The organism is Chryseobacterium sp. CBTAP 102 (assembly GCF_003201365.1).
GTDB classification, from domain to species: Bacteria; Bacteroidota; Bacteroidia; order Flavobacteriales; family Weeksellaceae; genus Chryseobacterium; species Chryseobacterium candidae.
Genome location: NZ_QICX01000008.1, coordinates 115,344 through 198,976 on the forward strand (window position 1 = coordinate 115,344; position 83,633 = coordinate 198,976).

The window sequence follows — 83,633 nt, forward strand, 5'->3', positions numbered from 1 at the left end:
ACTTTTTTACAGGTTTATTCGATATTTCAGCGCTTGATATTGGCTATAATTAATATCTATGAAATTTTGTTTAACGTAAAGAATTCATTCAATATCTTTTGTTAAATCAATTAAAGTTGATGGGCTTATCCTTTAATTAATACTCGAGATTAATAATTAACATGATAGCTCTTCAACAGGCTCAGGGGATAACCCGAATACCAACCGGAATTTATAAGCATTGTCAGGCTGAGCCTGTCGAAGCTGTTGTTACTAAAAGGAAAGGCCAAAAAGTTGAAATCAAATCAATTCATTTCCTTTAAGCATACGTTTGTTTATAAGGCTTTTTCAGTGACAAAGTCGCCATTATTTACTTTCATTGCCACAAAAGTGGAGCTTTCTTCAAAGGAAAAAAGAGGCTGTCTCAAAAGTCAAACAATCTGGCTTTTGTCATTCTGACGAAGGAAGAATCTTATTGATAACCAAACATATGAGATTCTTCACTACATTTCATTTCGTTCAGAATGACACTTTTGAGACAGCCTCTTTTTTTATATTAATTGAATAAATCTTTTACTTTATCAAAAAAAGTTTTTTCCTTTCCGGATGGTTCTGCAACCATTTCTCCGCTGGACATCTGCTTTTCAAAGAACTCTTTCTGGTCTTTAGTAAGTTTCTGTGGTGTCCATACATTGATGTGGATGAACATGTCTCCCTTACCATAACTGTCGATGCTTGGAAGTCCTTTTCCTGCCAATCTTAAGATTTTTCCGGATTGAGTTCCCGGATCAACGGTAATTTTTACTTTTCCGCCTACGGTAGGAATTTCTTTTTTCGTTCCTAAAGCAGCTTCAGCAAATGAAACATACAGCTCCTGATGAAGATTATCACCTTCTCTCTTGATCGTTTGGTCTACTTCCTCTTCAATGATCACCAATAAATCTCCCGGAATTCCACCAAACGGAGCATCATTTCCTTTTCCTCTCACATTAAGCTGGATACCGTCTCTTGCTCCTGCCGGAATATTGATGGCAATTTCCTCTTCGTCTTTAATAAGGCCTTGTGCATTAGCTCCTGCCGGAATTTTGTCAGCAACTTTTCCAATTCCCTGACAGGTACCACAGGTAGTTTGGGTCTGCATCTGACCAAACATGGTATTCATTACTTTTAACTGAACACCGGAACCGTTACAGGTAGGACATGTTTTTGAAGTGGCACCTTCTGCCATCTTCATTTTTTTAACTTTTATGGTTTTCTGAGTACCATTTACCATTTCCTCAAGGTTCAGCTTGATTCTGATTCTTAAATTAGAACCTTTCACCTGCTGACGGCCACCACCACCGCCGCCGAATCCTCCGAAACCACCACCGAAAATATCTCCAAACTGGCTGAAAATATCTTCCATGTTCATTCCGCCTCCGAAGCCACCGCCTCCGAAACCACCATTTCCTCCCATTCCGGCATGTCCGAACTGGTCGTATCTGGCACGTTTCTGATCGTCGCTCAGAACTTCATAAGCCTCAGCTGCTTCTTTAAATTTTTCTTCAGCCTCTTTATCCCCTGGGTTTTTATCCGGGTGAAATTTGATGGCCATTTTACGGTATGCTTTCTTTATTTCGTCGGCAGATGCAGATTTGCTGATCTCAAGAACCTCGTAATAATCTCTTTTTGACATGACAATTTTATAATTGATTGTTGATAAATGATAAAAGATATTCTAAAGCTAATAAGTGAAACATTCAATTATCACTCATCATTTATCATTTATGAATTTTAATTTCCTGTTACTACTTTTGCAAAACGGATTACCTTATCATTCAAAGTGTATCCTGTTTCAATAACGTCTACGATTTTTCCTTTCAAATCTTCCGTTGGAGCAGGGATCTGAGTAATCGCTTCATGGAAATCAACATTAAAGCTGTCACCAGCCTTTACTTCCATTGTTTGTAAGCCTTTTTCGGTAAGTTTATTCTTGAATTTCTGATAGATAAGCTCTACACCTTGCAGGTCAGCTGGATTTCCGTTTTTAGCGATTTCTTTTAAAGCTCTTTCAAAATCATCCAAAACTCCTAACATTGAAACCATCATTTCCTGGTTGGCATACTGGAAGAATTCCATCTTCTCTTTGCTCGTTCTTTTTTTATAATTTTCGAATTCAGCATACAATCTGATGTAACGGTCTTTTTCTTCTGCCAAAAGTTCCTCTGGAGAAGGAGCAACTGTCACATTGTCTTGAGACGATGCGTCATTCTGAACATTGTTTTCTTCCTGATTATTGATGCTTTCTTCGTTAATATCCTGGTTTTCCATAATTCAATATTTATTTACTGATTGTTTGACAAAGAGCCTGCCAAATCCAAAATCTGGACATTAAGGCAGAAAAATAAATAGCTATGAATAGTGAATAAATCATTCCGCTTCACTTGCGAATTTGTTGTAGGGTAGATTAATAATTGATTTTGCGAAGCAAAGATTGCCCATTGACCATTCACTTATCTATGATGAAGATGTCAATCCGCCTCGCTTGCGAATTTGTAGGTGTGTAATTTTAAACATTGACTTTGCGAAGCAAAAAAATTGACTATTCACCATTCATTTAATAATGTCCAATAGTCCATTTAAAAAACTATAGTTGTATTTTTTATTCTCCCGTAAATGTCTGATACAACAGATACAGATTTAAAACAATGATAATGATGGAAATAATCCATACACAGATTTTCAGGAACGGCTTGTTGACAAAATCACCCATTTTGGCTTTATCATTCGTAAACATTACCAGCGGAACAACAGCAAAACTCAGCTGCATGGATAGAATTACCTGGCTTAAAACTAATAATTCAGTGGTTCCCTGTTCGCCATAAAGAATAGCGACAATAAGTGCCGGGATTACAGCAATAAGTCTGGTAATTAATCTTCTCAGCCATGGTTTTAATCTGATGTTCAGGAATCCTTCCATTACGATCTGCCCGGCAAGAGTTCCTGTCAGCGTAGAGTTTTGTCCGGATGCCAATAAAGCAATAGCAAACGCAATACTTGCCATGGAAGCTCCTAAAATAGGTGTCAGCATTTTATAAGCATCATGAATGTCTGCAACATGTTCGTTTCCTGTTGTATGGAATGTAGCAGCAGCCAGAATAAGGATTGCAGCATTGATGAAGAATGCCAGCATTAATGAAACGGTACTGTCTATGGTGGCAAATTTTATGGCTTCTTTTTTTCCTTGGGTATCACGGGTATAATCTCTGGTCTGTACTATACTGCTATGCAGATATAGGTTGTGCGGCATTACGGTAGCCCCCAGGATCCCGATTGCAATGTAAAGCATAGCAGGATTCTGAATAATTTCTTTTTGAGGAACCAAACCTCCAAGAATTTCATTAAAAGCAGGTTGAGAAATGACAATTTCATACACGAAACAAGCCAGAATGATAAATATAAGGCCACCTACAATACTCTCAATCCATCGGAAACCTTTAGCCTGAAGTAAAAGGATAATCAGAACATCTACTGTGGTTATGACAATGCCCCACGTCAACGGGATATGGAATAATAGATTAAGTGCAATGGCTGATCCGATGACTTCAGCGAGGTCACAGGCGGCAATCGCGATTTCACAGAATATCCAGAGAATAAAATTAGTGGTAGGACTGAAGTGATCTCTACAGGCTTGCGCAAGGTCTCTTTCTGCAACCACTCCCAGTTTCACAGATAAGTGTTGTAAAACCATTGCAAAAATATTGGAAATAAGGATAACTGAAAGGAGTGTATACCCGAATTGAGCTCCTCCGGCAATATCTGTTGCCCAGTTTCCCGGATCCATATATCCTACGGCAATCATCAGACCTGGTCCTGCAAAGGCAAGATATTTTCTCCAGAAAGTTGCATTTTTAGGTACTTTGATTGATGAATAAACCTCTGATAAGGAATGGTTTGTTTTATCTTTTCGCCAGGCGCTTTTTATATTGAAACTCATAAATGTTAGGAATGACTAACAAATTTAATTAAATAAATGTAAACAGAAAAATCATGACACAAAAAAATCCCGGAAATTCATTCCCGGGATCTTATTTTTATTAAGTCTAAAAATTATTTCGCAAATCTGATAGACATTTTTCTGTCAGCAGCTCTTTCAGCGTCGGAAGCTTTTGCATCTACTTTAGCAAATTGACTTCCGTAACCGTCAGCAGCAATTACCTGTGCGCCAACGCCAGCTTTAGCTAAAGCAGCTTTGATAAATTCAGCTCTTGCTTTTGATAATTTTACGTTAGAAGCTTCGTTTCCTGTTTTATCAGTGTAACCTCCAACTTTGATTTTTGCTTCAGGGAAAGCTTTAAGGATAGCCACTAAGTTATCCAATTGTCCTTGTGAACCTGCTTCAAGCTCAGTAGAACTTCCCATTTTGAAATTTACGTGATCGAAATCGTACCACTTATCTTTCAATGCAGAATCATCAGCAGCATTTTTGTAACCACCGGATTTCAGGAAGGTAATCATCTGATCTTCCATTCCTCCTTTGTAACCTTTTAACATTACCCCATTAAGCTCAATATCTTCATCTGTTTTAGCTGTTGCAGGAGCAGGGGTTGTTGTTCCTGTTGTAGCAGCTGTATCTGCAGTTGAACCCATTGCTGCTGAGTCAGATGTAGTGGTAGTGGTTGTAGTAGTCTGCTTTTTCTCGCACTGTTTCCATAAGAAATAAGCAGCAGCAATCAATAATAAAAGCGGAAGCAACCATTTCCAGATTGAACCTCCGCCTTGATTATTATTGTTATTATTTTCAAATCTTTCTCTTACTTCTCTGGCTCCTTCTGAAACATTTTCTCTTGCAGTAGCAACACCTTCAGCGATGTTATCTTTAGCAGTAGAAGTTACTGAAGCAACTGTTTCTTTTGCCTGACCAAACCAATTTTCAGCTCCTAATCCGAAGGAAGCCAAAGAAAGACCTGCCGGCAATAAAGAAGAAATAATGCCTTTCTGATCATTCAGTAAGCTGGAAATACCTGAAGCACCCAAATTATTGTCTGCGGCATATTTTCCAACAGTACCTACTGTAGCCCCAGTTACCAGGTTTAACAAAGAACCAGCAGACGTATTGCTGACTCCTGAAAAACTGGCAATGGAATTGACTAATGCACTTACTTTATCCCCAAAAATGGAAGATAACAAGTTTGAAATAATAGGATTGCTAGACGAGCTGCCTAATAAATTTCCTAAAATTCCACTTGAAGAGGCTTGTGTAATAGCATCCACAACGCCAGGCTTATCTGCGTTATTGGCTAATCCACCTACTACAGCAGGTAATAATCCGCCAATTGCTTTAGAAATACCGGATTCACTTTCTCCAAACTGGGATGCAGCCTGTGAAACCAAAGCGGGACCTAATTGTCCTTTAATTAAATCAATGACATTTAAAGACATAATAAATAAATTTTTTTGATTAATGTTGATATAAATTTAAACAAAAATCTGTCCAAATGTCATTTTTTTTTGAATATTTCTTTAAAAATTAACGATTTTTTTCTAAATCATTAAAAAGTTTAATAAGCTTTTGCAAATAATACACGTCTCTTAGATGGTTTTCCTGAGATCAATGAAATTCCTTCTTCTATGTCATCATCTAAAGGAATACATCTGATGGTTGCCTTTGTTTCATCCTTGATTTGCTCCTCTTCTTCAGCAGTACCATCCCAGTGAGCATAGATGAAGCCACCTTTCTCTTCCAGAACTTTTTTGAATTCTTCATAAGTATCCACTTTCGTGATATTATTTTTTCTGAATTCAAATGCTTTGTTATAAATATCCTGCTGAATCGTTTTCAATAGATCTTCGATATAAGAATCAATTCCTTCAATAGAACGAACTTCTTTAGTCAGGTTGTCTCTTCTCGCAATTTCTACAGATTTATTTTCAAGGTCTCTTGGTCCCATTGCGATTCTTACAGGAACTCCTTTCAATTCATATTCTGCAAATTTCCATCCTGGTTTGTTCTGGGTATCATTGTCAAACTTCACTGAAATTCCTTTTGCTCTCAGTTTAGCCTGAATATCTAAAGCCACTTCACTGATTTGTTCCAGTTGCTCTTCTCCTTTAAAGATAGGAACAATCACCACCTGAATTGGGGCAAGGGTAGGAGGCAATACCAATCCGAAATCATCAGAGTGCGTCATAATTAAAGCACCCATCAGACGGGTAGAAGTTCCCCATGATGTAGCCCATGCATGTTCTATTTTCCCTTCTTTGTTGGTGAATTTTACGTCAAATGCTTTTGCAAAATTCTGACCTAAGAAGTGAGATGTTCCGGCCTGTAAAGCTTTTCCGTCCTGCATTAATGCTTCAATACAATAAGTTTCATCAGCTCCTGCAAATCTTTCAGAAGGAGTTTTCAACCCTTGAATCACAGGAATAGCCATAAAGTTTTCTGCAAAATCTGCATATACTTTATTCATCTTTTCTGCTTCTTCAATTGCTTCATCTTTTGTAGCGTGAGCAGTGTGTCCTTCCTGCCATAAGAATTCTGCAGTTCTCAGGAAAAGGCGTGTTCTCATTTCCCAACGAACTACATTCGCCCATTGGTTGATTAGTATCGGTAAGTCTCTGTAAGACTGAATCCAGTTTTTATAGGTATTCCAGATAATTGCTTCTGAAGTAGGGCGAACAATAAGTTCTTCTTCCAGTTTCGCATCCGGATCAACAATCAGTTTGGATGGATTGTCCGGATCGGTTTTTAACCTGTAGTGGGTAACAACAGCACATTCTTTTGCAAAACCTTCTGCATTTTTTTCCTCAGCCTCAAACAAGCTTTTGGGCACAAAAAGCGGGAAGTATGCGTTAACGTGACCTGTTTCTTTGAACTTTTTATCCATTTCATCACGCATTTTTTCCCAGATTGCATAGCCATACGGTTTGATCACCATACATCCACGCACGCCTGAGTTTTCAGCTAAATCAGCTTTTACAACCAGCTCATTATACCATTTGCTGTAATCTTCGCTTCTTGAGGTTAATTTTGCCATTATTTTTTTAAATTTTTTTAACTTTTGTACATTATTGTTATCTAAAAATAAAAATCTATTTTTGATAGATTTTTTTACCAGTATTTTGGTACATTTTTGGTACAGATTGCAAATATAATTTAAATTAAAAATTTTTACGTTATCATGAAAAGAAATATACATAAAAATTTGCTTGGTCTGCTAAGATCCAAAGGGATATTAGCCATATCAGGCGGATTATTGCTTGTGTCTTGTGGTGCTCAGATGGGAGGGTATAGCGAGACAGACGGGGTGTATTACGACCCCAATAAGGATACGCTACCTGAAGGAGTTATCATTAATGATAGCGGAAACAGAGTAGGAGAATATTATGACTACTATCAGGATTCCAATGTAATTCAGAATGCACAAACGAATTCCAGAGAGCAGGAAAACAGATATAACGACTGGAGTGGTACCAATACAAACTGGAATACCAATGCTACAGACTCAGATTGGGGACTTTATGCAGGTTCTCAGACGAACTACTATGATAACTCATGGGGATGGGGTTCTCCTTGGGGATGGTATGGTGGTTACAGCCCATATTGGGGTTGGGGTATGAACCGTGGCTGGGGCTGGGGTGCAAGCATGTCCTGGGGTTGGGGCGGATCATTCGGATGGGGCTGGGGAGGCTCTTACGGATGGGGAAGCCCATACTGGGGATATGGTTATGGAGGATATTATGATCCATTCTGGGGCGGATACTACGGAAACCCATATTGGGGATACGGAGGAGGTTACTGGGGTGGTGGCTACTACAACAGACCTGTTTACAGAAGAAGCGGTATCAGCGGAGGCGGATTCCAGAATACAGGCGTAGCCAATGCAGTTTACAGGACTAATACTGCTAACTCAGGTTTCAGAAATAATAATGGAGGCTTCAGAAACACTAATAATAACGGTGGTTTCAGAGATTCTAATTCAAATGGTGGTTTCAGAAACAGTAACGGCGGATTCAGAAACAGCAATTCAGGAGGCTTTAGAAACGGTAATTCAGGAGGTTTCAGAAATACACAATCTAACGGCGGATTCCGTAACTTTGCGCCACAAACAAGACCTAATTACAATTATCAGCAGCCACAGCCAAGATATAACAATAATAATAACGGAGGCTTCAGATCTAATGATTCAGGAGGTTTCAGATCTAGTGGCGGCTTCAACTCCGGTGGCGGCGGCTTCAGAGGTGGTTCTTCAGGCGGCGGAATGAGATCCGGCGGCGGAGGCAGAGGTGGCTTCAGATAATTTCTTAAATTAATAAACTATTAAAAAATAATGTTAAAAAAATCTTTAGTATTAATGAGCATTTCTGCTGCATTTTATGCGCAGGCTCAGGATGTTTCTGTCATAAGAAATACGGTAGAGGTTTATTCAAGTACTCCTATGGTGGGATCAGCTAAGTTTAATGCGATGGCTGGAGCTAATGGTGCGCTGGGTGGTGATGCAAACTCTTTGCTTACGAACCCGGCAGGTTTAGGAGTAGCTATTTCAGGTGAGGTTTCAGGAACTTTATCTATTTTAGGAAATAAAAACAAAAGTACTTTAGGAGGATCTACAATAGATTATAGCAAAACCAGAGGAGACCTTGGGAATGCAGGAGGTGTAATTGCTTTTCCTTTGATGACAGAAACCGGATGGAAGTTTATCAATATTGGTATTAATTTTTCTAACCAGACACTGGATAATGTAATCCAGTCTCCGGGAAATAATAATATTGTTTATGCTTTTGACAAGGATGATATTACCAAAGATGCTGCATTAGCGGGGCATATGTATGAAAGATATGGTAACTTGTCAAAGATGAGTTTTGGGGTTGGAGCGAACTATAATCATAATTTATATTTAGGAGCAGGTTTCAATTTTTTCAATGCTTCATTGGATCAGTATGATACTTTATTGTACCGAAACATTGCCAATGGTTCTACAGAAGCATTCAGTAAGCAGGATACTCCATATTCAGAAAGATCATCAGGTTTTTCAGCTTCATTAGGGGTAATCGGAAAATTAAGTCCTAATTTCAGAGTGGGAGCTTCTCTTGAAACGCCTACATTCTGGACGATAGACAGAAATTATTATTTCTATAATGATGCTGTTTACGGAGATGATATAGGAGCTGAGAACAGAAAGTTTACTTCACCGCTTAAAGCAACGGTGAGTGCTGCCTTCGTAGCAAGTAAAAACTTCTCATTGAATGTTGATTATACCCTTGGACTTACAAAACCTGATTATAAAGTATATGGAGGAGCAGAAAGAGAGTTGAATGATTTCTTCAAAGAAAACTACAAGAATCTTTCAGAAGTAAGAGTGGGAGCTGAGTACAGAGTACAGCAGTTCAGATTGAGAGGAGGATACTCTTACCAATCAAGTCCTTTTGATGCCCTTACAATCAGTAGATTTAATGATGCAGGCACTGTGGGAGATGAGTCTTACGACAATCTTATGCTAAGTGACAGAAATACACTTTCTTTCGGTATTGGATATGATTTCAAATCATTCTATATCGATGCATCTTATCAGAATATCTCTTCCAAATATGTAAATCCTTTTATGAGAGGATATATGGGAGATAATTTTGATTCATCATATTATTCTTCGAGTAAAATTATTGAAAGTCCGGATTATGCTGTAAGTAATGTGAAAAACAACAGAAATAATTTCTTCCTTACTTTAGGATGGAAATTCTAGTCTGATGCTTTAAAAAATATCAAATATACAAACAGGCTGTCCTAAAATTTTGGACAGCCTGTTCTTTGTTGATTTTGTCTCATGTTCATATACAATAAAAATATATGTATATCCATTTTTTAATCCGGATTTTGCACAAGATTTGGCTGGATCTGGATTTGCTGTTCAGGAATATATTCTACCACTCTGTTATGGGTATAAGGTACCGTATAAAAGGCGTTATTTCCGCTTAAATGAGTGCCTGGATATTGTCTGTCGAGATCCAGTTTGTTTCTGAAGACATCGTATCTTCTATGTCCTTCAAAAGCCATTTCCAGCCTTCTTTCCTGTAGAACAGCGTCCAGAATGGTCTGTCCTGCAGGAACTGAATTATATACAGGTATTCCGGCTCTTGTTCTGATGGTATTTACATCTGCAAGTGCAGAAGCTATATTTCCTTTTTTCGCATAGGCTTCGGCTCTGTTCAGATATATTTCGGCCAGTCTTATAATAACCGGAGACCACAATTGCGGAACACCTTCCTGTAATGAACATTTTAAAACATAAAATTTAGGATAGCCGTTTCTTTTATCCATGTCATTATCCAGATATACATAAGTTTTTTCACCGGCTGCGTTAACGAAATAATAGTTTGTTTTATTGGGCGCTGCCTCAGATTGTACCAGGTAATTGATATTATTCATCGTGAAATAAGTATTTCCGTTCTGCTGGAAAGTATTTTGGAATTGATAGCTGTAGGTTGCGGAACCTGATGAGCTGGTTCCTTTTTGTACCCAGTATGCTACAGGAACTGCCGGACTGCTGTATTTTGGAGAAATAAACTTCAGCCTTGCATCCTCAGGATTCTGATTGATAAGATCCAGATAAGTGGAAGAAGCGTACATTTCACCCCAGCCTACATTCTGTATGGTGGCATACATAGAGCCTATAGTGTACCAGCCATTGCTGTAGTCACCATCTTTATTATATTTAAATGCAAAAATGGTTTCTTTATTGTTTTCTGGTGTTTTGGTAGCATAAGAAGGCAGTTCAGCTTTAGACAGAAGTGCGTATCTCCCGGAATTGATAACTTTATCTGCATATTCTATCGCTTTATCATTATTTTCCATGTAAAGATAGACCCTGGAAAGTAAAGCCTGTGCTGTTTCTTTTGATCCATAGATATTGGCTTTATCAACTGTCATGAGTTTCTCAGCCTTCAGAAGGTCGCTTATTACCTGATTGTATATTTCTCCCACGGTGGCTCTGGCAGGCAAGTCGTTGACGTCATCAGATAATTTTAGAGGTATTCCGGCATTGCCTGTCCCCTGATTATAAGGTCTTCCGAATACATTGACCATAGAAAAGTATACATAGGCTCTCAGGAAATAGTTTTCGCCTATGAGGTGATCCGTTTGTGCATCTTTTCCCTCAGTGGTCTTTGAAATAACTCTGTTGCAGCCAATGATAGCTTTATACCCTGAGTTCCAGATGATATTGGTACGGTCATTGTTTTTAATACTTTTATAGTTGTAATAATAAAAGAATGAATCACTGGTGGTTCCGCTGATATCAATATTATCACCTCCATATTCACTGATTCTATAGAGGTTGTTGTAAAAGCCACCGCCGTCGGCATCACCTTTAAGCAATGCATAATTTCCTAATGTGATGGTCTTCAGTCCTGTTGCATCCGCCAGGATAACATCAGATTCTTTTGAATCATATGGTGAGCGGTCTATATTACATGCCGTCAATGCTACTATGAGAAGGGGAATAAGTATTTTTTTCATAATTATTTTTTAAAAAGAAAAGTTTAAGCCTAAGGAAAATCTTCTTGGGATAGGATATATGGCTCCTGCATTGCCGGAATAGCTGTTTTGATCATCTGCATTACCAATTTCCGGATCCACACCGGAGAATTTGGTGATGGTAAACAAATTCTCACCCATAATATAGATATTCGCTGATTTTATTTTCATCTTTTCTGTTAAGGATGCCGGTAAATTATATCCTATTCTGAGGGATCTTAATTTGACGAAGCTGGCATCTTCCAGATAACGTGACGAAGTCTTATTGGTTAATGAGTTATTGTTATATACAGCAGTCGGATGGGTTGCGATATCTCCCGGCTTTTCCCATCTTGTCCATCCATTCTGTAATTCCATCTGGTTGTAATAAGGATAGGCACCATCTGAATCAAACAATTCCCTGTACGAGTTATATACCTGCCCGCCCTGTGAGAAATAAAGATTCGCGGCAAGATAGAAATTTTTAACATTCAGATTGGTGCTTACAGAACCATAATAATCCGGTGTGGCAGCTCCTACTACCTGTATGGTAGCCAGATTGTATTTTGAAGTTGCACTTCTGCTTCCATCCGGATTGACCACTTCCCACTGGCCTTCGCCATTGTCCGGATTTACCCCCAGCCACTTTCTCATATAGAAAGAGGATACATCATATCCGGGCATTGCTACTTGGTAGTTGTCCAATATCTGTGTACCGTTGTTTCGGGTTGAAAGCACGTGGTTTTTATAAGTGCTGATATTGAATCCCAAATCCCAGCTGACATCTTTTGAGCGGATAATGGAATAATTTACATTGAACTCCCAGCCTTGGTTTTTAACATCACCTATATTCAGGTACTGTTTGTCAACACCTGTCAGTGAGGATAAAGGAACAAGCATCAGTAAGTTTTTCGTTTTGTTACTAAAATAATCAATGTTTAAAGTCAGCCTGTTGTTAAACGCTCTGATATCCGTCCCGATATTATTCTGATAGATAGATTCCCAGGTTAGTTCAGAGTTACCCAGCTGGTACCATGTTGCTCCTATCTGTCCGTTATATTTCTCTGTAAGTCTGTATAGGTCCTGCCATCCGTAATCCGGATATGGGGTGTTTCCTACAAGTCCCCTGCTTGCTCGTAATTTCCACTCGTTAACAGGCTTTACTTTGAAAAATTTTTCTTTATGAATATTCCATCCTACACTATATGCATAGAATAAGCCGTTTCTTTTGCTGGCACCGAATGCAGAAGATGATTCGCTTCTTAAAGATCCCTGGATAAAATATTTTTTGTTATATACATATTCGGCGTTAAACAGGAAAGCATTATAGGCGCGGTCAAGCTTTCTTCCCTTGGGTTTTTCTCCTGTGGTGGCTCCGGTATTAAAAATTTCTGTATCAGGTACTACACCGTAAACACCTGCTTTTGATTCCTTATAGAATCTGTCGGTATATTCATACGCAGCTAATGCATTGATGTTATGACTTCCAAAATCTTTATCAAATCTCAGCATCTGATTGAAAAATTTGCTGATATCTTTTTGGTAGTTTTCTGTTAGTTCCCCTTTATTACTTGTTCCACTGATCGATCTGGGATCGGTATAGTACATGTCATCATAGTTTTTGTAGGTAACATTGTTCGTAGTGATGAATTTGAGATAATCGGTAAACCTGATTTCGGCATCCAGATTTCCTATGAGATCCAGCCGGTTGCTTTTACCATAGTTCCATTGAAGGTCATAAAGATAATTACTTTTGTCCCTTCCATACCAATCTGTGTAATCCTCATCCACCCCGATCAGATTTCCATTGGCATCTCTGGGATTGTCCCATGGCATATTAAGGTACATTTGATACAGTGAAGCCTGAGTGTCTTTTCCTGTGGTATAGGATAAGCTGACTTTGGGTTTCAGTATCAGCCACGGTTTTATGGTCTGTTCATGATTGATTCTGAACGAGAGCCTGTTATATTCATCTCCTTTCACTGTTCCGGTTTCATTATAATAATTTCCTGAAATATAGGTTTTGGAATGATCTGACCCACCTTTGAAATCAATAGTATAACTTTGTACCGCTCCTGTTTGTGTGCCATCTTTCAGCCAGTTGTAGCCATCGTTTCTAAGTGTTTCAGGGATTTCCGGTGCGTCTTTTAATGAGGTGAAATAATCATATAGCTGCGTTCCGTTCATAAGTTTGAAGCGCCCGTTGTTAAACACATTAAAAGAATTAGTAAGAGAAACACTTAATGTTCCTTTTCCTGAATTTCCCGATTTGGTAAACACCTGTACAATACCATTGGCGGCTTTGGATCCATACAAGGCTGTAGAGGCAGCGTCTTTTAAGATATTGATACTTTCAATCTGATTAGGATCCAGGTTGGGGGCATAGGGCATTACTACACCATCCACCACCCAGAGGGCAGAACTGGGACCATTGATAGTAGAAGTACCCCTGATTTTTACAGTAGCTACAGAACCTGCAGAACCTCCGCCAGGCAAAACCTGAACTCCGGCAGCTTTTCCCTGCAGAAGACCGGATACGCTTGGGGTATTGGAATCCTGGAGTTTTTTGTCGGAAATAACAGAAACAGCAGCTGTAAGGCTGGATTTTTTCTGAGCTTTGTAACCGATAATTACAATGTCATCAATTTTTTTTTCTTCTAAAGAATCTGTTTTCTTCGTGGTCTGAGCCGCTATAAAACCGGTCATCAAAAAAAAACAGACTGATGTTGTAAATCTTTTTTGTCTTTTCATACATTTTTAAGTGATGGTAATGTGGCTAATGTACAAAAAACAATGTATGGTTGTTACATATATGTTAAAAAATGTTAAACAAAATGTTTGATTTTATTTTATGACGTAAACATTTAATTTTTATTTATTTTTTTATGTAAAATATTTTTAAAAAAATGAATTTTAACTTATTTGTCTAAAGTGTTATGAGTGAAGATTAAGGATAATGATCGTGGAAAACATGGCCATTAATACAAAATGGAAATAAAAAAGCTCCGGATTTCGAAGCTTTTTTGTATTTAGTGAGAATGAGCAGTGGGATGTTGATGGACAACATGCATCATCAATGCAAGCGAAACTCCCAAAATAACCATCCCGATTTTTATCCAGTCTATATTGTGATTTTTATTGCTTTCAAAAATGATTACGGATGAAATATGAAGGAAAATTCCTCCTACGATAGCCAGAAAATAAGGCTGAAGATCGGGATTGAAATAATTACCTAATAGCATTCCCATTGGAGAAGCCAATGCAAATAAGGCTACAATGAGAATAGATGGATAGGATGAAGAACTTTTGGATTCTCCTTTTCTGTTAAATAAAAATGCTCCCAGAATAAATGAAATGGGAAGATTATGAAATACAATTCCCCAAAGGTAAGGTGACATCTCGTGTGTTTCATTGGCTAGAGGAATTCCTTCAATAAAAGCATGGATGAATAATCCCACCATTAAAGCAACGGGAAGGATATTATGTTCACTGTGATGATGGAAGTGGCCATGTTCAAAGCCTTTGGTAAGGACTTCCAGAATCATCTGCAGAAGAACTCCCCCGATGACGAATATCCCAAGACTGCTGCTTCCTGCAGAGGTGTATACCTGTGGAAAGACCTCATTGAGACAGATCGTAATCAAAAAACCGGCACTTAATATCAGTAGATTTTTGGCCAGCTTTTCTTTTTTACCAAAGTGTTTCCCAAGGAATACTCCTGTTATAACACTTAAAATCAGTAAAAGTACTGTTGTCATTATTTTTTCTTAAATAAATTGATGCAACGCGGGGATTTTTCTTTTTTAAATTCATTCAGCTGATAATCTCCCCAGATTTTTATTCTTTCAAAACCACATTCGGAAGCATAATTGTGAATAGCTTCCAGTGTGTGAAGCTTTACCTTTTCAAAGAAATGAAAAGGCTTACCGTCTGCTTCAAAACGGATGTCTTTGATAACGTGTCTGCCCTCAATCTTTTTCAGGATCTTAAAATCAATATCACCACGGGTGATTGTAGTTTCAGGAACTAAAGTATTTCTTACAAATTCTTCATTCAGATAATCCAGTACAAAATATCCTCCGGGCTTCAGCACGTTGTAAACAGATTGGAATACTTTTTTATCGTCACTTTCATTATCAAAATACCCGAAACTTGTAAATAAGTTGAATACTGCATCCATAGGATCTACATCAATCGGGTTTCTCATATCATGAACTTCAAAAAGCAGCGTTTGATTTTCATATTGCTTGTCAGATTCAATACTTTGTCTTGAAAGATCAAGTCCCAAAACATCATATCCTAATTTATTAAGGAAAACAGAGTGTCTTCCCTTTCCGCAGGCAAGATCTATGATTTTCGACTGAGGCGGCAACTGAAGGTCCGCTGTGAGCTTTGTAATGAAGTTTTCTGCTTCAGTATAGTCTCTGTTGCTATAAAGCAAATGATAATAAGGGGTATCAAACCAAGATTCAAACCATTCCATAATGCAAAAATAACTAAATTTGTGCGGTTAAAAGCAAAGTATTTTACAACATTAAGAGATTGAAAAATTCAATTAGGTAAGAATTTGGATAGCTAATCTTTTAATTTTTAAAGCTTTAAATCTTTTAATTCAAACTTATGGATACAGAAAATATTAAAATACAGATAAAGACATTCTTCGGATTGGAGCAGATTCTGGCAGAAGAAATCAAGAAATTAGGCGGAAGAAATGTTGAAATTAAAAACAGAGCAGTAAATTGTGAAGGAGATCTTGGCTTTCTTTATAAAATCAACTATTCTGCGAGAACAGCATTGAAAATTCTGGTACCCATTCATGAATTCAAAGCTTTTAATCAACATCAGTTTTATGACAGATTATTTAAGTTTGAATGGGAAAACTTCATGGATGTTGACCAGTCTTTCTCTATTGATTCAACGGTGAATTCCGAAACATTCAAACATTCTCAGTTTGTGACTTTAAAAATGAAGGATGCTATTGTGGATTATTTTCAGGAAAAATTCAAAAGACGCCCGAATGTAGAAACGAGAAATCCGGATATCAAATTCCATCTTCATATTGACAGAGAATTGGTGATGATTTCTATGGATTCTTCAGGAGATCCTTTGTTTAAAAGAGGATACAGAAGAGAACAGGGCGAGGCTCCTATCAATGAAGTGCTGGCGAGCGGAATGCTTCAGCTGGCAGGCTGGGACGGAAAAGGAAATTTCCTTGATCCCATGTGCGGCTCCGGAACATTATTGATTGAAGCTGCAATGATTGCGATGGATCTTCCGGCTCAGATTTTCAGAAAAAGATTCGGATTCCAGAACTGGAATAACTATGATGCTGATCTGTTTGCAAAAATCAAAGAATTCAGAATTAACAGAGTGAGACAGTTTGATGGGAAAATTGTTGGATATGATATTGATGCAAGAATGCTGAATGCTGCAAGAATGAACGTAGAAGCAGCTGAAATGGAAGATGTTATCGAGATTAAAAAACAGAACTTCTTTGATTCTAAAAAAGAGCTTTTCCCATTGTTGATGGTGTTCAACCCTCCTTATGACGAGAGAATTTCCATTAATGATGATGATTTCTATAAGAAAATAGGAGATACCTTCAAAACGCATTACCCCAATACACTGGCCTGGCTGATCTCTTCCGATCTGGAAGCGGTGAAGAAAATAGGGCTACGTCCTTCAAGAAAGATCAAACTTTTCAACGGAAAGCTGGAAACAAGATTTTTACAGTATGAAATGTATGAAGGAACGAAGAAAGTACATAAATTGGAGGATAATAAATAGCAATAAAAATTGTTAGGGGATTTTTTTGATCTGTTAGACACTCTATTTAGTGTATCCGGGCTGTTTCAGAGTGGTTCGGAATCATCACGTTCAAAAGCTGACAGAAAGAGTCTGCATTATGACGAGAAACCTCAAAAGAAAGAATCTAAGAGATCAAAATACTTCACAGAGAAAGTAAGTGCTGTAGCTTTGGTATTGGCCGCATTTTCTTTTTTTATTGTTTTTAAAGATACTTTACCTGTACAAAATTATACACAAACCTTAATCATAGCTTCTTTAATAGGAACTGGTATTTCACTTATAGTATTTTTTATTTTGCACGTTTTGGAGCTTTATTATTTTAAAACCCTTTTTAAACTGATTCTTTTCAGCTGCTCAGTAATTGTTTTTTTTATTTCGGCAATATTATATATCTACTTTAGGTCGGGATTTTTTATATAATAGGACAAAATAGTATGAAGGAACGAAGAAAGTTTATAAATTGGAGGATCATAAATAATAACTTCTGATATTAGAAATATTCTGGAATTTTTTTGACATATTTGATGTAATTTTTGATCTACTGGATTTGTTTGGTTCTGGATCAAAATCGTCACGGTCATCACAGGCAAAACCTGAAAGAAAAGCATTAAATCATAATGTAATATCTCAAAAGAAAGAATCAAAAGATTTAGATACTTTAAAGAAAAAATAGCTTTAGGAGTAATTAAAATCATAAAACAAAATAGGTTGTACACACTGTACAACCTATTTTGTTTTATCGTGCTAAAGAAGGGGCAAAACCATACTGTTTTTTAAAGGCATGCGAAAAATGGGAAAGATCCTCAAAACCTACTTCCAGAAAAACGTCGGAAGGTTTTTTATTTTTTTCTGATAAATGATAATAAGCCAATTCAAGACGTCTTTGGGTAAGCCAGCGTTGTGGTGTTGTTTGAAAAATTTTTCTGAAATCACGGTTGAATGTAGATAAGCTCCTTCCCGTAAGATACCCGAATCGCTCCAATGGCATATTAAACATATAATTTTTTTCCATAAAATTGATCAGATCCACTTTTCCCGGCTCATCAAAATCTGCGAGTAAAGTATCGATATCCGGATCAATTTCCCTTAAAATACTGATGGCTTCTGTAATCTTTAAATGGGCTATATTTTCAGGAAGCGGACCTTCTATCTCAAAATAAGGAATGAGAGAAGCAAGAAAGCTCTTTAAAAGCGGGTGGCTGCTAAAACTGTGAATGGTGGATTCTCTCTGCCCGTTTTTCTTTTGCTCATCAACAGAACTGTAAAATTCTTTAAGCCGTTGTGTGGTAAGGTGCATCACTACTGCTTTATGAGGAAGTCCGTCTTTGGGATAATTGATAATCGTGGCAAGATGATTTCTAGGAATCAGAAAAATATCTCCTGCTTTGAACAGATAGGTTTTGTCTGCCTGAATAATTTTCGTTTCTCCTGATATGAACCATACCAGCATATGATATTCAAAAACCGTTTCCGTTTTGAACAGCTTATCGTCATAACTGGAAATTTTGATATCCGGTGTCAGGTAGTGTATCTGGAAGTCCATTGTCAAAAGTTTTCATTACAAATGTATTTAAAAAACGGTTATTGAGCATCAAACTGAAATCCCAGCATTTCTTCACTCAGTTTCCATAAGCATTCAGCATTATTTTTATCAACAGAGTAGGCTTGTACTCCTCGGATGGTTGCCGGTTCATCAAATCTATGCTCAATTTGTCCTTCGTCTATTTCAGCAATATCACAGTTTTCGCAATAAACTCCACCTATTTCATTCAGTTGAGGGCTTACAGCACACCAGATTGTTGTTGCAGCACCTTGTGGGATAGTTTTTAATCGTGCTTCCACCTCGGGTTTGATATTTCCATTTTCATCATGCGTTCCAAGCTGTTTAAAAAGTTCAACAGGTTCTTCTCTGCCCAGATCAGTTCCGTATACAGATCCTGGGTGAAGAGAATACGCTCTGATATTGAACTCTTTTCCTCTTTCATCAAGTTCTACGGCAAACAGATTGCAGGCTGTTTTGGATTGTCCGTATCCGGAAAGGGTATCGTAATCTCTTTTTTCGAAATTAGGATCTTCAAAATTAAAAGATGCCATCTGATGCCCGTAAGAGGAAACACTGATAACTCTTGCTCCATTTGCTTTTTTCAGAGCTGGCCATAATTTAGAGGTAAGGTGAAACTGCCCAAGGTAATTGGTTGCCAGCTGAGATTCAAAGCCTCTCTTGTCTCTTCGAAGCGGCACCCACATGATTCCTGCGTTATTAATGAGAAGATCCAGGCTTCTAGCTGATGATATAAACCTTTCTGCAAAAGCATCAATAGAGGCCGGATTCATAAGATCCATTTTTTCAAGTTCAAAATTTTCAATTCCTGTAAGGTTTTTTCCTGCTTTTTCAATATCTCTGGCGGGAATAATGACATGGGCTCCGGCTGAAGTAAGGACTTTTGTGGTTTCAAGACCAATTCCCGCATAGCCACCGGTAATAATGACTGTTTTTCCGGTAAGATTGATTCCTTGAATAACTTCCTGAGCTGTTGAATAAGCATTAAATCCAGATTGAATAGGTTGTTGTAATGTACTGATAGTAGGTTTCATTTTTTATTGGTTTAAATTTCTATAGCAAAATTAGGAGGGATTTTTTGTGTTCATTTTGTTTAAAATGTCAAATGACTTGGCTCAGAATATCATTTGTAATCTCCATGTAGTAAAGCGGATAAAATTCTCTATCGTTAATTTATCTGAATAAGCTGTTAAACTGTTTGTAGGTTGTCCTGCGAATAAGTAATTTTGAAAAATTTTTAATTTGAAGCCTACTATTTCCATTGTCGTTGCCATTTACAACCGAAAAGACGAACTTTTTGAGCTGCTGACTTCCCTTACTCAGCAAACAGATAAGGAGTTTGAGATGATTATCGTGGATGACGGTTCTTTAATCGATCTGAAACCTGTTATTAAAAATTTTGATGGAATCCTGGATATTAAATATTTCAGAAAAGATAACTCAGGACCGGGACTGACAAGAAATTATGGTGCAGCAAGAGCAACTAATGAATGGCTGGTATTTGTAGACAGTGATGTCATCGTTGAAAAAGATTATATCGAACATATTAAAAAAGATATCCTGGCCATTCCTTGCGACGCTTTTGGAGGAGCAGATAAAGCGCATAAAGGATTTAATCTGATGCAGAAGGCTATTTCATATTCTATGACTTCTGTTTTTACTACCGGAGGAATCAGAGGAAGTAAGAAAGCCGTTTCGAAATTTCAGCCCAGAAGTTTTAATATGGGCGTGAAAAAAACTGTTTTTGAAAAAGTAGGTGGATTTTCAGAAATGAGAATAGGAGAGGATCCGGATCTGTCCATGACCCTTTGGGAAAACGGTTTTACCACAGCTTTTTTTGATGATATTGCCGTATATCATAAACGTAGGGTTGATTTTGGAAAGTTCTCCAAGCAGGTCAACCAATTTGGCTGTGCAAGACCAATTCTTAATCAGAGACATCCGAATTATGTAAAAATTTCCTTTGCATTTCCTACTTTATTTTTGCTGGGATATGTGATGGGCTTTCTGGAGTATTTTATGATGGGAAGAGGGATAATTCTTGCTTTTTATGGATTATATACTTTTTTAGTGCTGTTTCATGCTTTGTTGCTGACTAAAAATATCAGCATTGCCGGTATGGCGGTTATTTCTACTTATATTCAGATGTTTTCTTACGGATATGGTTTCCTGAAATCCTGGATCCTGCTGAATGTTTTCAGAATGAAGCCTGAAGATGCTTTTCCGCATCATTATTATAAGAAATAAAGAAAATGAATAAGCTTGAGTAATAGTATTATTTTGTGGATCTGTTAGTTAAAAGGAAAATAAGGTCATGATTATTAACGCAAGATTTATTTTTCTTTTTAAAAGGAATATTTTTTTCTTGAGAAAAATAAAGTTTGTAGAGTTCATATAGACTTTTGAGCAGAATTTTGTGTTTCCTATTTATGGTTGCCAAAATAATAAATGAAATTTCATCATGATACAGGTTAATCGTATCTGAGTTATTATTAAAGTAATTGATGAAAAAAATTATATGGTTAATTAATGAATCTGATGTCTTTCTAATATCTATAAAATTAAGGCAATAACTGTATTTCAATAATATCCTGCTACAATTATGTATTTGCTCTTTTGTTAATTTTTTATTTGATATACATAAATCAAGATAACAATCAAGTTTATTTATAATTAGTTTGATGCATTCTGCATGTATGAATTTTCGGTAAAATTCTTCATTTGGATTTTTGTCTCTTAATCTGATTATTAAATAGTTGGTTAAATCTAGAAGAATGTCAATATTAAAATCCTTAACTGAAAGTTCTTGCATAGTTACTTTATAAACATGATCGTCAAAATCTTCTAAATAGAGATCAGTATTAATATTTATATATTTACTAACATTAAGGAAAGATAAAGTCCACCCATAGCTAATAATGTTATTAAAATTTTGATTTATAGAATTTGATAACTCATCTGTTGCTTCATTTAATAATTTCTGGGCACATAATTGATTTGCTTCTTTTTCAGAGAAAAAAAGCTTAAGAATATTGCAATACGAATCATTAATAAAAGCTAAATCCATTATAGTATAAATACTTCTTCATCTATTTCAAGTACTTTTTCAGTAGTAATATTTAAAATGGAGATCTGTATGGGATGATGTAAATTGAATTTCCCTTTATTTAGACCAAAAAGCTTAAAATCTAACATTTTACTAAATATTTCTGTAAATAAAGCATCAACCTTATACACTTTTTTAAAACAAATTGTGGTATAATTTTCCAGCTCAATAGCGGTATATATCTTTAGTAATAAATAATCAGGAATTATTAAATCAGAAGCAAAGTCAAGTGCTTTTTCCATTTGAAATGATGGTTCTGTATAAACAACGTTGATATTAAAGTACTTTTTAATATAATTTATTACTATCTTGTTATTTGTACTTCGTATTAATAAATTGAATTTCTTTAAATCAATACGAAAAGTATCCAATTCTTTTTTTCTTTGCTTTATTAATTCTACAATAGGATAACTGCAGTTTGCTTCCTGAATACTTTCAAGATTTTCGTCATACCATGGAGGATAATAAGTATAATCCCTCTTATAAAAGAAGTCTTTCCTATCAGTATGATCTCCAGAATAATGGATAATAGAATTTTTTTTCCAGTACTTTATATCATCTGTAGGAAAAGAAAAATCTATTTCCGGATGAATTTTTACAACCATATTAAAATACCATAAATTCCATAGAATAGCCCACATATCTGCATACCACGGTTTAATATCCTTTGTTTTATGGTTGGGATCAAATAATTTTTTTTGTTTTTCATGAATAATAAAATTATCCAATAATAAGAACAAACTTTCAGCGTCAGTATAAACTTTTTTCCAAAATTTTAAATTAATATTTTTTAAAAGATACTGTGCTCCTCCGGCATCCGTATCATTATCAGAGATTAATCGGAAGTCTATACCCACTATTGCTGCCATCTTTTTTAAAATACTTTTGTTGGAGTTGTCAATTATATATGAACTGTCTAAATAAGAACGAGTATCTGAAACATAATTAATGTTATCGCTAAGTTGCATGATACTTGGAATTCTACTTAGAATAATATCCGAATCATGATAGAATATTTCTTTATTTTTTAACCATGGATATTTTTGCCAATGTTTAGTCAAGAGATGAGGTCTTATGGAAGAAATATATTGAGGGCATTTACGAGTGTCAGGATATGTAAAGAATGAGGCATAATCTTTATTGTTTTCAATAAATTCAATAAATTCTTTTTTTAATCCAATTATATTATGATATCCAACGATGATATGGATCTGATCTTTACTTATTCCTAAAGAATGAAAATTTCTTATTTGTATTTCAAGCTGCCAAATGAAATAGCGATCATCAGGTTGGGCAGATATAAAAATAGGCATTGTGATAAAAAGAATGTTTATTTGTTCAATAATTCATCAATTATAGATTCAAGGTTATCATCATAATCAAATCTGTGTGTAATTTTTAAATCTTTGTTGATCAGTATTTTAGTAGGAAGGGATTGGATTAAGTATTTTTCACCAATATTTTTGTCATCAATTATTTGCGGCCATATTCCAATCTTATCTTTGATGATTGCTTTTTTCCAGGCTGCTTTTTTTCCCTCATCATCTGCTATGCCAATAATGATAAAGCCCTTGTCTTTGTACTTATTATATATTTCAATAAGTTTAGGATTACCTTTTCTACAGGGGATGCACCAGCTTGCCCAGAAATCCAGCAGAATATATTTCCCCTTATAATTCATTAACGAGACATTTTCGTTATTATAACCCGTTGCTTGAAAATCTATAGCTTCCTTTCCGGGGAAATTCAATTTTAATTTTTCAATATAGTTTTTAAGTTGTATTCCATATTCATTTTTTTTAGATGATGTACTAAGCGTTTTATAGTACGAACTGAGTTCAGAATATTCAAATTCCGAATAGTTCTCTGAAAGTAAATATAAGAGTGGATATGAATTCGGATGACGAGAAAGATGTTTCTTTAAAATGGTAAAGTATTGATCTTTTTTTTCAAGCTCTGAGTTGATAGAGTCGAGTCTGACTTCCAGCAGTTCATCGGTTTTACCGTTGATTTTGTAATAGGCTGCATTTAAAGAATCAGCTATATTTTGTAATTTGATTAAATCTCTGTAAAATTCTTTAGAATTTGCATATTCTTTATTAAATGAATCATATTCTTCTTGTGAAATTCCACCTGTTATTTTGGCAGTTTGAAAATTTGTGCTATTGATCGTTATTTTTATTTCAGAGCCGGGATCTATAAACAATCTTTGCGTAATGCTTTTATTGTTTAGATTACGAGTCCTTTCTTTTTTTAATACAGTTATAAAACCATGCTTGCTTTCTGTTATTTTTCCTGTAAATCGAAATTTTCCATCTTTTATTTTTGTACTATCCCATTTTCTTTCTCTTTTCTCTTTTCCTAACCTCAGATAGCTTAAATAAATATACTGATTATCCTGACCATTAATTTTTCCGCTAATAGTAAATGTATTTTTATTCGTTTGTGAAGAATAAAAATTATTTAATAATAGGATTAATAATATATGATATTTCATAAATTATAATTATTTTTAATGAATATTTTTTTTAAAAAAACATTGTTATTGTTGAAAATTTCTAATATGGAATGCATTTTCTTGAAGAAGGAATATTACAAATATTAAGAGGCTGACCTTTTGGACAGCCTCTTAATTTCAGTATTTTATACGCATACTGAATACTCAGAGCTTTCACAAACCAATCCTGAACAGCATTTTTTACTGGTTGCATTATGGTTGCAACTTGCTCCTTTTTTTAAACAGCTACCACCGCTGGAATAATCAATTCCTCCTAGAATGTTTTTTAATTGCTCTTTGCTTAAAAATTCATTTACGTTAAGATCTAAATCTTTTAAACTAATTTTTTTCATAATGAAATTGTTTTTAATGTTGATGATCTTTGTAGCCAGATCACCTTAGGCTATATTAATTGTATTTATTTCTAGCTATTCTTTTAATATAAGATCTGTTCTTAGAATATATTTAGTGCCATTTATTACTTTTTGTCCAGCATGGAGCAGTTTATGCGGAAACATTACAAGTTTACCAACTTCAGGAAGGACTTGAAAGGTTTTAAATGATGTTTCCCCCCCCTTAAACTCATCATTCAGATAAATGAGAATAGAGTAAAAGCTCATTTCACTGTTTGAAATTGTACATCTAGAATCAAAGTGTTCCTTAAATTCATCGTCTTCTAAATATTTATATATTCTAATTTCACTATTTACAGAAGAAGGTGTAAAATTACCGGATTTTAACAAACTTATTTCTTTAGGTAATCTTTCCCAAATAATTACTGCTATATCATTATTGTCAATAACAAGTCTTTTTAATTCTCTGTCAACAAAATTATTTTTTTCAGGATTTATTTTATTTAGCACTTCTTGAGAATCAACTCTTGAAATTGGAAAATTTACTTTTTCAGAAAAATTAATCAGATAATTACATTCATCAATATCTAAGAAACTTTTTATTTCCCATACATCAAATTCCTGGTTTACTAAATCTAATTTCATAATAAACGTTGTTGCAAAATTAATTGGCAAAAATGTCTTCTAAATCATTTATTGAATAAACATCTTCATTCAATTCGTATCCATTTATGTATATTGTTGGAGTTGCCTTAATATCTACTTTGTCACACCATTCACTCATTGCTGATAGCTTGTGCCCTTGTTCGTTAATTTCTTTGTTTGTTAGAGGATATTTTTGTGAAAATATGTTATAATCTTTATTGATTTCTTTTGAAACATACCAGTCATTTAATACATTATGCATGTCTGTTATTTTTTTTTCTGCTAATGCCATAAAATGTTTTACTGGTTTAGCTTTAATGTCATGTTCATAATCACTAGCTGTAAAAATAATTCGAAGTTTTACATCATTATTTTGATTAAGAATATTTTCTAGAATAGGATGTGCGTTAGCACATGGTGAACAGTATGGATTACACACTTTTATTATTTCATTTTTTGCGTTAGGATTTCCCAAAACGATACCTATATCTCCAAAATATTGTATTTTTTTTTGTTGTGATAGAATGCTATAAAAAACATTAGTATTTGCTTTTAAGCGCTTCCAGCGTAATCTATATTTATCAGTTAATTTGTAATTTTTAATTATCGGGAAAAAAGTGATTGAAATTAATGATAAAACACTATAGATTAGTAAAATTTTTATAATTATTTGAAAATCAGTGTTTTTTAGTAATTCTAGATGAGTGTAGTAAAATTGGAACGCAAGAGTTACTTGCATGAAAAGTATAATTTGTATAACTAAGCAGAGCAAACACCATTGTTTGATAATTTTAAATTGATAGTATAAGGAATAGAATATGTAAAATGAGGCAAGAATCGAAAAGAAACTTAAAATATTTATTACTGAAAAGTTAGACAACCCAAATAAAAGCAATGTAAAGAGCCCGGATGCGAAATAGCACAAGCCAAGTACAGACCATTCCAAGCCATAAAAAGTTGCTCCTTGAGATTTTAATACAGCACCACAATTAACACTTTGGATGCCTGAACAGACTTTCCTTAAAAAAGGATTTTGACTGTCAATTTCATATGAAATAATTAAAAAAGAAATAGCAAAACCAACAATAGAGAGGCTAAGAAAAAAATAACCATAGACTGATATTAAATCAGTATAATTTAAAATAATAATGTTGGTTATGGCTAAAAATAAAAAAGCAATTAAAGGTAAAGCTTTTATAGCCCTTTTATTATTTTCATATTGCTTTTTTTGATTAAAATCTTTTTCACCACTAAAATCTTTTTTTTCAAATAAAATAATCTTATTGCTAGTCCATTTTTCAAATATTTCTTTTTTTTCTTCTTTCCATTTTAAATTAACAGGATCATAATATATAACTAAATTACATGATATTTTATTTATTATAGTAATATATTCTTGATCCCATCCCTTTTTTTGGATTGGAATTAGAAACGGAGTTTGAAAATCTTCTAAATGATTATTTCCCATTTTTATTGCTGCAGAACTTACACCAAAAGTATTTAATGTATCGGTAATGGTAAGCAGACTGGGAAAGTATGTATGGTTATTTATTTTGTCCTTTAAAGAAGTATTTGTAACTTTTATTTCTAATATATTAAATAGAAGCTTACATATTGTAAACAGATTATCTTCATGTTGTGTAAGTTTTCTAAGAAATCTCATTTGAATTTTATATTGATCCAAAATTATTTTTAATAAAAACTAATTACAAGTTTTGTTTTTAAATATTTGTTATTTTCTACTAATTGTGATTTATTTTTGATTTTTGTAGGTTATTTTTAATTGATTTTATTTTAATACTTGATAATATTGTATATACTAAATTTGATTAAAGATTCCCAAGAATAATGCTAAAAAGCGCATGTGTAAATCTCTCAAGTGTTTTACCTTTGTTTTATATCAGACTAATAAGGCATTGAAACAGGCTAGCCACGCATCCATTCGTTTAATGACAAACTTCTTTTGTGGAATTCTATATCAAAAAAAACTTCTCTTTCTGATATATTATCATTCATTTTGTTAAAATTTATGTTCTATTGATACTTTTGTATCCTTTTTTATTTGCTCCAAACGATAGATAAGAACAAAGTTCTTTTTTTATTATATCTTTGCTTAACAAACTTTTTTTGAAAGAATTATACAACTTTTTCAGTTGATATTCATTCTTTCTTTTTACTTGAACAAGTTCACATTCCGATATATGAAAGATTTGTATATTCAACACAAAATTGTTATATTAATTCCTTTTAGAAATGCAAATAAATATATTGTTGAGTGCATTAACTCTATAATTATACAGCAATATTCTCCTTACGAAGTTTATTTATTGGATGATGCTTCTGATGATATGTTGGATGAACAAATAAAGAAACTTGTAGAAACTACATCTAATTTTCACTATTCAAGAAATAATAATAGAATTGGTGCACTAGCTAATATATATCAGGGATTAACTAAAATATCTATTAATGAGAATGATATTGTTGCAATTGTAGATGGTGATGATCAATTGTTTGGAGAACATTCGTTATCAATCATCAACTTCACATATAATAACTCTTCAGCCTATCTTACTTATGGACAGTTTATCGATTCATATGGTAATACCAGTAATATATCACCATACACAAAAGATGAATTCAAAAAACTAAGATTAGCTCCATGGAAAGCAACACATCTTAAGACATTCAAATATAGTCTGTTTAAAAGACTTTTAGGTATAGATCCTGCTGTGAGTATTCTTAAAATAGATGACACCAATTTTTACCCTTCTACTTATGATATGGCTATCATGTTTCCATTAATGGAAATTGCTGGATTTGAAAAATGTATTTGTATATCCAATGTGCTATATTGTTATCGGCTTCATTCACAAAATGATCATGCAACATCAGAAGGAAGGAAGCTGCAGATAGAATCAGAAGAACATATTCGTTCAAGGTGTCCTATTAAGGCATGAAAAGTGATTTTTTACGAAAGTGGTAATAAAAAGCCTTTAATTGGTTTTATAATACTTCTTTTATTTTCCTGTGTTGAAGTTTTAGCATTTTGAGGAAGTATTTTTCCTAATAAAGCACTTGCTGAATTATCTTTTTTTATGTGTTGATATGCCATATCACAAAAAATAAAGACCGTTGAATTAAGAACGGTCTTTATAATAATAAATTTAAATGGTAGAAATGTTTTCATGGTGGTTAAGAACTCCTACTTTCAGCATACACTCCTTCATTTTTTGGTAAGTTCTTTTGATATCATGGTCAAGACCAATGGAGAATCTGATCAGTCCGTCAGAAATGCCTATGGAAGCTCTTTCTTCTTCGGGGATCTCAGATGAGGTAGATTTTCCAGAGCATGAGAATAGGGTTTTATAAAACCCTAAGCTTACGGCAAGATAGCCCAGGTTTTCGGCCTGCATCAGTTCCATCAGTTCGTTTGCTTTTTCTGTTGTTCCGGCATCCAGAGTCAGTAGTCCTCCATATCCGTATTCTTCATGAATCATGCTTTTCATTAATTCATGGTTTTTATGGGAAGATAAACCCGGATAAGAGATCTTTAGTCCGTCTTTTTCGAATCTTTCAGCCAGATACATGGCATTGTGACTATGTTGTTTGATTCTGATATGCAAGGTTCTCAGGTTTTTCAAGATACTTGAAGACCGTAAACTGTCCATGGTTGGGCCAAGAAGCATACACGCACCGGAATTTACATTTTTGGTGTCATCAATAAATGACTGAGCTGCACAATATACTCCTCCTACCGTATCACTGCTTCCGTTGATGAACTTTGTCAAACTGTGAATCACCACATCAGCCCCGAATAATGTCGGAGAGATAGAAAGAGGCGAGAAGGTATTGTCTACAATCAGTTTCAGGTTGTGTTTTTTACAGATTTCGGAAAGCTTTCTAAGATCTGCCACTTCAAGAAGCGGGTTGCTCACACTTTCGCAGTATATAACTTTAGTAGTGGGCGTGATTGCTTTTTCTATCGACTCAAAATTGTTGATGTCAACAAAAGTGGTAGCTACATTGAATTGAGGGAAGAAATTTTTAAGAAAAGCATAAGTTCCTCCGTAAATGGTGCGGCTTGAAATAATATGGTCTCCACTTTTGCACACCTGCATCAAAACAGAAGTGATCGCTCCCATTCCGGATGCTGTAACGTTGGCGGATTCTGTGTTTTCCATCTTGGCAAGAGCCTGCGCCAGATAAAGATTCATTGGTGATGAATGTCTGGAATACAGATAGCATCCTTCTGCATTTCCTTCGAAAGTATCAAACATGGTCTTTGCAGAAAGGAACGTATAGGTAGAGCTATCTGAGATAGAAGGATTCACTCCTCCGAATTCACCAAAATACTGAAGATCCTGGATCTCGTTGGCTGCGTTAAAGTTTTCCATAAAAATTGTTTTTATTTTATCGCTCCAATTTGCGTTAATTTCCTAATAATTACAATATAAATTTGAATTTATAGAATATAAAACTGTAAAATTTTGTTTATTTAGAAAAAATATTTAGTATCTTCGATATTGTTAAACTTTTACCAAAAAAATATCTATGGAACTTGACGAAACTGATAAGAAACTTTTGTCTTTTTTACAGGAAGACTGTAAACAAACCACCAAAGAACTGTCCGGCAAGCTTGCTTTATCTGTTACAGCAATTTATGAGCGTGTAAAGAAGCTTGAAAATTCAGGAGTTATTTCAAAATATGTGGCTTTACTGGATAAGAGTAAAGTTAAGAAAAATTTTATCGTTTTGTGTCATGTGAAACTAAGCCAGCATAAGAAAGAATTTGTTCTTCAGTTTGAAAAAGAAGTGATGGATCTTCAGGAAGTGACAGAGTGTTTTCATGTAAGCGGAGATTATGATTATATCCTTAAAATAGGGGTGAAAGATATCGAAGATTACCGCAGCTTTATGCTGACGAAACTTACGACGCTTCAGCACATTGCAAGTACACACAGCTCTTTTATGATTTCTGAAGTGAAAAATACGACAGCGATTGTACTATAGATTATTGATCAATTTCCAATCAGTTATCAATTTCTTTTGGTCATTTTGTCGATAAAATAATGAAGTCTTTTAATCTCAGTTCTGCCTTTATTTTTATCATTCAAAAAACAGGTTGTTACGATGACCATTTTTAGGTCAGGAATGATGCAGATAAGTTGTCCGCCATATCCGGTGGCTACGAAAGCCTGATGTCCGTTTGTTTTTCTTCGCCACCAGTAATAGCCGTATCCGTTGGCATCCGGCATTACATCCCAGGAATCCAGTTTTACATGTTCTGAAGTAGATTCCTGAATCCATTTTGAAGAGACGATCTGTTTGCCGCCCAATTTTCCGTTATTGAGAATCATCAAACCAAATTTCAGCATGTCTTCAGGTTTCATAAACATTTCCGAACCGCCAATATTCCTGTTCATAGAATCCGTGTCCCATCTTGGGGTATTTATCTTTAGTGGTTTAAAAAGATTGTCAGCCGCAAATTTTTTCAGGCTTTTCTTTACAATCTTTGCCAAAGAAGCTCCGAAAAGGTGGGTTTCACCACTGTTATAGTTGAATACAGTTCCCGGATATTCTTCAAAAGGAAGATCCAGGACAAATTTGACAGGATCACCGGAAAAAGACATGGCTGTTGAAATTTTTGAATTTTCAATCCAGTCAAAACCACCCTGCATGGTCAGAAGATTTTTTAGCGTTAATGTATTTCTGATAGAGTCATGAGCTGCCTTTCCTTCAATATTGGAAATGTTTTTGAAACTGCTTCTTGAGACATTATATTCCGGAAGAATTTTTAAAACCGGAGTATTGAGGTTGGGAAGGATGTTTTTATCCTGTGCAATGCCTGCCAGAACAGAGACGATACTTTTGGTTACAGATTTTATACTGAAGATCGTTTCTTTGTTGGCTCCATGGAAATACTGCTCATAAATTACCTTATTGTTTTGTGAAACAATGAAAGAGCCTATGGAAGGAATACTGTCGTTAATTTCTTGGGTGAATTGGTCTGTAAAGTCTTTAGGTAATTCTTTGTTGAAGGCAGCCTGTGACTTCAGTTTAGAGCAGAACAGGATAAGACATAGCATTGTCATAGCCTGCAGGAATTGCTTGGATCTCATTGTTTACAAAAGGAAGGATAAAATTATTAGTTGATGAAAAAAGTAAAAGCTAAATCAATTCGGATGAATCAATATAGCTTATGCTTTCAATGCTTCTAAATTATGAAAAACAATGAACTTTAAAACATATTTTACTTAATATTTCTGGTTTTTATCGAAATTCTTAAATTCTTTTTTTATAGAATGAACTCAGAAATTATACTAAGACTCCGTTTTTGGAAGCAATAGGATCAGGCAGATCTGTTTCTCCACTCATCTGAAGGAGGTCTATTTCAATCGTTCTGCAGATTGAAAGCATCGGAACATCAAACATTAATCCTGCAAAAGGATTTTCAGAATAATCTCCTACCAGCTCCATAATAATGTAAATCCATCCGATGATGATGCAAAACGGAATAGAGGTCCAGATTCCCCAATCGCCAAGTTTTGCAAATTCATTGACCAATCCAAGCGGAAGAAGCATAATGAACAGAATGTTGAAAACAAAGGCTGTGCTGGCAAACTGTCTTGGAGAAGGGAATTTCTTGATTCTTTCTGCCTGTCCCTGGAAATTATAGAATTCGTTCAAAGCGTTTTGAAGCTGAGTCTGGTTGAATTCTGTAATGGCATTCATGTTTTTCAGTTCATTGATATCTTTGGCCTGCTGGGCAATCAGATATGTAGCAAAGTTTTTATAATCATTTTTTAGCTCATATTCTTCTTCTGAAAGATATTTGTGCAGGAAAATTGGCGCTCTCCCATAATCAGGAAAACCAGCTTTAATCAATCTGTTTCTTCGCAGGTTGATATTCCCGAATTTATTATTTTCTGTACTGATATGTTCCCATTCTGTGGGAATCAGAAGCTGTTCACGGAAAGTATATAACCATGCAATATGACGATAAACGATTCTTCTTTTACGGTCTTCAAGATCAAAAACACCAATTTCTTCATTTTTTGTATCAAAAGCATACACCATAGAAGCAAATGAGCGGCTGGAATTAACAATTCCTCCCCAGATTTTTCTGGCTTCCCAAAGTCTGTCATAGGCCTGGTTGTTTTTGAAACCCACAAGGAATGCTTCTGCTGTACCAATCAGAGCTACAGGAACCCATGGAATTGTCATCCACTGCCAATTGAAAAAATAGAATAAGACAGCTATCAGAGTACACCAGATAGAAATCAGTATAAGATGAAAACCTGATAAATTGAGAACCTGTTTGTAATTGACGTATTTGGTTGTAATCATAAAGATAGATGTGTTTTGCGTGTATAGACAAAATAAGTACCAAACTGGGATTAATTCTATTTCGTATATCTGTCAGATAATGGATAATTGAGTTTTGCTGGTTTATAATAGACTAAAATTTAGATTGATAATCTTAAATAAAAGTAGTGAAAAAATTGCATAAAAAAACCTCTAATATGTAGAGGTTTTAAGTTTATGTAAAATTAATATTTAAGCATTTCTTCGATTTTACTGCTGAGCTTTTCAGCATTTGGGAGCATTTCTTTTTCCAGTACCAGATTGATCGGAACGGCAGGAACATCCAGCGATCCCATTGTTTCTACCGGAGCATCAAGATATTTGAAGCAGTTTTTAGAAATACGATGTGCAAATGCTTCTGCAAAAGAGTTATTAAGCTGTTCTTCAGTAAGAACGATACATTTTCCGTGCGCTTTCACTCTTTCAAAAACAAGTTCTTCATCCAGAGGAATTAATGTTCTTAAATCAATTACTTCAACTCTTCCATTGAAGTTTTTGGCTGCTTCTTTAGCCCAGTAAACTCCCATACCATAAGTAACCACTAATAAAGTTCTGCCTTTTTCAGTTTCATCTTTATCAGCTTCAATGATCACTTTACCTTTTCCGAATGGAAGAACATAATCTTCAGCAGGTTCTATCGTTTTAGCATCTTCAGTTCCCGGAACTTTACTCCAGTATAATCCTTTATGTTCCAGCATTACTACAGGGTTCGGATCATAATATGCTGCTTTTAATAATCCTTTAAAATCGGCAGCGTTACTTGGGTATGCTATTTTGATTCCTTTGATATTGGTTAAGATACTTTCAACACTTCCGCTATGGTAAGGACCGCCGCCGCCATAGGCTCCGATAGGAACACGGATGATGTTGCTTACAGGGAATTTTCCACCACTTAAATAACTGGATTTTGAGATTTCTGTAATTAACTGGTTGATTCCCGGATAAATATAATCTGCAAACTGTACCTCAACAATTGGCTTAAGCCCAACAGCACTCATTCCTGCTGTAGATCCAATGATATAAGCTTCCTGAATGGCTGTATTGAATACTCTTTTGCTTCCGAATTTTTTTCCTAACGTCACCGTTTCACGAAAAACTCCACCAATTCTTTCTCCTACATCCTGTCCGTAAAGAAGCGCTTCCGGATGTTTCCACATCAATTCCTGTATAGCGTGGATGGCAGCATCTACCATGACAATTTTTTCTCCGTTGGCAGGCTCGCGTGTTCCTGTTTCCTCTGTAATTGGAGTAGGAGCGAAAACGTGCTGCATTACGCTTTCAGGCTTTGGATCTTCAGCATTTTTAGCTTTTTCGAAAGCTTCTTCTGCTTCAAGACGTGCTTTTTTAGTGATTTGCTTTAAAAGATCCTCATCAGTACCTGTTTCCAGTAAATGTTTTCTAAGGATTTCTCCCGGATCTTTAGCTCTATGTTTTGTTAAATCTTCTTCGTCTCTATAGAATTCTCTTCTTACTCCGGAAGTGTGATGACCAATCAATACCGTTTTTGCACAGACAACCAAAGGTTTTCTTTCTGTTCTTACAAAGTCCACGGCTTTTTTCATGGCTTCGAAACTTTCCACAAAATCAGTTCCGTCTACTCTCATTCTGCTTAATCCGGTGAATCCTGCTACAAAATCATAAGCGTCACAGGTTCTTGCTTCGTCTTTAGTTACAGAAATTCCCCATTCATTATCCTGAACCAGGAAAATGATAGGAAGCTGGTGTAAAGCGGCAAACTGTAAAGCTTCACTCACTTCACCTTCCGTAACGGAATTGTCTCCAAGGCTGCAAACCACAACAGGATTGTTTTCAAATTCCTGAAGATTAAAATCCTGAATGTATTTAATTCCCTGTGCTACTCCTGTTGTAGGAATGGTCTGCATTCCTGTAGCAGAACTCTGATGAACAATTTTGGGTTTATTTTCATCCCTGCTTGAAGGGTGTGAGTAATAAGATCTTCCTCCTGAAAAAGGATCATCTGCTTTAGCCAGTAATTGAAGCATTAACTGATAGGGTTCAAAACCGATTCCCAAAAGAATACTTTCATCTCTGTAATAAGGAGAAACCCAGTCTTCTTTCCTGAGCTGATAAGCTGTTGCAAGCTGTATAGCTTCGTGACCTCTGGAAGTACTGTGAACGTATTTGCATACGTTTCGGTTTTCTTCGTAAATGTCTGCCATGGCTTTGGCCAGCATCATATGATTATACGCTTTGAGTAATATATCCTGAGAAACTTTTTCGTGAATTGCATTTTCCATAGGAAGCAAATATACATAAAAAAACAAAATACTAACAACTGTTAGTATTTTGTGAAAAATCTTTGTTTATAAAGGTTATTCCTTGATCACTTTTTTAGAAATAACATCTTTGTCTGTTTTTATTTCAATGATGTAAATTCCTTTTGTGTAGGCGGATAAATCTACTGCTTCTTTATCATTGTTAATAATACCTGTTTGTAGTTTTTTACCTGAAAGATCATAAACATTAAAAGTCGACTTTTTAGGAGCTTTCAATATATTGGTAAAGTCTTTTACCACAGTTGGAGCTACTGTTACAGCATTCATTGCAAATCCGGTCTCTTTAGCTCCCAGTACTTCGTTAAATCCTGTTACGATGACAGAGTAGTTTTGGGGAGAAGTAACACTTGGGGAAGCGTTATTTTTTAATGTTCCTTTATGGGAAATTTCAATTCTATAAACAGCTCCTGGTGTTGGGTTGTCAATAACTACCTGTTCTACGTTGTCTACTGTGTTATCCCCTTTTGTTGCAGGCAACATAGGATTGTTTGCATTCAGTTTCCAAGGAAGGTATGTTGTATTGTTTGCTGTATTGATAATCTTTACATCTAAATCATTAATTAATCTTGAGACTCTGTTGTTGTATAAATTATCCCATTGATTCGTAATATTGGTATATTCCGGATCAATCCAGGATATGGTTACTTTTAAGGGTTCAGATCCTGATGCTTTAACTGTTTTAGTATTAATACTACCATTATTTAATGTTTCATCATTAAATATGATGGTGTTGTTGGATTTTCCTACAAGAAGTTCAGCACCTTTTTTGGCATTAATGTATCCCCAGCCGTACCATGGATCTGGACCTATTTGACCAGCTTCAAGAGCAGAATGCACCATTAAAGTTTTTGAAGCAGAAGCAATAAGCTGAGCATTGTTGAATAACGATTTATAAATCTGCATCCAAAGTCCAATAATCCCAGCTACCTGAGGGGCTGCCATTGAGGTTCCGCTATTAATTTGCCAAGTTATACTTCCTGTTGTATTTTCTGCTGTAGAAGCCATCCAGACATCGGTGCCCGGAGCAGAAATATCTGGTTTTATACCACCATCATCTCTAGGACCTGCGCTGCTATAATCAGACTTTAAAACATCTGTAGCTGCAGTATATCTATTATTGTTTGTTGTAATAGGATCAGTTGCGCCAACTACAATAATGTTTTTAGCCAATGAGCCGTAACCTATACAGTCATAGCCCTGTGCACAGTTAGCAGGTGGTTCTGTACCTGTTGCATAAGTAGAATATCCTGATCCGTTATAATAATAAGCTGTTGTAGTACTACCTAAATATCCTGGTCCGAATCCGAAATAATTTCCGGCAGATTTCACGATAGTATACGTTGGGTTATTATACACAATAGCATCATATGATCTGTCGTTTGTATAATAAGTTCCCATTAGATCGTAATTAGTTCCGGAAATATAATTTCCTCCCCAATACCATCCGTTGGCAGGATATCCGTTTGCCGTAGTTTTATAATCCCAGGCAGCATTTATACCATAAGAGTGATTGGATATTTTAGGTTGGGCCAGCAAGATTTTATCAAATACAGTACTTGTAGTTGAGTTACCAGGTAATGTTGTTGTTGCAAATCTGTAAGAATCCATTGTAGAATTTAATGCAATTCCCATTGCATTTCCTGTGATTGTCACTCCGTTACTGGTACCTGATAAAGGTGAAGATTTCGCACCGATAATACTTGCTACACCTGTTGAATGGGCGCTGTAAGCATTAGTAGCTGCTTCTTTGTTGGAAATTCTACCTGCCGCGTTATTAAAAGCGGTATGAGCTTCATAAATCCTTCCTCCATCAAAAATTGCATATACAATTCCTTCACCTTTAAATGATCCGGCTAGTCCATTGACACCTCCCGCAGTTGTTAAGGCATCAACATTGTTATTTAAAATTTGAGTTTGATCTTCTGACTGATAAAAGTTTGGAACATTTCCACTAAACCCTGCCAGATTTTCTCTCATTTCCTGAATTTTTTTTTGAGTTTCAGGATTTCTATCACTACCAAATCTTTTTGAAACATAAGAGTCAAACTTTTCATTATTCTCTTTGTTTTGTCTTTCAAATTCTCTCTTTAAACCATCGTTGTTTTGTGCACTTACTAAAGCTATTGCTAATGTGCTGATGAGAAGTAGATGTTTCTTCATGTTAGTTGTTGAAATATTAAAATTGTAATCCTTCAAATATATGGTGAATATTTAATTATTGATAATTTTTGGTAAATAATTCTAATTTTTTTAATTAATTTTTAATATTTTATTTCAACATTATTTGAGTTGGTTGTTTTTTTTACAAAAAATAACTGTTTAACTATTCTGAATGTTGTAGGTTTTTGTGTTTTATCATAAACTAATAATTGGAAAAAATGAAGTAACTTTACATTCTCTTTTTATATATAAGTTAGAACATTATATGTATTTAATTTTTGACACAGAAACAACCGGTTTACCAAAAAATTTCAACGCTCCGCTTTCAGACTCGGATAACTGGCCAAGAATGGTTCAGATTGCATGGCAGGTACATGATGATGATGGGAAATTGATTGAAAACCAGGATTATATAATAAAACCTGAAGGATATGATATTCCCTTCAACGCAGCACGTATTCATGGGATCACAACCAAGATTGCCAATGAAGAAGGACGAGATCTGCAGGAGATTCTTGAAGAGTTTTCTAAAGTTCTTGAAAGGGTAAGAGTTGTATCCGGACATAATGTAGAATTCGACTATAATATTGTAGGAGCAGAGTTTTACAGAAAAAACATGAAGGATAACCTTCAGGAAAAACCCAAAGCAGATACCATGATTTTGGGAACCGATTTCTGCCAGCTTGGCGGAGGACGTGGAGGAAGATTCAAGCCCCCGAAACTTGAAGAATTGTATGAAAAACTTTTTGGAAACAAATTTGATGAAGCCCATAATGCCGCTGCCGATGTAAATGCTACTGCTAGAGCTTTCTTTGAAATGGTGAGAATTGGAGTAGTACCCGCTGAAACATTAAAGATTTCCGAAGATCAGCTCGCTTATTTCAGAAGTCTTTATCCGGATCCTATCAAGCCTTTCAATATTGTTATCAGAAGGCAGGTTGCAGATTTTCATAATAAGAAAAAGCAGCAGGATTTCGGAAGTATTGATGAAATTGATTTAGGTAAATATTTCAATTTTGATAATCACAGTGTTTTCTCCACACTTACCGCTACTTCAAGCATCAATGATCTGATTAGAAAAGCTTCTGAGGAAAGCTTCCCTGCTGTAGGTATGGTGGACTTGGGAAACATGATGGGTGCTTTTAAATTCGTTTCAGCGGTGGAGAGCGCTAATGGTGACAGGGCAAAGAAGCATAAGGAATACCTGGCAAAAAAACAGGAAGCAGAAGAAAACGGAACAGAGTTTAATGAAGTTGAGCCTGCTTCCGAACCACTTATCCCAGTTGTAGGTTGCGAATTTTATATTTCGGAGCGTTACGAGCAAAAGCAGTTTACCAAAGATGATCCGGACAGGAGAACTCAGGTAGTGCTGCTGGCAAAAGATTTTAACGGGTATAAAAATCTGGCAAAACTTTCCAGTATCGGATTCCTGAAAGGATTCTATTTTGGAGTTCCAAGGGTGAGCAGAGAATTGATAGCCCAATATAAAGAAGGGGTTATTGCTTTAACTTCCGGAATTATGGGAGATATTCCTGATGCGATCTTAAATACCGGTGAGCAGAAAGGGGAAGAGCTTTTCAAATGGTGGAAAGATACCTTTGAGGATGATTTTTATGTACAGATTCAGAATCATAAACTGCCTGAAGAAGAGCATTTAAATGAAGTTCTGTTGTATCTGGCGGATAAATACGATGTTAAAATCCTGGCTCAGAACGAAACTTTTTATACCAATAAGGATGATTCTAATATCCAGGATATTGTAAGCTGTATTAAAGATGGGGAAAAACTAACAACACCCGTTGGAAAAGGATTTGGTAAAAGAAGAGGTCTTGCAACAGGCGAGTATTATATCAAAAGTTCCGACGAAATAAAAGAAGCCTTTTTAGCTTATCCTGATGCGTTTGATGCTTATGAAGAATTTACGGCGAAATTTAAACCCTATACTTTAAAAAGAGATGTACTTCTTCCTAAGTTTGATATTCCGGAAAAGTTTATTCATGCAGAAGATGAGATAGACGGAGGGAAGAGAGGGGAGATGGCTTATCTTAGCTATCTTACCTATGAAGGAGCCAAGAAAAGATATGTGGAAACCGGAATAACGGATGAAATTAAAGAACGTCTTGACTTTGAGCTTGAGGTTATCGCCAATACCGGTTATCCAGGATACTTCCTTATTGTACAGGACTTTTGTAATGAAGCCCGGAATATGGGAGTTTGGGTTGGCCCGGGAAGGGGTTCTGCCGCAGGATCAGCAGTAGCGTATTGCATCGGAATAACCAATGTGGACCCAATTAAATATGACCTCCTTTTTGAGAGATTCCTGAATCCGGAAAGGATTTCCATGCCTGATATTGATATTGACTTTGATGATGAGGGAAGAGATAAAATTATCAAATGGGTAGTTGAAAAATACGGGAAAACTCAGGTAGCACAGATTATTACTTACTCGGTGTTGGGTGGTAAATCTGCTATTAAAGATGCCGGAAGAGTTTTGGATGTTCCCATTCCTGACACAAATAATATTGCTAAGCTGATTCCTCCGAGTCCGGGAATGAACATTGCAAAAGCTTTAGCGAAATACGATAAATTAAAACCGGAAGAACAGATGCTTGTTGATGAGATGAGATATGTTCTTAACAGTCCTGATGATGCACGACACGGAGTGTTGGCAAGTGCCAAAAAGATGGAAGGCTGTATCAGAAATACCGGAATTCACGCCTGTGGTGTGATTATTACACCGGAAGATGTGAGTAATCTGGTTCCGGTGACAATAGCGGCGAAAGATGCAGATATTCTGGTGTCTCAGTTCGATAACTCCGTTGCGGAAAGTGCCGGCCTTTTGAAAATGGACTTCCTTGGGTTGAGAACATTGACTATCATTAAAGATGCATTGAAGCTGGTAAAAGCAAGATATAATATAGATATTGATCCTGATCTTATCCCGCTTGATGATGCCAAAACGTATCAATTGTTTAAAGAAGGAAGAACGGTAGGAATTTTCCAGTATGAAAGTCCCGGGATGCAAAAATACATGAGGGAGCTTAAACCCACAGTTTTTGCCGATCTTATTGCTATGAACGCATTGTACCGCCCTGGTCCTATTAAATACATTCCAAACTTCATCAACAGAAAACATGGAATTGAAGAAATTGTTTACGACTTACCGGAAACAGAAGAATATTTAAAAGAAACATATGGGATTACCGTTTATCAGGAGCAGGTAATGCTTTTGTCCCAGAAATTGGCCAACTTTACGAAAGGTGAAGCCGATACTTTGAGGAAAGCAATGGGTAAAAAGCAGATTGACGTTCTTAATAAAATGTACCCAAAATTCATTGAAGGAGGTAGAAAGAACAACCTGAATGAAGAGAGATTAGAGAAAATCTGGAATGACTGGAAGGCCTTTGCAGAATATGCCTTCAACAAATCTCACTCAACTTGTTATGCATTCATCGCTTATCAAACGGCATTTTTAAAAGCCAATTATCCTGCAGAATATATGGCGAGTGTGATGAGTAACAACATTAATAATACAGATTCAATTACCATGTTTATGGAAGATTGTAAAAGTATGGGAGTAGATGTTTTAGGGCCGGATGTGAATGAATCTCAATACAAATTCTCTGTAAACGAAAAAGGACAGATCCGTTTCGGATTGGGAGCGATTAAAGGAATTGGCGAAGGGCCGAGTGAAGCAATTACAAGAGAAAGAGAAAACGGAAGATTCAAGAATATTTACGATTTCTTTGAAAGGATATTGCCTTCACAGATGAACAAAAGGGTAGCAGAAAGTTTAGTGCTTGCCGGTGCTTTTGACGAATTGGATGCTTTTCACAGAGGACAGTATTTTGATATTGACATGGCTGGAAAGACAAATCTTGAAAGACTGATCAGATATGGACAGAGCTTCCAGGAAAGCAAAAACGAAATGGAGTATTCTTTATTTGCTGATTTTGCAGAAGAAGTTCAGATTGAACAGCCAAAATTAGCACCATGCCCCGAATGGCCGAATATGCATAAGCTTAATAAAGAAAAAGAGATTATTGGTTTTTATCTTTCTGCACATCCGCTGGATGAGTTTAAGTATCAGTTCCAGTTTATGCAGGGACAGCTTTCCAAAAAATCGGTTCTTGAGAAAAATGATGAAGATAAAGTGGTAACAGATGAAGCACCTGTTTTGGAGCAGGACGCCCAGGATGAAGCTGCAGATCTTACAGAAATTGTATCGGATGATGTAATGGCGGGTGAAGAAGAAGTAATAGAAGAAGTGACTAAAAAAGCAGAGCCAAAAGGAAACTTCTTATTCCTGAATCTTGATGAGGTAGATGCTTACAAGGAACAGGCTTTTTCGAATAAACAGGAAGAGTTATTTGAAGAGAAAAAGAAAGACTGGAAAACCCTTCAGAAAGAAAGAGAAAATGGAGGTGGCGGGAAAGAATATACTGTAGCCGGTCTTATTACCGAATATAGAGTTCAGGATGGTTTCAGAAGTGGTGAGAAAGTAGCTTTTGTTACTCTGGAAGATTATTCCGGTTCGTACTCATTCAGGCTTGGAGATAGGGACTATATGAGATTGAAAGAGAAATTGGAAGTTCAGAGATTTGTTATTTTTAAAATAAAATTTGCGCAGGTAAAAGATGGAAGAGTCTTCGTGAATGTAAATGATGTGATAGAACTTCAGGAAGCATTTGAACGATTTGCCAAAAGTATATCTTTAGTAATGGATGTAATGGATGTAAGGCCTGAAGATCTTGATTTTTTCAGAACGGTTCTCGACAGAAACAAAGGAAATCAAAAACTGAAATTCTTTATCAAAAACCTCGAAGATGACTCTCATATTGAAGTGCAGTCTATGAAACATTCGGTGGATCTCAATGGAGACCTGATTAAAGAAATTCAGCTTCTGAATAAATATGAGTTTTATTTAAACTAGAATAGTAGATTATAATGTATAAAGAGTGGCTTCTGTCACTCTTTTTTTGTTTATATATTGTCAATATTCATGAAAAATTTTAAATAGTTTTTTATGTTAAATAGAAAAAAAATCTGAAGTCTATTTTAATTGTATATTAGTTAAGTATTTGATTATCATTTAATTAATATTTTTCAATGAATTATGAAATAAATCTTAAAATTAAATAAACGTTTGATTTTATTGTATTTTAATAGCTGTTTTATTATTTTTTATTTAATGTTTTGTGATGTTTTTTAATATTTCGTTTAAAAATTAAATTAATATTTATAAATTTACCGCCATAACTATTATTATTACTATTTTATGAAGAAATTATTACTTTCGTGTTTAGCTTCCGTGAGTATGGGAGTTTATGCACAAACTGATGTCGCCAACTATACTTTTTCAAAAAGTACCGGGGTGGCTTATACTTCCATTACAGGAGGTACGAAATTATTCCCTTCCGGGACTAATACGACTTACGACAATGATGTGTCTGCTGCGATTACATTGTCTTCTCCTTTTAATTTTGGAGGTGTTGCCATGACAACATGCTATGTGAGTGCCAACGGATTTATAACATTTGGAGCGGCTCCTTCAGGGACAAATTATACTCCTTTGTCTTCTTTGGGTTCTACTACAGGAGCAATTTCTGCTTTTGGACAGGATGGAGGTTTTTCATCATCTGATACAACTCAGCCCGCAGGAAATCATGAAGTTCGATATGAAGATCTAGGAACTGAATTTGTTGTACAGTGGCAGGATCATGCCAACTACTTTAACCGATCTACAGAAAAATTAAATTTTCAGATCAGATTGGTTTACGCTACTGGTGAAATAAAGATCATTTATGGAAGCTGTACAGATCCGGGAACCAGTACTTCAGGAAGTACTCCACAGGTAGGAATAAGAGGAAACAGTACTACCTTTGCATCCAATGTAAATTCCCTGATGATAGGAAATGTGCCTTCCGGAACTACCTGCGACTGGTCTAAAGCTGTTACAGGTAATGCTAATAACAGCACAATGGTTTTTTCCAGTGCAACCAATGCTAGTGTTAAAATCCCGGCTGGGTTGCAATATAAATGGACACCAGGCACACAGGCTCCGGTTAGAACTTTTACGGCCGCCACTGCAATTACCAATAATGCTGCCACTGTAAACTGGACAGCTCCGACAGGTGCAACAGCCTACAATGTTCAGTATAGAGAAGTTGGAAGCTGTGATTGGACCGACCTTGTTGGTAACCCGGTTTCTGCTGCTTCAGCTACAATTTCAGGTCTGACTCAGAATACAAGTTACCAGGTTCAGGTTCAGGCTTTAAATGGATCGGTACAATCCATATACTCTCATATTCCAAATGCAGCCGGAACGGGGAATGGGTATGCCTCTTCAGGATCTTTTACAACTACAGCTAACTGTGCAAGTACGGTAACAGGTCTTTCTTCTTCTGCTGTGACTCCTGAATCAGCAACAATAAGCTGGACAGCTTCTACAACACCTCCGGGTAATGGATATGAGTATTATTATTCCACATCTTCAACAACTCCGCTTGCAACGGCTACGCCTTCAGGATCTGTAGTTGCTGGCGTAACAACAGCTAATATATCTGGTCTGACTCCTTCAACTCAGTATTATTATTGGGTAAGAGGAAACTGTAATGGGACAGATAAAGGAGTTTGGTCAAGCTCTGCTAACTTTACAACACTTGGTCTATGTCCTACCGTTACAGCTCCTGCATCCAGTGCTACAGGAGTAAGTGTAACACCTACGATCACATGGAATGCAATAAATGGCGCAGCCGGCTACAAACTGAAAGTTGGAACTACCTCAGGAGGAAATGATATTGTAGATATGGATATTACTGGTGGGGCCAATAATTCTTACACTTTCGCTGCTCCTTTAAGTTTTGCGACTACTTATTATTATTCTGTAACTGCTTATACAGCTAATATTGCAGGACCTGCTACGGCATGTACGGTAAGATCATTCCAGACCATATGTAATTCATCTAATTTACCTTATACTTTAGATTTTGAAAACGTTACAACACCTGCATTACCAATTTGTACAACAGTGGTTAACAGTGGTTCCGGAAATTTATGGAAAACAGCAACTGCTCCTACTGGCTTTACAGGGAAAGTGCTTAATTATTCCTATAATACTTCTAATGCTGCCAATACATGGTTTTTCACACAAGGTTTAAATCTTACTGCCGGAGTTAGCTACAGAATTAAATATAAATATGCAAATGCAACGGGTGCAACACAGTATCCTGAAAGAGTAAAAGTTGCTTACGGATCTTCCGCTACAAGTTCAGCAATGACGAATATCATAGCAGATCATGGTAATATTATCGGTGGAACTGTTACAAATACTTTTACAGACTTTACGCCAAGTGCAACAGGAGTTTATTATATAGGGTTCCAGGCATATTCTCTTGCTGATATGAACCAGATTTATGTGGATGATATCAATATAGATGTGACTCCTAGCTGCTCTGAACCATTGGCTGTTACTGTTTCGGGGATGACAGTCAATGCAGCAAATGCTTCCTGGACTGCCCCAGCTACCGCTCCTGGAGTTGGATATGAATATTACTATTCTACAAGCAGTACAGCTCCTACAGCGTCTACTGTAGCTTTAGGAACGAGTACCACAACTTCAGCTCCTTTATCAGGGCTTTCTCCTTCTACTACTTATTATTTATGGGTGAGATCGGTTTGTAGTTCTTCTGATAAGAGTGCATGGAGTATTGTTGCTACATTTAATACTCTTTGTGGAACTGTTATGGCACCTTTTGTTCAAAACTTTGATAGTGGAGCCGCACCAAACTGCTGGAACAATATAAATCCTTCGGCAACAACTACTGATGCTACTCTTTTCTGGAAATTTGCAGGAAGTGCAGATTATGGTGCAAGTCCGGCTAATAACGGCAAGGCTGCAGGTACGTACGCTTGGGTAGACGCAAGTTCACCATATGCTGGAGCAGGTGTTAATACCGTGCAATTGGTTACTCCTTCTGTAAATTTAACAGGATTAACTGCACCTATTGTTTCTTTTGACTGGTTTAAAAATCACTCTACAGTATCTACTACTACGGTTTCACCTTCTACTTATGATAATAATAAGCTTACCGTTGAAGTAAATGATGGAAACGGCTGGGTAGCCATCTTTAGTGATAATACCAACTTAAATCAATGGAGAACGGTTGCGGTTCCATTAGCGGCTTCTTATATCGGAGCTACTATTCAGGTAAGGTTTACTGTAGATAAAAATGTGAGTGGTAATGGATATTACTATGATGATGTTCTTTTAGATAATGTTGAAATAAAACAAAATCCAAATCTGGCAACTTCTGAAACTGCAGTAAAAGAAAATAAGATTAATGTATATCCTAATCCGTTTACTGATACGCTAACAATTTCTGATGTATCCAAAGTACAGTCTGTTTCAATTGTTGATGTTTCCGGCAGATTGATTAAAACCATTGAAAAACCTTCCTCTGAACTTCAGTTGAGAGATCTTAAAGAAGGATTGTATTTGGTTGTTTTGAATATGAAAGACGGGTCTAAACAAACCCTTAAAGCAATTAAGAGATAAAATTTATTAATCATATCCTATGAAACGACAGCTTCTGGCTGTCGTTTTTTTTTGTTATTTGTGATGTGTTTTTCCAGGGACTTCTCATTATTTTTTTACTTAAAAAAAAGATGTTTCAAATTATTGTAAATTCGTAGACATATTAATAGCCAAAAACTTATACATGAAAAAAATCTTATTTTTATGCTTACTGATGTTAAATATTGTACTAAGTGCTCAAATCAAATTAGGTGCAGGAAGTACAGATACTGGTAATGCTCCGGTCAATACTGATTATAGTACTTCTTATTCTCAGCAGATTTTTACAAAGCAAGAAATTAATTCTGATGCCGCAGGAAATATTACCGGGCTTAAATTTTATGTAACTTCTTCTGCAAATCCAGGGTACTCGTCAACTTGGGATGTATACATAGGACATACTACAAAAACCACCTTTGCGCCTAATGATAACTGGATTTCAAGCGGACAAATGACAAAGGTTTATTCTGGTGCTATTTATAATGTAAATGGAATTATAGATATAACCTTTACGACTCCTTTTGCATATGATAATGTCCAGAACTTAATAGTTGCAGTTCATGGAAAGGTATCTAATGACAATCCTTCTAATCAATTTTTTGTCTACAATACTACAGAAGGAGGGGGGCTCTATATTTTAGATCCTGGTTTTGGAGATCCTTCTACCAACAATCAGGGAAATGTTTTGCCATATAAATCTGTAATAACTCTTAAGGGTTTGGTGCCGAGTATTTTACCAGTATGCCCTGCAGTGTCTTATCCTGTTAATAATGCAGTGCTTGTACCTACTTCATCCGTGATTACCTGGGCTGCATCACAAGGAGCGACAAGTTACAAAGTTTCAATAGGGACTACACCAGGAGGAACTGATGTGGTAAATCAACAATCTGTAACGGGAACAAGTTTCACACCATCGTCTCCGCTTTCACTGACTACAACATATTATCTTAAGGTGACGGCAGTAGGATCAACAGGAGAATCCTACGGTTGTGCTAATATCAAGTTTACAACTGCATCATTAACTCCATCTAATGATGAGTGTGCAGACGCTGTGGAATTGGTTGTGAGCCCAACTATAGATTGTACAAATTTTACTCCTGGTACAAATTTAATGGCGTCTGTATCTAATCAGGGGCAAAATTCATGTATTAATTCTTATAGTCATAATGATGTGTGGTATAAATTTACTGCTATAGCTTCCAAACATATGATTAAATTAAGTAATATAACCTCCGTAGGAGCAGTAAATAATAAGTTTATATATTTTTCTGTTTTTAAAGGAAGCTGTGGTAACTTAACAACTATTGCATGTAGCCACGAAGCTCAATATTATTCAATTGTAAATGATCTTACTCCAGGTGAAACTTATTATGTAAAAGTATTTACTCGTGCTAATTATGGTGCTGCTCAAAATTTTGATATATGTGTGGTAACGTTTCCGCCACCACCAGTCAATGATGAATGTGGAAATGCAATAGATTTACCTGTAAATCCTGATTTGAATTGTGCAAGCATTACTCAAGGAACCATTATATCCGCGACAGATTCCAGTCTGTCACCTGTTACTTGCTATAATAGTCCTAATTCTGATGTATGGTTCAAATTTACAGCAACAGGCAGTAAGCATGTTATTAAATTAAGCAATATTATCTATAAAGTCCCGGTATTTTATGCTCCTACTTTACGTTTTCAGGTTTATAAGGGGGATTGTAATAGTTTAGCTAGTCTTTCCTGTTCTTATCTGAATGCTTTGGCTGTAGATAATCTTACAGTAGGAGATACTTATTATATAAGGGTTTATAGTAGTTCGACGCAACAATCCAGTGCTATGGATTTTGATATATGCATATGGACAGATAATACACCACCTCCTCCCAATGATGAATGTATAAATGCCATTGCTTTGCCTGTAAATTCTGATTTGAATTGTTCCGTTGCAACAGCTGGTAGTACAATGGGGGCTACAGCATCGAATATATCAGCTCCTACATGCAATGGTGTTGCAAAACCGGGAGATGTCTGGTTTAAGTTTACGGCTACCGCAACAGGTCATTTGATTCAATTGAAAGATTTGGTTTCTCTTGGGGTGCAGTCCGGTACTGAAACCTACTTTCAGCTTTTCAGTGGTGATTGTGGTAACCTTACAAGTATTAAATGTTCACATCGTATGGGCGGGGTTTCCGGGCTTACAATAGGCCAAACTTATTATATAAGAGTATTTAATACTAGATACCCAAGTGAAGTTGTCGGATTTAATATATGCATTGGAACATTGCCGCCGGTTCCAGTTAATGACAGTTGTTCCGGAGCTTTGGATGCTTCTGTATTTCCTTATAGTTACACACAAACAGATGCGTTAGCTGCAACTAATAATAATGGATTTGTTACAGCTTGTAGCCCGGCAATGAATGATGGTACATGGTTTACGTTTACAGGGGACGGTTCTACTCATAAAATTATAGTATCACCTATAGGAAATGAATTTCCTAAGGTTGGAGTTTATAAAGGAGGGTGTGGAAGTTTAACTTGTATTACCAGAGGTTGGCATTCTACACCAATATCGATTGATACTGTTCCGGGAACTGTGTATTATGTGAATGTTGGGAATGAAAGTTCAACTGTGGATTTTTTAGAATTTCCTTTTACAATTACTATTTCCAAAGGGACTTTGGGAGTTTCTGAAGTTTCTAAAAACGGAGAAAGTATAGAGGTTTATCCGAATCCATTTAGAGATACCCTGAATATTGCAAAACCAGATAAAGTAAAATCAGTTTCTATTCTGGACTCTTCCGGCAGATTGATTAAAACCATTGAAAAACCTTCCTCTGAACTTCAGTTGAGAGATCTTAAAGAAGGAATGTATTTAGTAGTGCTGAATATGAAAGACGGATCTAAACAAACCGTTAAGGCTATTAAGAAATAAATAATTTCTTTTAAAAATAGAAAAAAGAGACTGTTCATTTCGAACAGTCTCTCTTTTTATAAGTGAAATTATCTTTTGTTAAAAGAAAATTTGTATTTGTTATCATATAGTGAAAAAAATATTTTTTTTATTGTTGATTTTCACTAGATTTGAGTAACTAATATTGATTTATATGAAAAACTTTTTACTCGTTGGTTTATTAATGACTGGCTTTTTATCCTCTGCGCAGACGTATTGTACACCTGCATTTGCTAGTGGCTGTAGTGGAGGGGATGTGATAGATACTTTTGCAATTCCGGGTGCCGGATTTGATCATTCTAATACAGGTTGTTCTACTGATGCATATGGAGATTATACTTCTATGATGATCAACCTGAGTGCAGGTTTAAGTTATGATTTTAGCGTTAAACATGGTTATAGTGATCAGAATGTACGTATATGGATAGATTTCAATAACGACGGAACTTTTGATGATGCAGCTCCGGAACTTGTAGCTTCAGCAAGTAGTACGCTTGTGGGAGGAAACAATATAACCGCAGGACTTATAACAATTCCTTCTACAGTTACTCCGGGCACGTATAGAATGAGGGTGGCAGATCGCTTTTCCAGTGATCCTATTCCTTGTAATACAAATGGATATGGAGAAGCTCACGATTATACGGTCGTAATCGGTGCTGTTCCAACATGTTTTGCACCATCTGCTTTAACTGTTTCTGCTGTAACTGCCAATTCTGCTCAGGTAGGATGGACAGCTCCATCTTCAGTGCCAGGAAGCGGTTATGAATATTATTATTCAACTTCCAGTGCATATCCTACTGCTGCTACAGTGGTTTCCGGAACAAGCAGCGGATTAACTGCCAACCTGCCTTCACTTGCTCCAGCAACTACTTACCACGTATGGGTACGTTCTGTATGCAGTTCTTCAAATAAGAGTGCATGGTCTCAAATGGCAACATTTATGACGTCGTGTGTTGCTGTAGGGGTACCATACGCATTGGATTTTGAAAGTATAACCCCGCCTGATATCCCAGGTTGTACCTCAGTAGTTAATGATGGCGCAGGAAATATGTGGAAGACAGGTGATCTGGATGCTCAGGGATTCACAGGGAATGTTCTTCAGTATTCTTACGACTATGCTGATAATGCGGATACCTGGTTTTTCACCAATGGTATTAATCTTACTGCAGGAGTGACCTACAGAATTAAATATAAATATGCAAATGCAGAAGGAACTGTATATGCTGAAAAACTAAAAGTGGCTTACGGCACTACAGCTACAGGAGCAGGAATGACCAATACATTAGCTGATCATTCAAATATTGTTGTCAGCACAGCAACAAGTGCTTTTGCGAATTTCACACCCACAACCACAGGAGTTTATTATTTTGGATTTCAGGCGTATTCTGATGCAAACATGAATCAATTATATGTTGATGATATCAATATAGATGTAGCACCTGTTTGTAGCGAACCTAATGCATTAGCTGTTTCAAATATTACTGCTGCAGGAGCTACGGTTTCATGGACAGCGGCTACCCCTGTACCTGCAAATGGATATGATATTTATTACAGTACAACCAATACAGCACCTACAGCAACCAGCACGCCTAATTTTACAGGAGTTACAGCAACCACTTACAATATTCCTGGTTTAGCTGCCTCCACTGCTTATTATGTATGGGTAAGATCTGCATGCAGTGCAACAAGTAAAAGTATATGGAGTGATCATGCTGCTTTTACAACATTGTGTTCAAGTGTGAATACTCCTTATACGATAGATTTTGAAAACGTGACTGTTCCGGATCTGCCCGCTTGTACAATCAATGTTAATGCGGGAACAGGAAACAATTGGGAAACAATGGATTCTCCTTCCGATAGCCAGGGATTCACTACCAATGTGTTGAAGTACCAGTATAACTCTTCCAATTCTGGAAATGCATGGTTCTTTACACAAGGATTGAACTTAACCGCAGGAGTGCAGTATACAATCAGTTATAAATATGGTAATAACTCATCAACTTATGTTGAAAAATTGAAAGTTGCCTATGGAACTTCACCTGCAGCAGCAGCTATGACAGGCTCTATAGCAGATTATCCTTCAATCAATGATGAAATGGCCCATACAGAATCTATAACGTTTACAGTTCCTACAACAGGAGTGTATTTCTTTGGATTTAATGCGTATTCAGATCCGGATCAGTATAATCTGTATATTGACGATATTAGCATTAACAATGCTAATCTGGCAACATCTGAGGTGGCTATTGCGAAAAATACTATCCAGGTTTATCCTAATCCATTTACGGATGCACTGAATATTTCTGATGTGAAAAATGTAAAAAATGTATCTGTGACTGATGCTGCTGGAAGAACGGTGAAAACAATTGCTAATCCTGAATCTACAATCCATTTAAGAGATTTAATGCAGGGAGTTTACTTAGTAACACTTGAGATGAAAGACGGATCTAAGCAGACGATCAAAGCTATTAAAAAATAATTCATCATTTAAATAAAAAGGGAGGCGGATCATCACTGATCCGCTTTTTTATGAAAATTGTATAGGATTTGATTTGAAAAGTATTGATGAAAAAAGATGAGCAAAATTGTTTACTCATCTTTTTTATTTTGTTCTGAAAATTCTGGTTGATTATAAATTGTTCCTGTCACTTATTACCCATTACTCATCATTTATTGGGTACAGGCTGTATTTCTCCTTTATTCATAAGGTCAAAAACAGTAGGGAAGAACATTACTAATATAAAGTAGATAATGATCATGAGTGCAATCAATGCAAAAAGAATAATTACTAAGCTATTCGGTCTGTTTTTCTTTTTAGGTTCCATGATTTTGTGGTATTTGGTGAATAAATTTTACTTATACCGATGTATTAAGCTAATTTCTTGCCACATTTCTTACAATACCTTGCATCATCATCAATATCTTCATTACCACAGCGTTCACATATCATTTCCAGATTTTGTCTTTTGTTTCTCATTTCCGCTGTTACAATACCGGTAGGAACTGCGATGATAGAATAACCCGCCAGCATCAGAACAACAGCGAAAAACTTCCCTAAAGGCGTAATAGGCGATACATCACCATAACCTACAGTAGTTACCGTGACAACCGCCCAGTAAATAGACTGTGGTATTGTTTCAAAACCTTGTCTTCCACCCTCTACCATAAACATAAGTGAACCTACAATAACCGAAAAAATAATCAGGAACAAAAGGAAAATGTAAATTTTTCTTGAACTGTTCTTTAAAGCCCTTACAATTAAATATCCATCGTTCATAAAATCCAGCAAATTGAAAATCCTGAAGATTCTCAACATTCTCAGCATCCTGAAAATAAGGAAATACTTAGTAATAGGAAAGAAAAAACTGAGGAAGAAAGGAACAAGAGCCAGAAAATCAATAATTCCGAAAAAACTGAATAGGTAACTCCGTTTATTTTTTACCACTGCAATACGCATAGAATATTCCATGGTGAAGAAAATTGAGATCACCCATTCAAGAATCAGAAAAGTATAATGGAATCTTTTATCAAGCTTAGGTACGCTTTCCATCATAATAATTGCAGTGCTTGCAAGAATTAACGATAATAATATGATATCGAACAGTTTTCCAAGCTTCGTATCGGAGCGATAAATTATCCGGTAAAGGAATCTTTTCCAAAGAGCGTCCTCAGGAATCAGATTATGTTCTCTTTCCATTTATATAGGGTTATTTCACAGCGAAGTTAATAATTTCCATAAAGCATACGGTAAATATATGATTGTTGAAAGAATCTTGCAAATGTTAACGAAAAACCTGTTATTGAAAAGTGAATTATTTTAAATTAATGACTTGTTTTTTTATTTGTTATAATTGATAAAACACGAATAATACATAACATTTCAGGTAACTTTCTTACCTTTTATTTTTATACCATTGCAACGCCTGCAAGTTTTGATCCGGGAAAAGGCTATCGGCTTTTATGGAGTCTGATATAAACTGCAGTGTAGTAATAGAATCCTTTACCCTAGTATCTCTTTTTAAAGATTAACAGTCTTATGTAATTCTTTTTACCATCAAAATGAAGCCGGTTAAAGAAAGCCGGTAATTTTTTCCGGATTTTTGGTAAAATTAATATCTTAGCTGTAACCGTAAAATATAAATTAATGAAACTAAAAACTGTAATTGCAAAGATTGAAGAGGAGATAAGCATCAGACAGGCAGAAGATTTTGATAATGTAGGATTGCTGTGTGGAGTTTATGACCGCGATGTATCAGGAATTCTGGTTTGCCATGATGCCCTGGAAAATGTAGTAGATGAGGCGATTGAGAGAAACTGTAATCTGATTGTATGTTTTCATCCCATCATATTTTCCGGATTAAAATCCTTAACAGGAAAGAACTATGTAGAGAGAGCTGTTTTAAAAGCTATTGAAAATAAAGTAGCCATCTATGCCGTCCACACTGCATTTGATAATGATTTCTTTGGGGTCAACCACGGGATATGCAGCCAGTTGGGATTAAAGAATATGAAGATTCTTCAGCCAAAGGAAAATAATTTAAAACAGTTGACGGTTTTTGTTCCCAAAGAATATTCAGAAAAAGTAAAAGAAGCGATGTTCTTGGCCGGAGCAGGAAATATAGGATTCTATGATGAATGCAGTTTTACGGTGAGCGGTAAAGGAACATTCAGACCTGCAGAAGGTGCAAATCCGTTTTCCGGACAGCAGGGAATTCGCGAAAATGCAGATGAAGATATGATCTCTGTAATTTTTGAAGGTTTTAAACAAGGGCAGATTGTGGGGGCCATGAAGGCTGCACATCCTTATGAAGAAGTAGCCTATCAGGTTTATAGTCTGGATAATAAAAATCATCATTCCGGATTAGGCATGTATGGTGATCTGGAAGAGGAAATGGATGAAAAAGATTTCCTCAGGTTGGTAAAAGAAAAATTTGGTCTGGAGGTGATAAAACATTCTTCATTTAATAATAAAAAAATCAAAAGAGTAGGGGTGCTGGGAGGCTCAGGAGCAAGTGGAATAAGATCTGCAGCATCCAGGAAATGTGATGCTTACCTTACCGGAGATCTTAAATATCATGACTATTTTCTAGCCGAGTCTAAAATGCTGATCTGTGATATAGGACATTATGAATCAGAACAATTTGTTACCCAACAATTATTTGAAATTTTATCACAAAAATTTAGTACATTTGCAATTTCAAAATCTATTGAAAAAACAAACCCAGTAAATTATTTCATTTAAATATGGCAAAAACCAACGATATTTCAGTTGAAGAAAAATTAAGAGCTTTATACGATTTACAGATCATTGATTCAAGATTGGATGAAATCCGAAATACTAGAGGAGAATTGCCAATTGAAGTTGAAGATCTTGAAATTGAGATTGAAGGTCTTGAAAAAAGAGCTGAAAAATTTCATGCTGAGATAAAAGAGCAGGACGATCAGATCAAAACAAAGCATGAAGTAATTAACCATGCTAAAACTTTAATTGAGAAATACAAATCTCAGCAGGATAATGTAAGAAACAATAAAGAGTTTGAAGCATTAGGAAAAGAAATGGAATTCCAGGAGCTGGAAATTCAGCTTGCTGAAAAAAGAATTAAAGAATTCGGAGCTAAAATTGCTCACAAAAACGAAACTTTAGCTGAACTGAATGCTAAGATCGACGATTTGAAAAGCCACTTGAAATTCAAAAAAGAAGAATTGGATGGTTTGATCTCTGAAACGCAGAAAGAAGAAGAATATCTTTTAGAGCAGTCTAAAGAATTCGCAGCTAAAATTGATGAGAGATTATTGGCTTCTTATAACAGAATCAGAACAAACTCTATCAACGGTCTTGCCGTTGTAGGATTAGAAAGAGGAGCTCCAAAAGGATCTTTCTTCACTATTCCTCCTCAAAAGCAAATGGAAATTGCTCAGAGAAAGAAAATCATTATTGATGAGCACTCTGGAAAAATTCTTGTTGATGATGAATTGGTAATGGAAGAAAACGAAAAAATGAAATCTGTAATTAAATTCTAATTATTGATTTTAAGTTATACAAAAGCTGTTTCAGAAATGAGACAGCTTTTTTTATTTTTGATCTGAATATTGCACCACTTTTCTTATAATAATACAACTTTTAAACATGCTCCCTTGTCATTCCCAAGAATCCATACTGTATAAAAATAGAGTTCAGATTCTTGGGAATGACAAAGGTTGTGTTATAATTGGATTCAAAAACTCAATGCTGTGAATCAAAAACAAATATGCTTCTTAGCTTTAGAGGCTAAACCTATAAAAAAACCGCTTCATTTTGAAGCGGTTGAATTTTTTAATCCTGATGATCATACATCTTATTATACAAAGCTATAAACTTCTCTTTTATTGCTTTTCTTTTTAGTTTTAAAGTTGGAGTAAGCAATCCGCTTTCAATACTCCATACTTCAGGAGTAAGCTCAATTTTTTTAATTTTTTCCCAGTTTCCAAGGTGTTCATTGATGCCTTCGATTTCTTTTTCAATTCTCTGCTTCAACTCAGCACTTTTGGCAATCTCCACTGGTGTAGTGCCAATAGTAAGATTGTTTCTCATCGCCCAGTTTTTAGCAAATTCAAAATCAGGCTGTACCAAAGCACATGGCATTTTTTCACCATCGCCTACCACCATGATCTGTTCTATGAATTTTGACGCTTTCGCTAAATTTTCAATAGTCTGGGGAGCAATATATTTTCCTCCGGAAGTTTTGAACATTTCCTTCTTACGGTCGGTGATTTGTAAAAATCCGTCACTGTCGATATGTCCGATATCTCCGGTTTTGAAGAAGCCATCATCCGTAAAAGCTTCTTTTGTCATTTCTTCATTCTGAAAATATCCTTTGAATACAGAAGGACCTTTTACGGTAATCTCACCGTCTTCCTGAATTTTAACCTTTAAATTATCCAATGGAATTCCTACCGTTCCCACTCTCATTTTATCAAAGCTGTTTACAGAAATTACAGGGGAGGTTTCTGTTAAACCATATCCTTCCAGAATTGGAATACCAGCATTCTGGAACATCAGGTTAAGTCTCGTAGACAATGCCGCAGATCCTGAAACTAAAGTCACAATTTCGCCGCCTAAACCTTCTCTCCATTTGGAAAATACAAGCTTGTCTGCAATGATTTCCTGAAGTCCGGATGGTTTGGAAATTACTTTCTTTTTACTGATCAGGTTCAACGCCCAGAAGAATATTTTTGATTTTAATCCACCTGCTGAAGATCCTGTATTATAGATTTTGTCATATACCTTTTCTACCAGTCTTGGTACTACAGTCATATAATGAGGTTTCACTTCTTTTACGTTTTCGCCCATTTTCTCGATGCTTTCAGCAAAATAGAGAGAAAAACCATTGTACTGATAAAGATAGAACAGCATTCTTTCAAAAATATGGCAGATAGGAAGGAAGCTTAATGCTCTCGTCTCCTTATAATCCAGACTTCTTCTCTTTGGAATTCTTGGAATGGCTCCTAATACGTTTGAAACAATATTATTATGCGTAAGCATTACCCCTTTGGGCCTTCCCGTAGTTCCGGAAGTATAAATAATTGTTGCGAGATCTTCTGTGTTGATTGCATTAGAAAGATCATCTACTTCAATTTGCGTAGATTCATCCTTGCCCAAGTCAAGAATTTCTCTCCAGTTGGCCGCTCCACTGATATTATCGAAAGTAAAAATTCCCTGTAAACTCGGAATATTATGTTTTACTTTCATTACTTTATTCAGCAGTTCTTTATCAGAAACAAAACAATACTGAATTTCAGCATTATTGAAAATAAATTCATAGTCTTCAGAAGAAATACTTGGATAAACCGGTACTGAAACAACTCCGATCTGAGAAAGCCCGAAATCCATAATTGCCCATTCTGTGCGGGAATTGGTAGTAATCAAAGCAATTTTGTCCCCTGGTTTTATCCCAAGCTTCAATAATCCTCTGGATATCTTATTTCCCTCATTAATAAACTCCTGTGTAGAAGTTTTTCTCCACTCGCCATGATATTTTGTTACAAACATATCCGTTTTAGGATATTTTTCTAAAGCATAGTGTGGAATATCGAATAATCTCTTGATCGTCATGATTTTTTACGTAATTTATAAAGAAATTTAAATATAAGCATTTTTTTTAATTGAAAACATTTGAATGTGATAATTAGGAATTAGTTGAATGCTTACCATAACAGTTTGAATCAAAAAGAAGGCCGGAAGCTCTTAAATAGGGATTTTTTACTTTTAATTATTCTTTTACAAAGATTTATTTTTCTCCACGTATTTTATATTGTCTTCTTGACGCATTATCCCGGATCCCGAAATGCCTGTCAATTATCATTAAACCTGCCTTTTTTCCACTTTTAATTTATTTTTTCAGATTTGCTTAAAAAGTGTAAATTTACGGCTATATAATTATTTTTTTTATGGACTTTAATTTATCGGAAGAACAGCTGATGATTCAGCAGGCAGCAAGAGACTTTGCACAGAACGAACTTTTACCTGGAGTGATTGAAAGAGACCGTGACCAGAAATTTCCTGCAGAACAGGTGAAGAAAATGGGAGAAATGGGTCTTTTAGGAATGATGGTAGATCCAAAATACGGAGGTGCAGGTATGGACAGCGTTTCTTACGTGCTTGCCATGGAGGAAATTGCAAAAGTGGATGCTTCTGCAGCTGTTGTAATGTCTGTAAACAACTCATTGGTTTGTGCCGGTCTTGAAAAATTCGCTTCTGAAGAGCAAAAAGTAAAATATCTTACTCCACTGGCCAGCGGACAGGTTATCGGAGCATTTGCATTATCTGAGCCGGAAGCTGGTTCTGATGCTACTTCTCAGAAAACGACTGCTGAAGACAAAGGAGATTACTATCTTTTAAATGGTATCAAAAACTGGATCACCAATGGTGGAACAGCTACTTATTATATCGTAATTGCACAGACAGATCCTGAGAAAAAGCATAAAGGAATTAATGCCTTCATTGTTGAAAGAGGATGGGAAGGATTTGAAATCGGACTGAAAGAAGACAAATTAGGAATCAGAGGAAGTGATACTCACTCCTTGATCTTTAATAACGTAAAAGTTCCAAAAGAAAACAGAATTGGTGCTGACGGATTCGGATTCAACTTTGCTATGGCAGTATTGAACGGAGGAAGAATTGGTATTGCTTCTCAGGCTTTAGGTATTGCTTCAGGTGCTTACGAACTGGCATTGAAATATGCTAAAACAAGAAAAGCTTTCAAAACTGAAATCATCAACCACCAGGCGATTGCATTCAAGTTGGCTGATATGGCTACTCAGATCACAGCTGCAAGAATGTTATGTTTTAAAGCAGCTTGTGAGAAAGATGAAGGAAAAGATATCTCTGAAAGCGGAGCTATGGCAAAATTATACGCTTCTCAGGTGGCAATGGATACTACTATTGAAGCAGTACAGATCCACGGTGGATACGGATACGTGAAAGAATATCACGTAGAAAGATTAATGAGAGATGCGAAAATCACTCAGATCTATGAAGGAACTTCTGAAATTCAGAAGATCGTGATTTCCAGAAGCATCGCAAAATAACATTTTATAAAACACACAACCTATGAAAAAATCTTTGTGGATCACCCTTGGTGTCGTGCTGCTGTTACTGGGCGTGTTTGTCTGGTATAAGTACTATTTCGTTTTTGGAGAAGGAGTAAAATCCGGATACCTGAACTATGCTATGAAAAAAGGTTATGTCTTCAAAACCTATGAAGGTAAGCTGATTCAGGAAGGCTTTGGAAGAGGAAAAACAGGAACTATTACAAGCTATGAGTTTGAATTTTCTGTAGATGACCCCGAAGTTTTCAAACAACTGGAAAGCAACAGCGGTAAAACTTTTGACCTGCATTATAAAGAGTACAACGGAGCGCTTCCGTGGAGAGGAAACACAAAGTTTATTGTAGATAAGGTAGTGAATATGAAATAACAGAAAGGGGAGTGTCCTAAAAGTCGGTAACACCTTCTGAGATTCGGATATTTATATACTCCTTCTGTAGGGGTAAGAATAAAATCAGCAAAAATTGAGGCTGTCCAAACTTTTCGGACAGCCTCTTTTTTTTCCGGATCATGTTGCTTTTTATACCATCGAATTACTTTTTCTAATCAATTTTGATACTCTGTTTTTAAAAATATTACGATATACTGAAAAATGTACTATTGTTGGAAGCATACCTCTCTTTGCTTACCTGTCTTGTCTGAAATTGCTGTGTGTTAAATAGTAAAAAATATGATTTTATATGTTGGAACTCAATAATTTAATTATTTTTAAGTTCACAAATAAATCACATCAAGATGAGAACATTATTTCTGTTGCTTCTTACAGGAGCAATCACGCACGTTAGCTCCCAAGTTGGAATTAACACACACAATCCTACAGAAACACTGGACGTGAACGGTTCAGTACGCGTACGAAACATCATGGGAACAGCTTCTAATGCCTCTGCAAAAGACTCTATCGTTGCATTTGACAATGATGGTGTATTTACAAAAGTAACGGCTTCACAGATTGTAGCTCAGGGAAATGCATTAGTTTCTGTAGCAACAGCAAGTCCTTTAACAGGGAACGGAACAGCAGCTAATCCTGTTGTTCTGGGACAGAATGGAGCATCCAACAAACAGCTGCTTCAATGGAATGGTACGACATGGGTACCCGTTTCTGCTTCTACTTTAGGTACAATATCATTGAATCTGGGAACTTCTGGCACTAATGTGAATGTTACCGGTTCACCGGCCTCCTTAGATGGAAGTATGACACTTAATATTCCGGACGCAAGTTCCACGGCAAGAGGAGTGGTTACTACAGGAAATCAGTCTTTTGCAGGAACAAAAACATTCACAACTGTAGGTGTTAATACATCATCACCGGTTGCTTCTGCCAACCTGGACGTAAATGGAGGCTACAAACTGGGAAGTGCAGGAACTGTACAGAAAAATTCCATTACCTTTTCGTCCACTATTAATAGTACTATAAGCAGTGCAAATAATACTACTTTTGGATTTTTTGATTCAGCAGGAACGTTAGATGTTAATGTAACGATACCTGCCGCAAGCAGGCCGAGTACTACGCAGGCTGTGGTAAGCATTTCACCTAATTTTGATCTGCCTGGAGCCGTTGCTATTGCTTCTGTGAGGCTTACATCTACTTCAAATGTCAGGATACGCTTTGTTAATATTGATTCCTCAAACAGCAGGACAATATCAGGAACAATGTATTTTAAAATTAATGAGTTTTAATTTGATTGTTTTTTATAAATATATTGAACTTGTATAAACTTTTACAATGAGACAGTTTAAACTTTTATAATCATTATTTTAGGCACAAAAGTTTTAAACACTTAAGTTTTTCAGAACCATACCTTATGCGTGATAAGTACACCTGAGTTGTGTAAAAAATCTTTGCCTATTGAGCGAAGTCGAAATGTTCCTCTTAAGTGAACTTTTCTGCGGTATTCTATTAAACTTACTTAAGTGAGCTCCAGTGTTTTAGAATGAAACTTTTTGTGCCTTTTGTGGTTTTGGAAAGTTTAAACAACTTTAATGAAAAAAGAGTCCCCTAAAATTAGCAGTTCTTTGTGGATCACCCTCGATGTTGTACTGTTATTACTGTGAGTGTTTGTCTGGTATAAGTACTGTTTCGTTTTTGGAGAAGGAGTAAAATCCGGATACCTGAACTATGCTATGAAAAAAGGTTCTGTCTTCAAAACCTATGAAGGTAAGCTGATTCAGGAAAGCAACAGCGGTAAAACTTTTGACCTGCATTATAAAGAGTACAACGGAGCGCTTCCGTAGATAAGAAAAACAAAGCTTATTGCAGATAAGGTAGTGAATATGAAATTAAAACAAATAAGGCTCTCAATATGAGGGCCTTATTTTACACCAAATCACAAAATATTAATATATGAAATAAAATTTTCAAATTGATCTTTGAACCTCGTGTAATCGAAGATTCATTGCATTTTGCTTACAATTAAAGTTAAGAGTTATTTTTATAATAAGCAAATACTTCCGTTGAATGTTTGATAAAATTAAAAATAAGAATCGAACATCCGTTTTAAACCTCATTAAAAAAATATTAAAAAACTAATGAGAATCATTATCAACCGTATTTTTATTCTTCTTTTTATAGAAATAGTATCCAATGCCGGCAATAAGAAATAAAGGCCATAATGGAAGTATAAACAGGAATATGGAAGTGATAACATTCCAGCCGGATTCAATGGCGGCCAGTGATTTTCCACTGAAGCTCTTAGGTTCTGTTTGTGTTTTACCCTGGTCACTGATATTCACATTAATTGTACAGATGGTATTGTCTGCATAGTTTTGTCCTGAAACCTGAATGTCTTTCGTGTCAATATCTCCCGCATTGTTGTTGATTGCATCTATCAAATCATCAAAATGCCGGATAGGAACTTTGATATCCAGGCTGTATACTTTTTGATTCTCTCCGTGAAGATATGCGGATTCCACATAAGAAAGATTTTCACTTTTGATATAACCGTTATTTCTGCTGACTTCTTCTCGGATGATTTCCTTTACTGTTTCTGCATTCTCCGCTTTTATGGCAAGATATCCTGATTTCACCATTTTATTTTTGGCCATATTAAGTTCATAGCTGTCGTTTACAGGCTTGTCTTTATAAATGATTTTGGTTTCTTTAATAACCTTGGGAGCCGGGTTTTTTACTGCAATCTTTTCAATCTCCTTTTCCACCGAATCCTTCTTTTCTATTTTGGATTCCAGTTTTGTATGGGCAATTTTATCAGATAAAGAATCCACCATTTTAGAGGTGTGTTCTATCTTTTGCTGGATGTCATTTTTAGTATTCTCAAAATCTTTTATTTTAATACTGGCCGAGTCCAGAGCTTTATCAGCCGTTTTACTGACATGATCAATAGTTTCTGTAGCAACTGTGGCAGCACTGTCCGCAGAATGGAAGGCTTCATTTATTCTATCCTGTGTAGCTTCTGCTTTTTTACACATCATGAAAGTGCCTGATACAGCAGCGAGTAATATGAACTTTTTCATAAGATTAATTTTTTTGATGAAGTAAAATTAGAAGGGAAGTTCTTGTAAAGATTGTAAATAGAATGTATTGTGCTGGTAAAATTATAACTGTTGTATTTTCAATCTTTTGTATTTGTTTTACAAAAAATTTACAAAGCGTTTTTCTGATTTTGGGGTATTGAAATGATTCGAAAGCTTTGTCTTTTCACTAAATATTAGTCCGGAAATCTAAAAATTCCCATCCTCCGGAGGGGCGGCAAAAATTCGAAGAATTTTTGCCGGGATGGTTTCATACGATATATTATGAAAAATCCGCAGAAAAAAACTTCTGCGGATCTGTATTGTGAACAATTTCGTCTTTATACGAATTGACTGCTTACGTCTTAATTTTCTCTGAACTCACTAATGAAGTGTAATTTCACATTCGGGAATTTCTCCTGCGTCATATGAATGGTAAAAGAAGAGTCTGCAAGGAATACCAATTGATTGTACTTATCTCTCGCCAGGAATCTCTGCTTTAATCTTGCAAATTCTTTGAACTCTTCAGATTTTTCGTCGGCTTCTACCCAACATGCTTTGTGCATGGATAAAGGTTCATAAGTACATTTTGCACCATATTCATGCTCTAAACGATATTGGATAACTTCATACTGAAGGGCACCTACAGTTCCGATAATCTTTCTTCCGTTCATTTCAAGGGTAAAGAGCTGTGCCACTCCTTCATCCATCAGCTGATCAATACCTTTCGCCAATTGCTTGGCTTTTAACGGATCATTGTTGTTGATATAACGGAAATGTTCCGGAGAGAAGCTCGGAATCCCTTTGAAGCTTAACTTTTCTCCACCTGTAAGCGTATCTCCGATTCTGAAACTTCCTGTATCATGTAAACCAACGATATCACCAGGGAAACTTTCTTCTACCACCTCTTTTTTATCAGCAAAGAACGCATTGGGAGAGGAGAATTTCATTTTTTTGCCTTCTCTTACCAATAAGTAATTCTCATTTCTTTTGAAAGTTCCGGAAACAATCTTTACGAAAGCAAGTCTGTCTCTGTGTTTAGGATCCATATTCGCATGGATTTTGAAAACAAATCCTGTGAAAGTGCTTTCCTCAGGTTTTACCAGGCGGGTATCACTTTCTTTTGGCTGCGGCATAGGAGCAATATCAATAAAAGCATCCAATAATTCACGAACCCCGAAATTATTTAAAGCTGAACCGAAGAATACAGGCTGTAAATCTCCTTTCATATAATCCTCACGGTTAAACTCAGGGTAAACAGACTGGATCAGGTCAAGCTCTTCTCTTAAAGTTGCTGCGGCTTTTTCACCAATAACATCATCAATGGAAGTATCATTGATATCATCAAACTTAATAGAATCTCCAACCTTTTGTTTTTTCTCTTCTAAGAATAACTGGATGTTGTTTTCCCAGATATTATAAATTCCCTGGAAGTCGCTTCCCATACCAATTGGTAAAGAAAGCGGACAAACTGTTAATCCCAGTTTTTGTTCCACTTCGTCCAACAGATCAAAGGCATCCTTACCTTCACGGTCCAGTTTATTAATGAAAACCAACATCGGGATGTTTCTCATTCTACAAACCTGAACCAGTTTTTCGGTCTGTTCCTCAACCCCTTTTGCAACGTCTATCACTACGATTACTGAGTCTACAGCAGTTAATGTTCTGTAGGTATCCTCAGCAAAGTCTTTGTGACCAGGAGTATCGAGAATATTGATTTTATGATCTCTGTATTCAAAAGCCAATACGGAAGTTGCCACAGAGATTCCTCTCTGTCTTTCAATTTCCATAAAGTCGGAGGTAGCTCCTTTTTTTATTTTGTTGGATTTTACCGCACCCGCTTCCTGAATCGCTCCCCCGAAAAGAAGTAACTTTTCTGTAAGAGTTGTTTTTCCGGCATCCGGGTGGGAAATGATCCCGAAGGTCTTTCTTTTTTGTATTTCTTTGATTAAGTCTGACATATCGTATTTTGAAGTTGCAAAAATCGTGATTTTTTGCGAGGTTTTCAAATTTAAATTGCAACAATGCTTTTCAGGTGGGAGAGTGAAGAGTTAGAAGGGTTTGAAGGAACGAATAATTGTAGGCTTCTCACTGTAGATTCAGCCATTTGCAATAGAGATATTATGGTATTCAGTACGATGAGCCAAAAATAAGAAATTCCTTTTTTAGTTGCCTGTAGCAGTCAAAAAAATTATCTTTGTTTCTCAGAAACTTTTACAGAAAAAGGATGGAAAATAGCAAATATCCGAAGTTTACGTTCACATGGTTTGGCGGTGTTGTTTTGGTGGTTGGATTATTCGTGGGAACAATGGCAGTTTCTTTATTCAGTACTTTATGGAAGGTTGTTTTCCGGGAAAATATTGAATTGAAAGACTGGTTTTTCATGGTGGTTAATTCTGTAGGATTCCTTACAGCTATTGCTTTTTTTGATTTTTTCATCGTAAGGAGGACTACTCAAAAGAAGCTTAACTTCAACTTATCATCGGTCAATTTTTCCACCTATCTCCTCATCTTTCCAATGATGGCAGGAATGATGTTTATTTCCGAATTTATTGCTGCTCAGATTCCAACTACAGGGCCGTTTTTCGGAGACTTTTATGAATATTTTACCCAAATGATGGGTCAATTAATTGATAATCCAGTAATAATGATTATCATGACGGTAATTATGGCTCCCATTTTTGAGGAAATTATATTCAGAGGAATTATTCAGAAAGGATTGATCAATAAAGGAGTAGAACCATGGAAGGCAATTCTGTATGCCTCTGTTATTTTTGGAGTGGTTCACGGAAATCCCTGGCAGTTTATCAGTGCAGTAATGCTGGGCTGCGTACTGGGGTTGGTTTATTATAAGACAAAGTCTTTACTGATGCCGATATTGCTGCATGCGTTTAATAACTTAACGCTTTCGTTATTGGTAATTTATGGTAAAGATGAGAGTTTTGCAAAGGTTTTTCATGTTTCAGAATGGCTTGTATTAGCTGTTGGAATTGTGCTTTTCTCTTTGTTCTGTTATCTGTTTATGAAAAAGTATAAAGTGCATTATGCTGAAATGTAAGTTACCGCTATAAAAAGTAAAATTGAAAATGAATATAGAAATGGAATTATTAGTAGCTACCCACAACGAACATAAAAAAGAAGAAATCCAACAGATCCTGGGAAGTGATTGCGTGGTGAAAAGCCTTACCGATTATAATATTCACGAAGAAATTGTGGAAGACGGAGATTCTTTTCATGCCAATGCCCTGATCAAAGCCAAATATTGTTTTGAAAAGACCGGAATTCCAAGCCTGGGAGATGACAGCGGTCTGGTAGTGGAATCTTTGGATGGAAGACCCGGGATTTTCTCTGCACGTTATGCTGGAGATCATGATTTCGCAAAAAATATCGAAAAGGTATTGGCAGAAATGCAGGGAATTGAAAACAGAAAGGCTTATTTTGTGACAGTTTTGTGCTGCTATGATGAAAACGGCGCTCAATATTTTGAAGGCAGAGTTCATGGAAATTTACTGACAGAAAACAAAGGTTTCAAAGGCTTTGGATATGATCCGATTTTTGTCCCTGAAGGATATGAAAGAACTTTTGCTGAAATGGATCCTGAAGACAAAAATAAAATCAGCCACCGTAAACAGGCACTGGACTTATTTATGGATTTTTTAAAAGTGACCGATTAGGTTTAAATATTAAAGGTAAAACATCCATTTAGATTTTCTGTTGTACATTTGTTATCATAAATTATTGATTTGAGTACTTATTTAACAATATTAGGCTTTAATTCTGCTATTCCAACCATCAACACATCACCCACAGCACAGCTGCTGGAAATGGAAGAAAGACTCTTCCTGATCGATTGTGGAGAAGGTACACAGGTACAGCTGAGAAAGGCAAAAGCAAGATTTTCAAAAATCAATCATATTTTTATCTCCCATCTTCACGGAGATCACTGTTTCGGGCTTCCCGGGCTTATAGCTTCTTTCCGTCTTTTGGGAAGAGATATGCCATTGCATATTTATGGTCCTAAAGGAATCAAGAAGATGCTGGAAACCATTTTTCAGATTACAGAAACCCATCGTGGTTTTGAAGTGATTTATCATGAACTGGATAAAGATTATTCTGAAAAAATATATGAAGACAACAGGATAGAAGTATATACTATTCCGCTGGATCACAGGATTTACTGTAATGGTTATCTTTTTAAAGAAAAGCCGAAAGACAGACATCTTAATATGAAGGAGATTGCAAAGTACGGCGAAATTGAAACCTGCGATTACCACAATATCAAAGCAGGGAAGGATTTTGTACTGAGCGACGGTTATGTTCTTAAGAATGAGATTCTCACTGTTGATCCCGCTCCATCGGTATCATATGCGTTTTGCAGTGATACCCGTTATCTGGAAAGTATAATTCCTATTATTAAAAATGTAACGGTTCTGTATCATGAAGCAACATTTTTGCATGATCTGAAAGAAATGGCTGATTATACAGGGCATACCACAGCTTTGGAAGCTGCCACCATTGCTCAGAAAGCTCAGGTTGGAAAGTTGATTTTAGGCCACTTCTCCAATAGATATGGAGACCTGACCGTATTTACTGATGAAGCGAGAGAAATATTTCCCAATACATTTTTACCAAAAGCATTGGAGAGTGTAAAGATTTAGAATGAATATGTTGAAGTTTGAAGAACTCAGAGATTTTCTCAACGAAAAAGCAGATCAGTATAACGCTCCGGATTTCATTGAAAATGACCCGATACAGATTCCACATCGTTTTTCTTTAAAGCAGGATATTGAAATTGCAGGATTTCTGGCAGCTACAATCTCCTGGGGAAACAGAAAGTCGATCATTAATTCTGCGGATAAAATGCTTGATATTATGGGAAATTCTCCCTATGATTTTGTGATGAATTATTCCGAAAAGGATCTGAAAAGTATTCAGGATAAAAGTATTCACAGAACGTTCAACGGACAGGATTTTTCTTATTTCATCAGACAGTTTAGCAGAATTTATAAAGAAAATGAAAGTCTGGAAAGTTTATTTGAAGTGAAAAAAACTGAGAATAATTTTCTCCATGCTATAGAAAGATTCAGAAGTGGTTTCCTGGAAACAGAAAAACACAGAAGCCATAAACACATCAGTTCACCTTATAAAAACTCCTCAGCAAAAAGGATTATCATGTTTTTAAGATGGATGGTACGTAAAGATAAAAGGGGAGTAGATTTTGGAATTTGGGAGAATATAGATCAGAAATATCTTTCTATTCCTCTGGATGTGCATACCGGAAATATCTCCAGAAAACTGGGATTGGTTTTCAGAACACAGAATGACTGGAAAACGGTAGAAGAGCTGGATATTGCCATCAGAAAATTTGATGAAAAAGATCCTGCGAAATATGACTTTGCATTGTTTGGATTAGGGGTAACCAAAGAACTGTTGTAAAAATATAAAGGATGAAAAAATATAACGAAAAAAAAGAAGTTCTTGAAAAAATAGCGGACAGTATTACTTCATGGATTGGATCTATTCAGTCCCTGATTGTGCATACCCTGCTGTTTCTTACCTCGTTTATACTTCCGATGCTGAATATTGTTGATTTTGATAAAATGCTTCTGATTCTCACAACGGTACTTTCCCTGGAAGCTATTTATCTTGCGATCTTCATTCAGATGTCTGTGAATAAAAGCCACGAGAAGATTGAAGATATTCAGGAGGATATTGAGGAGATCAGTGAAGATATCGAAGACATTCAGGAAGATCTTGAGGAAATCAGTGAAGACATTGAAGAGATCAACGAAGATATCGAAGATATCCAGGAAGATATTGAGGAAATCAGTGAGGATATTGAGGAAATCAACGAAGAAGAAGATGAAGAAGATCATAATGAAAGAGCGAAAAACGTAATACTCAAGAGCAATGTAAGCTCAAACAAGAATGAAATAAAAGCGTTAAAGGATATTATCTCCCAGTTGCAGAATGAAATAGATCAGCTGAAAAAAGACGATAAACTGCCGGAACAATAGCAATTAAAATATAAACAGATCAATTTTATTGGTCTGTTTTTTTATGTCTGAATTTTGATGTTTAATGATTTGTGGAAAATGTAATGATAAGAAAAATTTATTGTGAATGTGTGTGATGAATTATAAAATAGTAATGGTTAAGGGGAGATTAGTATAATTATTTTTGTTACATTTGAACAAATGAAAACAAAATGTTAATTTATAGACTAAAAAACTATTTTTTCCTTTTTTCCTTTTTATTGATTTCTGCTTCTGCATTTTCTCAAACGAAATCTGTCAGAAAATCAGAGAGAATAAAACCTTCTGCGGCCAGTCTTAGAGCAGGAGCATTCATTGATGTGAATGTGCCTCCTTATACTCCTTCAAACTATACGCCGGAGCAGCTGGTAAAGAATATTTTGATCAATGGCGGTACCAACTGCACCACAGCCAATGTTACCAATGTTACTGTATCTCCCAATCATGATGTGACAAACAGCAACAGATTCTGGGGATATTTTCATAAAGGAACAACTAATTTTCCTTTTACGGATGGTATTGTCCTGACTACAGGATATGCTTCTGAAGCAGGTAATAATTATGTATCTGCTGTAGGACAATCTGTAGGAACAGGAAGTGATGCGGATCTTGTAGCAGCTACCGGAGCGAATGTCAGCTTAACCGATGCAGTAGCTTTAGAATTTGATTTCGTTCCGAATTCAAATCAGGTAAAATTCAATTACATATTCGTTTCTGACGAATATACGTCTAATTATCCTTGCTTAGGCTATTCTGATGCCTTTGCACTTTTATTAAAGAAAGTTGGAGATCCTACCTATACTAATCTGGCTGTGTTGCCCGGAAGTGCAGGGCCTGTAAGTGCAACCAATATTGTTCCTGCAGGAAATGGATTCAGCTGTGGACCTATCAATGCAACCTTTTTTGGAGCTTTGGCGAATCCGCACTTAGTGATCAACTATTTTGGAAGAACAACCCCTTTAACAGCTGTTGCAGATGTAATTCCAGGACAAACATATCATTTCAAAATGGTGTTGGCAGATGCTAAAGACCCATCTCATGACTCTGCTGTTTTTCTGGAAGGAGGATCTTTTGATGTGGGAATTAAAATTGTGGATGAAGCAGGAGTCGTTTTACCAGGCAGTATTAATATGTGTGATAATACTCCAAAGCAGTTAAAGGCACAGGTAGCAGCAATTCCGGGAATGACTTATCAGTGGTATAAAGACGGAGTGGCTATTCCAGGAGCAACCAGTGCTGTGTATGTAGCTACCCAACCGGGAGTGTATACTGTAAAAGTAATGGTTCCGGGGAATCAGTGTCCAAGTGAAGCCACCATTACAATTATCGGAGGAACGAGTCCTACCGTACAGAATGCTGAACTTAAACTCTGTACAACACCCGCAATTACCAGTTTTAATCTGGAAACAGCAAAACCTCTGATCAGTACAACACAGGGAGCAGTATTCCGTTTTTATGCGAATCAGGCTGATGCACAGGCTCAGAATAACAGTTATATTACCAACCTGACCAACTATGCCGGGACAGATGGACAGATTTTATACGTATTGGTTTCCAATGGAGCTTTCTGTAGTAAGATTGCTACGTTAACCTTAAGAAAAGAAGAAACGCCAACCGCTTTACTTAGCGCACCGAGATTGAAAATATGTGCCGGAGAGTCTGTAGTATTAACGGCTTCTGGCGGGGTTACCTATGAATGGAGTGATTCTGCAGCCACTACCGGAGGAATAAGAACGGTAAGCCCAACTCAGACGACTACCTACACTGTATATGCTATCGGAGCACAGGGATGTAAATCTCTTCAGCCTGCACGTATTACCATTGAAGTAGTACCTGCTATCGTTTCAAACTTAAAAGGCGGTCATATTTGTCAGGGTGATAAAATCGTTCTGGATGCAGGCTCAGGTCCCGGATATACGTATCAGTGGAGTTCCGGTGAAACAAGTCAGAGCATTACAGTAGCTACTCCTGGAGAATATTCAGTAACGATAAGTAACGGAGTTTGTTCAAAAGAGTTTAAAACTCAGGTTATCAAAGCCGTAATCCCTGAAGTGATAAAAGTGGATTATAATGAGAGCGGAATAATGATCATTACAGCAAGCAACCCAAGTAATGGGATTCTGGAATATTCAGTAGATAACGGAGTGACATGGCAGTCTTCCAATGTGTTTAATAATGTACCTAAAAATAAAATCATTTCAATCAGAGTCAGAGTTAAATTTACAAGCTGTGTAGGCTTCCTTGAATTCTTTACTTTCGTGATGAAAAATGTAATTACTCCAAACGGTGATAATATCAATGATACCATTGATTTCAGCGGTGTGGTTAATTATAAAGATTTTAGCGGACAGGTTTTCGACCGGTATGGAAGAGAAGTGTTCAAAGCAGCGAAAATCAATCCATATTGGGACGGATATTTCCAGGGCAAAAAGCTTCCTACTTCAACATATTGGTATCAGGTAACCTTTGAAGATCCTGCAAGCAAGGAGCTTACTGTAAAAACCGGATGGATATTACTTAAAAATATAGAATAATTAAACTATAACTGAAAGACTGACTATTTTGTCAGTCTTTTTTTTATTATTTTAAAATAAACAGAGTTGATATTCTAATATAAATAAATTTGCGTTAGTAATAATGTAAATTATGTTAACTTGAATTTCAATCAAAAAAAATAGTATTTTTGTTCAAAATAATATAAAATGTTAAATAGGAGGAGAGGAAATTTATTTTTAGCGGTATTTTTAGCTTTCATGGGGAACTTTGTTTTGGCTCAAAATAAAGGAAGGGTAGAAATTGCTGCAAAACCTAAAGCTGCTTCTTTGAGGGCAGGTGTTTTTATAGATGTAAATGCACCAAGCTACCCGGAATCCGGCTATCCTATAACTCAGCTGATCAATGATGTGCTTATATCAGGAGGCAGCACTTGTACCAGCTCAACGGTAAGCAATGTAACCGTTTCCCCGAACTTGTCTGCCACTAACCAGAACCGTAGCTGGGGATATTTTAATAAATCAAATACGAACTTTCCTTTCAGTAAAGGGATTATACTTTCAACCGGTTATGCCAGTAAAGCAGGGAATACTTTTCAGGGAACTTTAAGTGATGATCTGGGAACCGGAGGAGATGTAGATCTTGCGAACGCATTAGGGATTGCTAACAATAACCTAACCAATGCAACCTCTATAGAGTTTGACTTTGTAGCCGCCTCTACTGAAATTACTTTCAGATATTTATTTGCTTCTAAAGAATACCAGCAAAACTTCCCATGTACTATTACAGATGGTTTCGCTTTGCTGTTAAAAAAGGCATCTGATCCTACTTATACCAATCTTGCAGTGCTTCCCGGAGGAGCAGGACCTGTAAGTGTAACGAATATACACCCGCAATATCAAAACTGCGGACCTGTAAATGAAGCCTATTACGGAGGAACCAATACCGCTCAGATCGAAACCAATTTCAATGGACGTACCATTCCTCTTACTGCAAAAGCAACTGTAATTCCTGGAGAAACTTACCATTTTAAAATTGTGCTTGCGGATTATCAGGATCCCAACTTTGATTCAGCAGTATTTCTGGAAGCAGGATCATTCGATATCGGGGTAAAAATCCTGGATCCGGCTGGCGTGCAGCTTCCTGACTCTGTTAATATGTGTGATAATACACCACAGACTTTTACTGCTTCTGTGCAGGGACCTAATATAACATATCAGTGGTATCAGGGTACCAATCCGATTGCAGGAGCTACCAATGCAAGTTACACCGCAACACAACCTGGTGTATATACCGTTAAGGTGTTCATCCAGGGAAATACATGTCCGGGAGAGGCTACTATCACTGTGGTAGGCGGGACGTCTCCTACGGTACAGAATGCTACATTAACAGCCTGTTATGCTGCAGGAAATGCAACTTTTAATTTAACATCAGCACAAGCTACCATAAGCAACACTCCGGGAGCTGTGTTTACCTACTATACCACATTGGCAGATGCTAATGCAGGAAATGCAAACACAATTCCTAATTCAACAGCTTATCCGAGTGCAGGAGGAACAGTATACGTAAGAGTAGCCAATGGTTTCTGTGCAAAAGTAGCACAGCTGCAACTGGTAAAGGCGCCACAAATGACACCTATTATTGCTACTCCGGCTGTACTTACCTGTGCTAACTCTCAGACTACACTGGATGCATCTGCTTCCGTTTATCCGGCAGGCGCTACTTTTAACTGGACAACTACAGGAGGAAATATTGTTTCAGGAGCAACTACTTTAAATCCTGTGATTAACGCTGCGGGAACCTATACTTTAACCATTACAAAAGTGTATCAGCCCGGAAATATCAGCTGTACAGCGGTAGGAACTGTCACTGTGACAGGAAACAGCGCTCCACCGGTTACCGGGCTTACGGCCGGCAAAATAAAAATCTGTAAAGGAGATTCTACCACACTTACCGCTTCAGGAGGAGCTACCTATAACTGGGGTAATGGGCTTACAGGAAACGGAAGTACACAAGTTGTTTCACCTACTGTGACAACTACTTATACCGTAACAGCGGTGGGTGCGAATGGTTGTGTCTCTCAAAACCCTGCAACGATAACAATAGAAGTTTCAGAACCTTTTACAGCACAAAATGCAATACTTCATAAATGTTATCAGCCAGGATTAACTTATAATCTTACTGAAGCTCAGCCTCAGATTACACCTACTGCAGGGGTAACTTTTACTTACTATGTCAATCAGGCTGATGCCAATGTGGCTAATGGAAACTTTATTGTAACACCTACATCATATACACCTCCGGGAGGAAGCCAGACAATTTATGTATTGGTTAGCAACGGAGGCTGCAGTTATGTAGTATCTCTGCAATTATTAAGCACAGCTCAAACTACGCTTACCATCGCAGCACCACAAACAATTACCTGTACAACTCCGCAGATTACGCTCAATGCTTCAGCATCTGTTGTGCCTGCAGGGTCTACAATTGTTTGGACAACAACCGGAGGAACTATTGTCTCAGGAGGTAATACGCTTACCCCTGTTGTAAGTGCAGGCGGAACATATACTTTAACAGTTACCAATGTATCACAACCAGGAAACCTGAGCTGTACTTTTACTTCAACAGTAACAGTGCAGGAAGATAAAGTAAAACCAGTGGCTGCTGTTGTTTCTTCTGTACCTCGTATATGTATAGGAGAATCTGTAACATTAACGGCTTCGGGAGGAGTTACCTATAACTGGGGGAATGGTCTTACCGGAAACGGAAATACACAGGTTGTTTCACCTGCTGTGACTACCACATATACGGTATTCGCCGTTGGAGCAAACGGCTGTATTTCTGCAACAGCGGCAAGTGTAACGGTTCAGGTAGGTCCGCCTATTGCAGGGCTTACCGCATCAAAATTAAAAATCTGTGAAGGAGAATCTGTAACATTAACAGCTTCCGGAGGGATTACCTATAACTGGATAGGACTTACCGGAAATGGGAATACTCAGGTCGTTACACCTACTACTACAACAGAATATTCAGTATATGCATTGGGAGGAAACGGATGTAGTTCTGTGAACCCGGCTAAAGTTAAAATTGAAGTAGTTCCGGCAATCGTTTCTACTTTAAAAGACGTGTTTGTCTGCGCCGGAGATAAAGGAACTCTGGATGCAGGGGCAGGGCCAAACTATACTTATGTATGGAGTACAGGAGCAACCACTCAAACCATAACCACTAATATTCCCGGGACGTATTCTGTGACAATCAGTAATGGAGTTTGTTCTAAAACTTTCTCGGCACAGCTTATTAACCCTGATCTGCCGCAATTTACCAATATTGTTTATGATAATCATATTCTTACCCTTACGGCAAGCAATCCTACAGGTGGAACTTTAGAATATTCTATAGATGGAGGGTTGACATGGCAGTCATCCAATGTGTTTACAGGTCTTTTAAATAATACGATGTATTCCGTAATGGTAAGAGTGAAAGGTGCCAAATGTGGTACTTCACTGGATTATTTTACCTTCATTATCAGTAATGCCATTACACCTAATATGGATGGGGTAAATGATACCATTGACTTCACCGGAATAAGCGGATACAAAGACTTCGCGGCCTCTATTTTCGACAGATACGGAGCTGAGGTATTCAAAGCCAGTAAAGGAAATGTTATATGGACAGGATCTTTAAAAGGAATTAATCTTCCTACCGCAACTTATTGGTACAGGGTGCAATGGGAAAATCCGGCAAGTAAAAAAATGGAACAACGCTCCGGTTGGATTCTTTTAAAGAACAGAAACTAAATGTTTTTATAAAATAAAATTGACAAAAAAATCTTTCATTAATGAAAGATTTTTTTGTTTTGATGAATAAATACTATCGTGCTTTGTGAATTATCTGAAATAAGCAGGGAATATGTTATAATAATTCAGGTAATTATATGCAATTTTACATTAATCCTGCAATTTTATTATTATGACTCTGTCATTCTGAATATAACCCAGGGAAATGAAAAATCTAAGTTTTACACGAGATTCTTCCTTCGTCAGAATGACAATGGTGTAAAATTGTATATAGTCGCTATAATTTATAATGCAATGCTGCCACACCATTATCATTTGTCCGAATAGGGGTTGATTAATGAAAATTTATTCTAAAAGGTTTTTGCTTTGATTTTTTACTGTAAAAAATACAAATATGTGTATGATATATTTAAAAAAAAATTAAATTTGTTGAAACAAAAATATTATGAGAAGATATCTACCGCTTTGTTTATTTTTTTTAGTCATTTCGAATTTTTTATTTTCGCAAACCCCTTTACCCAGAAAGAGTATTAAGGAGCCCAGTACACCAATGTCCAGAAGGGCAGGAGCTTTTATTGATGTGAATGCCCCGTCATATGCTGAGTCCAGTTACACTATAGAGAAGATGGTAAAAGATGTATTGATCTCGTCCGGAACCAATACCTGCCTGACTCCCAATGTAACCAATGTAAAGATTACTCCGAATCATGCTGCAAGTGATGCCAACAGAGCCTGGGGATACTTTCATAAAGCTACAACCAACTTCCCTTTTAAAGACGGACTTATTCTTTCTACAGGATATGCAAGAAAAGCGGGAAACAGTCTTGAATCAAATACTCTAAGTGATAATAATGGCGGTGGGTCAGATGCTGATCTTGCACAGGTGATTGGGGTAGTGGAAAGCAGATTGAATGATGCTGTTCTTTTGGAGTTTGACTTCGTTCCAACAACCTCTCAGATTAAGTTTAATTATCTGATCGCTTCAGAAGAATATACAGGTTCATTCCCTTGTACCTTTGCAGATGCATTTGCTATCTTATTGAAGCCTACTTCAGGAGGACCTTATGTAAATATGGCTGTACTTCCGGGAGGAGCAGGCCCTGTGAGTATTACAAATATTCACCCCGCAATCGGATCCAGCTGTGGTGCGGTAAACGAACAGTATTTTGCCGGGTACAACACAGGTAATGTTGAAACCAACTTTCAAGGAAGAACAATTCCATTAACTGCCACAGCAACAGTAGTGGCAGGACAGCAATATCACTTCAAAATGGTAATTGCCGATTATAGTGACCACAGTTATGACTCTGCAGTATTCCTTGAAGGAGGATCTTTCAATATCGGGGTAGATCTTTTAGATCCTGCAGGAACGAAATTACCTTCAGATATCAATGTATGTGATAATGTACCTCAGGTAATTACAGCTTCTGTAAATGACCCTAACCTTGTATATCAGTGGTATTATAATGGTGCACCTGTGCCTAATGCTACTACGAATACCATTACCGCAATACAGCCTGGGACCTATACCATCGAAGTAAGTGTTCCTGGTAACCCTTGTCCGGGGAAAGCTTCCATACAGATTCACGGAGGAACAACACCTCAGGCTCAGGATGCAACATTGCTGCTTTGTACCACACCGGATATTACTACTTTTGATTTAAGTACAATTATGCCTGCTATCAGCCCAACGCCTGGAGCTATCTTTAAATTCTACGAAAATCAGGCGGATGCTGTTGCACAAAATAACAACTATATTCAGACTCCTTTAAACTATAATGGTAACGATGGACAGATTTTGTATGTTCTGGTTTCCAATGGAGGATTCTGTAGCAAAATTGTAGAATTGACATTACAGAAAGAAGCAACCCCAACCGCTAAAGTGAAAGCTTCCAGAATAAAAATATGTCCGGGAGAATCCGTAACCCTTACCGCTGAAGGTGGAGATACTTATCTTTGGAGCAATTTCATGGGAACAGGCAATATGCAGACCGTTACTCTGTACCAGACTACCACATTTACAGTATATGCGCTTGGAGCAAAAGGCTGTAAATCTCTTAATCCGGCAACGATTAGAATTGAAGTAACACCAGAAATTACCTCTACATTGAAAGATGTTGAAATGTGTGTTGGTGATGTTGTAACACTTGATGCAGGAGCTGGTGATGGTTATAAATATCTTTGGAGTACAGGTGCTACAACGCAGAAAATTAATGTAAACCAATGGGGCATCTACTCAGTGGAAATTGATAACGGTATCTGTAAGAAAGTTTTTGAAGCCAAAGTAATGGGCGCTGCAACTCCTTTCGTTACCGCTTTAAATTATGAAAGCATCAAAAAGACAGTAACGATTACAGCCGAAAACCCGCCAATGAACAATACGCCAAGTACATTGGAATATTCTCTTGACGGTGGTATCACATGGCAGGATTCCAATGTATTTGCGAATCTTTTAGACAATACAAACTATACTGTTTTAGTAAGAAGAGTAGGAACACATTGTGTGGGCTCTCTTGAATTCTTTACTTTGCAGATCAACAATATCATTACTCCGAACGAAGACGGAATCAATGATGTACTGGATCTTAAAGCTCTTGGAGACTTTAAAAACTTTACCGGTTCTATCTATGACAGATATGGAGTGGAAATGTTCAGATTCTCAAAAGAAAATCCTGTCTGGGATGGAACAGTAGGCGGTAAGAGACTTCCTACAGCTACATACTGGTACAAGTTCAACTTTGAGTATCCAAAATCAAAAGCTCAGATGAACTGGTCAGGATGGATCATGCTGAAGAACAGAAACTAAAATTGATAATGTACTATAAAAGAAAGCCTTTCAGAATAAATCTGAAAGGCTTTCTACTTTTTAATGAATAATCTTATTATAATGTATTCAACAAAAAAGCTCCCGGTAAAGGAGCTGATAATGATTGTTTATTGATTTTGTTTCCACAGATTCGCAAAGTGAATAAAATCTGCTACGCTAAGTTCTTCCGCTCTTTTATCTAAAAACTCGTGTCCTTTTAAGGCTTCCGGAATATTGAGCATTTTTAAAGCATTTGACAGCTTTTTTCTTCTTTGATTGAAGCCTGTTTTTACAATTTGTTTAAACAGAACTTCATTGCCTGCAAGCCCTTCCTTCGGGTTTCTTGTAAGCCTGATCACTCCCGATTTTACTTTTGGCGGAGGGTTGAAGACATTCTCATGTACCGTAAACATATAAGATACATCATAATAAGCCTGTATCAGAACAGAAAGAATACCGTAATCTTTAGTTCTCGGAACAGCAGCTGTTCTTTCCGCTACCTCTTTCTGGAACATTCCTACCATTTCCGGTATTAGCTGGTAATGATCTACAATCTGAAACAGGATCTGTGAAGAAATGTTATAAGGGAAATTTCCAATGATTGCAATCTGATCATCTTTGATAAAACTGAAATCCTGCTTCAGAAAATCTCCTACAAAAGTCTCTTCAGTTACCTTTGCATAATTGTTTTTCAGGTATTCGATAGATTCTGTATCTATTTCGGCAAGATAAATCTTCTGATCCTTTTCAAGAAGATATTTGGTAAGAACGCCCATTCCGGGACCTACTTCCATAATGTTGGTATAGTTCTCAAAACTAAGACCTTCTACGATTTTTCTTGCGATATTTTCATCTGTCAGGAAGTGCTGTCCAAGATGTTTTTTTGCTTTTACACTCAAAGTTTTTTATGATTTTATTAACAGTGATTTTCTTTATTTCGTCCCAAATTTCGGAAGATTTTTTCTATTTTAGCCAAAAATTTTAATATTAATGGCTAAATCTGTAGATGAATTTAATAAGAAAAGGCTTCGGTCCAGCAATATTACAGTAGTGATAAGTATTGCCTTAGTGTTATTTTTGTTAGGATTAATGGGGCTTATTCTGATTAATGCCCAGAAGTATTCTGACTATATCAAAGAACAGCTGGTGGTGAATGCCTACTTTGATGAAAACTATGACGCTAAAGATTCTGTAAAAATTGCAAAACTTGAGGATGAAACTTTTAAAAAGGTACAGTTATTAGCTCCTGTAAAAAAAGCGACTTATATTTCAAGGGATATGGCGGCTAAAGAAGCCAAAAAGACTATGGGAATCGACAGTGATGCATTGTTTGAAGAAAATATTTTTCCATCTTCAATTGAAGTTGCTTTAAAACCGGAATTCGTGGATCCCGCAAAAATTGATGAAGCCATCAAAGAGATCAAATCCGTTCCTGGAATTATCGATGTTAAAAATGACAGTACTTTGATGGTGGATGTTTACAATAACCTGAGCAGAATTCTGAAATGGATTTTAGGATTTTCAATTCTGTTCCTGATATTGGCGGTTGTATTGATCAACAATTCTATCCGTCTTAAAATATTCTCGAAGAGATTTATTATTAAAACAATGCAGCTGGTAGGAGCGAAAAGAAGATTTATCCTTAAACCTTTCATTGTGGAGGCTATTATTTTAGGAGCTATCGGTTCTTTAATAGGTCTTCTTGCTTTGGGCGGAGTCTGGTATTATTTCACAAGTCAGATTGGCTCTGCTTTCGTACAGGACAACAACCAATACTTCTGGTTAGTAATCCTCGTACTTGGTGTTGGAATTTTTATTTCTGTCTTAAGTACGATTTTCGCTACATGGAGATTCTTAAAATCAAACGTTGACGATTTATATTACTCTTAATAATGAGCAAAAAAACAAATAAATTTTCCGCTTCAGACTTTGGACATGAAGCTGAAGTACCACAGGAAAACGCTTTCTATTTCGGACAGCAGAATTTCAAATGGATGCTGATAGGATTGGCATTTATTGTAGTAGGATTTCTACTGATGATGGGACCGGATGCCAATACGGTAGATGGAAAATTTGATCCTGACTCATGGAATGACGGTATCTTTTCTATCAGAAGAATCAGAATAGCACCTTTATTTGTTGTTATAGGATTTGCCATAGAAGTGTATGCGATCTTAAAAAGAAAATAAATAAATTTTTACATTTTTGAGATTAAGAGATTAAGAAATTGAGAATTATATTCTGAATTTCCGGATCTCTTAATCTTTTAATTTTTTAAAAGAATATGGATTTAATCAAAGCAATTATCATTGCCATTGTAGAAGGACTGACAGAATATCTTCCGATTTCCTCTACAGCACATATGGGATTTACCGCCAATCTTATGGGGTTGGAGGAAACAGAATTTTTAAAAATGTTTCAGGTGTCTATTCAGTTTGGAGCTATTTTATCTGTGGTAGTAGCCTACTGGAAAAAGTTTTTTGATTTAAATAATATTCAGTTTTATTTTAAACTTGCGTTTGCCGTAGTTCCGGCTTTGGTATTGGGATATTTATTCGATGATAAAATTGAAGCCGTTCTTGGAAATCAGATTGCCATCTCTTCTGTATTGGTTTTAGGGGGTGTTGTTTTACTGTTTGCTGATCAATGGTTTAAAAATCCTAAGATTGATGATGAAAAAGGAATTACCATAAGAAAAGCCATTACCATCGGTTTCTGGCAGTGTCTTGCCATGATGCCGGGTACAAGCCGTAGTGCAGCCTCTATTATCGGGGGAATGACTCAAGGGCTTACCAGAAAGGCAGCTGCAGAATTCTCTTTCTTCCTTGCTGTACCTACGATGCTGGCCGTAACAGTGTACTCAGTTTTTGTTAAAACCTGGGGAAAAGAGACCGCAAATCCGCAGAAAGGATATGAAATGATCATGTCTTCACAGGATCACATTATGATCTTCGTTGTAGGAAATATTGTAGCATTTATCGTAGCACTTATCGCGATCAAGGCTTTCATCGGAGTACTTAATAAATACGGATTTAAACCTTGGGGCTGGTACCGTATTTTTGTAGGAATTGCTCTGTTGATTTATTTTTATTTCTTTAAATAAGAAATCTTTTATACCCATTCATGACTGCTGAAGAACTGAAATCAGGATACATTTTTTTATTGGACAAACCTTTGGACTGGACTTCCTTCCAGGCTGTCAATAAAATGAAATATAAACTTAAAAGGGAATTTGATCTTCCTAAAAAATTTAAAATCGGACACGCCGGAACTTTAGATCCCAGAGCAACTGGGCTTCTTATCGTCTGCTGCGGAAAATTTACTAAGAAAATTCCTGAAATTCAGGATGCTCCTAAAGAATATTGGACAGAGATCAAAATTGGAGTACAGACGGAATCCTATGATACTGAAAAACCTGAAATTCTTCAACAGGATATCTCGCATATTACTGAACAACAGGTAAAAGAAGTGCTGGAAAAATTTGTTGGAGAAATTGAACAGAAACCACCTGTTTATTCGGCTATTAAAATTGATGGCGAAAGGGCGTATAACCTTGCCAGAGCTGGTGAAGAAGTGGAAATGAAAGCAAGAAAAACAACGATCCATTACATCAGGGATATTAAAATCGATTTTCCTTTAGTGAGTTTCATGGTAGGATGTTCAAAAGGAACATACATCAGAAGTCTTGCCCATGATATCGGACAGGAATTGGGAGTTGGAGCCTATCTTACACAGCTGAGACGGACCAAAATTGGTGATTATGCCATTGAAGATGCTACAGATCAGTTCCTGAATAATGAGTACAGGTTTGAGGGGCTGTAATAATCAAACCAACAGTTCTCAATATATTTTAAGGATATAATTTTCTTCCTAAATTTGCAGTAGGAAATACAAAGTTAGTTCCTGTTCAAAAAAGATTGACCCAGGAAGGAGGGATTATTTTTGAATTACCTATACAGAAAACGAGATGATGGTTTTTCCATAAGCTTAAACTATGGAAGTACTATTTCAGCAATAAAAATGATACCGGTTACGGAAAGACTAATGGAAAAGACACGTATTAATAAATATTTATCAGAAGCAGGATACTGTTCCAGAAGGGCAGCAGATAAGCTATTGGAGGAGGGCAGAATTAAGATAAACGGGAAAATTCCTGAAATGGGAACCAAAGTTTCTGATGAAGATCTTGTAGAAGTAGACGGAAAACCCATCAGAGAGCCACAGGAAAAACCTGTGTATATCGTTTTTAATAAGCCGGTAGGAATCGTTTGTACTACCGATACCAAACGTGAAAAAAATAATATTGTAGATTATATCAACCACCCGAAAAGAATTTTTCCTATCGGAAGGTTGGATAAACCAAGTGAAGGACTTATTTTCTTAACGAGTGACGGTGATATCGTCAATAAAATTCTGCGGGCACGCAATAATCACGAAAAAGAATATATTGTTCGTGTAGACAAACCTGTCACTCCAAGATTCCTGGAAAAAATGAGAAATGGTGTTCCTATCCTTGATACTGTGACTAAGAAATGTGAGGTAGAGAAGATTGATGAAATGAATTTCAGAATTATCCTTACTCAGGGACTCAACAGACAGATCCGAAGAATGTGCGAATATCTTGGATATGAAGTGAAAAAACTGAAACGAATCCGTATCATGAATATCAAACTTGATTTGCCAATCGGGAAATGGAGAGATATGACCGATGAAGAACTTAACACGCTCAACTCTTTGCTGGCAGATTCCAGCAAAACCTTTGATTAAAATATAGAAAGATCCTTTACTGTTTACTTTCTCAATTTTCCGGTATTATACACCGGAAATCTTATTTTCTTCTATTAACTAGATCCCGATGGGATCAAATCCAGCTCCAGAGGAGCGACCTGTTAATTCATGTCTTAAATATTGCTATTTTCAATGTATTTGTACTTTTTATCGGGCAGTAATGTTCCGAAATAAGACTATAGAGAAGTTTAATCCGGTATTATTTTATATATAACTTCATTCTTCCTTCATATTCAGGTTTTAGTTTTAAAAGTTTCCATATTTTTTTATCATCAGGATTACTGATCCGGTAGAATATGATTTTGTCTGCCGAATATTTGAAATAAGGATGATTTTTAAGCCATTCCTCGGGTGCCTCTACTAATGAATATCGGGGAACATTTGACGTATTCAGTGGAGCTATGGAAATCAGTTTTTGAACCAGATCCTGATCGATGTTGTAAGTGCTTAGAATTTGCTGCTTATTCATGAAACCTCCCAGTTTGTTTCTGAAACCAATCACTGAACCAGCACTTCTTTCATCCAGTCCGAATTCAATAAGCTGTTTAAAAGTAATGGTATTAAGATCTGTTTTTGAAAAATCTGTTTTTTCTTGTTGTTTTTCCTGAAGTTTGACATACGGTTTCATTTCCTGAAATTTCTCTGCGGAAATTACAAAACATTTCTGCAGGTCGTCCAGACTTTTAAAGCTTCCACGTAAATTCCGGACCCGGTAATTGATGATTGTGGCTGCTTGTTTTTCTGAAAATCCAAGTACTTTCCAACCTTCTAAGTCCAACTGATTAGGATCAAATGGATGATATTGAATTCCGGATTTTACAGTATTATTCTTCGTGAAATTTCTGAAGTTTTCCGGAGTTTTTGCGGGCAGTAAAAGATAAGGTTCAAGTTTGCTGTAATTTTCCGGAGAAATGATAAAACATTCTTTAAATTTTTCCTTACTTATAAAACTTCCTCCGAGATAATTTTTATACTTTATAATGGCTTCTGCCTGCTTTTCACTAAAGCCCATCTTAAGCCAATCTTGTGAAGAAAACTGATCAGGATTGAATTTTCCTGATATCAGAATTTTTTTCTTTCTGCGCGTAGTGAATCCTTTCGGATCTTTTTTTTCTGCTGTTTCAGGAAGTAAAATGAAAGCCGCCAGCTCACTAAACTTATCTTCAGAAATAGCATAACATTTTTTCAACTGTTCTTTTGAACTAAATTTTCCCCCTAAGATATCTTTATACTTAAGAATGGTAGCCGTCTGCTTCTCTGAAAATCCAAGTTTCAGCCACTGTTCTTTGTCAAGAGTATTGGGATCAAAATCTGATAGATTCGCTGATATTGAAGCATCTGAAATGAACGTAACTTCAGGGAACGGTTCTTTTTCATGGCTGGTATATTTCTGATATACCAATAAAACAGTCAGCAATGTGACCATCAACGCCAATTTCTGGTAATAGCTTTTTCTCATTATGGAGTAAACTTATAGATAAAAATAAAGCGCGACAATAGCTGATAATGAAATGGTTAAAGATTGTATAGAGATTGTATTTTTATTCTTTAAAAGCTAATAGGAATCTTGCTTTTTAGGTGATATAATTTCGTAATTGATACTGAAATACTCTGATCTTATTTTTATTTTTTAACACGACACCTTCTGTCGCTCAAAGAGGATATTTTTGTATCAGAATGAAATAAAATTTAATATAAATAAACAGGATTTGATTATTAATAGTATGATTTACATTAAAGCACACAAGAGTGATTTTCATGTCTTAAAAAGCATTAAATTCGCGAAGTTTTAAGAAACTAATTACTAACTCAGAAAACATAGAATGAAAAAAATCTATCTCGGTGCATTCACTTTATGCACAGCCCTGGGCGTATCTGCTCAGGAAGTG

The 83,633-nt window shown here is 36.2% G+C and carries 58 protein-coding genes; 29 read left to right on the forward strand and 29 right to left on the reverse strand.

The window, feature by feature from the left end:
- Positions 1-535: 535 nt before the first annotated feature.
- The 5 genes from dnaJ to proS form a co-directional block, all read right to left on the reverse strand.
- Positions 536-1,654 (reverse strand): molecular chaperone DnaJ, encoded by a 1,119-nt coding sequence (gene dnaJ / locus C8D70_RS12900; RefSeq protein ID WP_076595707.1) that lies wholly within the window; start codon positions 1,652-1,654, stop codon positions 536-538.
- Between the two features lie 98 nt (positions 1,655-1,752).
- Positions 1,753-2,289 (reverse strand): nucleotide exchange factor GrpE, encoded by a 537-nt coding sequence (locus C8D70_RS12905; RefSeq protein ID WP_076595706.1) that lies wholly within the window; start codon positions 2,287-2,289, stop codon positions 1,753-1,755.
- 331 nt (positions 2,290-2,620) lie between these two features.
- Positions 2,621-3,955, reverse strand: coding sequence for an Nramp family divalent metal transporter (locus C8D70_RS12910; protein ID WP_110367577.1), 1,335 nt, complete (start codon positions 3,953-3,955; stop codon positions 2,621-2,623).
- A gap of 113 nt (positions 3,956-4,068) precedes the next feature.
- Positions 4,069-5,400 (reverse strand): OmpA family protein, encoded by a 1,332-nt coding sequence (locus C8D70_RS12915; protein WP_110367578.1) that lies wholly within the window; start codon positions 5,398-5,400, stop codon positions 4,069-4,071.
- A gap of 119 nt (positions 5,401-5,519) precedes the next feature.
- Positions 5,520-6,995 carry a proline--tRNA ligase gene (gene proS, locus C8D70_RS12920; RefSeq protein ID WP_076595777.1) on the reverse strand — a complete coding sequence of 492 codons (1,476 nt, stop codon included), beginning with the start codon at positions 6,993-6,995 and terminating at the stop codon, positions 5,520-5,522.
- A gap of 144 nt (positions 6,996-7,139) precedes the next feature.
- On the opposite strand from proS, the gene C8D70_RS20840 reads away from it, so the two are divergent.
- Positions 7,140-8,258 carry a prolyl-tRNA synthetase gene (locus tag C8D70_RS20840; RefSeq protein WP_181416129.1) on the forward strand — a complete coding sequence of 373 codons (1,119 nt, stop codon included), beginning with the start codon at positions 7,140-7,142 and terminating at the stop codon, positions 8,256-8,258.
- 54 nt (positions 8,259-8,312) lie between these two features.
- Positions 8,313-9,698 carry an OmpP1/FadL family transporter gene (locus C8D70_RS12930; protein WP_228408028.1) on the forward strand — a complete coding sequence of 462 codons (1,386 nt, stop codon included), beginning with the start codon at positions 8,313-8,315 and terminating at the stop codon, positions 9,696-9,698.
- A 119-nt stretch (positions 9,699-9,817) separates the two neighbouring features.
- Here C8D70_RS12930 and C8D70_RS12935 read toward each other — a convergent pair whose 3' ends face one another.
- The 4 genes from C8D70_RS12935 to C8D70_RS12950 all read right to left on the reverse strand — a co-directional run bounded on the left by C8D70_RS12935 (position 9,818) and on the right by C8D70_RS12950 (position 15,950).
- Positions 9,818-11,470 carry a RagB/SusD family nutrient uptake outer membrane protein gene (locus tag C8D70_RS12935; RefSeq protein WP_076595701.1) on the reverse strand — a complete coding sequence of 551 codons (1,653 nt, stop codon included), beginning with the start codon at positions 11,468-11,470 and terminating at the stop codon, positions 9,818-9,820.
- A gap of 9 nt (positions 11,471-11,479) precedes the next feature.
- A complete protein-coding gene (locus C8D70_RS12940) occupies positions 11,480-14,218 on the reverse strand; it encodes a SusC/RagA family TonB-linked outer membrane protein (RefSeq protein ID WP_110367580.1) in 2,739 nt (912 codons plus the stop codon).
- A 278-nt stretch (positions 14,219-14,496) separates the two neighbouring features.
- On the reverse strand, positions 14,497-15,225 hold the full coding sequence (locus C8D70_RS12945) for a ZIP family metal transporter (protein ID WP_110367581.1): 729 nt from the start codon (positions 15,223-15,225) through the stop codon (positions 14,497-14,499).
- The gene (locus C8D70_RS12950) at positions 15,225-15,950 is read right to left on the reverse strand and encodes a class I SAM-dependent DNA methyltransferase (RefSeq protein WP_110367582.1); all 726 of its coding nucleotides are present in this window, start codon (positions 15,948-15,950) and stop codon (positions 15,225-15,227) included. Before C8D70_RS12950 ends, C8D70_RS12945 begins: the two co-directional genes overlap by 1 nt.
- 137 nt (positions 15,951-16,087) lie before the next feature.
- Between C8D70_RS12950 and C8D70_RS12955 the strand changes: the two genes are divergently transcribed.
- Positions 16,088-17,254 (forward strand): class I SAM-dependent RNA methyltransferase, encoded by a 1,167-nt coding sequence (locus C8D70_RS12955; RefSeq protein WP_076595697.1) that lies wholly within the window; start codon positions 16,088-16,090, stop codon positions 17,252-17,254.
- A gap of 757 nt (positions 17,255-18,011) precedes the next feature.
- On the opposite strand, the gene C8D70_RS12970 is transcribed toward C8D70_RS12955, so the two are convergent.
- Together C8D70_RS12970 and C8D70_RS12975 are read right to left on the reverse strand one after the other, a co-directional pair.
- Positions 18,012-18,818 (reverse strand): helix-turn-helix domain-containing protein, encoded by an 807-nt coding sequence (locus C8D70_RS12970; RefSeq protein ID WP_110367584.1) that lies wholly within the window; start codon positions 18,816-18,818, stop codon positions 18,012-18,014.
- A 38-nt stretch (positions 18,819-18,856) separates the two neighbouring features.
- Positions 18,857-19,870 (reverse strand): SDR family NAD(P)-dependent oxidoreductase, encoded by a 1,014-nt coding sequence (locus C8D70_RS12975; RefSeq protein WP_110367585.1) that lies wholly within the window; start codon positions 19,868-19,870, stop codon positions 18,857-18,859.
- Positions 19,871-20,078: 208 nt separating this feature from the next.
- Here C8D70_RS12975 and C8D70_RS12980 point away from each other — a divergent pair, with 208 nt between their 5' ends.
- Entirely contained in the window at positions 20,079-21,083 is a 1,005-nt protein-coding gene (locus C8D70_RS12980; RefSeq protein ID WP_110367586.1) for a glycosyltransferase, read from the forward strand.
- 28 nt (positions 21,084-21,111) lie between these two features.
- Here the strand turns inward: C8D70_RS12980 and C8D70_RS12985 are convergent, their stop codons facing one another.
- The 6 genes from C8D70_RS12985 to C8D70_RS13010 form a co-directional block, all read right to left on the reverse strand.
- Positions 21,112-21,903 (reverse strand): hypothetical protein, encoded by a 792-nt coding sequence (locus tag C8D70_RS12985; RefSeq protein WP_076595694.1) that lies wholly within the window; start codon positions 21,901-21,903, stop codon positions 21,112-21,114.
- Positions 21,903-23,255 (reverse strand): hypothetical protein, encoded by a 1,353-nt coding sequence (locus C8D70_RS12990; protein ID WP_076595693.1) that lies wholly within the window; start codon positions 23,253-23,255, stop codon positions 21,903-21,905. The genes C8D70_RS12985 and C8D70_RS12990 overlap by 1 nt, the downstream gene beginning before the upstream one ends.
- 17 nt (positions 23,256-23,272) lie before the next feature.
- On the reverse strand, positions 23,273-24,439 hold the full coding sequence (locus C8D70_RS12995; protein ID WP_076595692.1) for a TlpA disulfide reductase family protein: 1,167 nt from the start codon (positions 24,437-24,439) through the stop codon (positions 23,273-23,275).
- Between the two features lie 146 nt (positions 24,440-24,585).
- A complete protein-coding gene (locus C8D70_RS13000) occupies positions 24,586-24,792 on the reverse strand; it encodes a hypothetical protein (RefSeq protein ID WP_076595691.1) in 207 nt (68 codons plus the stop codon).
- 75 nt (positions 24,793-24,867) lie between these two features.
- Positions 24,868-25,437, reverse strand: a complete 570-nt coding sequence (locus C8D70_RS13005) for a 2OG-Fe(II) oxygenase (RefSeq protein ID WP_076595690.1) — start codon at positions 25,435-25,437, stop codon at positions 24,868-24,870.
- Between the two features lie 19 nt (positions 25,438-25,456).
- Positions 25,457-27,100, reverse strand: coding sequence for a vitamin K epoxide reductase family protein (locus C8D70_RS13010; RefSeq protein WP_110367587.1), 1,644 nt, complete (start codon positions 27,098-27,100; stop codon positions 25,457-25,459).
- A gap of 538 nt (positions 27,101-27,638) precedes the next feature.
- On the opposite strand from C8D70_RS13010, the gene C8D70_RS13020 reads away from it, so the two are divergent.
- The gene (locus C8D70_RS13020) at positions 27,639-28,397 is read left to right on the forward strand and encodes a glycosyltransferase family 2 protein (protein WP_076595688.1); all 759 of its coding nucleotides are present in this window, start codon (positions 27,639-27,641) and stop codon (positions 28,395-28,397) included.
- 207 nt (positions 28,398-28,604) lie between these two features.
- On the opposite strand, the gene C8D70_RS13030 is transcribed toward C8D70_RS13020, so the two are convergent.
- Positions 28,605-29,834: an aminotransferase class I/II-fold pyridoxal phosphate-dependent enzyme gene (locus C8D70_RS13030; protein ID WP_110367589.1), complete on the reverse strand. Its 1,230-nt coding sequence runs from the start codon at positions 29,832-29,834 to the stop codon at positions 28,605-28,607.
- A 157-nt stretch (positions 29,835-29,991) separates the two neighbouring features.
- On the opposite strand from C8D70_RS13030, the gene C8D70_RS13035 reads away from it, so the two are divergent.
- Complete coding sequence (locus C8D70_RS13035) at positions 29,992-30,450, forward strand: Lrp/AsnC family transcriptional regulator (RefSeq protein ID WP_110367590.1); 459 nt, start codon at positions 29,992-29,994, stop codon at positions 30,448-30,450.
- 26 nt (positions 30,451-30,476) lie between these two features.
- Here C8D70_RS13035 and C8D70_RS13040 read toward each other — a convergent pair whose 3' ends face one another.
- From C8D70_RS13040 to C8D70_RS13055, 4 genes are all read right to left on the reverse strand, one after another.
- Positions 30,477-31,559, reverse strand: a complete 1,083-nt coding sequence (locus tag C8D70_RS13040; protein WP_110367591.1) for a serine hydrolase domain-containing protein — start codon at positions 31,557-31,559, stop codon at positions 30,477-30,479.
- Between the two features lie 196 nt (positions 31,560-31,755).
- Positions 31,756-32,787 (reverse strand): bestrophin family protein, encoded by a 1,032-nt coding sequence (locus C8D70_RS13045; protein ID WP_110367592.1) that lies wholly within the window; start codon positions 32,785-32,787, stop codon positions 31,756-31,758.
- A 203-nt stretch (positions 32,788-32,990) separates the two neighbouring features.
- The gene (locus C8D70_RS13050; protein WP_110367593.1) at positions 32,991-35,063 is read right to left on the reverse strand and encodes a thiamine pyrophosphate-dependent enzyme; all 2,073 of its coding nucleotides are present in this window, start codon (positions 35,061-35,063) and stop codon (positions 32,991-32,993) included.
- A 75-nt stretch (positions 35,064-35,138) separates the two neighbouring features.
- On the reverse strand, positions 35,139-37,262 hold the full coding sequence (locus tag C8D70_RS13055) for a S8 family peptidase (RefSeq protein ID WP_110367594.1): 2,124 nt from the start codon (positions 37,260-37,262) through the stop codon (positions 35,139-35,141).
- A gap of 265 nt (positions 37,263-37,527) precedes the next feature.
- Here C8D70_RS13055 and dnaE point away from each other — a divergent pair, with 265 nt between their 5' ends.
- From dnaE to C8D70_RS13075, 4 genes are all read left to right on the forward strand, one after another.
- The gene (gene dnaE, locus C8D70_RS13060; RefSeq protein WP_110367595.1) at positions 37,528-42,195 is read left to right on the forward strand and encodes a DNA polymerase III subunit alpha; all 4,668 of its coding nucleotides are present in this window, start codon (positions 37,528-37,530) and stop codon (positions 42,193-42,195) included.
- A gap of 345 nt (positions 42,196-42,540) precedes the next feature.
- Positions 42,541-45,819 carry a fibronectin type III domain-containing protein gene (locus C8D70_RS13065; RefSeq protein ID WP_110367596.1) on the forward strand — a complete coding sequence of 1,093 codons (3,279 nt, stop codon included), beginning with the start codon at positions 42,541-42,543 and terminating at the stop codon, positions 45,817-45,819.
- Positions 45,820-45,982: 163 nt separating this feature from the next.
- Entirely contained in the window at positions 45,983-48,760 is a 2,778-nt protein-coding gene (locus C8D70_RS13070) for a T9SS type A sorting domain-containing protein (protein ID WP_110367597.1), read from the forward strand.
- A gap of 172 nt (positions 48,761-48,932) precedes the next feature.
- Positions 48,933-51,257, forward strand: a complete 2,325-nt coding sequence (locus C8D70_RS13075; protein ID WP_110367598.1) for a GEVED domain-containing protein — start codon at positions 48,933-48,935, stop codon at positions 51,255-51,257.
- Between the two features lie 187 nt (positions 51,258-51,444).
- Here C8D70_RS13075 and C8D70_RS20845 read toward each other — a convergent pair whose 3' ends face one another.
- The gene (locus tag C8D70_RS20845) at positions 51,445-51,603 is read right to left on the reverse strand and encodes a hypothetical protein (RefSeq protein WP_168801950.1); all 159 of its coding nucleotides are present in this window, start codon (positions 51,601-51,603) and stop codon (positions 51,445-51,447) included.
- A 44-nt stretch (positions 51,604-51,647) separates the two neighbouring features.
- A complete protein-coding gene (locus tag C8D70_RS13080; RefSeq protein ID WP_076595676.1) occupies positions 51,648-52,475 on the reverse strand; it encodes an ion transporter in 828 nt (275 codons plus the stop codon).
- A gap of 447 nt (positions 52,476-52,922) precedes the next feature.
- Here C8D70_RS13080 and C8D70_RS13085 point away from each other — a divergent pair, with 447 nt between their 5' ends.
- Together C8D70_RS13085 and C8D70_RS13090 are read left to right on the forward strand one after the other, a co-directional pair.
- Complete coding sequence (locus C8D70_RS13085; RefSeq protein ID WP_110367599.1) at positions 52,923-54,020, forward strand: Nif3-like dinuclear metal center hexameric protein; 1,098 nt, start codon at positions 52,923-52,925, stop codon at positions 54,018-54,020.
- 2 nt (positions 54,021-54,022) lie between these two features.
- On the forward strand, positions 54,023-54,799 hold the full coding sequence (locus C8D70_RS13090; RefSeq protein ID WP_076595674.1) for a zinc ribbon domain-containing protein: 777 nt from the start codon (positions 54,023-54,025) through the stop codon (positions 54,797-54,799).
- Positions 54,800-55,091: 292 nt separating this feature from the next.
- Here C8D70_RS13090 and C8D70_RS13095 read toward each other — a convergent pair whose 3' ends face one another.
- Positions 55,092-56,870 (reverse strand): AMP-dependent synthetase/ligase, encoded by a 1,779-nt coding sequence (locus C8D70_RS13095; protein WP_076595673.1) that lies wholly within the window; start codon positions 56,868-56,870, stop codon positions 55,092-55,094.
- Positions 56,871-57,205: 335 nt separating this feature from the next.
- Here C8D70_RS13095 and C8D70_RS13100 point away from each other — a divergent pair, with 335 nt between their 5' ends.
- From C8D70_RS13100 to C8D70_RS13115, 4 genes are all read left to right on the forward strand, one after another.
- Positions 57,206-58,345, forward strand: coding sequence for an acyl-CoA dehydrogenase (locus tag C8D70_RS13100; RefSeq protein ID WP_076595672.1), 1,140 nt, complete (start codon positions 57,206-57,208; stop codon positions 58,343-58,345).
- 22 nt (positions 58,346-58,367) lie between these two features.
- The gene (locus tag C8D70_RS13105) at positions 58,368-58,733 is read left to right on the forward strand and encodes a hypothetical protein (RefSeq protein WP_076595671.1); all 366 of its coding nucleotides are present in this window, start codon (positions 58,368-58,370) and stop codon (positions 58,731-58,733) included.
- A gap of 365 nt (positions 58,734-59,098) precedes the next feature.
- Positions 59,099-60,040, forward strand: a complete 942-nt coding sequence (locus tag C8D70_RS13110; RefSeq protein ID WP_110367600.1) for a hypothetical protein — start codon at positions 59,099-59,101, stop codon at positions 60,038-60,040.
- Positions 60,041-60,415: 375 nt separating this feature from the next.
- Positions 60,416-60,595: a hypothetical protein gene (locus C8D70_RS13115; protein ID WP_228408029.1), complete on the forward strand. Its 180-nt coding sequence runs from the start codon at positions 60,416-60,418 to the stop codon at positions 60,593-60,595.
- A gap of 291 nt (positions 60,596-60,886) precedes the next feature.
- Here C8D70_RS13115 and C8D70_RS13120 read toward each other — a convergent pair whose 3' ends face one another.
- Together C8D70_RS13120 and C8D70_RS13125 are read right to left on the reverse strand one after the other, a co-directional pair.
- Positions 60,887-61,831: a DUF4349 domain-containing protein gene (locus tag C8D70_RS13120; RefSeq protein ID WP_110367601.1), complete on the reverse strand. Its 945-nt coding sequence runs from the start codon at positions 61,829-61,831 to the stop codon at positions 60,887-60,889.
- A gap of 362 nt (positions 61,832-62,193) precedes the next feature.
- Positions 62,194-63,789, reverse strand: a complete 1,596-nt coding sequence (locus C8D70_RS13125; RefSeq protein WP_076595668.1) for a peptide chain release factor 3 — start codon at positions 63,787-63,789, stop codon at positions 62,194-62,196.
- A gap of 266 nt (positions 63,790-64,055) precedes the next feature.
- Here C8D70_RS13125 and C8D70_RS13130 point away from each other — a divergent pair, with 266 nt between their 5' ends.
- The 8 genes from C8D70_RS13130 (at position 64,056) to C8D70_RS13165 (ending at position 76,956) form a co-directional block, all read left to right on the forward strand.
- Positions 64,056-64,886 carry a CPBP family intramembrane glutamic endopeptidase gene (locus C8D70_RS13130; protein WP_110367602.1) on the forward strand — a complete coding sequence of 277 codons (831 nt, stop codon included), beginning with the start codon at positions 64,056-64,058 and terminating at the stop codon, positions 64,884-64,886.
- 40 nt (positions 64,887-64,926) lie between these two features.
- The gene (rdgB, locus tag C8D70_RS13135; RefSeq protein ID WP_410493710.1) at positions 64,927-65,502 is read left to right on the forward strand and encodes an RdgB/HAM1 family non-canonical purine NTP pyrophosphatase; all 576 of its coding nucleotides are present in this window, start codon (positions 64,927-64,929) and stop codon (positions 65,500-65,502) included.
- 69 nt (positions 65,503-65,571) lie between these two features.
- On the forward strand, positions 65,572-66,486 hold the full coding sequence (locus C8D70_RS13140) for a ribonuclease Z (RefSeq protein WP_110367603.1): 915 nt from the start codon (positions 65,572-65,574) through the stop codon (positions 66,484-66,486).
- 7 nt (positions 66,487-66,493) lie between these two features.
- Positions 66,494-67,264 carry a TIGR02757 family protein gene (locus C8D70_RS13145; protein ID WP_076595775.1) on the forward strand — a complete coding sequence of 257 codons (771 nt, stop codon included), beginning with the start codon at positions 66,494-66,496 and terminating at the stop codon, positions 67,262-67,264.
- Positions 67,265-67,275: 11 nt separating this feature from the next.
- Complete coding sequence (locus C8D70_RS13150) at positions 67,276-67,845, forward strand: DUF1003 domain-containing protein (protein WP_076595665.1); 570 nt, start codon at positions 67,276-67,278, stop codon at positions 67,843-67,845.
- Between the two features lie 191 nt (positions 67,846-68,036).
- Complete coding sequence (locus C8D70_RS13155; RefSeq protein WP_110367604.1) at positions 68,037-70,397, forward strand: choice-of-anchor L domain-containing protein; 2,361 nt, start codon at positions 68,037-68,039, stop codon at positions 70,395-70,397.
- 168 nt (positions 70,398-70,565) lie between these two features.
- Positions 70,566-74,150, forward strand: a complete 3,585-nt coding sequence (locus C8D70_RS13160; protein ID WP_110367605.1) for a choice-of-anchor L domain-containing protein — start codon at positions 70,566-70,568, stop codon at positions 74,148-74,150.
- A gap of 550 nt (positions 74,151-74,700) precedes the next feature.
- On the forward strand, positions 74,701-76,956 hold the full coding sequence (locus tag C8D70_RS13165) for a choice-of-anchor L domain-containing protein (protein WP_228402493.1): 2,256 nt from the start codon (positions 74,701-74,703) through the stop codon (positions 76,954-76,956).
- Positions 76,957-77,084: 128 nt separating this feature from the next.
- Here the strand turns inward: C8D70_RS13165 and rsmA are convergent, their stop codons facing one another.
- Positions 77,085-77,855: a 16S rRNA (adenine(1518)-N(6)/adenine(1519)-N(6))-dimethyltransferase RsmA gene (gene rsmA, locus C8D70_RS13170; protein WP_110367606.1), complete on the reverse strand. Its 771-nt coding sequence runs from the start codon at positions 77,853-77,855 to the stop codon at positions 77,085-77,087.
- 91 nt (positions 77,856-77,946) lie between these two features.
- On the opposite strand from rsmA, the gene C8D70_RS13175 reads away from it, so the two are divergent.
- The 5 genes from C8D70_RS13175 to rluF all read left to right on the forward strand — a co-directional run bounded on the left by C8D70_RS13175 (position 77,947) and on the right by rluF (position 81,723).
- Positions 77,947-78,846, forward strand: coding sequence for a cell division protein FtsX (locus tag C8D70_RS13175; RefSeq protein WP_076595660.1), 900 nt, complete (start codon positions 77,947-77,949; stop codon positions 78,844-78,846).
- 2 nt (positions 78,847-78,848) lie between these two features.
- Positions 78,849-79,145 carry a DUF3098 domain-containing protein gene (locus C8D70_RS13180; protein WP_076595659.1) on the forward strand — a complete coding sequence of 99 codons (297 nt, stop codon included), beginning with the start codon at positions 78,849-78,851 and terminating at the stop codon, positions 79,143-79,145.
- A gap of 95 nt (positions 79,146-79,240) precedes the next feature.
- Positions 79,241-80,059, forward strand: a complete 819-nt coding sequence (locus tag C8D70_RS13185) for an undecaprenyl-diphosphate phosphatase (RefSeq protein WP_110367607.1) — start codon at positions 79,241-79,243, stop codon at positions 80,057-80,059.
- A gap of 20 nt (positions 80,060-80,079) precedes the next feature.
- Complete coding sequence (gene truB, locus C8D70_RS13190; protein WP_110367608.1) at positions 80,080-80,778, forward strand: tRNA pseudouridine(55) synthase TruB; 699 nt, start codon at positions 80,080-80,082, stop codon at positions 80,776-80,778.
- 222 nt (positions 80,779-81,000) lie between these two features.
- On the forward strand, positions 81,001-81,723 hold the full coding sequence (rluF, locus tag C8D70_RS13195; protein WP_076595656.1) for a 23S rRNA pseudouridine(2604) synthase RluF: 723 nt from the start codon (positions 81,001-81,003) through the stop codon (positions 81,721-81,723).
- Positions 81,724-81,943: 220 nt separating this feature from the next.
- Here the strand turns inward: rluF and C8D70_RS13200 are convergent, their stop codons facing one another.
- The gene (locus tag C8D70_RS13200; RefSeq protein ID WP_181416130.1) at positions 81,944-83,203 is read right to left on the reverse strand and encodes a helix-hairpin-helix domain-containing protein; all 1,260 of its coding nucleotides are present in this window, start codon (positions 83,201-83,203) and stop codon (positions 81,944-81,946) included.
- Positions 83,204-83,633 lie beyond the last annotated feature (430 nt).

Bases quoted from the DNA above. Each gene is read 5' to 3' on its own strand.
- C8D70_RS12935 (WP_076595701.1), bottom strand. From the start codon at position 11,470: ATGAAAAAAATACTTATTCCCCTTCTCATAGTAGCATTGACGGCATGT.
- C8D70_RS12970 (WP_110367584.1), bottom strand. From the start codon at position 18,818: ATGGACTTCCAGATACACTACCTGACACCGGATATCAAAATTTCCAGT.
- C8D70_RS13005 (WP_076595690.1), bottom strand. From the start codon at position 25,437: ATGAAATTAGATTTAGTAAACCAGGAATTTGATGTATGGGAAATAAAA.
- C8D70_RS13030 (WP_110367589.1), bottom strand. From the start codon at position 29,834: ATGGAAAACTTTAACGCAGCCAACGAGATCCAGGATCTTCAGTATTTT.
- truB (WP_110367608.1), top strand. From the start codon at position 80,080: ATGACTGCTGAAGAACTGAAATCAGGATACATTTTTTTATTGGACAAA.
- C8D70_RS20845 (WP_168801950.1), bottom strand. From the start codon at position 51,603: ATGGAACCTAAAAAGAAAAACAGACCGAATAGCTTAGTAATTATTCTT.
- C8D70_RS12985 (WP_076595694.1), bottom strand. From the start codon at position 21,903: ATGGATTTAGCTTTTATTAATGATTCGTATTGCAATATTCTTAAGCTT.
- dnaJ (WP_076595707.1), bottom strand. From the start codon at position 1,654: ATGTCAAAAAGAGATTATTACGAGGTTCTTGAGATCAGCAAATCTGCA.
- C8D70_RS13095 (WP_076595673.1), bottom strand. From the start codon at position 56,870: ATGACGATCAAGAGATTATTCGATATTCCACACTATGCTTTAGAAAAA.
- C8D70_RS13065 (WP_110367596.1), top strand. From the start codon at position 42,541: ATGAAGAAATTATTACTTTCGTGTTTAGCTTCCGTGAGTATGGGAGTT.
- C8D70_RS13080 (WP_076595676.1), bottom strand. From the start codon at position 52,475: ATGGAAAGAGAACATAATCTGATTCCTGAGGACGCTCTTTGGAAAAGA.
- C8D70_RS13160 (WP_110367605.1), top strand. From the start codon at position 70,566: ATGTTAAATAGGAGGAGAGGAAATTTATTTTTAGCGGTATTTTTAGCT.
- C8D70_RS13125 (WP_076595668.1), bottom strand. From the start codon at position 63,789: ATGTCAGACTTAATCAAAGAAATACAAAAAAGAAAGACCTTCGGGATC.
- C8D70_RS13155 (WP_110367604.1), top strand. From the start codon at position 68,037: ATGTTAATTTATAGACTAAAAAACTATTTTTTCCTTTTTTCCTTTTTA.
- C8D70_RS13035 (WP_110367590.1), top strand. From the start codon at position 29,992: ATGGAACTTGACGAAACTGATAAGAAACTTTTGTCTTTTTTACAGGAA.
- C8D70_RS12975 (WP_110367585.1), bottom strand. From the start codon at position 19,870: ATGAAACCTACTATCAGTACATTACAACAACCTATTCAATCTGGATTT.
- C8D70_RS13085 (WP_110367599.1), top strand. From the start codon at position 52,923: ATGAAACTAAAAACTGTAATTGCAAAGATTGAAGAGGAGATAAGCATC.
- C8D70_RS13070 (WP_110367597.1), top strand. From the start codon at position 45,983: ATGAAAAAAATCTTATTTTTATGCTTACTGATGTTAAATATTGTACTA.
- C8D70_RS12940 (WP_110367580.1), bottom strand. From the start codon at position 14,218: ATGAAAAGACAAAAAAGATTTACAACATCAGTCTGTTTTTTTTTGATG.
- C8D70_RS13180 (WP_076595659.1), top strand. From the start codon at position 78,849: ATGAGCAAAAAAACAAATAAATTTTCCGCTTCAGACTTTGGACATGAA.
- rluF (WP_076595656.1), top strand. From the start codon at position 81,001: ATGGAAAAGACACGTATTAATAAATATTTATCAGAAGCAGGATACTGT.
- C8D70_RS12955 (WP_076595697.1), top strand. From the start codon at position 16,088: ATGGATACAGAAAATATTAAAATACAGATAAAGACATTCTTCGGATTG.
- C8D70_RS13165 (WP_228402493.1), top strand. From the start codon at position 74,701: ATGTCCAGAAGGGCAGGAGCTTTTATTGATGTGAATGCCCCGTCATAT.
- C8D70_RS13090 (WP_076595674.1), top strand. From the start codon at position 54,023: ATGGCAAAAACCAACGATATTTCAGTTGAAGAAAAATTAAGAGCTTTA.
- C8D70_RS12915 (WP_110367578.1), bottom strand. From the start codon at position 5,400: ATGTCTTTAAATGTCATTGATTTAATTAAAGGACAATTAGGTCCCGCT.
- C8D70_RS13145 (WP_076595775.1), top strand. From the start codon at position 66,494: ATGTTGAAGTTTGAAGAACTCAGAGATTTTCTCAACGAAAAAGCAGAT.
- C8D70_RS13040 (WP_110367591.1), bottom strand. From the start codon at position 31,559: ATGAGATCCAAGCAATTCCTGCAGGCTATGACAATGCTATGTCTTATC.
- C8D70_RS13200 (WP_181416130.1), bottom strand. From the start codon at position 83,203: ATGAGAAAAAGCTATTACCAGAAATTGGCGTTGATGGTCACATTGCTG.
- C8D70_RS13045 (WP_110367592.1), bottom strand. From the start codon at position 32,787: ATGATTACAACCAAATACGTCAATTACAAACAGGTTCTCAATTTATCA.
- C8D70_RS12905 (WP_076595706.1), bottom strand. From the start codon at position 2,289: ATGGAAAACCAGGATATTAACGAAGAAAGCATCAATAATCAGGAAGAA.
- C8D70_RS20840 (WP_181416129.1), top strand. From the start codon at position 7,140: ATGAAAAGAAATATACATAAAAATTTGCTTGGTCTGCTAAGATCCAAA.
- C8D70_RS13150 (WP_076595665.1), top strand. From the start codon at position 67,276: ATGAAAAAATATAACGAAAAAAAAGAAGTTCTTGAAAAAATAGCGGAC.
- rdgB (WP_410493710.1), top strand. From the start codon at position 64,927: ATGGAATTATTAGTAGCTACCCACAACGAACATAAAAAAGAAGAAATC.
- C8D70_RS13075 (WP_110367598.1), top strand. From the start codon at position 48,933: ATGAAAAACTTTTTACTCGTTGGTTTATTAATGACTGGCTTTTTATCC.
- C8D70_RS13020 (WP_076595688.1), top strand. From the start codon at position 27,639: ATGAAAGATTTGTATATTCAACACAAAATTGTTATATTAATTCCTTTT.
- C8D70_RS12910 (WP_110367577.1), bottom strand. From the start codon at position 3,955: ATGAGTTTCAATATAAAAAGCGCCTGGCGAAAAGATAAAACAAACCAT.
- C8D70_RS13175 (WP_076595660.1), top strand. From the start codon at position 77,947: ATGGCTAAATCTGTAGATGAATTTAATAAGAAAAGGCTTCGGTCCAGC.
- C8D70_RS13105 (WP_076595671.1), top strand. From the start codon at position 58,368: ATGAAAAAATCTTTGTGGATCACCCTTGGTGTCGTGCTGCTGTTACTG.
- C8D70_RS13000 (WP_076595691.1), bottom strand. From the start codon at position 24,792: ATGAAAAAAATTAGTTTAAAAGATTTAGATCTTAACGTAAATGAATTT.
- C8D70_RS13010 (WP_110367587.1), bottom strand. From the start codon at position 27,100: ATGAGATTTCTTAGAAAACTTACACAACATGAAGATAATCTGTTTACA.
- C8D70_RS13050 (WP_110367593.1), bottom strand. From the start codon at position 35,063: ATGGAAAATGCAATTCACGAAAAAGTTTCTCAGGATATATTACTCAAA.
- C8D70_RS12930 (WP_228408028.1), top strand. From the start codon at position 8,313: ATGAGCATTTCTGCTGCATTTTATGCGCAGGCTCAGGATGTTTCTGTC.
- C8D70_RS12945 (WP_110367581.1), bottom strand. From the start codon at position 15,225: ATGACAACAGTACTTTTACTGATTTTAAGTGTTATAACAGGAGTATTC.
- C8D70_RS13055 (WP_110367594.1), bottom strand. From the start codon at position 37,262: ATGAAGAAACATCTACTTCTCATCAGCACATTAGCAATAGCTTTAGTA.
- dnaE (WP_110367595.1), top strand. From the start codon at position 37,528: ATGTATTTAATTTTTGACACAGAAACAACCGGTTTACCAAAAAATTTC.
- C8D70_RS12995 (WP_076595692.1), bottom strand. From the start codon at position 24,439: ATGAAATATCATATATTATTAATCCTATTATTAAATAATTTTTATTCT.
- C8D70_RS13110 (WP_110367600.1), top strand. From the start codon at position 59,099: ATGAGAACATTATTTCTGTTGCTTCTTACAGGAGCAATCACGCACGTT.
- C8D70_RS13120 (WP_110367601.1), bottom strand. From the start codon at position 61,831: ATGAAAAAGTTCATATTACTCGCTGCTGTATCAGGCACTTTCATGATG.
- proS (WP_076595777.1), bottom strand. From the start codon at position 6,995: ATGGCAAAATTAACCTCAAGAAGCGAAGATTACAGCAAATGGTATAAT.
- C8D70_RS12990 (WP_076595693.1), bottom strand. From the start codon at position 23,255: ATGCCTATTTTTATATCTGCCCAACCTGATGATCGCTATTTCATTTGG.
- C8D70_RS13130 (WP_110367602.1), top strand. From the start codon at position 64,056: ATGGAAAATAGCAAATATCCGAAGTTTACGTTCACATGGTTTGGCGGT.
- C8D70_RS12950 (WP_110367582.1), bottom strand. From the start codon at position 15,950: ATGGAATGGTTTGAATCTTGGTTTGATACCCCTTATTATCATTTGCTT.
- C8D70_RS13185 (WP_110367607.1), top strand. From the start codon at position 79,241: ATGGATTTAATCAAAGCAATTATCATTGCCATTGTAGAAGGACTGACA.
- C8D70_RS13100 (WP_076595672.1), top strand. From the start codon at position 57,206: ATGGACTTTAATTTATCGGAAGAACAGCTGATGATTCAGCAGGCAGCA.